We start from the raw sequence: 110,137 nt of genomic DNA, 5'->3' as shown, positions 1-110,137 counted from the left end.
ATAGCGAGCAGTCGCGCGGGCAATTGCTGGCCAGCCTCACCGCCGCGGGCATCACCGCGCGGCTGGTGCTGGTGCGCCGCGCGCCGGGCATTTCCCGCTTTCTGATGGAGGCCGATGGGCTGATCATGCCCGGCGACCCGCGCCTCGCCGCCCTGCCCTTCGACCGTGCCCGCATGCTGGGCGCCTATGCCGCGCCGCTGAGAGGTTTTTCCGGATGAACGCCATGCTGCCCCGCCCGACCATTCTGACCATCGAGCCCTATGCCCCGGGTGCCAGCAAGGTTGCCGGCGTGAACCGGATCACCAAACTCAGCTCGAATGAGGGCGCCTTTGGCCCGCCGCCCGGCGCCATGGCGGCCTTTATCGAAACCGCCGCCGAGTTGCACCGCTACCCCGATGGCGGCAGCACCGAACTGCGTGAGGCAATCGGCGCCCGCTTTGGCCTTGACCCTGCGCGCATCATCTGCGGCGCGGGCAGCGATGAAATTCTGCTCCACCTCATCATGAGTTATGGTGGCGAGGGGACGGAGCTGATCATGTCCGCCCATGGCTTCACCATGTACGACATCACCGGCCGCTATGCCGGCTGCCAGGTCATCAAGGTGCCCGAGCGCGACCTCAAGCCCGATGTGGATGCCATGCTGGCGGCTGTTGGCCCGCGCACCCGCATGCTCTGCCTGGCCAACCCGAATAACCCCACCGGCTACCTGCTGCCGCAGAGCGAAGTGGCCCGCCTGCGCGCCGGCCTGCGCGATGACGTGATGCTGGTGCTCGACGCCGCCTATGCCGAATACGTCACCGACCCGACCTATGATGCCGGCGCCGCCATGGTGGATAGCGCGCCGAATACGGTGATGACCCGCACATTCTCGAAAATTTTCGGCCTGGGTGGCATGCGGGTGGGCTGGGGCTATTTCCCGGCCCATATCGCCGACATCATCAACCGCATCCGTGGCCCCTTCAATGTGAATATCGCCGCCCAGGCCGCCGCCGTGGCGGCGCTGGCCGAGCCGGGCTGGGTGGAAAAAAGCATCGCCCACAACACCGAATGGCGGGCCAGGCTGGCAGCGGCGCTGGAAGCGGCGGGGATCAAGATCTGGCCCAGCGAGGGCAATTTCCTGCTGGCCGATTTCACCACCGCCGAACGTGCCAAGGCCGCCGATGCCGCGCTGAAGGCGCGCGGGGTGATCGTGCGCGGCATGGGCGGCTACGGCCTGCCGCATTGCCTGCGCATCACGGTCGGCACCGGCGAGGAATGCACCCTGGTGGCGGATACGCTCAGCGCCTTCATGCATGATCTTTGAACGCCTCTGCATCATCGGGCCGGGGCTGATCGGCGGTTCCATCGCCCGCATGGCGCGGGAGAGGGGCGGCATTGCCCGGCATGTCGTCACCTTTGCCGCCTCCGAAGCCTCCCGCGCCCGCGTGCGCGAATTGGGTTTTGTCGATGAGGTGGCCGATAGCCTGGCCGAAGCGGTGCGCGGTGCGGATGGGGTGATCCTGTGCATCCCGGTTGGTGCCTATGGCGCGGTGATGGCGCAGATTGCGCCGCATCTGGCGGAGGGCTGCATCCTCACCGATGCCGGCTCAACCAAGGGCTCGGTGGTGCGCGACCTCTCGCCGCTGCTGCCGCGAGGCGTGCATCTGGTGCCCGCCCATCCCATGGCCGGCACCGAGCATTCCGGCCCCGATTCCGGCTTCGCCACGCTGTTTGAGGGCCGCTATTGCATCATCACCCCGCTGGAGGGCGTACCGCCCGAGGCGGTGGCGAAGGTGCGCGCGCTTTGGGAGGCCGCGGGCTCGCTGGTCGAGACCATGGATGTCGCCACCCATGACAAGGTGGTGGCCATGGTCTCCCATTTGCCGCATCTCATCGCCTTCACCATTTGCGGCACGGCCGATGACCTGGCCGAGGAAACCCGCGAGGCGGTGCTGAAATTCGCCGCCTCGGGCTTTCGTGACTTCACCCGAATCGCCGCCAGCGATGTGGCGATGTGGCGCGATGTCTTCCTCAACAACCGCGAGGCGCTGCTGGAAATGCTGGCGCGCTTCACCGAGGATGCCCACGCGCTCGGCCGCGCGGTGCGCTATGGCGAGACGGAGTTCATCGAGGACCGGATCAGCCGCGGCCGATCGATCCGCCGCGGGCTGATTGAGCGGAAACAGGCCTAGCGGGCTGCTGAAAGGCGAGGGGAGATAAGGTCGAGGGGCTTTGCCCCTCGAGCACCCCAGCAGAAAACTTAGTTTCCTGCACCTTCGTTAGATTATTGATTTCAATAACTTTCAAAGGTCCAGGGAAATCATTTTCCTGGCGGGAGAGCGCGAAAGGACAAAGCCGCTTTCGCTCTTTTCCTCCGCAATCAGAGTGTGTCAGCAGCCTGCTGAGGCCTGCCCGCTGGTCTCATACCAGAAACAGGAACATCAGCACGAGCAGCGCCACGACGGCGATGATCGAGTATTTGGTTGCATTGGTGAAACCGGCCCAAAGGCTCTCGCGCTCGGCCAGGATATCGGCCGACTTCACTTCGACGAATTCATAGCTGGCTTTTTCGGCCATGGGTCAACCCTTCCTCGTTCAGCGCCATGAATAGAAAGACCGGCGCCCGGCGTCCAGTGACCCTTTATGGCGCCCAACCGCAGGCCAGCGCGCCGTCGCCGCTGGGGAGCATGGGCTGCCCACCCGTCACCATCGCCAAAGCCGCCGGATAGAGGCTGTGTTCCTGCGCCAGCACCCGCGCCGCCAGCGCCGCCTCGTCATCGGCCGGCAGCACCGGCACGGCGGCCTGGGCGATGATGGCGCCCTCATCCACCCCGGGGCTTACCCAATGCACGCTGCAGCCATGCAGCCGCACACCAGCCGCCAGCGCCCGGGCATGGGTGTCCAGGCCACGAAAACTGGGCAGCAGGCTGGGGTGGATATTGATCATCTTCCCCTGCCAGCGCCGCACGAAACCCTCGCCCAGCACCCGCATGAAGCCGGCCAGGGCGATGAACTCCACCCCATGCGCGACGAGCACGCGGTCCAACTCGGCCTCGAAGGCCTCGCGCTCCCGGCCCCGGCTGGTCACCACGGCGGTTGGCACGCTGCCGGTCAGGGCCAGCCCACCGGCATTTTCGCGGTTGCTCAGCACCAGCACCGGCCGGGCGGGATAGCCAGGTGCCGCCATGGCGGCCAGCAGCGAGACCATATTGCTGCCCCGGCCGGAGATCAGAATGGCCGTCCTCACAGCGCCAGGGGCTTTTCCATCACCACGCCATGGGCGCCTGCCTCCAGCCGGCCGATGCGCATGGCGCTCTCGCCCGCCTCAGCCAGCAGGGCCAGGGCGGCATCCGCCGCCTCAGGCGCCACCACCAGCACCATGCCGATGCCGCAATTGAACACCCGCAGCATTTCCTCGGTGGCGATATTGCCGGTCCGTGCCAGCCAGGAAAACACCGGCGGCGCCACCCAGGCCGAGCCATCCACCATGGCCGTCACCCCCTCGGGCAGCACGCGGGGTAGATTGCCGGGCAGTCCGCCGCCGGTGATATGCGCCGCAGCCTTCAGCAAGCCCTTGTGGTGCAGCGCCAGCAGCGACTTCACGTAGATTTTTGTGGGCGTCAGCAGCGCCTCGCCCATCGTGCCGGGGCCAAAGGGGCAGGGTGCGTCCAGCCCCAGCCCGCTCGCCGCCAGCACCCGCCGGGCGAGGGAAAAACCATTGGAATGCACCCCCGTGCTTGCCAGGCCCAGCAGCACGTCACCCGCCTGCACATCCGGCCGCGGCAGCAGCGCCCCACGCTCGGCCGCACCCACCGAGAAACCGGCCAGATCGTAATCGCCGGCATGATACATGCCCGGCATTTCCGCCGTCTCGCCGCCCACCAGGGCGCAGCCGGCCTGGCGGCAGCCCTCGGCAATGCCGGCAACCACGGCGGCGGCCTGCGCCACATCCAGCGCGCCCGTGGCGAAATAGTCCAGGAAGAACAGCGGTGTCGCCCCCTGCACCACCAGGTCATTCACGCACATCGCCACCAGGTCGATGCCCACGCTGTCATGCACCCCGGCATCGATGGCCAGCCGCAGCTTGGTACCCACGCCATCGGTGGCGCTGACCAGTACAGGATCGGTAAACCCGGCCGCCTTGAGGTCGAACAAGGCGCCAAAGCCGCCCAGGCCCCCCATTACGCCGGGGCGGTTGGTGCTGCGGGCGAGCGGTTTGATGCGATCCACCAGCGCATCGCCGGCCTCGATATCAACACCCGCCTCGGCATAGGTCATGCCGATCTTGCTTGAACTGGTCAGGGCAACCTCCGATACGGTATGGCATGGGATGAACGAGCCAGGTTTCCACATGCCGATCCGGTCTTTTAGCCATCTGCTACGCTGCGCGATACCGTCGCTGCTGCTTGCCCTGCCGCCGCTCGCGGCGCAGGAGAGCCCCCAGCGGCAAACCTCCATCGTGGTCGAGGCCACCGCCGCCGATGCGGTGCAGGCGCGCGACCGTGCCCTGGCCCAGGGCCGGCGCGAAGCCTATGCCCGGATGTCCGCCGCGACCGGCGCCCCCGGGGCCACCGCAAGCGATGCGCAGATCGAGGCCATGATCGCCTCGATCATCATCGAGCAGGAGCGGGTGACCTCCACCCGCTATACCGGCCGGATCACGGTGGTGTTCAACGGCGGCAATGCCAGCCCCTCTGCCCCGGCCAACCCCCTGGCGGCAGCGCCACCAGCCGGACAGCCGGCCAGCAGCTTCATCGAGGCCAGCGCCAGCTTCGGCAGCCTGCAGCAATGGCTGGGCCTGCAACGCCAGGTGCTGCATGCCGGGCCGGTGGCCAGCCTCGATATCATCGCCATTTCCACCGATGCCGCGCGGCTGCGCCTGGGGCTGCGAGTGCCGCAGGGTGATGCCCCAGGCGCCCTCATCGCCGGCGGCGTGGTGCTGAGCCCGCCCACCCGGCCTGGCGATGTCTGGCGGGTGGGCCTTGTCGGCGGGTGATGGACATGACCGGGAGCGGGTTTTCACCCTGCCCAATATCATCACCGTTGCACGGCTCCTCGCCGTGCCGGCGACGGTGTGGCTGATGCTTGCCCAGCGGCTGGACCTCGCCTTCATCATCTTCCTGCTCGCGGGTATCTCGGATGGCGTGGATGGGTTTCTGGCCCGCCGCCTCGGCCTGGAGAGCGAATTGGGCGCTTTGCTGGACCCGATAGCGGATAAGGCCCTGCTGAGCAGCGTGATGCTGCTGCTGGCCTGGCTGGGCCTGCTGCCGGTGTGGCTCGCGGTGCTGGTGGTGGGGCGCGATGTGATGATCATCGCCGGCTACGGGCTGTTATGGCTGCTGGGGCTGCGTCCGCCCATCGCGCCGCTGCTGGTCTCCAAGCTGAACACTTTCGCCCAGATCGCGCTGGCTGCGACGGCGCTGTGCGGGGCGGGTTTTGGCTGGCCGGGGCAGGGCGTGCTGGCGGCGCTGGTGTGGCTGGCGGCGGGCACCACCTTTGTCTCGGGCCTAGCCTATGCGCTGGGCGCCCGGCGCATGCTGACGGAGCAGCCATGAAGGATTTCGAGGAAGCGCCGCCCGGTGCCGGGCTGAGCCTGCCCACCGCCACGCCGCTGCAGCACCGGTTGATGGTGTTGGGTCTGATCGCCGCGGTCTTTGCCGTGCTTTGGCTGTTCTCGGCCATTCTCACGCCCTTCGTGCTGGCCACTTGCATCGCCTATTTCATGGACCCCGCCGCGACCCGCATGGCGCGTGCCGGCTTACCGCGCAGCCTGGCCGCCGCCCTGCTCTGCCTTGTGCTAATCCTGATCGGACTTTTGGGCCTGCTGCTGCTCTATCCGCTGATCCTGGCGCAGATCGGCGTGCTGCTGGCCCGCCTGCCCGCCTATGTGGCGACCATTGGCAGCAATGTGCGCGACCTCATGCTAGACCTGGAGGCTGCGGCAGGGCCTGAGGTGGTGGATGCCCGCCTGCGCGAACTCGTCGTCTCCCAGGCGGGGCAAATGATGAGTTTCCTCGGCACCGCGGCCACGAGGCTGATCGGTGGTGGCCTCGCCTTGTTCAATATTCTCACCCTGCTCGTGGTCACGCCGGTGGTGGCCTTCTACCTGCTGCGCGACTGGCCGGGCATCATGCAGCGGCTGGAGAATTGGCTGCCACGGCGCAGCGCCCCCACCCTCATGCAACTCGCCGGCGAAACCGACCGCATCCTGGGTGCGTGGCTGCGCGGGCAATTGCTGTGCTGCCTGGTACTGGGCCTGTTCTACGCCATTGCATTGACCGCCATCGGGCTGGAGTTGGGGGTGATGGTGGGGCTTTTCACCGGCGCGATTTCGCTGGTGCCCTATGTCGGCTCGCTGACCGGCTTCGTGGCGGCGCTGATGCTGGCGGTTGGCCAATGGGGCACCTGGGGCGGGGCGGGGCTGGTGCTTGCGGTGTTCCTGGCCGGGCAAATTCTCGAGGGCTATGTGCTCTATCCCAGGCTGCTGGGGGATAGGGTGGAGTTGCACCCCGTCTGGGTGGTGTTTGCGCTGTTTGCCGGCGGTGTGGCGCTGGGCTTCCTCGGCGTGCTGCTGGCGGTGCCGATGGCGGCGGCGTTGGGCGTGCTGACCCGGTTCTGGCTGCGGCGATACCTCGAGAGCCCGCTCTATCGGGACCCACCGCCGGGCTGAGCCCGGCAGGCCCAGCCGGGTCCATGTGGGCCGCACCTGGAAATACGCATATTGAACGCAACCGGCACCGCTGCTGGGGCGTTACGTCGCCACCTTTGGACCACGCTGCCTTCGCGCCGCGTGGTGCGGCCGTCGTCGAGAGGGTGATTCAGCGTTTTCGGCGCTTCCGCCGCAACGCATCATGCTCCAGTGTGCTGGCTGCGATGTTCAGATGCGGGACACGAGACAGCGCTTTGCCCCGGCGCGTGCGTGCCATCTTCCACCCTGAGCCTTCCCAGGAGCGTCATGCCGCATGTTCAGGTCATTCATCGGACGGAATACGCCTATGGCCGACCGGTGATGCTGACCACCCATTGCCTGATGCTCCGCCCGCAGGATAGCCACGATTTACGGCTGCGCGATGCGCGGCTGCTGGTGGAGCCGCAGGCGGCCTCCACGCGCTGGGCGCATGATGTTTTCGGCAATTCCGTCTGCATCCTGGAATGGCCGGCGGGGCTGCGCACCCGCAGCCTCACCATCACCTCGCGGCTAGAACTCACCCATTTCCCCGCCGGCCATGCCACGCCACGCGCCACGCTCGACCCCTCGGCCGAGCATTTCCCCTTCGCCTATGCCGCCTCGGAACTGGCTGATCTGGCCCGGCTGGCGGAGCCGCATCTGCCCGATCCCGGCCATGTGGTGCAGGCCTGGGCGCGCCGCTTTCTCGCGCAGGATGGCACCTTGGCCATGCTTGAGGCGATGAATGCCGCCATCCATCGCGAATTCATCTATCTCTCGCGCGAGGAGGAGGGCACCCAGAGCCCGGCCGAGACGCTGCGCCTGGGCTGCGGCGCCTGCCGTGATTTCGCATTGCTGATGATGGAGGCGGTGCGCAGCCTTGGCCTCGCCGCGCGTTTCGTCAGCGGCTATGTCTATGATGACAGCACGGGCGAAACCCGCGGCGGCGGCGCCACCCATGCCTGGTGCGCGGTCTATCTGCCCGGGGCGGGCTGGGTGGAATATGACCCGACCAATGGGCTCGTCGCCGGTGAGCATCTGGTGCGCATCGCGGTGACCCGCACGCCGGAGCAGGCGGTGCCGATTGGCGGCGGCTTCCTCGGCAACCCGCAGGATTTCGCCGGCATGCGGGTGGAGGTGCTCGTGCGGGCGGGCCATGAGCTGATGCCCGAGCCTTATGGCCTAACCATGCCGACCCAAAGCTGAGCGGCGAGCAGCGCGCCATGCCACTCGCCATTCGCGCCCTGTTTCTCGTCCTTCTGGCCCTGGTGCCCGCCGCCCTGGTCCAGGCGAATCTGGAGAATGAGGCGCGCGAGGAGCGCACACGGCAGGTCGGTGCCGAGGCGATGCGCCTCACCCGCCTCGTCGCCGGCCAGCAGCTGCGCATCTTCGAGGGCGCGCAGCATCTGCTCAATGCCATGGCAGCGCATGAGGCGCTGCGCGCGGGCACCCCCAGCGCCGCATGCGATGCCTTCCTGGCCCGGCTGCTGGGCGGCTATAGCCGCTATCTCGCCGCCAATCTCTTCGACCGCGATGGCCGGCGCATTTGTGCCGCCAAGCCAGAGCGGCCGGGCGCCAATGTGGCCGATAGGGGGTATTTCCAGGCCGCCCTGGCCGGTGCGCCCTTTGTGGTGGGCGAATACACCATAGGCCGCGTCAGTGGCCTGCCCAGCCTGCATTTCGCGGCACCCCTGCGGGATGATGCCCAGGCGGTGGTGGGGGTGGTGGCGGTGGCGCTCTCGCTGGAATGGATGGGCCAGGACCTCGCCGCCCTACCACTGCCCGAGGGGGCCGCGGCCACGATTATTGATAGCCTGGGTGTGATACTCGCCCGCGCGCCCGCCGGCGGCGCCTCTATCGGCACCCGCGTGCAGGGCTATGCCCTTGATGCCGCCACGGCCATGCGGAGCATGCTGCGCGATGGCCCCTCGCTGGATGGCACGCGGCGGATCGCCGGCTTCATTCCGGTGCCGGCGGCGCCGCATGGGCTCACCGCCGCCGTGGGCCTTTCGGCCGAAAACGGCCTGGCCAGCGCCCTGGAGCGCAACCGCCGCAGCGCCTTTCTCATCATCGGCTCGCTGCTGCTGGGGCTGAGCTTTGCCATCATCGCCTTCCACATCGTGGTTGAGCGGCCGGTGCGGCAATTGCTGGAGGCCGCGCAATCCTGGTCGCGCCAGGATTGGGGCGCGCGGGTGGGCCGGCTCAGCGGCGGGCGGGAATTCGAGCGCATCGGCAGCGCGCTCGACACCATGGCCGATGCGCTGGAGCGCGCCGAAGCCGCCCGCGTGGCCGCCGCCATTCGGGTCAAGGCGCTCTCCGATGTCAGCCCACAGGTGGTCTTCACCGCCGATGCCCAGGGCAATATCGATTGGTTGAACGGCTATTGGCACAACCTCACCGGGCGCGACATCGCCCATACCAGGGGCATGGGCTGGCTGCGCGCGGTGCATCACGCTGATCTGCGCCGCGCGGTGGTGGCTTGGCGCGCCGCCCTGGCCGAGGCGGCGGCCGGGGGCTTGGGCGAATTCCACGTCGAATTGCGGCTGCTGCGCGCCGAGGACCGGGCCTGGCGCTGGTTCTTCTGCCGCGCGGCGCCAATCCGCGACACCGATGGCGAAGTGACTGCCTGGGCCGGGGTGGCGCTTGATTTCGATGAGCTGCGCCGCGCGCGTGAGGCATTGGCGCAGCAATCCCAACGCCTGCAGGCCACCTATAGCAACGCCCCGGTGGGCCTGTGCCTGCTCGACCGGCAATTGCGTTTCCTGGCGGTGAACACGCTTTTCGCCGAGATTCAGGGCACCAGCGCCCAGGCGCATCTGGGCCAGGCCCTGGCCGTGCTGGCACCCCGGCTCTCCGCCACCCTCGCGCCGCATCTCAGCCGGCTGATCGCCGAGGGCGAGCCCGTCACCGGCCTGGAAATCGACGCGACCCAGCCGGCGCAGAATGGCGAGGTGCCGCTGCGGCGGGTGCTGCTTTGCGGCTTTCACCCCGTGCTGGGCGATAGCGGCGAGGTGGTGGCGATCAGCGGCTCCATGCTCGACATCACCGCCCGCAAACGCGCCGAGGAGGCCGAGCGGCTGCTCTCGCGCGAGGTGGATCACCGCGCCAAGAACGTGCTGGCGGTGGTGCGCAGCCTGGTGCGCATTTCCGCCGCCGAAGCGCCGCATGATGTCGAGGCGCTGGTGCAGGTGCTGGAGGGCCGCATCTCCGCCATGGCGCGGGTGCATACCCTGCTCTCCCGCGCCGGATGGGAGGGGGCGGATCTGCGCGATATCGCACTCGAAGAGACCGCGGCCTATCGCAGCCAGGCGGAACCTGAGGGGCCGCCGCTGCGCCTCGTCGCCCAGGCGGCGCAGGCCTGCGCGATGGTGCTGCATGAACTCGTGACCAATGCCGCCAAGCATGGCTGCTTCTCGCTGCCGCATGGCCATTTGGCGCTGCGCTGGGAGCGCGTGGGGGATGGCGCGCGGCTGAGTTGGACCGAGCGCGGCGGGCCCCTCCTCACCGGCGCGCCCTCGCGCTCGGGCTTTGGCACCCAGTTGATCGACTGCAATGCCGGCAGCCCGCTTGATGGCCATATCGAACGCCATTGGGAGGCCGAGGGCCTGCGCTGCGTGCTGCATATCGGCCCCGGCGCCTTGCTGGCCGAGGGCGGCTGAGCGGGTTTTCACCCCTCTATGGGTTTTGTTGCAACGCAGCGCGCGCTGCGGCGTTTCCACCCCGCCGCAACCCCGCCGCACCCCATGAGGGAGAAACCCATGTCCAACACCATCTATGCCCTGGCCGATGACGTCCAGGCCGAGCTTGCCCATCTGCGCCAGCAGGTGGACGGCCTGATGACCCAGAGCATCTCGCCCACCGTCAGCGCCCTGGCCCACCGCGCCGAGGATGCCGCCCATGCCGCCTCCCATGCCGTGACCGCCAAGGCCGATGAATTGAGCGCGACGGTGAAGGCGCAGCCCCTGGCGGCCATCGCGGTGGCCGGGGCAGCCGGTTTCCTGCTGGCCGGGTTGTTCAATTTCATGTCGCGGCGATGAGCCTGCGGGCCCTCCAACTGCTGGGCATTGCCGCGCGGGCGGAGGGCCTGCGGTTTCGTCGTGGCGCGGCCCGTGGCATGCGCGGCATGGTGCTGACCTCCATGGCGGCTGGCCTGGGCCTGCTGGCGCTGCTGCTGCTGCATCTGGCCGCCTGGCTGTGGCTCACCCTGTGGCTGGATGCGCTGACAGCCAGCCTGCTGCTGGCCCTGGCCGATAGCGTATTGGCCGGCCTGCTATTGCTGCTGGCCCGCCCCCGCCCTGACCCGGTGGCCGAGGCGGCGCTGCTGATCCGCCAGGAGGCGCTGCGCGAGGCGGCGCAGGTGTCGCTCTTGGCAGAGGCCGCGGCACTGCTGACCGGGCGCTCCGCTACCGCCCTGGCCGGGGGGCTGGTGGCCGAGGCACTGCGCCATGCGTTCACCCGGCGGTGAGGGCTGGGGCGTGCGGGTACACGAATAGGGAGGAGTGAGATCGAGGGGCTTTGCCCCTCAAGCACCCCAGCAGGGTCGACATGTATGTCGAACCTGGTGGGAGAGCGCAAAGCCCTTTCGTTCTTTTCCTCCGCATCGGCGTTTTTCAGCAGATTTCTAAAGAACGCCTGTCAAATACAAGATGATCAGCAGCGGGATAGGCACCCCAAATGCCCAGAGCAGAATCATTCGCATGGCGGCCTCCCTTACATGCGACTGAAACGCCCCGTATCGGCTGGAGTTTCCGCCCTACCTGGCCCGCGCCGCCAGCCAGCCGCCGCCGGCCACCAACGCCATCGCCGCCACCAGCCGTGCCTCCAACGCGGCCTCGCCACTGGCCACCAGCAGCAGGGTGGAGGCCACGGGCACGGCATAGGCGAGCGTACCCAGCAGCCGCGGATCACCCCGCTTCATCCCCTCATCCCAGAGGAAAAACGCCGCCCCCACCGGCCCCAGCCCCAGCAGCAGCGCCGCCCCGGCCTGTCGTGCATTCGGCCAGACCCAGGCTTCGAACAGCCCATGCGAAAGCCCTGCCAGCACCGCCGAGGCGAGGCAGAACCCCGCCACAGCCTCGCTCGGCACGCTGGCCAGGCGGCGCGACAGCACGGAATAGAACGCCCAGGTCACCGCCGCGGCCACGGCGCAGGCAAAGCCCGCCCAGGCTTCAGGCGCGAAGCGCGCGCCCGAGGCCAGCAGCAATGCGCAACCGGCAAAGCCCAGCGCCACCCCCACAAGCCGCGCGGGCCCCAGCCGCATGCCCAGAATGGGCGCGGAGAGCAGCACGATCAGCAGCGGCCAGAGATAATTCAGCAGCCCCGCCTCCACCGGCGGTGCCCAGGCCAGGGCGGCGAAATACAGCGCGTGATAGCCAAACAGCCCGCCCACGCCATGCGCCCAGACCAACGCAGGCTGGCGCAGCGCGGAAAGCCGCCCGCGCGCCGCCACCACTGCCACACCCAGCACCCCGGCCACGGCAAAGCCCATGGCCGTGAGCTGCAGGGGCGGAATGCCCAGCGCCCCGCGCGCCAGCACCGCCAGAAACGCCCAAAGCGCGAGCGCGCCGCAGCCCGCGAGGGTGGCGCTTTTCACACCCCGCCGGGGAGCGGGTGGTAAGGCAGCCCCACCATGCGCGTGCCGTAGCGCGTCACCCGCTGCCAGACATCGCCGGTGATATAGGGGTCCTCCGCCCACCAGGCCTCGGCCTCGGCATCCGAGGCGTGGGCGGTGATGGCGATGGAGCCCACCATGGTCTGACCACGCATAATGGCGCCGCCCATGGCCAGCAGGCCGGTTTCGGCCGCGCTGATCACCCGGGCGAGATGGCTGGCGCGCACCGCGGCGCGGCGCGGCGGCGCTTCGGGGTCAGTGCCATCCAGCCCGATGCTGATGGTGTGGGTGCGGCTGGTGGCAGTGGGCGCGCCGGGTTGCGGCAAGGGCCGATAGGGCAGGGTGGCGATGGCAAAGGGCAGCACCTCGAAGCGCGACCACACGGCTTCACGGGCGAAGGGCTCCTCGGCGATATACTCCTTCACATGGGTCTCATCGGGCACATTGAGGATCATCAGCGAGCCCATGGGCTGGAAGGCCGCATCAAATAAGGGCGTGCCCAGCGCCAGCCTGCCATCGGCTGCCCAGCGGGTGATGACCTCCCGGTGCCGGCCGATCGATTCGGCGCGGCGGGAGGGATCGGTGCTGTCAAAGGCGAGGATTGCGAAGCCCATTATCGTTCATTCCACCGTCACGGATTTGGCTAGGTTGCGCGGCTGGTCCACATCCGTGCCCTTGAGCACGGCCACGTGATAGGCCAGCAGCTGCACCGGAATGGCATGCAGGATGGGGGCTGCGAAGGGGTGCACCGTGGGCAGCACCACCACCCGCTCGGCAAAGCCGCGCAGCACCTGCGCGCCGGCCTCGTCGGTGAAGGCCATGATCCGCCCGCCGCGCGCCGCCGCCTCCTGCAGATTGCTCACCGTCTTGTCGAAAAGCGGCCCGGAGGGGGCAAGGGCAATGACCGGCACGGCGGGGTCGATGAGCGCGATGGGGCCGTGCTTCATCTCGCCGGCGGCATAGCCTTCGGCATGGATATAACTGATTTCCTTGAGTTTTAACGCGCCTTCCATGGCGATGGGAAAGAGGCTGCCGCGGCCGAGGAACAGCACATCACGCGCCTTCGCCACCTCCTGCGCCAAGGATTGGATTTCCTGGTCGCGGTCGAGGACCTCGGCGGCGTGTTCGGGCACCTCCAACAGGGCGGCGGTCAGCCCCGCCGCCGCCTCGGCCGAGAGCGTGCCCCGCGCCCTGCCCATGCCAATGGCCAGGCAGGCCAACACCATCAATTGCGCCGTGAAGGCCTTGGTGGAGGCGACGCCGATCTCCGGCCCGGCCACCGTCAGCAAGGCGGCGTTGGAGAGCCGCGCCATGGAGGATTCGGGCACATTGACGATGGCAAGCACCGCCTGCCCCCGCTCCCGCAGCATTTTGAGTGCCGCGAGGGTATCGGCCGTCTCGCCCGATTGGCTGACCAGGATTGCGCCGCCGCCCGGGGGCAGCGGCGGGTCGCGGTAGCGCAATTCGCTGGCCACATCGCCATCACAGGGGATGCGCGAAAATTCCTCGATCCAGTATTTCCCGACCATGCCGGCCAGATAGGCGCTGCCGCAGGCGCTGATGGTGATGCGCGGCACCAAAGCCGGGTCAAAGGGCAGGGTGGGCAGGGCCACGCCGCGGGTCACCGGGTCCATATATTGCCGCAGCGTGTCGCCCAGCACGCCGGGGTGTTCCTGCAGCTCCTTCTCCATGAAGTGCCGGTGATTGCCGCGCCCGGTCAGCGCGGAGGTGACATGGCTGGCCTTGGCCTCGCGCTTCACCTCACGGCCGTCGAGGTCCATGAAGCGCACGCCGCCGGGCGAGAGCACCGCCCAATCGCCATCCTCCAGATAGGAGATGCGGTTGGTCAGCGGTGCGAGCGCCAGCGCGTCGTTGCCGACATACATTTCGCCCTCACCATAGCCCACGGCGAGTGCCGGGCCGTGTCGGGCGACAATCAGCAAATCCGGCCGGCCGGCAAAGATGAAAGCCATGGCGAAGGCGCCATGCAGGCGTTTGAGCGCGGCGGGGGCAGCCTGCTCTGGCGTCATGCCTTGCGCCAGCAACAAATCCAGCAACTGCACCACCGTCTCGGTATCGGTGTCGCTGGTGAAGGCCTGGCCGGCGGCTTCCAGCTCCGCCCGTAATTCGGAAAAGTTTTCGATGATGCCATTATGCACCGCCGCCACCCGGGCGGTGGCATGGGGGTGGGCATTGCGCTCGGTTGGCCCGCCATGGGTGGCCCAGCGGGTATGGCCTATGCCAGTCAGCCCCGGCAGCGGGTTGGCCTCCAGCGCGGCGGCGAGGTTGCCAAGCTTGCCCTCCGCCCGCCGACGCTCAATCCGGCCATTGACCAGCGTGGCCAGGCCCGCGCTGTCATAGCCGCGATATTCCAGCCGCTTGAGGCCCTCGAGCATGCGCGGCGCGGCTGGGGAAAGGCCGATGACACCCACAATTCCGCACATGCTATGTCTTCCCTTTGAAGCCGCGCCCCGGCTTATTCACTTGCCGCCCGCGCGCCAGGGCCAGCGTGTTGTCCGGCACGTCTTCAGTGATGGTGCTGCCCGCTGCGATGAGCGCGCCATCGCCGACACGCACCGGCGCCACCAGGGCGGTGTTGCTGCCGATGAAGCTGCGCGCGCCGATTTCGGTTCGGTGCTTGTTCACGCCGTCATAATTGCAGGTGATGGTGCCAGCGCCGATATTGCTCCCCGCCCCCACGCTCGCATCGCCCAGATAGGCCAGATGGTTCGCCTTGGCGCCCGCCCCCAGCGTGGTCGCCTTCAGCTCGACGAAATTGCCCACATGCGCGCCCTGCCCCACATCCGCCCCCGGCCGCAGCCGGGCATAGGGGCCGATGATGGCATCACGCCGCACCACGCAACCCTCCAGATGCGAAAACGCCCGGATCAGCGCGCCGCTTTCCACCCGCACACCGGGGCCGAAGACGACATGCGGCTCCACCAGCGTATCCTGTTCCAGCACGGTATCGTGATGCAGAAAGACCGTTTCTGGTGCAACCATCGTCACGCCCCCGGCCAAGGCCGTGGCGCGCAGGGCGGCCTGCAATTCGCCCTCGGCCAGGGCGAGTTCGGCGCGGCTATTGATGCCGCGCAGCTCGGCCTCCGGTGCTTCCACCGCGGCGCAATGCGCGCCCTCGGCCGCAGCGAGGGAAATCACATCGGGCAGGTAGTATTCACCAGCGGCATTGGCATTGCCCACCGCCGCCAGCCAGGGGAAGAGCCGGCCGGCCGGCGCACGGATGACGCCGGCATTGCACAGGCCAATCGCCCGCTCAGCCTCGGGGGCATCAGCCCATTCCACCACGCGCAGCACCCGCTCGCCCTCGCTCACCACCCGGCCATATTTCGCCGCATCGGCGGGGCGCATGGCCAGCAGCGCGATATCGGCCGGGGCTTCCAGCAGCCGCTGCATGGTGGCCGCCGTGATCAGCGGATTATCGGCATAGAGCACCGCAACCTCGCCGGCATAATCGGCCAGCAGCGGGGCGGCCATTCGCGCGGCATGGGCGGTGCCCAGGCGCTCATGCTGCACCACCACATCATGCGGGGCGGCGATCTTCGCCAGCCCCTCCATCCCCGGGCCCACCACCACCACGATGCGGTCAAACACCTGCTCCACCGCGGCCAGCAGGTGGCGCAGCATGGGCCGGCCACCCAGCGGATGCATGGCCTTGGGCAGTGCGGAGCGCATGCGGGTGCCCATCCCCGCGGCGAGCAGAATAGCGGCTGGCATAGTTCATGCGTGCCGCAGGCCAGAGCACACCGCAAGCCCTGCCGGGTTGAACATTCTTTGCCCGATGTGGCATGGCAGCGGATATGAACCGTCTCGCCGTTTTCGACCTCGATGGAACCCTGCTGGATACGGCACCCGATATCCGTGTGGCGGCCAACCGCCAACTCGCTCTGCATGGCCTGGCGCCGCTGACCCTAGCCGAGGTCATCCCGATGATCGGCGATGGCGCGCGCGTGCTGTGCGAACGCGCCTTCGCCGCCCGTGGGCGCGAGGCGCCGCCGGGCGCGGTGGAGGGTTTCATCGCCGACCCCGATCTGGAAGGCGGGCCGCTCACCCAACTCTTTCCCGGCATCACCGCCCTGCTGGAGGCGCTGCTGGCCGAGGGCTGGCGGCTTGCCGTTTGCACCAACAAACCCGTTATCCCCGCCCGGGCGGTGCTGGCGCATTTCGGCGTGGCGGAGAAATTCCGCGCCATTGGCGGCGGCGATTCATTCCCCACCCGCAAGCCAGACCCCGCGCATTTGCTGGCCACCATGGGCCTGGCCGGTGGTGGCCGCGCGGTGATGCTGGGGGACCATGCCAATGACATGCTGGCCGCGCGCGGCGCCGGCATTCCGGGCATTTTCGCCGGCTGGGGCTATGGCGCGCCGCATATGGCGCTGGATAATCCGGTGGCGGCGGATGTCGCCGCCGTCCATGCCATGCTCCGCAATATCTGACAGCGCGCGCCCGGCTCAGCCCGAGGCGAGAAAGCCGCGGGTCTCTTCCAGCGCCTCGCGCAGGGTAACGCGCCGTGGCACCACCGGCAGCCCCGCCAGCAGCCGCGAGGGCGCGCTCTTGTCGAGCAGCACGAAAACCCCCCGGTCATCGCCGCGGCGGATCAGCCGGCCAAAACCCTGGCGCAGCTTGTGCCGGGCCTGGGCATCATCATAGCCCTTGGGGTCGCCCTCGCTCAGATGGGTCCGCCGCTCGCGGTGCAATATGGTTGGCCGAGGCCAGGGCACCCGGTCATAGACCAGCAGCCGCAGCGAACGCCCGGGCACATCCACCCCATCGCGCATCGCATCCGTGCCCAGCAGGCAGGAATTTTCCTCGGCGCGGAACACATCCACCAAGGTGGCATTGTCCATCGCATCCACATGCTGGGCGTAAAGCGGGATGCCCATCCCCTCCAGGCTGGGGGCGATGATGCGCGCCACCTCGCGCAGCCGACGAATGGCGGTGAATAGCCCCAACCCCCCGCCGCCAGCGGCCATGAACAGCCCCTGCATGGCCGCCGCCACCTGCGGCGTGCGCGCCTTATCCACATCGGTCACCACAAAGGCGCGAGTCTGGCCTGGATAGTCGAAGGGGCTGGGCAGGGCGGCGCGCAGGGCGGGCATGGGCAGATGGGCGGCGCCGGTGCGCGCCTCGGCGGTGCGCCAGCTCTCCTCCATATCCTGCTCGGGCAAGCCGTCGCGCAGCGTGGCCGAGGTGATGAGCAGCCCATGCGCGGGGGCTGCAACCTGCATGGCGAAGGGCTGCGTCGGGTCCAGCCAATGGCGGTGCATGCCGGCATCAATATCGCGCGCCTCGCGCCGGGTCAGGGCCAGCCAATCCACCATGAGCGGGCGGGTGCCGGGCTCGGGCATATTGCCAAGTCCATTGAGCATGCTGCGCCAGGCGCCGAGTGGCAGCAGCACCCGCCGCTCAATGCCGCGAATGGCCGTCTCCAGCCGGATTCTCTCGGCCAGTTCCAGCTCTTCGGGGTTGTCATCCAGCTTGGCCTGCAGCCGGCCGGCCAAGGTCTTCAGCGGCTCTTCCAGCCGGGCCAGGGCGCGTTCCAGCGCCGCTGCGGTCTCGGCCATCTCCGGGTTCATCGGGTGCAGGTCGCATTCGATGCCATATTGCCCGTCATCATCCTTGGCGCGGGCAAGCACCTGGGCGCGGATGGCGCGCAGGAAATCCTCGGTCGGGTGGGGGATGCCGCCCTCGGCCAAGCGGGATTGCCAGCCCTGCTGGGGCAGTGCCAGGGCGGCCTGCAGCGCTGCCTCCAGAGGGGCCAGCAGATCGGGGATATCGCCGGCCAGATCCTCGATCCGGCGCTGCAACCCCTTGGCGCGGGAACGCCCGCCCTCGGCGCCCAGCAGCCAGCGGCGCATTTCCGCCGTCTCAAATCCCGAGATTGCTGCCGAGAAGGCGCCATCGGCGGCATCGAACACATGATGCCCTTCATCGAAGACATAGCGCAGCGGCCGCCCATCCTCGCCGCCGCCCAGTGCCGCCTGCACCATCACCAACGCATGATTGGCGACCACCAGCCGCGCCGATTTCGCCCGGCGGATGGAATGCTCGACATAGCATTTGCGGTAATGCGTGCAGGCGCTGCGGATGCATTCACCGCGCCTATCGGCCAATTGGCCGATCACCGCGCCGCCGAACAGCTCCATGATCCAGCCGGGAAAATCACCGCCCACAATATCACCATCGCGCGTGGCGGTGGCCCAGCGGCAGGCCAGTGCCAACGGCAGCGCTGCCTCGCGCAGGGAGATTTGCCCCTGCACCTCCTCCAGATTGAGCAGGCAGAGATAATTCTCCCGCCCCTTGCGCACCACCACCCGGGCGCGGCGCTCCTCCGGGTCCGGATAGAGCCGGGCCAATTCCTGGTCCAATTGCCGCTGGAGGTTGCGGGTATAGGTGGAAAGCCAGACCGGCGCGCCGTTCTTCTCGGCCCAAAGCGAGGCGGGGGCGATATAGCCCAGTGTCTTGCCGGTGCCGGTGCCGGCCTCGGCCAGCACGAAGTTGGGCTGGCCCTCGGCCTCGCGCGGCATGAAGGCGGCGGAGGCGGCAGAGGCGTAATCGGCCTGGCTGGGCCGCTGCTCGGCGCCCTCACCCAGCATGGCGGCCAGCCGGGCGCGCGCCTCGGCCTGGGTGACGCCATGGCTGGCCGGCGGCGGCGGCGGTGCCTCATCCTCCCATTCCGGCAGACGCCGCCAGGGGCGAAAGGCGTTGCGGTCGGGCCGTGCATCGGGCGCACCGAGCGCCGCCAGCACGCTCTCGGCCCAGGGCCAGCCGGTGGTGGCTTTCAACTGGGCAGCCATGGCGGCGGCATCGGCGCCGGCGCTGCTCGCCCGGGTCTCGGCCAAAGCGCGCAGCAGCGTGGTGGCTATCTCGGGCAATAGGGCGGCGGCATCGGCATCATCGGCTGGCACCGGCAGGTCGAGCGCGATGGCCAAGCCGCGCGGCGTGGGGGCTGCCAGGCACCCCGGCATGCAGAAGGCGAAGAGCTCAAGAAGGTCAAACGCATCGATGAAGGCGGGCAGATCCAACCGCCTTGCGGTGGCCGGCGCATGCACCAGCAGCGGTGGCGGCAGCCCGGCCAGGGCCTCGGCCAGGGCGGAACCCAGGGGGGGCGTCAGTACCTCGCCATCGGGCGTCAGCAAGGTAGCGCGGCCGGCGCCAGCCACCAGCGCGGGCGCATCGGGCAGTAGCAGGCGCGGTGGCTGGGGAGGGCGAGGCTTGGACACGGTTCGTTCTAGCAGCCTGCGGGGGTTCAGTCATCGCCGCTGCTTCGCGTGGGTGGGGCGGTTGTTCACGCGGACTGCAGGGGGAGGGGGGCGAAGCCGGGGCCGCCATGCGTCATGGCCTCAGCAAGGCCGAGGTGGTTTTCCACGGCAGAGCGGAAATGAAGCGGCTGATTTTACTGAAATCTGGGGGATTGCCTGGTGGAGCCAAACGGAATCGAACCGTCGACCTCTTGAATGCCATTCAAGCGCTCTACCAACTGAGCTATGGCCCCCTAGGGAAATGTGCGTCTAGACCCCATCGAGAAAGCGCGCAACCCCTTCCCCGCAAGAAGTCGCATCGCTAGGTTGCTGCGTGAAACAGCTTGAGAAGGCCGGGGAATGGGCAAGGTATATCCTGATGCGGTGGCCGCACTGGCCGGCGTGCTGCGCGATGGCATGATGATTCATTCCGGAGGCTTTGGCCTATGCGGAATTCCCTCACTGCTGATCGACGCTATCCGCGATTCGGGGGTCAAGGACCTCACCATCGTGTCCAACAATGCCGGCATTGACGATGTGGGCCTCGGTAAGCTGCTTCGCACACGGCAGGTGAAGAAAATGATCGCTAGCTATGTGGGGGAGAATGCCGAATTCGCCAGGCAATTCCTCGCCGGTGAGTTGGAGATCGAATTCAACCCGCAAGGCACGCTGGCTGAGCGCATCCGCGCCGGCGGTGCGGGTATTCCCGCCTTCTTCACCAAGACCGGCGTGGGCACCAAGGTGGCCGAGGGCAAGCCCAGCCAGGTGTTTGATGGGGAAACCTATATCATGGAACGCGGCATCGTGGCCGACCTGGCCCTGGTGCATGCCTGGAAGGGCGATACGGAGGGCAACCTCGTCTATCGCCGCACCGCCCGGAACTTCAACCCGATGATGGCCACCGCCGCCCGACTGACCGTGGCGCAGGTGGAGCATCTGGTGCAGCCCGGTGAGATCGACCCCGACCACATCATCACCCCCGGCGTTTACGTCAAGCGCATCATCGAATGCCCGGCTGACTTCGAGAAGCGCATCGAGAACCGCACCATCACGCCCAAGGCGGCGTAAGGAGAGACCCATGCCCTGGAATCGCGACGAAATGGCCGCCCGCGCGGCGCGCGAACTGGATGACGGGTTATATGTGAACCTGGGCATCGGCATTCCCACCCTGGTGGCGAATCATATCCCCGCCGGTGTGTCGGTGCAGTTGCAGAGCGAGAATGGCATGCTTGGCATCGGCGCCTTCCCCCATGAGGGGGAGGAGGATGCCGACATCATCAATGCCGGCAAGCAGACGGTGACGATGCTGCCCACCACCAGCATTTTCTCCAGTGCCGACAGTTTCGCCATGATCCGCGGCGGGCATATCGACCTGTCCATCCTGGGCGCGCTGCAGGTGGCGCAGAATGGCGATCTGGCGAACTGGATGATCCCCGGCAAGATGGTCAAGGGCATGGGCGGCGCCATAGATCTGGTGGCCGGTGTGAAGCGCGTGGTGGTGCTGATGGAGCACACGGCCGGTGGCAAGCCCAAGCTGCTGAAGGCGTGCAACCTGCCACTCACCGGCGCGCGGGTGGTGGATATGGTGATCACCGAACTCGGCGTCTTCACCATCGACCGCCGCGGCGATGCTGGCATGGCGCTGATCGAACTGGCGCCGGGTGTGACGCTCGAGGAAGTGCGGGAAAAGACTGAGGCTGAATTCCGCGTCGCCAATTGAGGCGGCGTGAGTTCCCTATCGGGCGGTGGGCCCGATAGGATCAGCCCTCGGGCTTGAGCAGGCGGATCAGCCCATCCAACTGGTCCAGATTGCGATACTTGATCACCACCTGGCCGGATTTGCCATTGTGCTGCACGGCCACCTGCAGGCCGAGATGCTGGGATAACTCGCGTTCCAGCGCGCGGGTCTCAGGATCTGTCCTGCGCTCTGGCTGGATTGCCGGTCTCGCATTGGCCAAGGCCTCTGCCTGACGGACATTCAGGCCACGATCCACCACCTGCAATGCCACCGCCACAGGGTCGGTTGCGGCCAGCACGGCGCGGGCATGGCCTGCGGTCAGCGCACCGTCACGCAGCAGGTCGCGCACGCGCTCGGGCAGGGAGAGCAGGCGCAGCGTATTGGCGATATGTGGGCGGGACTTGCCAATGACCTCGCTGAGCGCCTGCTGCGTGAGGCCAAATTGTTCGATCAGGCGGTGGTAGCCTTCAGCCTCTTCAAGCGCGTTGAGATCCTCACGCTGCAGGTTCTCAACTAGGCCCGCCGCCATCGCCTCACGATCATCAAAATCGCGCACGACGACAGGCACCTCATGCAGATGCGCGGCCTGGGCGGCGCGCCAGCGGCGCTCGCCGCCGATGATCTCATAGCGGCCGGGCGATTGCGGGCGCGGGCGCACCAGGATGGGCTGCAGGACGCCATGGCGGCGGATGGATGCCGCAAGTTCCTCCAGCGCATCGGCATCCATCGGGCCGCGGGCCTGAAAGGGGCCAGGCTCGAGCGCCGTGACGGGCAGGGTCCGCACACCTTCATGCGCGGCCGCTTCGGCCACATCGCCCAAGAGTGCCGAGAGGCCTTTGCCGAGGCGGGGTGGCTTGGTCATGCGCGGTTCCGTCGCAGTAATTCGGCTGCAAGGGCTATATAAGCCTGCGCACCGGGGGAGCGGATATCATAGATGGTGACCGGCAGGCCGTGCGAGGGGGCCTCGGATACCCGCACATTGCGGGGGATAATCGTATCGAACACCTTGGCGCCGAAATGCTGGCGCACATCGCTCTCCACCGCCTCGGAGAGGTTGTTGCGGCGGTCGAACATCGTCAGCGCAATGCCCTCCAGCGCCAGGCGCGGGTTGAGGGCGCGGCGCACGCGCTCAATCGTCTGGGTGATCTGAGAGACGCCTTCCAGCGCGTAGAACTCGGCCTGCAATGGCACCAGCACGGAATGCGCGGCCACCAGGGCGTTGAGGGTGAGCAAGCCAAGGGAGGGGGGGCAATCCAGGATCACCCAGTCATAGCCATTCACCCCCTCCAGCGCGCGGCGCAGGCGGTGTTCGCGGCCCTCCAAATCAACCAATTCAAGTTCGCCGCCTGCGAGGTCAGGATCGGCCGGAACAATGCTTAGATTGGGGATAGGGGTGGGCCGCGCCACCTCCGCCAACGGGCGGCCTTCCACTAGCATGGCATAGGTGCCGGTGCGCCGCGTCGCACGGTTCACCCCCAGGCCTGTGGAGGCATTGCCCTGCGGGTCGAGATCTATCAGCAGGATTTTGTAACGCGCGGCGAGGGCGGCGGCCAAATTCACCGCGGTCGTGGTCTTGCCGACGCCGCCTTTCTGGTTGGCGAGGGCGAGAATCCGCGGGGCGGAGGGTTCAGGCGATGACGACAGGGCGCAATTCTCGGATCAGGAGGATGGTGGCATCGGCTTCGGTGCGGCTGGTGAAGCGCTCCACGCCCATGTGCCAGCGGGCGGTGGCCTCGGTCAACTCGGCTTCGGCCGTGCGGCCCTTGGGAAAGATGGCAAGGCCGTCGCTTGCGAGGAATTTATGGGCATGGCCTAGCAGGCTGTGCAGTGGCGCCAGGGCACGGGCAGTCACGGCAGCGAGCGGGGGCAGGGTTGCGGCCTCTATTCGCCGCGCATGGATGGTCACATGGTCCAGGCCCATTTCCCGTGCCGCCTCACGCAGGAAGGCGCATTTGCGCTGATCGGCCTCAACCAGATGGATGGGCCGCGCCACACAGGCCGCCAGAATCAGCCCAGGCAGGCCAGCCCCACTGCCCAAATCAGCCACCGGCCCTTCGCCCTCAGGCAGCAGCGGCACCAATTGCAGGCCATCCTGAATATGCCGCGCCCACCATGTCTCTGGCGGCGAAGGGCCAATAAGGTTGATCCGCGCATTCCACCGCCCCAGCAGCGCCAGATAAGCATCAAGCCGCACTTGTGTTTCACGTGAAACATCAAAGGCCGGCGGGATAGGATGTTTCACGTGAAACACGCCCCTCAGGCCCGCCGCAAATGCACGGCCAGCGCGGCGACGGCGGCAGGCGTGATGCCAGGCAGGCGGGTGGCGCCACCCAAGGTGGCGGGGCGGGCCTTGGCAAGGCGCACCTGCATCTCCCGCGAGAGGCCGGCTATGGCCGCGAAGTCTATGCCATCGGGGATGGCCAAAGCCTCCTCGCGCGAGAGCATCTGCAACTCAGCATCCTGCCGCTCCAGATAGGGACCATAGAGCGCCTCGGCCTGCACCTGCTCGCGCACCCGTGGGGGCAGGTCACGTAACCAGGGGAACATAGCCTCGATCACCTCCGGCCGCATGGCGGGCAGGGCGAGCACATCCAGCACGCTGCGCCAACGGCCGTCGAGATTGACCGGCGCACCGGCGGCGCGGAACGCCGCGGGCGTTGCACCCTCGGCCCGAGCGCGGGCCAGGGCCTCGCCCACGGCAGAGGCAAAGGCAGAAAATGCGACGGCGCGCTCACGCCCGATGCAGCCCCAGGCCAGGCCCTTTTGCGAGAGGCGCAGCCCGGCATTATCGGCCCGCAGACGCAGCCGGTACTCACTGCGCGCGGTGAGCATACGGTAGGGCTCGCTCACTCCCTGCAGGGTCAGGTCATCCAGCATGACGCCGGCATAGGCCTCATCGCGGCGCAGAATCCTATCCGGCTCGGCGCCGGATGCGCGCTGGGCGGCGTTCAGCCCTGCCATCAGCCCCTGTGCCGCCGCCTCCTCATAACCGGTGGTGCCGTTGATCTGCCCGGCCAGGAACAGCCCTGGCAGCTCGCGCAATTCCAGCGTCGGGCGCAGGGCGCGCGGGTCGACATGGTCATACTCGATGGCATAGCCCGGCCGCAGGATCACTGCCCGTTCCAGCCCGGGCATAGCCGCCACCATTTGCGCCTGAATCGCGGCTGGCAGGCTGGTGGAGATGCCATTGGGATAGACAGTCGGGTCATCCAGCCCCTCAGGCTCCAGGAACACCTGATGCCGCGCCTTATCGGCGAAGCGGACAATCTTATCCTCAATGGAGGGGCAATAGCGCGGCCCCACACCCTCGATCCTGCCGCCATAAACCGCGCTCTCGGTCAGATTAGCGCGGATCAGCGCGTGCATTGTCTCGCTGGTATAGGTGATGCCACAGGCCACCTGCCGGTTGGTGATACGCTGGGTCATCCAGGAGAGTGGCTCGGGTTCGGCATCGCCGGGCTGGGATTCGAGCGCGGCCCAGTCGATGGTCCGCCCATCGAGGCGCGGTGGTGTGCCGGTCTTCAGCCGCGCCATGGGCAGGCCCAGCCCCTCCAGCGCCAAGGCGAGGCCCACCGCAGGCGCATCGCCCACCCGCCCCGCCGCATGCCGCTCATGGCCAATATGGATGACACCGCGCAGAAAGGTGCCGGTCGTGATCACCACCGCACCCGCGCGGTATTCCACGCCCGTGGCGCCCAGTACGCCGCGCGCACCGGGCAGCAGGCCCTCCACCGCCTCGGCCATGATGGTCAGCCCCGGCGTCTCGGCCAACAGCGCCTGCACGGCCTGGCGATAGAGCTTGCGGTCGGCCTGGGCACGCGGGCCACGCACCGCCGGGCCCTTGCTGCGGTTGAGAAGCTTGAAATGGATGCCGGCAGCATCAGCGGCGCGGCCCATGATGCCATCGAGCGCATCCACCTCGCGCACCAGATGCCCCTTGCCGATCCCGCCAATGGCCGGGTTGCAGGACATCTCGCCGATGCTGTCCAGCTTATGGGTCAGCAACAGGGTGCGGGCGCCGCAGCGTGCCGCCGCCGCCGCCGCCTCACAGCCGGCATGGCCACCGCCCACCACCACCACGTCAAAATTCATCGCGTTCATGGCGCGGCTTATACGCGCTTACTTGCCGATGCAGAACTCGGAAAACACCAAGTCCAAAATCGCTTCCACACTCATGGCGCCGGTCAGCCGCCCCAGGGCGCGCATGGCGGCCCGCAGTGCTTCGGCGCGCAACTCGGGCAGGGCGGCCTGGGGCAGGGCGTCCAGGGCGGCGATGGTATCGGCCAGCGCCGCGCGATGGCGCGGGCGGGTGAGGCCGGCCACGTCGCTCAGCCCGGCACGGGCCCGCACCGCCGCCTCCAGCGCTAACCGAAGTGCGGGCAGGCCAGCCCCGGTGCGGGCGGAGACGGCAATGCCTGCCAAGGCAGGGGCGGCGAGATCCGCCTTGTTGACCACCGCCAGCGCGCCCGTCTCCAGCAATGCCAGGGTCTCGGCATCAGGGGCCGCATCGGCGGCGAAGACGGCCAGCACGAGTTCCGCCGCCTGGCCCTGGGCACGGGCGCGGCGCACACCCTCGGCCTCGATCGCGTCTGCCGTCTCGCGCAGACCAGCGGTATCGGCCAGCAGCACAGGCACGCCGGCGATCACCACCCTGGCCTCCACCACATCGCGCGTGGTGCCGGCCTGCGGGCTTACAATGGCCGCCTCACGCCCCGCCAGCGCATTCAACAGCGAGGATTTGCCGGCATTCGGCGCGCCCAGAATAGCAATACGCAGCCCCTCGCGCAGCGCCTCACCCCTGGCGGCACCGGCAATCTCGGCGGCCAGTTCGTCGCGCAGGGCGGCCGCATCCTCCGCCACGGCCGCGTCGAGCCCTTCCGGCAGATCCTCATCCTCGAACTCGATGAAGGTCTCCTGCCGGGCCAGCAGCCGCGCCAGCCGGCCGGCCCAGCCCTGGTAGCGCCCAGCCAGGCCGCCTTCGAGCTGCCGCAGCGCCTGGCGGCGCTGGGCCTCGGTCTCAGCCTCGATCAAATCCGCCACACCCTCGGCAGCGGTCAGGTCCAGCTTGCCATGGACAAAGGCGCGGCGGGTGAACTCGCCGGGCTCGGCCGGGCGGGCGCCCAGCGCCACCAGGGCATCGGCCACCGCCGCCACCACGGCCGGCCCGCCATGCAGATGAAATTCGGCGGAATCCTCGCCGGTGTAGCTGGCCGGGCCAGGAAACCAGAGCACCAGCGCCTGGTCCAGCACCAGCCCGCCATGCCGCAACCGCCGCAGGCTGGCCATGCGCGGCAATGGCCGCCGGCACAGCCCATCCAGCACCGCGCCACAGCCCGGCCCGGAGAGGCGCAGCACCGCCACCGCCGCCCGCCCAGCACCGGAGGCGAGCGCGAAGATGGTGGTGCTAGACGCGGTCCTTCTCCGTCAGCATCAGCCGTTCCACCCGGCCGCCTTTCTGGACATGGACATCGAGAATCTCATCGATATCGGCGCGGCTTTGCGGCCGATACCACACGCCCTCGGGATAGATCACCATGGCCGGGCCAAACTCGCAGCGCTCCAGGCAGCCTGCCATATTCACCCGGATATTGGGGATGGCCAGCTCCTTGGCGCGGGACTTCATATAGTCGCGCAAATCCTCACTGCCGGAGGCGGCGCAGCTGCCGCGCTTGTGGCCATCCGGCCGGCGATTGGTGCAGACGAAAATATGGGCGTTGTAGAATTGCGGCGGGTCTTGCATGCGCGAATGCTCCGGTTCGCCCTGGTCTAGCGCCGGCTGGAGGGCTCGACCAGGGGCAGTGTTGCGTCACCGCCACCACGCCCAGCGCAGCACACCCCCCCGCTTGACGCCCCACCCCTGCCGGTGCTGCATCGTCACCTGAACCCCCCCGAAACACATGCCCCAACTCTCGCTACTCACACCGCTGGGCGACCTCACCCTCTCCGAGGAGGATGGCGCCATCGTGTCCCTTGATTGGGGCCGGGTGGCGGAGCAACAGCCCACGGCCCTGCTGCGCGACGCCGCCGAACAGCTGCAGGATTATTTCGACGGCAAGCGCCGGCATTTCCAGCTTCCTCTCGCACCGCATGGCACGCCCTTTCAGCGCCGTGTCTGGGCCGCGCTGCAACAGATACCGCCGGGCGAAACCCGCTCCTATGGTGACATCGCCCGCGCCCTCGCCTCCGGCCCGCGCGCGATCGGCCAGGCCAATGGCCGCAACCCCATCCCCATCATCATCCCCTGCCATCGTGTGGTGGGTGCTGATGGTTCCATCGGTGGCTATTCCGGCCTTGATGGTGCTGATACCAAACGCTTCCTCCTCGACCTCGAATCCCGGGACCCCCATCCATGACCTTTGCCATCCGCATCCATGAATATGGCGGCCCCGAGAAGATGATCTGGGAGGAGCTGCCCCGCCCGGAGCCAAAGCCCGGCGAGGCCCGCATCCGCCAGGAGGCCGTCGGCCTCAATTATATCGACGTCTATTTCCGCACCGGCCTCTACAAGGCCCCCTCCCTGCCCGCCATCATCGGCATGGAAGGTGCCGGCGTGGTCGATGCGGTGGGCGAGGGCGTCACCGAGGTTTCGGTGGGTGACCGTGTGGCCTATGCCTCCGGCCCGATCGGCGCCTATGCGCAAAGCCGCTGCCTGAAGGCGGACCGGCTGGTGAAAATCCCTGAGGGGATTTCCAGCGAGACCGCAGCCGCCATGATGCTCCAGGGCATGACGGCGCAGTACCTGCTGCACAGCACCTATCCGGTGCGCGCCGGCCAAACCATTCTGGTGCATGCCGCAGCCGGCGGCGTGGGCCTCATTCTCTGCCAATGGGCCAAGCATCTGGGCTGCACGGTCATCGGCACCGTCTCCACCCCCGAAAAGGCCGCATTGGCGAAGGCGCATGGCGCCGATCATGTGGTGCTGACCAGCGAGGACCTGCCAGCTGCGGTCAAGCGCATCACCGGCGGTGCCGGCGTGCCCGTCAGCTATGACAGCGTCGGCAAGGATACTTTTATGCCCTCGCTCGACAGCCTGGCACCGCGCGGCATGCTGGTCAGCTATGGCAATGCCTCGGGCCCGGTGACGCCCTTTGATCTGGGCATCCTCGCCGCCAAGGGCAGCCTTTATGTCGTGCGGCCCACGCTGAACACCTACACCGCCACCCATGCCGACCTCACCGCCTGCGCGGCGAGCCTGTTTGAGGTGGTGCTGTCCGGCGCGGTGAAGATCAACGTGAACCAGCGCTACGCCCTGAAGGATGCAGCGCAGGCCCATACCGACCTCGAAGCCCGCAAGACCACGGGCAGCACCGTCCTCATTCCCTGAGGACGGCAGGCGGCGGCCGGGTCAGCCGACCCGGTTCGCCACCAGATCGGTCACCACGCCAGGGTCAGCCAGGGTGGAGACATCGCCCAGGCTATCCGTCTCATTGGCCGCGATCTTGCGCAGAATGCGGCGCATGATCTTGCCCGAGCGGGTCTTCGGCAGGCCCGGCGCCCATTGGATGGCGTCGGGGGTCGCGATCGGGCCGATCTCCTTGCGCACCCAGGCGACGAGTTCGCGGCGCAAGCCGTCGGAGGGCTCTTCGCCCACATTCAGCGTCACATAGCAGTAGATGCCCTGGCCCTTCAGATCATGCGGCATGCCCACCACAGCGGCCTCGGCCACTTTGGGGTGGGCCACCAGCGCGCTTTCCACCTCCGCCGTGCCCATCCGGTGGCCGGCGACATTGATCACGTCATCCACCCGGCCGGTGATCCAATAATAGCCGTCAGCGTCACGCCGCGCGCCATCGCCGGTGAAATATTTTCCTGGAAAATCAGAGAAATAGGTCTGGATAAAGCGCTTATGGTCGCCATAGACGCTGCGCATCTGGCCAGGCCAGCTATCCATCAGAACCAGATTGCCCTCGGCCTCGCCCTCCAGCACGACGCCCTGCGCATCCACGATGCCCGGCAGCACGCCAGGCAGCGGCAGGGTGGCGGAGCCGGGTTTTTGGGCCACAGCACCGGGCAGGGGGCTGATCAGAATCCCGCCGGTCTCGGTCTGCCACCATGTGTCCACAATGGGGCAGCGCTCCTCACCCACCACGCGGTAATACCACAGCCAGGCCTCGGGATTGATCGGCTCGCCCACGCTGCCCAGCAGCCGCAGTGAGTCACGGCGCCATTTCTTCACCGGCGCCTCACCCTCGCGCATCAGGGCACGGATGGCGGTGGGGGCGGTGTAGAAAATATTCACCTGATGCTTGTCGACCACCTGCCACATGCGGCTGACATCGGGGTAATTCGGCACGCCCTCGAACATCAGCGTGGTCGCGCCATTGGCCAGCGGGCCATAGACGATATAGCTGTGCCCGGTCACCCAACCCACATCGGCGGTGCACCAGTAGATCTCGCCGGGCTTATAATCGAATACCATTTCATGGGTGTAGCTGGCCCAGACCATATAGCCGCCGGTGGTGTGCAGCACGCCCTTGGGCTTTCCGGTGGAGCCGGAGGTGTAGAGGATGAAAAGCGGGTCCTCGGCGCCCATGGGCTCGGGCGCGCATTCGGCGGGGGCGTCGCGCGTCACCGTCTCCCACCAATGGTCGCGGCCGGGTTCCATATTCACTGTCGCGCCGGTGTTGCGGGCCACGATGACATGCTTCACGCCGGGGCATTCCAGCAGCGCCTCATCGGCATTGGCCTTGAGCGGCACCTTGCGGCCACCGCGGCGGCCCTCATCGGCGGTGAGCAGGGCCACCGAGCCGCAATCGCGCAGCCGGGTCGCCAGGCTTTCCGGCGAGAAGCCGCCAAAGACGATGGAATGGATGGCGCCAATGCGCGCGCAGGCCAGCATGGCCACCGCCGCCTCCACGATCATCGGCATGTAGATGGTGACGACATCGCCCTTCTTGATGCCCAGCGCCTTCATCGCGTTGGCCAGCTTGCAGACCCGCTCGAGCAATTCGGCGTAGCTGGTCTTGCTGTCGCTGTTCGGGTCATCACCCTCCCAGATGATGGCGGTGCGGGCACCATGGCCGGCCTGCACATGGCGGTCGAGGCAGGAGACGGAGGCGTTCAGCACGCCATCCTCGAACCACTTGATGCTCACATCGCCGGTGAAGCTGGTGTTCTTCATCCGGGTGGGCGGCGTCATCCAGGTGATGCGCTGCGCCTCACGCGCCCAGAACACCTCCGGGGTTTCCTGCGCCTCGGCCGACATGGCGGCGTGGCGCGCGGTGGAGACGAGCGTGCGTGCCGCCACCTCGGGCTTGATGGCGATGAGCGTGTCGCTGGACATATGTGGAGCCTCCCTCGTTTCCACTATTTGTCAGGCGGCGCGCGGGGGGCGTCAACCGGTGAAAAAAACCCTGCTGCCGGGCGGCAGCAGGGCGAGGTGAAGAGATCCGAGAGAGAGGCCCCGGCGGCGGCTGAGCGCCACCGGGGCAGGCACGGCACGGTGTTGAGAGGAGCCTGCCGTTTCAGTTCACGCGGCTGGGCGTGGCGGCGGTGCCGGGTGTGGCCGCCGGGCGCTGGGCCGGGGTGGCATTGCCCTGCACGGTGGCGCCCGGGGCAGGGGTGGCGGGGCGGGCGGCCTGGGGCTGCACGCTGCCACCCGGATGCGCCGGGGTGGCGGGCCGTGCCGCCGTGGCCTGGCCATTGGCCGCCGGGGCGGCGGTGGTCACGGCAGGCCTTGTGGCGGGCGTGCCCTGCGCGGTGCCGGCCGGGGTGCTGCCACCCTGGGCGAAGACCGGAAGGGCCGCGCCCATCAGCAGGGCGGTGGCGAGGGAGAGGCGGGTGAATGACTTTTGCACTGGGTTCCTCCTGTGGAGCTGGTGCGAGAGGAAGAATGCCGGGCACCAGCGGCAGCAGAAGGGCGGCGCGAAGGTATCTTGAAGGCGGGTGCGGCGAAGCCGTGGCGATGAAGGCAGCGCGCCACAATCCACCGCCGCCGAGATGAAAACGGCGCGGCTTTTTCGCCAGCGGGCTATTTCTGCTGCGGCGGGTAATAATGTGGCTGGGGCTGCGGCGTGGTGATCACGCCGGCAGCGCCACCCACCAGCGCCCCCACACCGGCGCCGATGGCCGCCCCCTGGCCACCGCCGGCAATGGCACCAATGGCAGCACCGGAACCGGCACCAATCAGCGCACCACCCAGGCCGCGCTGCGTTGGGTCATTGGGGTTGGTGCAGGCGGATGTCGCCAGCGCGGTGAGGAGAGCGGCTGGCAGGGCGAGCTTGCGGAGCATGAGTTTTTCCCTTTGCGGCCGGATTGGAGCGGCCGCCGTGACCGTGAAACACCTCAATGCCGCGAGGGTTGCCGCTGTTGCGGCCGGCGCCCTCACCCGGCATGGTCGCACCATCCTGCGCCGAAAAGAGAACAACGCCATGACCCAGAACCTGCCTCCCCTCTTGTTGATCGGCTGCGGCAAGATGGGTGGCGCCATGCTGGCGGGCTGGCTGGAGCAGGGCCTGCCAGCGCAGAGCGTGGTGGTGGAGCCCCATGCCGCCGCCACCGCCGCTTTTGCCGGCCGGGTGCGCGTGGTGGCCTCCATTGCCGACATCCCTCCAGGCTTTGCCCCGGCCGCGGTGATCCTGGCCACCAAGCCGCAGGAGGCAGGCCATGTGCTGCCGCTGCTGGCACCGCTGGTGGCAGGCGCGCCGGTCTTCATCTCCATCATGGCCGGGCGCAATATCGCCGGCATGGCGGCGGCGCTGGGCGGTGCCGCGCGCATTGTGCGCGCCATGCCCAATACCCCGGCCGCCATCCGCCAGGGTTTTACCGTGGCCTGCGCCGGGCCCGGGGTTTCCGCCGAACAGCGGGCCCTGACCGACCGCCTGCTCACCGCGATTGGCGAGGCCGCCTGGGTCGAGGATGAGGGGCTGATCGACCCTGTCACCGCCGTCTCCGGCGGCGGGCCGGCCTATGTCTTCCTGCTGGCCGAGGTGATGGAGGCTGCAGCCATTGCCCAGGGCCTGCCGGCCGATCTCGCCCGGCGCATGGCGCGCAGCACCGTGGCCGGCAGCGGCGCGCTGCTGGGTGCCAGCACCGAGGATGCCGGGCAGCTGCGCCGCAACGTCACCAGCCCCAAGGGCACCACCGAGCGCGCGCTGGCGGTGCTGATGGCGGAATGGCCGGACAGCATGAACCGCGCCATTGCCGCGGCCACTGCGCGTTCGCGCGAATTGGCCGGCTGAGGCGCGCCACAGCGCGCGCCAGATGCTGATCGGCGCCCAGCCCGCCGGCTTGCGCCATGGGCGTCATCCGCGCCACCTATGGGCGTAGAGAATGGGGATTATGATGATGGATGTGGGCGTCTTCCTGCCGATCGGCAATAATGGCTGGCTGATTTCCTCGACATCGCCGCAATACATGCCCACCTTCGAGCTGAACCGCACGGTGACGCTGGCGGCGGAGAAATACGGCTTCGACTTCGCCCTCTCCATGATCAAGCTGCGCGGCTTTGGCGGCCCTTCCGAGTATTGGGACCATAATCTCGAGAGTTTCACCCTGATGGCGGGGCTGGCCTCCGTCACCACGCGGATCAAACTCTTCGCCTCGGCGGCGGTGCTGACCATTCCGCCGGCGGTGCTGGCACGCATGGCGGTGACCATCGATGCCATCGCCCCCGGGCGCTTTGGCGTCAACATCGTCTCAGGCTGGCAGAAGGCCGAGTATGAGCAGATGGGCATCTGGCCCGGCGAGGTGCATTTCGCCCGCCGCTACGATTATTGCGCCGAGTATGTGCAGGTGATGCGCGATGTCTGGGCCAGCGGCGTGTCCAATCACAAGGGTGATTTCTTCACCATGACCGATTGCCGGGTCAGCCCCCGGCCGGCGCAGGGCATCGAGATCATCGCGGCCGGGCAGAGCAACCGGGGCATGCAATTCGCCTCGGAATATGCCGATTTCAACTTCATCTCGGCCGGTGGGATCAATGATGTCACCCAGGTGCGGCCGCATACCGAGCGGCTGCTGGCGGCCAATGCCGCAGCCGGGCGCGAATGCCGCGCCATGCTGCTGCTGATGATCATCGCCGATGAGACCGATGAGGCGGCGATGGCCAAATGGGACCATTACGTCGAGGGTACTGACATCGAAGCGCTGAATTGGCGCGACAGCCAGGCCGCCGCCGATGTGAAGGCCGAGGCGCATTCCACCGTGGGCCGGATGATCCGCTCTGACCGGGTGCCGACCAATTTGATGCGCCTCATCGGCAGCTATGCCACGGTGGCGAGGCAGCTTGATGAGTTGGCAACCATCCCCGGCCTGCGCGGCGTGATGGTCACCTTCGATGATTACCTGATCGGCATGGAGCGATTCGGCACACGCATCCAGCCGCTGATGGCCTGCCGGGCCGGCCGCGGCTGAGGGCTTGGCGATTGGGCGATGAAGGGGCAGGGTGAGGGAAGGCTCGGCCTGAAGGAAATCGGCATGCTTTCGCCCGTCACGCGCCAGGTGGTGTTCATCAATGCGGCGCATCTGTTCACCCATTACTCGCTGCTGATCCTGGCCACTGCCACGCTGGCCATGGTGCAGCAGCAGCCGGAGATTTTCGGCCAGGATTATGGGCCGCTGATCGCCATCGGCACCGGCATGTTCGTGGCCTATGGCTTGCTGGCGCTGCCGATGGGATGGCTGGCGGCGCGGCTGGGGCGCAAGGCGCTGATGGTGGCGTATTTTTGCGGCGCGGGCGCCGGCATGGCGCTGGCCGGCACCGCGCAATCACCCATGGTGCTGGGGCTCTGGCTGGGGGTGATGGGGGCGTTTTCGGCGATTTATCACCCCATCGGCACCTCCATCATCGTCGAAGCCGGGGGTGACCGGGTGGGCCGCGCGGTGGGCATTAATGGGGTTTTCGGCAATCTGGGTGTGGCGCTGGCGCCATTATGCACGGGCCTCATCGCCTGGAAATTCGGCTGGCAATGGGCCTTCATCGCGCCCGGGGTGCTCTGCGTGGCTTTGGGCCTGCTTTATGCGCTGGAGCCGGGTTTTGATGCCTCCCAGGTGAAGGGCACAAAACCCTTTCCGGCGATGCCGCGGGTGCTGGTGCGGCGCGCGGTGGTGGTGCTTATGCTCATCGCCATGGTCTCGGGGCTGGTTTTCAACGCCTTCACCCTGCTGCTGCCCAAGCTGATGGAGGAGCGCCTGACCAACGCGCCGGAGCTTCTGCCGGTGGTGGCAGTGCTGGCCTTCGCGGCGACGATTTGCGGCGGCATCACCCAATACACGGTGGGGCATTTGATCGACCACCGCACGCTCAAGCAGGTCTTCATGCCACTCGCCTTCGCGCTGGTGCCCAGCCTTTTGCTGCTCTCCTTCCTCGATGGCTGGCCGGTGCTGGTATTCTCTGCCGTGGCGGCGGCGGCCATTTTCGGCCAGGTGACGGTGAATGAGACGATGACGGCGCGCTATGTGGCGCCGGAGCTTCGCGCCAGGCTCTATTCCATTCGCTTCACCGTGGGTTTTCTGGGCGCCGCGGCGGCCTCGCCCTTAGTGGGTATGCTGCACAGCGCCTCGGGCAGCCTGGGGCTGTCAATGCTGGTGCTGGCCGGCGTTGCGGCGGTGACGCTGGTCTGCGCCCTGGCCTTCCCCGACCGGCGGGAGGAATTGCAGCCGGAGCTTTGGGCCATCTCGCCCGAGGCGCAGGCGGCGGAATAACCCAGCCTTACCCCGGCAGGGTCCAAGGCTCCTCATTCACCGCCGCCACCCGCCAATCCGGCCCGGTCTTCTCCAGCCGGGTCAGGCCCAGATTCTTGATGCTGAACAGCAGGGCCTGATGCGCCGTGATGCCCATGGCATGCGCCAGCGCGGCGCGGATCGAGCCACCATGCGCCACGATCACCACATCGCCACCAGCCTGCTCCTCGGCCAAGCGCTCCAGCACCGGGCCCACCCGGGCCACGACATGGGCGAAACTCTCGCCGCCCGGCGGCTCTTCCTCGGCGGCATGCGGCCAGAAGGGGTGCGGGGGGTGGCGCAGGCGCTCAACCAGCGCCTCATGCACAATGCCCTGCCACTCGCCCAGATGCTGCTCGGCCAGATCGGGCTCCTCCTCCAGCGGCTGGGCCGGGTAGCCGCCGGCGAAGATCGCCGCCGCCGTGGCCTTGGTGCGGGCCAATTGCGATGTCACCCAATGGCTGCCCGGCGGCAGCCTGGCCGCCAGCCAGCGATACAGCGCCGCCTCCTGCCGCAGCGCCATCTCGCACAGCGCCACATCCATGCTGCCATAAAGGATACTCCGCGCCGCCGGGGTGACGAGGGCGTGGCGGATGAGGAAGAAGCGGGTGGTATGCATCAGCTTGGCGTGGCGCGGTGGCGGCGCGGGGTCAAGGGGTGGCTCAGCCCTCTTCCAGCCCCACCAGCCCACGGGCGAATTCGCCGGCATCGAAGGGCCGCAAATCTTCCGCCTTCTCGCCCACCCCCACCATATGCAGCGGGGTGGCGAATTCCTGCGCCAGCGCCACCACCACACCGCCCTTGGCCGAGCCATCGAGTTTGGTCACCGCAATGCCGGTGACATCCACCATCTCGCTAAAGATTTTCGCCTGCTGCACGGCGTTCTGGCCGGTGGTGGCGTCCAGCACCAGCAGTACGGAATGCGGCGCGGTCTCATCCACCCGCTTGATGACGCGCACGACTTTGCGCAGCTCGTCCATCAGCGCCGTCTTGTTGTGCAGCCGGCCGGCGGTGTCGATCAGCAGAACATCATAGCCCTCGGCGCGCGCCTGGGTCAGGGCATCAAAGGCGAGGCCCGCAGCGTCACCGCCATGCTTTGCGGCGGCGACGACGGTGGCGCCGGTACGCTCGCCCCAAATCTGCAATTGTTCGACCGCGGCGGCGCGGAAGGTGTCGCCAGCCGCGAACATCACCCGCCGGCCTTCGGCCACATATTGCTGGCCGAGCTTGGCGATGGTGGTGGTCTTGCCCACGCCATTCACCCCCACCACCAGCACCACATGCGGGGCATGGCTGGTATCGATGGGCATGGGCCGGGCGACGGGGGCGAGAATGGCGGCGATCTCCCCGGCCAGCGCCTCCTTCACCTCCTCAGGCGAGACTTCGCGGCCAAAACGGGTGCGGCGGAAGCTTTGCACGATGCGGGAAGAGGCGGCGACGCCGATATCGGCGGTGATCAGCGTCTCCTCCAACTCCTCGAGCGCCGCATCATCCAGCTTGCGCTTGGTGAAGGCGGCGGTGAGCCCTTCGGTGAGGCGGGCGGTGCTGCGGGCCAGGCCAGCCTTGAGGCGGCCGAAAAAGCCGGGGGCTGGCTCGGGGGCTGGCTCGGCCGAGGGTGGGGCCAAGGGGGGGGCTAAGGGGGGTGCCTCGGGCGGGGTTGCGCCGCCGCCGGTCAGCTTTCCCCACAGGTCACGCAACGCCATTTTGAGCCTCCTCGGCGAGCAGCACCGCGCCATCGGCACCCACCACCCGCAGCGCGCGCAGGGCACCGCGCGGCACCTCGCCGCTGGTCAGGCGCAGGCGCAGGCCCTGGGCGGTGGTGGCTTCGGTGCTGGAATCAAAAATCGCCTGCTCGATGCAGCCGATGCGCGCGGCGGCGGCAGCATGGGCATGGCGCTGGCCGGCGGCGCGCAGGGCGGCGGCGCGGGCGGCCACCACCGGCGGGGCCAGGGCCGGCAGCCGGGCGGCCGCGGTGCCGGGGCGGGCGGAATAGGGGAAGACATGCAGCAGGGCGGGACGCAGCGCCTCGATCAGCGCAAGAGAGGCGGCGTGATGGCCCTCCTCCTCGGTGGGGAAGCCGGCGATGAGGTCAGCGCCAAACGCCATATCGGGGCGCGCGGCGCGGGCGGCCTCGGCCAGTTCTGGCACGGTATCCGGGCCATGGCGGCGGCGCATACGCTTGAGGATAAGCCCATCACCATGCTGCGCCGAGAGATGCAGAAAGGGTGCCAGCCGGGGCTCATCGCGCCACAGCGCCAGCATATCAGCCCCCACCGCCGCAGGGTCGAGCGAGGAGAGGCGCAGCCGCGCCAGCCCGGGGACGCCGAGGCAGGCCCGCACCAGGGCCGCGAGCCCGGCCGCGCCATCCTGCCAACTGGCGAGGTCCACGCCGGTCAGGATCACCTCCTGCTGGCCGCGCGCCACCGCCTGCCTGGTGGCGCCCAGCACATCATCCAGCGCCCATGTGCGGGAGGGCCCGCGCGCCAGGCGGATGACGCAAAAGGTGCAGTGATGGTCACAGCCCTGCTGCACCTCCAGAAAGGCGCGGGCGCGGCTTCGGGTGGCGGCGGGAGGCGTGGGGGTTTCCGGCGCGCCCCAGCTTTGCGGCTGCAGTTTCTCGGGGTTGCCCAGCACGCGGGTGACGCCGGGCAGCGCCGCCCAGCTTGCCGGGGCCAGCGTGGCAGCGCAGCCGGTGACGATGATGGGCCGGCCCGGTGCCTCGCGCGCGGCGCGGCGGATGGCCTGGCGGGCCTGGGATTCCGCCTCGGCGGTGACAGCGCAGGTATTGACGATGAGCGCATGGGAGAGCCCGCCCGCCGCCGCCAGCCTGGCCATGGTATCGGCCTCGGCACTGTTCAGCCGGCAGCCGAAGGCGAGGGTTTCAGGCGGCGACAAGGCGCGCCCCATCCAACTCGCCCAGGAAGGAGAGCGCGGCGGGGCCTTCCATCAGCACATGGCCATCCTCGCGCCAGGTGATGGTCAGCGTACCGCCGGGCAAATGCACCCGCGCCCGCCGCCCGGTCAGGCCGCGCCGATGCGCATTCACCAAGGTGGCGCAGGCGCCCGAGCCACAGGCCATGGTCATGCCCGCGCCACGCTCCCACATCACGAGACGAATCTCTTCCGGCCCCAAAATCTGGGCAAAGCCGATATTGGCGCGGTCGGGGAAGAGTGCGTCACGCTCCAGCACCGGGCCGCGCGCCGCCACATCCACGGCGCCGAGGTCGGGCACGAAGAAAGTGGCGTGCGGATTACCCATGGAACAGGCCGCCGGGTCGCCCACCAGCGGCAAATGCAGCGTATCCATTGCCTGTGCCAGCGGCACCTCGGCCCAGCCCAGCCGGGCCGGGCCCATATCGGCCTCGATCAGCCCATCCGCGGTCGCGCGCACCGGCAACAGGCCCGAGATGGTCTGCACCACCGCATGGTTGCGGCCGGTTTCATCGAAAATAATGCGGGCGACGCAGCGCGTGGCATTGCCGCAGGCGCCCGCCTCGCTGCCATCGGGGTTGAGGATGCGCATGAACACATCAGCCTCTTCCGTGGGTTCGAGGCGAATGATTTGCTCCGCCCCCACGCCAAAATTGCGGTCGGCCAGCCATCGCGCCCCCTGGGGGGTGATGGGCGGCAATTCGGCCTGTCTGGCATCGAGGATGACAAAGTCATTGCCCGCGCCATGCATCTTGCGGAAGGGGATACGCATGCAATGCATATAGGCCGCGCCGCCCGCCCGCGCTATGTGGCGAGAATGATCAGGACCCTTCTCGTGCTGACGCTGCTGCTGGCGGGTTGCGGCAACCGCTATTCCGCCAATGAATATGCCACCCGCGCGGTGCAGCAGGCCAACCGCACCGAACAGGGCGTGGTGGCCGGCTTCCGCCGTATTCAGATCGCAGCCGATGGCACCACCGGTGCGGCGGCCGGCGCGGCGGCCGGCGGCGTGCTGGGCAGCACCACCCCGGGCAACCGCGTGGCCGAGGCGCTGGGCGCCGTGGGCGGTGCCCTAATGGGCGGGCTGATCGGCAGCGCCGCCGAGCGCGCGGCCAATAGCGGCGACGGCGTGGAATATGTGGTGCGCAAACGCAATGGCGAGTTGGTGAGCGTGGTGCAGCGCGATTTGGTGCCGCTGGAGGTGGGCGCGCGGGTTCTGGTGATCGAGGGCGCGCAGGCGCGGATCGTGCCGGACTATACCGTGCCCGAAGCCGGCGCCGCGCAGCCACCCGCACCCGGCACCGCAACCCCGCCCGCCACCACGCCGCAACAGCCCGATGAAGCGCCGGATCTGGGCATAGCACCGGCGCACTTGCTACAGGAATTGCCAGGCTGGATGGGTGATGGGCCGGGGCTTGTGCTGCTGCGCGAAAGGTCGATCTGACCAGAGCAGGCCATTCTGCAGCGCGGCTGGGGCCAGAGGCGGCCACCCCGGCCTCGCCGGTGCGCGGCGCGAATGAGGTGGCGATCAACCTAGGCCAGCGCTTTGCCGCCATGGATGTGCAAAAGGCCGATATCCTGGGCAATACCGCAGCCCGGGTGCTGAAAATCACCGGCTAAAGCAGCCCCTCCCGCCGAAAGCTGGTCCATTTGCCATTGCCCAGGATCAGATGGTCATGGACCATGATTTCCAGCACGGCGGCAACATCCTTCACCGCCGCCGTCATCTCGATATCGGCGCGCGAGGGGGTGGGGTCGCCGCTGGGGTGGTTATGCACCAGGATCAGGGCGGTTGCGTGCAGTTCCAGCGCCCTTTTCACCACCTCTCGCGGATAGACCGGGGTGTGGTTGACCGTGCCGCGCGCCTGCGCCTCATCGGCGATCAGGCGGTTCTTGCTGTCGAGGAAGAGCACGCGGAACTGCTCGATTTTCTCGCGTGAGAGGGCGGCGGTGAGATAGCCCATCAGCCGCTCCCAATTGTTCAGCAGCGGCTGTTCGAAAAGGTCAGCCTGCATCATGCGCAGGGCGGCGGCCTGAACGATCTTCACAGCGGCAGCAGCGTGCGGACTGATGTCCGGGGCTGCCATCAGCGCATAAGGCGGCGCCGCCAGTACCCTGTTGAAACTGCCAAAGCGGTTGATCAGCGCCTCGGCCATGGGCTTGGTGTCGCCATCTCGGAGGGCAGCGAAGAGTAGCATTTCCAGCATCTCATAATCCGCCAGCGCCTCCGGCCCGCGGCCCAGAAGCTTTTCCTGCATCTGCTGGCGATGGCTATAGTGGCCGGTACTGGGAAGGGGTTTTTTGCCCTTAGGCCGGCCGGCACGCTTGCGTGGGGCCGGGGGTGCCTCTATCGATGCCTCGCCTAGGCCCGGCAGCCGCTCAGCCTTCAAGCGCGGCGTCGCAATACGTTTGATGCGCCGCCTTAGTGCGGCGAGTGATGTCTGATTTTCAGACAACTCCGGGTTCGACAACTGGCTCGCCCTTACAACCTGAGCGAGTATTTCCATACTGATCCATGACCGGTCAATTGTTAGTTAACCAGAGACCCGAGATCAGACCTCGTTCAGCAGCTTCTCGCCGGCCAGATAACGCTCCAGGTTGCGGCGGAAATAATCCGCCGCGCGGGCCAGGTTGCCGGCCGCGGGCCCTGCGGCATGCGGCGAGACCAGGGTGTTCGGCGCATCCCACCAGGGGCTTTGCGGCGGCAGCGGCTCCAATTCAAAGACATCGACATAGGCACCGCGCAAATGGCCGCTCTGCAAAGCCGCCAGCGCCGCCGCCTCATCCATCACCCCGCCACGGGCCACATTGATGATATGGGCACCCTTCGGCAGCGCCGCGATGGCAGGGCCGCTGGCCAGGTTGCGGGTGATGTCGCTGATCGGGCAGCACAGGCAGAGCCAATCAGTGCCCGGCAACAGCGCCGCCAGATCCGCATAGCGGCCGGCCGAGAGAAAACCCGGCGGCGGCACATCACGCGCATTGCGGGACAGCCCATGCACTTTCAGCCCAATCGCGGCCAGCAGGCGCCCCACCTCATTGCCCACCGGGCCCAGCCCCACCACCGTGGCGGTCTGGCCTTGCAGATCGGGGGGGAAAGGCATGGTAGCCGGGCGCCATTCCCGCTTGGATTGCGCATCCATCCAACCCAGAAAACCACGTGAGAGCATCATCACGCAGCCCACGGCGCTTTGCGCCACGCCCAGCGCATTGGCCCCGGCCGAGGTGCTGACCCGCACGCCGCGCGCCATCAGCGCCTTGTATTGCGGCCGGTCCACCCCGGCGGAATTCACATGCAGCCATTGCAGCCCGGGCTCGGCCGCCGATGCCGCGACGAAACCGGCAAAACCCGGCGCTGGCGTGTCCCGCGCGCCACCCATATTGAGATCGCGCGAGAGGAAGGCGATATCGAAGGGGCCGGGCGTTTCACCCACCCGGAACACCATCGGCGTCACCCCCGCCGGCAGGGGGCTGGCCAGCGCCAGCGCCGGTTCCGAAATCAATAGCCGCATATGCAACACCCTCAGAAATCGCTGACGCGGCCCTTCCGCTCCCAATCATTGTAGCGGGTTGGCTCGGGGCCGGTAGGGCCACCATCCTCAATCGCCGGCGGCGAATAGGGCCGCTTGGGCCGGTTGAGAATCGTCAGCGGTGGCGCTGTGCGCGGCGCGCCTTTCGGCTCGACCGCGGGTTTTGGCTCTTGCTCTTCATGCTCCATCCACCCCATGTGCCATGCTCGTTCGATTGAGCAAGAGGCGCCTGCCATGGGTGGCTATTTCCGCACCTTCATCCTGCTGGCCGCGCTGAGCGCGATTTTCGCCGCGGTGGGCTATGCCATTGGCGGCGGGGGCGGCGCGGTGGTCGCGCTGCTGATGGCGGCGGGCATGAACCTCTTTGCCTGGTGGGGCAGCGCGGGCGCCGTGCTGCGGATGAACAATGCCCAGCCAGTGAGCGAGGCCGAGGCGCCGCGTCTGTACGCCATGGTCCGCCAATTGGCCGACCGCGCCGGCCTGCCCATGCCCGCGCTCTATGTTATCCATGAGGATCAGCCCAATGCCTTCGCCACCGGGCGTGGCCCCTCAGATGCTGCGGTGGCGGTGAATTCCGGCCTGCTCGACCTGATGGATGAGCGCCAGGTGGCCGGCGTGGTCGCGCATGAACTGGCCCATATCAAGCATCGCGACACGCTGGTGATGAGCATCGCCGCCACCTTGTCGGGCGCCATTGGCATGGTGGCGCAATTCGGTGGCATGTTTGCCATGCGCGGGCGCGACGGCCAGCGCAACACCAACCCCATTGCCGGCCTGCTGCTGGTCATTCTGGGCCCCATCGCCGCCTCCATCGTGCAAATGGCGATCAGCCGCGCCCGGGAATATGAGGCCGACCGCGAAGGCGCTGAAATCTGCGGTGACCCAGAATGGCTGGCCGGCGCGCTGGAACGGCTGGAAACCTATGCCGCCCGCGCGGTGAATGAGGGCGCCGAAGCCAACCCCGCCACCGCCCATATGTTCATCATCAACCCGCTTTCCGGCGGGTTGCGCGGGCTCTTCACCACCCATCCGCCCACGGCCGAACGGGTGGCTCGGCTGCGGGCGATGCGCGGCGGCGGCGGGGCAATGATTGAGGTAGCGCCCCGGCCCACAGCCAGCCCTTGGGCAGTTCCGGGGCGGCGCAATCCCTGGGGGTAAGCCGCCCGCCCAGCCCTGCGGATATGGCGGCGCGGCCCGGCCCAGGGCATGCTTCGCCGCATGGCCAAGGATAAAATCCGCTTCGTCTGTCAAAGCTGCGCCGCGGCGCATGCCAAGTGGCAGGGCCGCTGCGATGCCTGCGGCGAGTGGAACACCCTGGTCGAGGAAGCGCCAGCCCCGCGCGGCCCCGGCCCCGCTTCCAAGGCCGGCCCGGGGCGGCGGGTGGAGTTTGTTGATCTCGCCGGCGAAAGCGCCCCGCCCGCACGCATGCTGACCGGCATTGCCGAGCTTGATCGCGTGTTGGGTGGCGGCTTTGTTGAAAGCTCGGCCGTGCTGGTGGGGGGCGACCCTGGCATCGGCAAATCCACCATCCTGCTGCAGGCGGCGGCGCATATGGCAGCGGCAGGGCATCGCACCCTGTACATCTCGGGCGAAGAGGCGGTGGCCCAGGTGCGGCTGCGCGCCCGCCGCCTGGGGCTGGAAGGCGCACCGCTGGCGCTGGCCTCCGCCACCGCGCTGCGCGACATCGTGGCCACCTTGCAGGCCGAGAAACAGGCCGCACTGGTGGTGATCGATTCCATCCAGACCATGTGGCTGGACACGCTGGACAGCGCGCCGGGCACGGTGGCGCAGGTGCGCGCCTGCGCCGCCGAACTGATCCGGGTGGCGAAATCGGAAAGCTTCGCCCTCGTGCTGGTCGGCCATGTCACCAAGGAGGGCACCTTGGCCGGGCCGCGCGTGCTGGAGCACATGGTGGATGCGACGCTGTATTTCGAAGGCGATCGCGGCCATCAATTCCGCATCCTGCGCGCCACCAAAAACCGTTTTGGCGCCACCGATGAGATCGGCGTCTTCGAAATGACCGAGGGCGGGCTGGTGGAGGTGGCCAATCCTTCCGCCCTGTTCCTGGCCGAGCGGCGCGGCAATATTTCCGGCAGCGCGGTATTTGCCGGGGTGGAGGGCACAAGACCGGTGCTGGTGGAGGTGCAGGCGTTGCTCTCGCCCTCCAATGGCGGCTCGCCCCGGCGTTCCGTGGTGGGATGGGATAGCGGGCGGCTTTCGATGCTGCTGGCGGTGCTGGAGGCCCGCGCCGGGCTCAATCTCGGCCAGAATGATGTCTATCTCAACATCGCCGGCGGCTTGCGCATTGCCGAACCCGCCGCCGATCTGGCCGTGGCCGCCGCCCTGGTGAGTGCGGCGACCGACCAGCCGACCGACCCGGACCGGGTGTATTTTGGCGAGGTCGGCCTCTCGGGCGAGGTGCGCCAGGTCAGCCAGCCGGAACAAAGGCTGCGCGAGGCGCAAAAACTCGGCTTTCAGGCCGCCACACTGCCCCGGCGCATCGCCCGCGGCGGCCGCGCCGCCCCGCAGGCCGAGGCGCTGCGGCTGGACGAAATCGGCCATGTGGCCGACCTGGTGGCGCCTTTTGCGGCCAAATCGGTCAAGCCGCGCGCATAAGCCTGTTGCCATGTGCTGCCAGTGGCGCGACGCTGCCCTCCCGCATTGGAGAGCAAGCAGCATGGCCGATACCATCCCCGTCCTCGATCTCGGACCGCTGCGCGACGGCTCGCCGGGCGCTGTGGAGCAACTCGGCGTTGAATTGCGCCGCGCCTTCACCGAAGTGGGATTCTACTTCGTGCGCAATCACGGCATTAGCCAGGAACTGCTTGATACCACCTTCGCCGAAGCCGAACGCTTCCACGCCCAATCGCTGGAGGCGAAACTCGCGCTCAAGATCAACGAGCACAATATCGGCTATATGCCGATGCGCGGCGCGACCACGCGGGTGAATGCGGTGGGCGAGGTGGCCCTGCCCAATGCAAATGAAGCGGTGTTCTACAAGCGCGAACTCCCGGCCGACCACCCCGATCTGCTGGCCAATCTGCGCTTCCGCGGCGCCAATCAATGGCCCGAACTGCCCGGCTTTCGGGCGAATATCCTGGCCGCCTGCAAAGCCTTCGAAACCCTGGGCCTGAGCCTGCTGCCACTCTACGCGCGCGCCTTAGACCTGCCAGCGGATTACTTCACGCCCTTCTTCCAGGAGCCGATGTACACGCTGCGGATGTCGCATTACCCGCAGCAGGAACCCACCGCGCCGGCCAATGAATTCGGCATCGCACCGCATGTCGATACCAGCTTCATGACCATCCTGGCGCAGAACCGCATCCCCGGCCTGTCGCTCCGCCTGCCCTCAGGCGATTGGTTCGATGCGCCCGCGCCCGAAGGCGCTCTGCTGATCAATGGCGGCATGATGCTGCGCCGCTGGACGGATAAACGCTTCCTCGCCACCCCGCACCGCGTGATCAACCGCTCCGGCCGCGAGCGCTACGCCATCCCGTTCTTCATGGATGCCAATTACCACGCCACCATGGCACCCATCACCGCCGATGGCAGCGCCGGGCGCGAAGACCCCATCATCTACCCCGACTTCATGACCAGCTACCAACGCGCCAATTTCCACCACGCGGCGGAAAAAGTGGAGATGCAAGGTGCTTAAGGGCGGCATGGGCGCAAAGCACCGCTGCGGGCTGGCCGTGTTTCGCCTCGCCCTCATGCTCCTCGCCTTCCTTTTCACCACAGCGCCAGTGGCCGCGCAGCAGCGCCCGTTGCGGTTGGTGTTGACCCAGGAATTGGCGATCCTCGATCCCATCATTTCCACGAACAATGCCACCAGGCAGTTCGGTTACATGGTGTTCGACACCCTGATCAGCATGGACAGCCAGGGCCGCTACCGGCCGCAGATGCTGGAATCCTGGCGGGTGAGCGCGGATGGCTTGCGGTATGATTTCCGCCTGCGAGAGGGGCTGGAATGGCATGACGGCCAGCCAGTGACGGCAGAAGATTGCGTGGCCTCCCTGCGCCGCTGGGGTGCGCGCGATGGGCTGGGCCAATTGTTGATGGCGGCCACGGCCAGTCTGGCGGCCGATGGCCCGCGGGATTTCTCGCTGGTCTTGTCGCGCCCCTTTGGTTTCGTGATCGAGGCTTTGGGCAAGCCTGGCACCATCGTGCCCTTCATGATGCCAGCGCGCATGGCGGCAACCGACCCGCAGCGCCCGATCACTGAATTCATCGGCAGCGGCCCCTATACCTTCAACCGGGCCGAGTGGCGCCAGGGTGATCGTGCCGTGTTCCGCCGCTTTGCCCGCTACAACCCCAGGGCCGAGCCCGCCGATGGCCTGGCCGGCGGCAAGGTGGTGCATTTTGATGTGGCGGAGTTTGTCTCCATCACCGATGCCGCGACGCGGGTGGCGGCGTTGCAGGGCAATGAGGTGGATGTGCTGGAATTCCTACCGCCCGATTTCATCGCGCCCATGCGCCGCAACCGCAACATCTCAGTGATGCGACCCAGCGGCGGGATGGGGCAGTACATGCCTTTCATCAGCCTCAACCACGCCCAGCCGCCTTTCGACAATCTGCTGATCCGCCAGGCGGCGCAGGCGGCGATCAACCAGTCCGAAATCGTGGCGACGGTGGGTGTACCGGCGGATTTCCGGCTGGAGGATTGTACCTCCATCTCCACTTGCAATTCCCCCAGCTTTATCCCCGCCTCCCATCCCAACCTCGCGCGGCGTGGGGTGGAGCGGGCGCGGGCGCTGCTGCGTGAGGGTGGCTATAACAATGAGCGGGTGGTTTTCCTCCATCCGACAGATAGTATCATGCTCTCCCCCGTGGCCTCGATGGCGATGCAGAATCTGCGTGCGGCCGGCTTCAACGTGGAGGAATACGCCAGTGACTGGGCGACAGTGGCAGCGCGCCGGCTGAACCGTGACGGATGGAATGTCATCCCGGTGGTCTGGCCCGGGGTGGATTTGTTCAGCCCGATCGTTTTTGCCGGCACAGCGTTCAATTGCCGCGCCTATCCCGGCTGGTTCTGCGATGAACAGATGCGTGACCTGATGCAGCGCTACACCGCGGTGAGCGAACCCGGCACCCGGCGCGAATTGGCGGCGGCGATCCAGGATCGATTCCATGAGAATGTGAACTTCATCATTGGCGGGCAGATGAGTGTGCCGCAGGCCTATCGGGCGGAGCTGACGGGGGTGGTGGAATTCGCCTTTCCCATCGCCTGGAATTTGCGCCGGTCGCGCTGATCAGGCACCCGCGCTCACCATCCATGCGAAGATTGGCAGCTTACAGCCCGCCCGCCCCCTGATAGAAGCCCGGGCATGACAGTGTTGATGCTTCAGGACGTGACCTTGCGGGTGGCCGGCAGGACCTTGCTGGACAATGGCAACCTTGTGGTCGATCCCGGCCGCAAGATCGGCCTGGTGGGGCGCAATGGCGCCGGTAAATCCACCCTTTTCAAGGCCATCACCGGGCAGATCGAGGCCGATGGCGGCTCTATTCGCCTCGCCCAGCGCGCCCGCATGGGTTACGTGGCACAGGAAGCACCGGCCGGCCCCACCAATCTGCTCGACACCGTGCTGGCGGCTGATCTGGAGCGCAGCGCCCTGCTGCTGGAGGCCGAAACCGCCACGGCCGACCGTGCGGGCGAAATCCATGACAGGCTGCAGGCCATCGGCGCCGATGCGGCGCCATCCCGCGCGGCCACGGTGCTCGCGGGCCTCGGTTTCGACATGGCGGCGCAGATGCGCCCCGTTGGCGAATATTCCGGCGGCTGGCGGATGCGCGTGGCCCTCGCCCAGGCGCTGTTTCTCGAGCCCGATCTGCTGCTGCTGGACGAGCCGACCAACCACCTAGACCTCGAAGCCGCGCTATGGCTGGAAAACTGGCTCATCAAATTTTCCGGGGCGGTGCTGCTGATCAGCCATGACCGCTTCCTGCTTGAGCGTGTGGCCGATGGCATTGTCCATCTCGATCAGCAGAAGCTGACTTTTTATCAGGGCAATTTCGCCAATTTCGTGCGCGTCCGGGCCGAACGCAAAGCCCAAACCATCGCCAGCAACGCCAAGCTCTCGGCCGAGCGCGCGCATATGCAGGCCTTTGTGGACCGCTTCAAGGCGCAGGCCAGCAAGGCGCGCCAGGCACAATCCCGCATCAAGGCGCTGGAGCGGCTGGGCCCGGAAGAGGCAGTGGTGGAGGATGTGGTCACACGCTTCGAATTCCCCGCCCCGGCGGAATTGGCGCCACCCATGCTCACCATGCACAACGCCTCCACCGGCTATGCCGACCAGAAAGTGCTTGGCGGCGTCTCACTGCGGCTCGACCAGGAGGACCGGATTGCCCTGCTGGGCGCGAATGGCAATGGCAAATCCACCCTGGCCAAGCTCTTCGCCGGAAGGCTACCGATCATGGGTGGCGAGGTGTTTCGCAACCCCAAGATGAAGGTTGGCTACTTCGCCCAGCATCAGGCGGAGGAGTTGAATATGGCGGGCACGCCGCTCACCCATATGTCGGACGCGATGCCGGCCGCGACGGTGACCCAGGCGCGGGCGCATTTGGCGCGCTTTGGCCTGGATCAGGACCGGGCGAATACCGTGGTCTCCTCCCTCTCGGGCGGTGAGAAGGCGCGGCTGCTGCTGGCGCTGACCACGCGCGACGCGCCGCAATTGCTGATCCTGGACGAGCCGACCAACCACCTCGATATCGACGCCCGCGACGCGCTGGTGAAGGCGCTCAACGCCTATCAGGGCGCCGTGCTGCTGATCACCCACGACCCGCAAATGGTGGAGCTGGTGGCTGACCGGCTCTGGCTGGTGGATGGCGGCACGGTGAAGCCCTTTGAGGGTGATCTGGACGAATATCGCAGCTTCCTGGCCGATAAGGCCCGCGGCGGCCCGCGCCCCAATGGCGCCCCCCCCAAGAAGGACGAGAAGCGCGAACGGGCGGAAAAACGCGCCTCCCTAGCGCCGATGCAGCAAAAGCTGAAGCAACTGGAAACCGACATCGCCAAGCTGGAGGCCGAGGGCAAGATGCTGGCCAAGGCGCTCTCCGACCCCAAGCTCTACGCCAGCGGCAATACCGCGCTGATCGCCAAGGCGACCACCCGGCAGAAAAGCGTGGTGCGGGAATTGGCCGGGCTGGAGGCGGCCTGGCTGGAGCTTTCGGAGAAGCTGGAAAACCTGGCTGCCTAAGCCACAAGTATCTCGCGCCCCGTTCATCGCTTGATTGCAAAACTGCATCATCACGGCACAATGCGTTCCGAACTCATGGAGAACCACAAAATGGCCACCCTCACCCGCCTCGCCGCTTTGGCATCGATCGCAGCCCCCGGCGCCGCCCTGGCTCATACCGGCATTGGCAGCGTGCACGGCTTCTCGGCCGGGCTGCTCCACCCGCTGGGCGGCTTTGACCATGTGCTGGCGATGGTGGCGATTGGCCTTTGGGCCGGCGCCTCGGGCGGGGCGATGCGCTGGGCGCTGCCCACCGCCTTCCTCGTCGGCATGGCCGGTGGCGGGTTGCTGGGCATGGCGGGCCTCGGCATGCCGATGGTGGAGGCCGGCATCCTGGCCTCGCTGATCGTGCTGGGGGCGCTGGTGGCCTCGGGCGTGCGAGCCTCGGCCCTGGTGGCGCTGCCGATGGCGCTGCTCTTCGGCAGCCTGCATGGCCATTCGCATGGCAGCGAAGGCATGGTGAGCATGGGCTATGCTGCGGGCTTCATGCTCGCCACCGCGGCGATGCATGGGCTGGGCCTGGCGCTAACCCAGGGTGCGGGCACCCGCGCGGTGCGCCTGGCCGGCGGTGCCACGGTCTGCGCCGGCTTGGCGCTCCTGCTGGCCGGCGGCTGAACCCCCCATGCAAACCCGCGCCGCCGTCGCTTGGGAGGCCGGAAAGCCGCTCAGCATCGAAACCGTGCATCTCGAAGGCCCCAAAGCCGGTGAGGTGCTGGTGGAAATCAAGGCCACCGGCCTGTGCCACACCGATGCCTATACGCTGAGCGGCGCTGACCCCGAGGGGTTGTTCCCCGCCATTCTGGGCCATGAGGGTGCGGGCATTGTGCGTGAGGTGGGCCCGGGCGTGACAACGCTGCGGCCGGGCGACCATGTCATTCCGCTCTACACGCCGGAATGCCGGCAGTGCAAAACCTGTCTCTCCCAGCGCAGCAACCTCTGCACCTCGATCCGCGCCACCCAGGGCAAGGGGTTGATGCGCGACGGCACCAGCCGCTTCCGCTGTGAGCAGACCCAGGTCATGCACTATATGGGCTGTTCCACCTTCGCCAATTTCACCGTGCTGCCCGAGATAGCGCTGGCAAAAATCCGGCAGGACGCGCCCTTCGACATCATCTGCTATATCGGCTGCGGCGTGACCACGGGGATTGGCGCGGTGGTGAATACCGCAAAAGTCTGGCCTGGTGCCAATGTCGCGGTGTTCGGCCTGGGCGGCATTGGGCTGAATGTGCTGCAAGGTGCCCGCATGGTCGGCGCCGACAAGATCATCGGCGTGGACATCAACCCGGCCCGGCAGGAGATGGCGCGGCAATTCGGCATGACCCATTTCATCAACCCCGATGAGGTGGGCCGCGACAAGGTGGTGCAGGCCATTCAGGACATCACCGATGGCGGCGCCGATTTTAGTTTCGAATGCGTGGGCAATACCACGCTGATGCGCCAGGCGCTGGAATGCACCCATCGCGGCTGGGGCACCTCCATCATCATTGGCGTTGCCGCCTCGGGGCAGGAAATCGCCACCCGGCCCTTCCAACTGGTCACCGGGCGCAATTGGCGCGGCACGGCCTTTGGTGGCGCGCGCGGCCGCACCGATGTGCCAAAAATCGTTGATTGGTATATGGAGGGCAAAATCTCCATCGATCCGCTGATCACCCATCGCCTGACGCTGGAGCAGATCAACCACGGTTTTGACCTGATGCATGAAGGCAAAAGTATCCGCTCGGTGGTCATTTACTGACGCGATATTGACCGGAGCGGCGGCCGGCCGCACATATCCGGTTAAGATGCCGGAGTAGACGACCATGCGCCTTGCCCGCCGAGCCCTGCTCGCCACGCCCCTGGCCGCAGCTGCGATTGTGCCGGCCTGGGCGCAGCCAGCGGCCCTGCGGGTGATCGTGCCCGCCCCCCCCGGTGGCAGCACCGATATCCTGGCCCGCTCCCTGGCCGAGCGCGCCTCCGCCGCCCTGGGCCAGCCCATCACCATTGATAATCGCGGCGGTGCCGGCGGCATTATCGGCACCGAGGCCGCATCGCGCGCCGCAGCGGATGGCAACACCATCATCCTCGGCCATAACCAGACCCACGCCTCCAACCAATGGATGGCGCGCAACCTGCCCTATCACGTGGTGGAGAGCTTCGTGCCAGTCGCGCGCCTGGCCACGGTGCACCACGCCACGGTGGTGCCCATGGCCTCCCGGGCCACCAGCATGGCCGAGCTGGCCGCGATGGGGCGCAATAGCGGGCGGGTGAGCTACGCCTCCTCCCAGGCCGGCAGCGCCAGCCATGTCATTGCCGAAACCTTCGTCCGGCGTGAGCGGATGGACGCGACCCACGTGCCCTATCGCGGCGGCGGCCCGGCCACGACCGATACGGTGGCCGGCGTGGTGGATTTCTTTGTCTCGACCTGGCCGCAGGTGGTCAATCTGGTGCGCGAGGGCAGGCTGCGCGCGCTGTCGATCGGCGCTGGGGCCCGGATTGAGGGCTTCCCCAACCTGCCCACCACCGCCGAGGCCGGGATGCCCTATATGGCGGTGGATGCCTGGTTTGGCCTTCTCGCCCCACGCGGCATGCCACAGGCCCAGGTGCTGCGCATCGCCACCGCCTTCCTAGGGGCGCTGGCCGACCCGGATAATGCCCGCCGGGTTGAGGCCGCCGGCTTTAATCAGGCGCCGATGATGCCCGAGGATTTTGCAAGCTTCCAACGCGCCGAGGTGGCGCGCTGGCAGGAGATGGCGCAATTGACCGGGATTATGATGGACCCGTAGGGGCCCGCTCAGCGCAGCCGCATCACCGGTACAAAACCCACCGTCAATTGCCCATCGCGCAGGCTGACTGGCACCTGTATATCGCGCCCCGCCGAAATACTGGGTGCCCCGGCCGAAAGCCCAGCGCGTCCGAGCAGCGAGGCCAGTTCAGCATGGCCCTCCATCCGCCCCCGCAGCGTGCCTTGCAGCCCGCCCAGATCATCGGGCTGCATTTCGCCGGTGCCGGAGAAGCACAGCGGCCCCCACACCACTGAAAGGCCACGAATGTTCAGCGGGCCATTGGCGAAGGGCGGCATGCCAGCACCTTCCAACTCCGCATCCAGCGCGGTGATCGGCCCCAAACGGCTGCCGCGCGGGGTGATGTTGTTGCCGCTGACGCGTAGCACGCGCCATTCCGCAGGGCTCCAGCGCAGCAGCGCCCCCTCGGGCGATTGCGCCGCAAGCCCGGGCACGCTGAGTGGCCATTGGGTGACCGCCCAGCCCGCCGGAAGCAAAAGCGCCAGGGCGGCACTGGCACCGAGCCACACCAGGGCTACACCGAGCACCATCACCAGCAGAATACGGCGCAGCGCCCTCATGCCTTGCGTTCCCAACCCTTTTCGCCTTGCTGCCAATAGGTGAGCGCATGGCCCGCCGCCTTGGCGCGCTTCCAGCGCTCACGCGCGGCTTGTAGCGCATTCTCGTCATTGCCGTCGAACAGGTCGAAGCCGCGCTGGAAGCGCGCCAGATGCGCGCTCTCCGCGCCATCGACGAGGAAGAGATGCGCCGCATCATTGGGGGCCGCGCCATCCTCGCTGGTGAGCCAGATGGGCTGCAGCGCGGCGTCGCCGGTGGCGGGGCTGCCATGCGGCAACCATTCGGCGGCCGCCCATAGCGCAGTGTCGAGCGCCTCCAGCCGCTCCGCCGCGCCGCTCAGCACCATCGCCCGGGCGGGTATGGCCAGAACCCTTGCCAGCAATCTGGGCAAGGCCTGCTCCAATGTGCTGCGGGTGAGGTGATAAAAGCCGATCTCCATGGCATAATACTACGCGATTTTCGCTTGGCGCTCAGCCCCAGCCCGCGCCACATTATCGCATGAACATCCGCATCCTCCTCTCCGCCCTGGCCATGGCTGGCACCGCGGCCGCCCAGCCGGCGCTCACCATCGCCACCGGCGGCGCCTTCACCGCCATGGACCCACATTTCCATGATCTGTCGCCCAATACGGCGCTGACCAGCCATGTTTTTGAATCGCTGGTGATGACCGACACCAATGGCCGCCCCATTCCCGGCCTGGCGCTGAGTTGGCAGCCGGTGGGCTCCACCACCTGGGAGATCAAGCTGCGCCCGGGCGTCACCTTCCATGATGGCACGCCCTTCACCGCCGATGATGTGGTCTTCACCATGGGCCGCGCGCCCAATGTGACAGGCAGCCCCGCCAGCTTTGGCCAATATATCCGCCCGGTGACGCGCATTGAGGTGGTGGATACCCACACATTGCGCTTCCACAGCGAACGCCCGGTGCCGCTGATGCCGATGATGATGACCACCTATGCCATCATCAGCCGGAAGAATGGCGAGGGGATGGAAACCCGCGACTACAATTCCGGCCGCGCCGCGGTGGGCACCGGCCCTTATCGCTTCGCCAGCTACACGCCCGGTGACCGTGCCAGTTTCGCCGCCAATGCCACGCATTGGGCCGGCGCCCCCGCCTTCAGCCGGGTAACATTGCGGATGATTCCCAATGACACCGCGCGCGTGGCGGCGCTGCGTGCTGGCGATGTGGATGCCATCGACAATGTGCCCACCCGCGATGTAGCGCAATTGCGGGCCGTGCCCGGCATCACCGTGCAAAGCCGGGTTGGGCAGCGGCTGATCTATCTCTACCCTGATGTCGGCCGCCAGATTTCACCGCATGTGACCGATCTGGCCGGCCGGCCCATTCCCAACCCGCTGCGCGATGTGCGAGTGCGGCGCGCGCTCAGCATGGCCATCAACCGCGAGGGCATCGCCCGCCAATTGATGGAAGGGCTTTCCGTGCCCGCCGGCCAGTTGATGCCCGAGGGCGCTTTGGGCTTTGATCCCGAGATCCGCCCCGAACGCTATGACGCGGTGGCTGCCAAACGCCTCATGACCGAGGCCGGCTACGCCGATGGCTTCGCCCTCACCCTGCATGGCCCCAATGATCGCTATGTGAATGACGAGGGCATTGCCCAGGCCTTAGCGCAAATGTGGGCGCGCATTGGCGTGCGGGTGAATGTGGCCACCATGCCCAGCAGCATGTTCTTCGCGCGAACCCCGCGCGATGAAAATTCGATGGCGCTGACCGGCTGGTCATCCTCAACCGGGGAGGCTGATACCTCGCTGATCAATATGGTGGCGACACCCATGCCCGAACGCGGTTGGGGCACCGTCGTGCGAGCAAGCCACTATTCCAACCCCGAAACCGATGATCTGTTGTTGCGCGCACTCTCCACCCTGGAGCCCGAAGCCCGAGGCGCGCTCTACCGGCAGATCATCCGCTTGGGCGTGCAGCGCGACTTAGCCGTGATCCCCATTCATCATCAGGTGAATATCTGGGCCACGCGGGCGAATGTGCGCTATGCGCCGCAGATCTGGGAGAGGACACGCGCCATGGAATTCACACCGGTGCAATAGCGCGAGGGCCTTATGCCCTCACGCCACGCCTTCATCAGGTGTTCATCGCATCGAAGAAGTCGTTGTTGGTCTTGCTGTATTTCAGCTTGTCCAACAGGAACTCCATCGCATCCTGGGTGCCCATCGGGTTGAGGATACGCCGCAGCACCCACATCTTGCTGAGCGTGCCGCGATCCACCAGCAGCTCTTCCTTGCGGGTGCCGGATTTGGTGATGTCGATGGCGGGGAAGACCCGCTTATCCGACAGCTTGCGGTCGAGAATGATTTCGCTGTTGCCGGTGCCTTTGAACTCTTCGAAGATCACCTCGTCCATCCGGCTGCCGGTGTCGATCAGCGCGGTGGCGATGATGGTGAGCGAACCGCCCTCCTCGATATTGCGCGCCGCACCGAAGAAGCGCTTGGGGCGTTGCAGGGCATTGGCGTCCACGCCGCCGGTCAACACCTTGCCGCTTGATGGCACCACGGAGTTATAGGCGCGGCCGAGGCGGGTGATCGAATCAAGCAGAATCACCACATCGCGCTTATGCTCAACCAGGCGCTTGGCCTTTTCCAGCACCATTTCCGTCACCTGCACGTGGCGCGTCGCCGGCTCATCGAAGGTGCTGGCCACCACTTCACCGCGCACGGTGCGGGCCATATCCGTCACTTCCTCGGGGCGCTCATCGATGAGCAGCACTATGAGGAAGACTTCCGGGTGATTGGCCGAAATCGCCTTGGCGATGTTTTGCAGCATCACCGTCTTACCGGTGCGCGGGGGTGCGACGATCAGCGCGCGCTGGCCCATGCCGATGGGCGCAATCAGGTCAATCACCCGATGGGTGTTGTCCTTCAGCGGGCCCTTGCCCACGCTCTCGACAGTGTCGTTTTCCATCTTGAGGCGGCGGGTGGGGTAGAGCGGCGTCAGATTGTCGAAATTGATGCGGTGGCGCAGCGCCTCGGGCGGCTCGAAATTGATCGAGTTGACCTTGAGCATGGCGAAATACCGCTCGCCATCTTTTGGGGCGCGAATCTGCCCCTCAACGGTGTCACCAGTGCGCAGTGCGAAGCGCCGCACCTGGGCCGGGGAGACATAAATATCGTCAGGCCCGGGAAGGAAATTGGCCTGCGGGCTGCGCAAATAGCCAAACCCATCGGGCAGGATTTCCAGCGTGCCATCGCCATGAATCGCCTGGTCATTATCGGCCAGGGTCTTGAGGATGGCGAACATCATATCCTGCTTGCGCAGGGTGGAGGCGTTCTCGACCCCCACCTCCTCGGCGAAGGAGAGGAGTTCGGTGGGGCCTTTGGCCTTGAGGTCAGAAAGATGCATCGCGCGAGGAATATCCGGCGTTGATTCGCGTCGCGGTTCAGGAAGGGGCTGTTTGAACAGCAATAACCGCGGTGCGAGGAGGGTAAGGCGGCGGGTGGACCCCGAACGCAGGCTGGGAGTTAGGGATGCGAACCCGCCACGTCAACCGGGCGCTGAAAAGATGCCCATAAAATCAGCGCGGAGACGACCAGCATCAGCATTGAGGAGACATCACCCAGCAGCAGATGAGACCCCACCGCAGCCGAATTATACCCGACATGAGCGCCAATAGAGACCAGCAGCGGCCACCGACCCAGCTGAGCATGCCGCCCCAAACCCCAATGGAACATCACCGAAATGATGAAGCTCAGCCCCGATCCCTCCTCCAGCCCAATCAGCTTGCTCAGCCCCTCCATAATGCCGAAATACAGCCCCGCCTGACCCCAGGGTGCTGCCATCACCCAGGCAAAGCCACGCTTGCAGCTTTCCTCCAGCACCGGCGCCACGGCCAGGATGAGAAACAGCGTCGGGTCCTGCCGCGAGACCGGCGGCATGCCGCCCATCACCATCACCTCAATAAGGCTGCTCAGCAATGCAGCCAGAATGCCGGCAATGGCAGCGGCCATCAGAAGGGCTTCACGATCACCATGATCACGATGATGATCATCAACAGCGTCGGCACCTCATTCATGATCCGCCAGTAACGTTCCGTATGCACGCGTTCATCGGCCGCAAATTCCCGCCTCGCCTTGGACAGCACGCCGTGAAACCCCGTCATGGCCAGCACGCTGAGCAGCTTCAAATGCCACCAGCCGCTCGTCCAACTCACAATGCCGGGCGTGAGCACGAGGATCAGCCCAAGCAGCCAGGTCGCAATCATTGCCGGGTTCATGATGGCGCGCAGCAGCAACCGCTCCATCTTCATGAAGCGCGCACTCTCATCACCACCAGGGGCGATCTGGGTGTGATAAACATAAAGCCGCGGCAAATAGAATAGACCGGCCATCCAGGCCATCACCGCCATCAAATGGAAGGATTTCACCCAGAGATAAGCCGGTGCCAAAAACTCAATCGTCATCGGTTGGATAGCCCCAATTCTTGCAACAAAGTGCGGTTGACTGCCGCCTCGGCCAGAAATCTCGCGCGGAAAGCGGCACCAGGTAGAAAGCTGGGTGCCGCACTCAGTCGTTCTGCTGCGTTACGAAAACCCTCGCTTGCCACCGCCGCCTCGCAGGCACGCTCCAGCACCGCCGCCATGGCATCTCGCAGGCCCAGCGGCGCCAATAGCCCGCCATAGGTGCTGCCATTCATCGGCATACCAAGTTCAGCACTCGTGGGCACCTCCGGCAGGCCTGGCATCCGCCGATCTGCCAATACCGCCAAAGCCTGCAAGCCGGTGCTGGCCGCAATGCTGGCCGATTCGGCAAAGGCCATGATGGTGCCCGCCAGCGCCGCCGCTGCCATAGGCCCGGCACCGGTATAGGACACCATCAACCCATCCACCCCCGCCGCGCGGAGCAATTGGGCGAAGAGAATATGCTGCGTGCTGCCCTGCCCTGGCGCACCATAAACCAGCGCCTCCTTTCCCGTACGGGCAAAGGCGATCATTCCCCTGAGGTCGCTGAACGGCGCATTGCGGCCAAGAATGACAACCTGCGGATTGTCATAGAATTGGCAAATATAGCGAAACCCATCCGCCTGATACGGCGTGGCCTGCAAAAAGGGCTGGGTGGTGATGGCATTATTGGGCGAGACGCCAATGGTGAGACCATCCGGCCGGGCACGCGCCACTTCGGCATTGCCAATGGCCCCAGCCGCACCGCCACGATTGACCCCCACCACCGAAACCCCCAATGCGCGGGACAATTCCGCCTGCAAGGCCCGCGCCATGAGGTCGGTATTACCGCCCGGCGGATAGAGGATGATGAGCTGCACGGGGCGGCTGGGATAAACCTCCTGCGCCGCAGCGGGCAGCAAGAGGGCAAGGCTGAGCAGAAGGGCGCGGATGATCATCGGGCAAAGCTATCAGAGGCCAAGCAGCCCTGGCAGTGCCTCCATCCGATCAAATGGCAGGGCACCGGCGGCGGTCAGCGCCTCGGCCGAGGTATCACGGCAAAACCCCAAAACCCGACACCCCGCGGCCAGCCCTGCCTGCACCCCGGTCACGCTATCCTCCACTACCACGCAATCAGCCGCCCGGGCACCGCAGGCCTGTGCGGCGGCCAGATAAATATCCGGCGCTGGCTTTGGCCGGGCGACATCTTCGAAGCTGAAGCGACGCTCACCAAAAATATCGGTCAGCGCTAGGCGCTCCATCTTCATCGCCAATTCCCGGCGGGAGGAATTGGAAGCCACCGCCACTGGCCGCCGCGCCGCCACATGCTGAAGCGCCGCAATGGCGCCAGGGATGGCCATCGTCTCCTCCTCCAGCATGAGGGTGATGCGCCGCAACAAGCCCTGTTCCCAAGCAGGTGGCAATGGGCCGGTGCGGGCCTCGATCAGCGGCCGCATATCCGGCCAGGCCATACCCAAAAATTCATGCCGCGCCTGCTCGGCATTCATCACCCAGCCCAGGGCCGAGAGTTCGGCGGAAACCAACTGGTTCACCACCATTTCGGTATCTGCCAAGACGCCGTCACAGTCGAACAGCACGGCGGAGAGGATCACGCCGCGGCTTTCGCGTGCGGGCAATCCTTGTGGTTTTTCGGACATTGCCGCGCGCCGGCAAAGCTGCACAGCGCCCGCGGCGTGGCAGCCGTCCGCCGCACCAGCCCAGCCAATGCCGCGATGAAACCGGCATCGCTATTCTGCGCCGGCACCCGGAAATAGCCAGGAACGCCAACATGGTCGGCCTCCTCGCGGTATTCCACATCCAGTTCCACCAGCGTCTCGGAATGTTCGGAGACAAAGGCGATGGGGCAAATCAGCAGCGCCACCTTTTCCGCGCCCGCCCGCTCAATCTCAGCATCAGTGGCGGGGCCAATCCATTTTTGCGGCGTGACGCGGGATTGGTAGCAAACCTTCCAATCGAGATTGGGAATATCCAGCCGCTCGACAATCCTATCCGTCGTGCGTTCAACTTGCCACTGATAGGGGTCGCCGCGCTTGACGATGCTCTCCGGCAGGCCATGGGCGCTGAACAAGACGCGCAGCTTCACCGCCGGGTCCAGCTCTGCCCTGGCCTTGTCATAAGCCTCGCGCACGATGCGCGCGGTGGCGGTGGCGAAACCATCATCGGAATGCCAGCAGCAGAGGGTTTGCACTGGAATATCAAGGCCAATGGCGCGGCAGGCGTCACCCCAGGCGGTCATGCTGCTGCCTGTCGTGGTGGTGGAGAATTGCGGATAGAGCGGCACCAGCATCACGCGCTCCGCACCCCAATCCTTCACCGCCTGCGCCGCTTCCTCTGAAAACGGGTGCCAGTAGCGCATGGCGACAAAGCAGCGATATTCGCTCTCCTCATCACCCGCCAGCGCCGCCTGCAAGGTTTCCGCCTGCTCGTTGGTGAGTTCCAGCAAGGGCGATTTGCCCCCCAGCACGGCATAATTCTCCTGCGCCGCCCGGGTGCGCCGCTTGGCGATGAATTTACCCAGCCACGGCCGGATGAAACCCGGCACGCGCAGAATCGCAGGGTCGCAGAACAGGTTGGTCAGGAAGGGTTGTACTGCGTCCGGGCTATCAGGGCCGCCCAGGTTCAGCAGCACGACCGCTGTTTTGGGGCGGGTCATAAATGGGGAGATACCGATGCCAGCGCGGGATTCAACCCCCTCGCACGAGGCGAAGCAGCGCCGTCACATGTTCGATGGGCGTTTCCTTCTCGATCCCATGCCCCAGGTTGAAGATGAAGGGCCGCCCACGCATCGCGCTCAGCAGGCTGCGGGCCTCGGTTTCCAGCGCAATACCGCCGATCATCAACACCAACGGGTCCAGATTGCCCTGCAAGGCCATTTCGGGTGCGACATTGGCCGCGGCCCAGCGCGGGTCCATCGCCGTATCCATGCCAATGCCCTGCATGCCGGTGCGGCTGCCATAATCGGCCAGCATGGGCCCCGCCAGGCGCGGGAAGCCGATCACCGGAATATGCGGCGCCGCTTGTGCCAGCGCGCGGCGGATGGCGGCGGTAGGGTCGATCACCCAGCGGCGGAACTGGCTGGGAGAGAGCAAGCCGGACCAGCTGTCGAACAGCATCAGCGCCTCGGCGCCTGCCTCCAACTGGGCGAGCAAATAATCGATGCTGGCATCCGTCAGCACCCGAATCAGCCGGGCAAAAAATTGCGGATCCGAATAGGCAAGCTGGCGGACACGGACGAAATCACTGCCGCCGCGGCCCTCAACCATGTAGCAGGCCACGGTGAAGGGCGACCCGGCAAAGCCGATCAGCGTGGTCTTGGAATTGGCTTCATCAAGGGCGGCACGCACCCGGGAGACGGTTTCGAAGATCGGCGCCGCGGCAGCCCGCAGCTCGCCCGGGCGCAGCGCCGCCAAGCCTGCCATATCGGTGATCGGCGTCAGGCGCGGCCCCTCACCCTCCTCCATCCACAGCTTCTGGCCCATCGCCCAGGGCACCATCAGGATATCGCTGAACAGGATGGCGCCATCCATGCCGTAGCGCCTGACCGGTTGCAGCGTCACCTCGGCAGCCAGCTCGGGATTGGTGACGAGGTTGAGGAAGCTGCCAGCCTCCGCCCTCGTCGCCTTATATTCCGGCAAATGACGGCCGGCCTGGCGCATCATCCACACGGGGGGGGGCCAGACTGGCTGGCCGGAGAGGACGGTGAGAATGGGTTTCGCGATCATCGTCGCTACTATGCGCAACAAAACAAGATTTGATAAAGGTATGGGTTGTAGTAGGGCCTGTGGATAGCAAGGAACCCCGCTCACGCCGAGCTTTGCCCCATGCTGTCCCCGTGGCGCATTGGCTGATTCTGCCCTTGATTGTCTTGGCTTGGCGGTTTCATCCCCAGCTTGCACCCAATGCGGTGCCCGGCGGGGCAAATTTGTTCGAATGTGCATTGCATCCCCGACTCAACCAAAGCCGGGACGAGAGCCTGATTCCATCCCCATGACTCAGTGCCATCCCCGAACACCGGCAATAACGCCTCACCGGATCACTCACATGGGTCTGGCCTCTGACAGCATGGGCGAGACGCTGGGTTCGATGGCCCCTGCGCTGCTGTGGGCTGATCGGTGGTTGCGGCTGCGCTTGCGCCTTAATCGCCTCGCTGGTGGTTGATCGGCCTCACCCACCGCAGCCCGCGCGCGCCGCCTGATGCAGTAGGGCGGCACATGCACCGTGCCAAGATCCACAATAATTCCATTGTATGCGATGATCTCGCCTGCAAGCTTTTTGGCTTTGCACGCAGCAGCGGGCTTTCCCCACCAACGCCGCTCCCTCCTCCACAAAACAAGATTCAGTAAAAAATTTGGTAGTAGTATTGTCTGTGGATAGCGAGGAACCCCGCTTGCCGCCTGCTTTAACCCCCTCCTCTTCCCACAGCAGGGTGGTGATTCTCCTCTTGATTCCCGTGGTTTGGCCGTTTCGTCCCCAGCTTGCACCCAATGCGATGGTCGGCGGGGCGAAGTTGTTCCATTGTGCATTGCATCCCCGACTCAACCGAGCCCAGGATGAAACCCTGATTCTATCCCCATGACTCAGCTCCATCCCCGGACACCGCCAACAATGGTCCACCGCACCACCAACCTTCATCTGGTCTCCGACAGCACGGGCGAGACATTAAATTCGATCGCACGCGCCGCGCTCTCCCGCTTTGAGGAGCATCATGTGGTGCATCACCGCTGGTCACTGGTGCGCTCGCGCCTCAATCTAGACCGGGTGCTGGAAGGCATTGAGCACGAGCCCGGCCCTGTCCTCTTCACCCTGGTGGATAAGAGCCTGCGCATGGCGTTGGAGGAGACCTGCGGGCGGCTGGGCGTGGCCTGCCTGTCAGTGCTCGACCCGGTGGTGAACTTGTTGCAGCACGAGATCGGCACCCGCGCCGTCTCCAAACGCGCCGCCCAGCATGTGATGGATGCGGATTATTTCCGCCGGATCGACGCCATGCATTATGTGCTCGCCCATGATGATGGCCAGGGCACTGCCGGCATTGCCAATGCCGATGTCGTGCTCGTGGGTGTCTCACGGTCGAGCAAGACGCCCACCTGCTTCTACCTGGCCAATCGCGGCGTGAAGGCGGCGAATATCCCCCTGGTGCCCGGGGCGGAGTTGCCGCCGGAGCTGGAGAACCCGCCCTGCCCCGTGGTTGGCCTGACCATTGATGTGAGCGCCCTGGTCGATATCCGCCGCTCCCGGCTGAAAATCATCGGCGCCGGCGGCGTGCGGATGGGCGAGACGGATTACGTGAATATCGAGGCGGTGAAAGCCGAAATCCTCACCGCCCGCCGGCTTTGCGCATCGCGCGGCTGGCCGGTGATCGACGTCACCCGCCGCAGCATCGAGGAAACCGCAGCCACCGTGCTGCAACAGGTCGAATTGTGGCACACCAAGCGTGGTAACCAGGCCGAGCATAGGCCCGAGGACCCCGCCGCCGCCGTGCTGGGGCAACAGAATTGATCCAGGCCGCATCACCATCGCTGATTCTGGCCAGTGCCTCGGCCAGCCGCCGCGCGCTGCTCGATGCCGCTGGCCTGCGCTATCAGGCCATCCCCGCCGCCGTGGACGAGGCAGCGCTGAAAGAGGCCGCCCAGGCCGAGGGTCTGCGCGTTGGCGATGCAGCGGTGATGCTGGCCGATGCCAAGGCCCGCCAGATTGCCCGCCGCGACCCCGAAGCCCTGGTGATCGGCAGCGACCAATTGCTGGTGATGGGCGAGCGTTGGTTCGACAAGCCGCGCGACATGGCCGAGGCGGCGGCGCATTTGCGCGCCTTCAGCGGCCAGAGCCACCAGCTCGTCAATGGAACCGTCGCCTGGCGCTTTGGCCAGCGGGTCTGGCAGAATGTCGCCGTGGCGACGCTGCATGTCCGCCCGCTCTCGGATGAGTTCATCGCCGCCTATCTGGCGGCCGAGGGGCAGGCATTGCTGGCCACCGTCGGCGCCTATCGGCTGGAGGCGGCGGGGGTGCATCTGTTCCAGCGCATCGAAGGCGAGCACAGCACCATACTGGGTCTCGCCATGCTGCCTTTGCTGGGCTTTCTGCGCCAGCATGGGGTGCTGCGGGGCTGAAAGGTCGCGCTGGCAGGTTGTTGAAGAGTGGATAGTGCGGGGAGACAAGATCGAGGGGCTTTGCCCCTCGAGCACCCCAGGAGGAAACTGCGTTTCCTCCACCTTCGATCAATCAGTGATTTAACAAATTATTCAAAGGTCCAGGAAAATCATTTTCCTGGTGGGAGAGCGCGAGAGGGCAAAGCCCTTTCGCTCTTTTCCCCCGCCATCACCTTTGTACAGCAGCTTGTTAGAACCATCTCACCATCTGCGCCTTCGGTGAAACGGCGCTAGGCACCTTCAATCAGCGGCGCATCACTGCCACCGGCCACCACGCGGCTCACTGCCCAGCGCACTGCTTCGGCATCCGGCTCGGCATAGAGCACGATTTGCTGGCTGCGCCTGGTTTCGGCAGCGGCATAGACGCTTTCCTCCAATGCGATGCGCGCACCGCGCGCCCGCAGCCGCCAGCCATGGCCACTGGGCAGCCGCATCAGCACCGCGGCATCATCCTCCACGAGGCTGGCACTCACCCCGGGGTGGAGGTGAAACCGCACCACCCAGCTGAGGGTTTCGGTGACGCCGCCGGGCAATTCCACCACATCCTCGCCACGCAAATCATCGCCGCCTTCGGCCAGATAGAGGGTGCGGCGATGGATGGCGCCAAAGGGCTTGCGCCAGCCATCATGGGTGATTTCCAGCCAATGGGCGTGGTCCTGCTCCTGCCGCTCGGGCAAGACGCGCTCGGGACGGCGGCCGAGGCCTTCTTCGCGCAATTCGCTGCTATTGGTATCGGTGAGGGTGAGGGTGGAATGGGCGGCGGTGGCGCGTAGCGCATCACGCCAGACGGGTTCTGCCGCCGGCGAGGCGCCGCAATTCACGATCAGCCGGTCACGCCCAACGCTCAGCTCGAAGGACATGGTGCCGGCATGAGAGAACCGGTCCCCCGCGCGGGGCATGCCGGTGGTCAGATCGGGCGCGCGGCCCGGTGGTGGGGCGCCGCAATCCACAACCACCAGGGTGCGGCTGCCCTGCATGCGGTGGAAGCCGGTGTCTTGCAGCAGCATCGGTGCGCGGCCGCGGGCCTGGCCATGATGCAGCACCAAATCGACCAGCGTCGCCGGTTCATCGCGCGTGCCATTGAATAGGGCGAGGCCACCATCCTGGTGGCGATAGAAGCGCAGCGCCTGGCAGGCGCGCTCGATCACCCCACCCAGCTGGGCGGGGGTATTGGCGCCGGTGCCATGCAGCAGGTTGCGGATCTCGATAAGGTCCTGCAGCGCGGCCAGATGCTGGGCCGGGCTGCGCTCGACATGGCCGCCATCAGGGAAGAATTGCCGCTCCAACTCACCAGGCAGCAGGCGTAGAGCGCGGTTGAGCCAGCCCTCCTCCTCGAGCGCCACGGCGGCTGCGATGCCGGCTTTGAGCACCACCAGCGCGCCGCGATGCGCGGCCTCGGCCGGCAGGCCCGCCACCACGGCGCGGCCATCCAGTGCAAGGCGCGTCAGCAACGCGCGACGAAAACCATCATCGGCGGAGGCGGCCAGAAAATCCCAATGGCCGAGCCAGGCGGAAATGCGCGCACCCGCCACTTCCGGCGCCTGGGCCAGATCCTGGCTTGCGCCATTGGCCAACCAATCATGCGCGAGATCACGCGCGCGGACCCTTGCGGCATCGGTGCCCAGGGCGCGCAGATCCCGCAGCCAGCCAAAGCCATGCGCATGGGCCCGCCACAGCAGCGGCCCATCCCCGGGTGCCCAGCCAATGCCCGGCTGGTCCGGCGTGCCCGGTTCCAGCGGGCGCACTGTGCCCAGCACATCCAGTTCACCCGTTAGCAGCCTCGCGCCGCGCGCTGCCTCGCCGGGCCAGAGGTCCTTGAAGGGGCGGGAGGGGGCATCAGGCACGCGCACCGGCTTGAGGCCGGAAATCCAGCGTCTGGCGTTGCGGATCAGGTCTGGCATGGCGTTTTCCCTGCCTGTTTCAGCGTGGCGATGGCGCTGGCGTAATCTCCGGCGCCGAAGACCGCTGTGCCGGCCACCAGCGTATCGGCCCCGGCTGCGAGGCAATGTGGCGCGGTGGCGGCGGTGACGCCACCATCGATTTCGAGCGCGATATCGCACCCCGTTGCATCGATCATCCGCCGCAGGGCGGCGATCTTGGGCAATTGGCTCATGATGAAGCTCTGCCCGCCAAAGCCTGGATTGACCGTCATGACCATGATGAGATCGACCAGATCGAGCACATTCTCGATACTGCTGACGGGTGTGGCGGGGTTGAGTACCACGCCGCATTTCTTGCCCAGGGCGCGGATGGTCTGCAGGGAACGGTACAAATGCGGCCCGGCCTCGGGATGGACCGAGATGATATCGGCACCGGCCTGTGCGAAGGCCTCCAGATAGGGCTCGGCCGGGGCGATCATCAGATGCACATCAAAGGGCATTTTGGTGTGCTGGCGCAGCGCTTTGATCAAGCCGGGGCCGAAGGAGATATTGGGCACAAAATGCCCATCCATGATGTCGAGATGCAGCCAATCCGCGCCGGCGGCCTCCACCGCGCGCACCTCCTCGGCCAGCCGGGAGAAGTCGGCGGCAAGAAGGCTGGGGCTAATGCGGGGGGTTGGGTGCATCTGCCTGTCTAGCCCTGGCTTTCCCTGCCCGGCAACCAGGCAAATGTTAGTTCATGCTTGTTATGCGCTGCATGGAATATGACTCCGCCTGGAATGGCTGCAAATTTTTCTGCCGTGTCATGATCCGTCTCGCCCTGGAATTTCAGGGTGCAGACAATGGCCCCAGGCTGCGCCGCAGCCATCCAGCGCTCGACCAGGCCCAAAAGCCGGGCCGGGTAGCAGATGATATCGGAGAAGAGCCAATCCACCTTTTCGGGTGGCAGGCCAAAGGCGCTCTCGCCGCGCCAGATGACGGAGGGCATGGCGGCGATGGCGGGGTCGAGCGGGGCCTTGTCCACCGCGATGACACTGGCACCCAACTTGGCCAGCACCCATGTCCAGCCGCCGGGGGAGGCGCCGAGGTCCAGGCAGGTTTCGCCAGGGGCGGGGAAGCGGCCGAGGCGGGTCAGCCCCTCCCATAATTTCAGATAGGCGCGGGAGGGCGGGCCCTCACGATCTTCCACAAAGCGCGGTTCGCCGTTGACGAAGGGGCTGGTCTTACTGGGCGATGCCAGGATTGTGCCGCCATCGAGCATGGTCCAGCCGCCGAGATGGCCGGTGGGGGCGGGTTCGGGGAAGGTGAGAGGGCGGGCCTTCACCGGCGGCAGCCGGGTTTCGATGAGGGCGGCGCGGCGGTGATGTTCGGTGGGCAGCAGAGCCCAGTTGCGCTGGATGGCGCGCAGCGCATCGGCGGCCGCCTTCACCGAGGGGGCAGGCAGCAGCACCGGCGCGGTCCAGCATTCCAGGGCCCAGGCGGCGTGGAAAGGCAAATTTTCCGAGAGGGCGAGCCGGCCATGCCAGGTGAAATTGACGCTGCGGCGGCGGAGTTCTTCTGCCAGATCCGCCTCGAACCCGGGGGCGGCGAGCCATGCGGCGCGCGGTGTCATGGCCGCATCTCGGCGGGGTTGCGGATAATTCTGTGGATTCGGTGGATTCTCAGACGCCAAGATGTCATCAATCTATCGTCGTGCTGTGGATAAACCTGTGGAAAGTGTGGGTGGATTGGCGTGCCCTTGCCCCTATTGGCTGAAATGGCGGGTTGGGAGGCAAACCATTTGATTCGCAATGATTCATTTTGCGTGATGACATCAAAGTGAGGGTTTCGGACAAATTCACCGCCGCGCCGGAGGCGAAGCTGTTCCGGTCGATGCTGGGGGGGCGGGAATGCCAAGGTGAATCTCCGTTATTGGGCGGGCAGGATAGGATAAATGGCTGGGGATTTAAAGGAAAATAATCCGAGGACAAATGCCTCTAGCGCCGGCGCAGTGCCATCACGCCCAGCCACAACCAGCCTCCCATCATGGCGAAACCGCCGATTGGCGCCACCGGCCCCAGGGAGATGCCGGCAAAGACCCGCAGCAACACCGCCAGCGAGAAGAGCCCCAGCCCCAGCCCAAGCAGCAGCCCGCCCCGCCAGGCGCCCCACAGCGCCACGGCGATGAGGGCCGGGGCGTGGAAGCCCAGCAGCATGGTGACCGAGGCCAGCATGCGCGCCTCGGCCTCGCCCAGGCCAAGATGCGCGCCGGCCGCGGCGAAGAGCACGGCCAGAAACCCGGCCAGGCAGCCCAGGGCCTTCAGCGCATGGCTCAACGCCGGACCTCGGCGCGGTCAAAGCGGAAATCGTAATTGCAGAACTCGCAGGTCATGGTGATGGCGCCACCTTGGGCCATTTCATCCAAATCCTCGTCGGAAAAACCGCCCAGGACGCCGGAGAGCTTGGCGCGGGAGCAGCGGCAGCCATAGGAGAGCGCCCGCGCCTGATCGAGCACCAGCCCCTCGGCATGGAACATCAGATGCAGCAGCCGGGCGGAGGGCAGGGCGTCATCCAGCATCTCGCTATCCTTGAGGGTGGAGGCGAGCAGGGTGGTGGTTCGCCAGGCCTCGTCCTGCTCTTCACGGGTGCTGTCACCCAGACCGCCCTCGCCGGCCACACGCTCCAGGATGAAGGCGCTCGCGCGCCAGCCTGCTTCGGTGCGGGCGCAGGCGAGGCGGACAAAAGCCTGCAATTGCTCGGAGGTGCGGAAATAGCTTTGCGTCATATCGGCCAGATGGATGCCGTCCATGGCGACGATGCCCTGGTAGCGCTCCATATCCGGGCCCTGATCGCAGGTGAAGGCGAGGTAGCCTTTGCCGAGCAGGCCGGCGGCGGGTGGGTCGTGATCCACCTCCATCAGCTTGGCGAGTTCGGCATGTTCGACGCGGGCCTGGCCGCGCAACTGGCCGTCATCGGTGCAATCGGCCAGCAGCATGGGCATCACGCTGTCGCCCTTGGCCTGGAGGGAGAAGCTGCCCTTGTATTTCAGCGCGGCGGCGAGGCCGGCGGTGAGCGCCAGCGCCTCGCCCACCACTCTGCCGACGGGGGGAGAGTAATCGTGCCGGCTGAGCAGCGCATCGGCGAGGGCGCCCAGGCGCACCAGGCAGCCGCGCACCGGGCGGCCTTCGAGGTGGAAGGGCTGCATCGCCGTGGGCACGACCAGTTGGGGCACGGGCGGGCGATCGGCATTGAGGAAATCTGGCATGGGGTCCGGCATGGGATGGTTGCGCGCATGAGTGTTCTGGCCCGTCAAGTGGGCATGCGTGGCTTCCAAGCCATCTGCGCCGCCATTACAAGTGGCGCATGTATAACCCGCCCGCCTTCCGTGAGGATGACCCCGAAATCCTGGCCGCCATCATGGCGGCGGCCCGGCTTTGCACCCTGGTTTCCAATGGGCCGGAGGAGGTGCCGCTGATCACCCATCTGCCGCTGCAATTCAGCGATGGCGTGGTGATAGGCCATATGGCGCGGGCGAACCCGCATTGGCATGGGCTGCGCCGGGGGGTGGCGATATTTCCGGGGGTGGAGGCTTATGTCTCGCCCTCCTTCTATCCGTCCAAGGCTGAGACGCATCAGGTGGTGCCGACCTGGAATTATGAGGCGGTGCACGCGCATGGGGCCATCGAGGTGGTGGAGGATGCGGCGCGGCTGCATGAGATCGTCAGTGGTCTGACCCGGGCGCATGAGGAAAAGCGCGCCGAGCCCTGGGCGGTTACCGATGCTCCGGAGCGCTACATTGCCGGCCAATTGAAGGGCATTGTGGGGTTTGTGCTGCGGGTGGAGCGGTTGATTGGCAAGCGCAAGCTCAGCCAGAACCGCAATGCTGCTGATGCCGGGGGAGCTGCAGCCGGCCTGGCCGCCAGCCCTGATGCAAGGGATCAGGCGGTGGCTGCGGCGATGGTTCTGGCGCGGCGCTGAGGCGCGCAAGCATTGATCGGCTGGTCAGCGCGCTTGCGCCCGGGCGGCACATCGCTACAACCCGCCCCCTCACACTGCAAACAGAAAAAATGCCCCGCCAATTTCGTAAAAAGCCCAAGGGCCGGCCCATCGATGGCTGGCTCATTGTCGACAAGCCCTCGGGCATCGGCTCCACTGATGTCGTCAACAAGGTCAAACGCGCCTTTGATGCGCAGAAGGCGGGCCATGGCGGCACGCTGGACCCGCTCGCCACCGGGCTGCTGCCGGTGGCCTTTGGTGCCGCGACCAAGACCGTTCCCTATGTGATGGATGGCACCAAGACCTATCGCTTCACGCTGAAATTCGGCGAGGCGCGTGACAGTGATGATGCCGATGGCGCGGTGATAGCCACCACCGATGCGCGGCCGACGGATGATGCGATCCGCGCGGCGTTGCCGGCCTTCACCGGCGATATCATGCAGGTGCCGCCGATCTATTCCGCCATCAAGATCAATGGTGACCGGGCCTATGACCTGGCGCGCGATGGGCAGGAGGTGGTGCTTGAGGCCCGCCCGGCCCGGGTGGATAAGTTTGAGTTGACCGAGCGGCCCGATGCGGACCATGCCATCTTCGAGGTGCAGTCGGGCAAGGGCGTTTATATGCGCTCGCTGGCGCGGGATTTGGCCAAGGCGGTGGGCTCGCTGGGCCATATTGCGGCTTTGCGGCGGCTTTCGGTGGGGCCGTTCAAGGAATCCCATGCCGTGGCGCTGGACAGCCTACTGGTTTCGGGGGATACACCTGCCCCTTCTCTGGACCTTCTGCTTCCGCTCACGACCGCGCTGGACGACATCCCGGCCCTGGCCATGAGTGAGGCGGAGGCCGCCCGCCTTCAATTCGGCCAGGCGATTAGCCTGGTGGAGTTCATGGGCCGGGTTCCGCCGGCGGCCAATCCCTCAGGGGGGTTGATCCGCGCGATGGCAGGGGAACGGTTTGTCGGGTTGTGCCGTCTGGAGGAGGGGATGTGTTTCCCCGAACGCCTGATGGCAACAACCGAGACCGGGCACTGAAACCTCTCATAAAAGGATAAGCCGATGTCGATCACCGATGAGCGTCGCGCTCAAGTCATTGCCGAATACGCCACCAAGCCTGGCGATACCGGCAGCCCCGAAGTGCAGGTCGCTATCATGAGCGCGCGCATCACCAACCTGACCGAGCACCTGAAGACCCACGCGAAGGATTTCCACTCGCGCCGCGGCCTGCTGGTGATGGTGGGCCAGCGCCGTGGCCTGCTGGATTATCTGAAGCGCAAGGACCGTGAGCGTTATGTCACGCTGATCCAGCGCGTCGGCCTGCGTCGGTAAAATGCCATTGCGGTGCGGCGGGGTTCTCCGTCGCGCCGCACTGGATTTTTGAGAGCGTCCTGCGGCTTTGGCTGGGATGGCGGATAACACTGCTGTTTCTCTCCCAATATGGGCCATGACAGGTTTCTCGCCTACGAATCCATCACTTTTCGCAACCGATCCCGCAGGCCCGGCGCCACCCATCCGGTGCTGGGCCGCGGGCGGCGGGGTGGCAGGCTCAGCTGGGCACCGCCCTCGGGTTGGCGTTTCAGGGTCAAGGTGCGGTTGTGGAAAACCTCCAGCCCTTGCCGATGGCCGATGGAGACCAGGGCGACATGGGGCAGCCGGTCCAATACCAATTGCATCAACATGTCCTGATTGGGCTCGTCGAGCGCGGCGGTGGCCTCGTCCATGAAAATCCAGGCCGGCTTGTGAAGTAGCAGCCGGGCGAAGGCCATGCGTTGCTGCTCGCCCAGGCTCAGCACGCGGTCCCAGCGCTCCTCCTCATCGAGGCTGGGGGCGAGATGGGCCAGGCCCACCAGGCGCAGCGCCTCGCGCGCCTTGTCATCGCTGAAAGCATCGGTGGCGGCGGGGTAGCTGAGGGCTGCGTGGAACGTGCCCAGCGGCAGATAGGGGCGTTGCGGCATGAACATCATGCTGGCGGCGGGCGGGGTGATGATCTCGCCCGCACCCCAGGGCCAAAGCCCGCCAATGGCGCGGAACAGGGTGGATTTGCCGCTGCCGGAGGCGCCCTTGATCAGCACCCGCTCGCCGGCGCGAATCTCCACCGAGCTTTCTGCGATCACCGTCGTGCCATCGGCAAAGGCCACCTCCAGGTCCCGCAGCACGAGTGAATCGGCGGTGCCGACGCTGACCGTGATGGTTGGCTGCTCCGGGTCCGCTGCCAGCGCTGCCAGATCCTCTATCGCGGCCTGAAAACCCATCAGCCGGCTGATGGCGCTGCGCTATTCCGCGATGCGGGGAAAATTATCGACGAACCAGTTCAGCGCCGCCTGTACCTGGCCGAAGGCGGCGCCGATTTGCATCAGCCCACCCAGGGTGATGACGCCGGCGAAATAGTCGGGCGAGGCGACAATGGTGGGGAAGATCATCGCCAGCGTGCCATAGGCGCTGGTCAGCCACATCAGGTTGCGCTGGCTGCGCATCAGCGCGCGCACATTGCCTGCCACGCGCTCGAAGGTGGCGGAGAGGCCACGGCGCTCATCGGTCTCGCCGCGGATGAAGGCGATGCCCTCGCCGCTTTCGCGCGCGCGGGTCAGGCCAAAGCGGAAATCCGCCTCGGCCGCGGTGCGTTTGACGTTGAGGGTGACCATCGGCCGGCCCACCATCCAGGTCAGGCTGGAGCCGAGCAGGGCATAGAGCAGCGCGGCCCAGACCATATAGCCCGGGATTTCCACCTCGCGCCCCATCATGGCCAGGTGCAGCGGTCCCGAGAGCGTCCAGAGAATGCCGATGAAGGCGATGAGCATGAGCAGGGCGCTCAGCAGGCCGGTGACGAATTCCACCGCCAATTCGGTGGCGACGCGAACATCCTCGGCGATGCGCTGGTCGGGGTTATCGGCGCCCTGGCCGGCCAATTCCAACTGGTATTGCCGGCCATCGCGCATCCACGCCTCCACCAGATAACGCGTCAGCCAGCCGCGCCAGCGCAGTTGGATGAGTTGCTTGAGGTAAAGCTGGTTCACCGCCACCGTCATCGATGTCACGGCGAGGCTGAGGAAGAGCATGATGCCGGCCTGGAAAGCGATGCTGTCGCGGTTTTCCAGCGCGTTGAAGAAGTTGCGGCTCCAGATGTTGAAGCCGATCTGCACCCCCACCTGCACCGCAGTGAGCAGCAGCAGGATGGCGATGAGCAGGCGGGCATTGCCGCGATCGGGCGCGCAGAGCCATAGCCGTGCGAGGCGGGCGAATGCGCGGAAGGGATTGCCGCTTGCCGGCGCCAGTTGCAGGGCGGGGGTCTGGCTCATGGCAGTGTGGCGGCCACCGGCAGGGGGGCCATGGTTTCGGCATTCTGCCCCAGGCTTTCGGCGTCGATTGCCACCCTCTGGCCGTTTTGGCTGCCCAGCCCCTGGGCTGCGATGGATGCGCCGGGGGCCAGCGCATCGCCCAGCCGGGCATGCAGGGCGGGTGGCAGGCGCAGCACATCGCCATTGGTCAGCAGCACGCCCATGCCCTCGCCTTGCGGGGTGAGCAGGGCACGCTCCACCACCCCCGCCAAACGAAGCTGCGCCGTGCCGCGCCGGGTGGGGGCGAACCAGGAGGGTTGGGCAACAAAATTCGCTCCTTCGCTGGCCACCCGCGCCCAGGCGAGCATGACCACCACCGGGGCGGCGCGGGCCCTGATGCCCCAGACGGTCAGCGCATCACCTTGGCGCACCGCCTCGCGAATGGCCTCGGCCTCGAAGGGCGGCAGGACGATCTGGGTGCCCTCGCGGAAGAGCAGCCGGTCGGTCTCACCGGCGGGATTATGGATGAAGCGCTCGACGCGGCCGGTATAGGAGGGCAGTTGCGTGGGGTCGAACCACAGGCCGCTGGGTGGTGGCCTGGGGGTTTGCGCCTGGCCCATGCCAGCCAGCAGGGCCAGGGCCAGGGCCAGGGCCGGGGCCGAGGTCAGGCTGGGGCGCAACATCAGTAGCTGCGCTGCCCGGTGATGAGCGATACCGCAAAGAGCACCAGGAAGACAAAGAACAGCACGCGGGCGAAGCCGCCAGCGGTGGAGGCGATGCCGCTGAAGCCGAGCACCCCGGCAATGATGGCAACCACGAGGAAAATCAGGGTCCAGGTCAGCATGGCGGCCTCCGGCATTCGGCGTTGGAAGGGATGCTGCCGCATGCCAGCGGCCTGCCCCTTCAAACGCCCCCCTGCTGCTGGGGGTTTCAGACCGCAGGAATCTGCCCGGCGGTGATCGCCTGATAGGTGGCGATGGCGAGCGTCATCCTGTCGAAGGGTTTGCTGATGATGAAGGCGGGTTCCACCCCCTCGGCGGTGAGCAGGCGCTCGGCATAGGCAGTGACGAAGATCACCGGAATGCTGACGTGGCGCAAAATTTGCCGCACGGCGGTGATGCCATCGCCACCCCGGCCGAGATTAACATCGGCCAGGATCAGGCCGGGCTTGTATTCGGTGGCCATGCGGATGGCCTCGGCCTCGGATGAGGCGGCGCCCACCACCCGGTGGCCGCAGCGGGTGACCAGCAGCCGCAGGTCAAGGGCGATGACCGGCTCATCCTCGATGATGAGCACATCGGCGCAGACCATCTGGCGCAGTTTTTTGCGCGCAGTGTCGAGCAGGGTGTCGAAGGCCGGGTCATCCAGCCCCAGCACCTGTGCGGCCTCCTGCCGGGTCAGGCCTTCGAGGCTGGTCAGCAGGGTGGCCTGGCGCTCGCGGGCGCTGAGCGCCTGCGGGGCGGTATCGGCGGTGAGGCTTGCGATGGAGGCATAGAGTGCGAGATGCGCCGGCAGCCCCGCCGCCAGGCCCTGGCGCAGGCTGCGCGCCACCAGCCCATCGCCCTCCTGTTGGCTGCCGACCATGGCGCGGGCAAAGCGACGGGCGAAGGGCAGGGCCGCCATCAGGCTGGTCGGGCTATGGGAATTCATCATCGCAATCCTCATGTTGAGCATCTCCGGGGCGAGCGGCCCCGGCGGTGGTGAAAGACGGAGCCAGACGATTGAGCGGGCTGAGGGCGGCATTGCCGGCATGTCTTCCCGCCTTGCGCAGCCACGCCCGCGCCCTGTGCCGTGACCACAGCGCGGCGGATGATCTGGTGCAGGAGACCATCCTTCGGGCGCTGGCGGCCGAGGCACAGTGGCAAGTTGACACTGCGTTGCGCCCCTGGCTGTTCACGATTCAGCGACATGCGTTTTTTGCCGCGCTGCGCCGGAGGCGGCGGGAGGCCCGGCACGCCGCCGAGGCCGCAGCCCCCAGCCCCAGCCGGCAGCCCGATACCCTGGCGCTGCGCGACCTGGTCGCCGCCCTGCAATGCCTGCCCGCGCTGCAGCATGAGGCGCTGATTCTGGTGGGTGGCCAGGGCTTGGATATTGCGGTGGCGGCGGCGATTTGCGGGGTGGCGCCCGGGACCATCAAGGCGAGGCTGTCGCGCGGGCGGGCGGGTTTGCGCCGGATGCTGCCGGGTGGGGTGGCCTCGCCGATGTGATGCAACCATTCCGCCGCCGCAGGCATTGGGTTCATGACAGCATGAAAAACCGGACCCATGATCATCAAGATAATTGCCGCCACGAATGGCACCGAAGCCCAGACGCTGCAGGATACCCCGCCCTTCGAGGACCTGTTGCTGCGAACCCTGCCCGCTCTGCGGCAATATGCCCTGGCGCTGACGCGCAACCGCCCCGATGCCGATGACCTGCTGCAAAACACCGTGGCCAATGCCCTGCGTGCGCGGGAGAGCTACGCGGCGGGGACCAATCTCAAGGCCTGGATGTCCTGCATCCTGCGCAACCGCTTTCTGTCGGATATTCGTCGGCGGAGGGAGTGTGTTTCGGTGGAGGATGCGCCGGCCGAATTATTCGCCCGGCCCGCCTCGCAGGATGGCCATATGGCGCTGCTTGAACTCAGGCGCGCCATGGGCCGGCTGCGGCCCGACCATCGCCTGGCGCTGGTGATGATCACGGTGCAGGGCATGTCCTATGAGGAGGCATCGGCAGCGCTGGGGGTCCCGGTGGGCACGGTGAAATGCCGGGTGTTTCGCGCCCGCAAGCTGCTGCATGGCTGGCTGCTGGATGTTGCGCCGCCCAACCGGCCCCCCGCAGCGGGGCGCGCTGGTATCGCGGTGGTGGATGATGGTAAGAAAGATTGGCGGATTGTCACCCTGCCGCGTTGCTGAGGGCCATAGTGGACGCCACGCCGCCGAAATTGCGCAAGCGGGTGCAACCGGGAATGAGCCCCAAGCCGGGCGGCAGCCGTGCTGGCTCGGCCGATGCCGCCTTTGACATCTGGCTGCAGCGGGGCCTGCGTGACGTTTATGGCGAGGTGGCGGAGGAGCCGATCCCGCCTGAGATTCTCGCCCTGATCGAGAATAGCCGAAAGACCTGAGAGGCGGCGCTATCCGCGCCGTGGATGTCGCGCCATGCTGCCGCCCTTGGCGGAGGGAGAGGCGCGATGGCGGGATGGTTGCGGTGGATGTGTTTGGCCCTGGCCTGGCTGCTGCCGCCAGGCGCTTCTATGGCGCAGGAGGTGTGGCCGGCCCGGCCGGTGCGGGTGGTGGTGCCCTTTCTGGCTGGCGGTGGCGGTGATGCGGTGGGCCGCGCGATCTCCCAGGCGCTGAGCGAGCGCACCGGCCGCGCCTTCGTGGTGGATAATCGCCCAGGCGGCGCCAGCGCGCTGGGCACCGAGTTGGTGGCCCGCGCGGCGCCGGATGGCTACACCATGGTCATTGTCGGGCCCAATCATTCCACCAATCCGCATCTCATGCCGCGCCTACCCTTTGACCCGCTGCGGGATTTCTCGCCCATCGCGTTGCTGACCAGCGCGCCTTATGTGCTGGTGGCTGACCCGAGCCTGCCCTTGCGCGGGTTTCAGGATTTCATTGCGCTGGCCCGGGCGCGGCCGGGGGCGCTCTCCTATGGCTCTGCCGGCAATGGCACGGCGGGGCATTTGGCGATGGAGATGATCAAGCTCGCCACTGGTATCGACGTGGTGCATGTGCCCTATCGCGGCAGCCCGCCGGTGCTGGTGGATGTGATGGCGGGGCGGCTGGCGGTGGGTTTTGACAATGTGCTCTCCTCCAGCCCTGGCATTCGGGCGGGGCAGATGCGGGCGCTGGCGGTGAGCGGTGCCGAGCGCTCGGCCCTGCTGCCGGATGTGGGCACCATCGCCGAGCAGGGGCTGCCCGGCTTTGCCGTCACGGTCTGGCAGGCGGCGCTGTTCCCCGCCGGGGTGGACCCAGCCATCACCGCACGGGCGAGTGCCGAGATGGCGGCGGTGCTGGCCACGCCTGAGCTGCGCGCCAGGCTGGCCGCCATTGGCGTGGCCCCCACCCCGAGCACGCCCGCGGCGCTGGCGGATTTTATCGCTGCCGATATGGCGCGCTGGGGCGAGGTGGTGCGCCGTGCCGGGGTGCGGCTCGACTGATGCTGCGTTGCGGGGAAAAGAGAGAGCGAAAGGGCTTTGCCCAGTCGCCCTCACCCACAGAGAAAATGTTTAAACTCGATAATTTCACGAAGGTGGAGGAAACTAAGTTTCCTCCTGGGGTGCTCAAGGGGCAAAGCCCCTCGATCTTATTCTCCCGCGCTGTTCGTTTTTCCACAGCCTGTTAGTTTGGCGGCTAACTGTTGAGAGGCTGCACGCCATGGCCACCCGCCGATCCCTTTTTGCCGCCGCTTTGGCCACGCCTGCCTTGGCCCAATCGGGTTTTCCCAATCGCCCGCTGCGGATGATCATCCCGGTGGGGGTGGCGGGTGCCACTGATATTGTGGGCCGCATCGTGGCCGAGCATATGGCCCAGCTGCTGGGCCGGCCGGTGGTGTGTGAGAATATTGCCGGTGCGGGCAGCACCATAGCCGCCGCCGCCTTTCAGCGCACCGCGCCGGATGGCTATACCATTTTCATCGGCACCAATAATCACCCGGTGATGCAGGCGATCCGCCGCGATTTCCCCTTCAACCCGATCACGGATTTTGTGCCCTTCTCGCTGGTGGCGCGGCAGCCCTCGGTGCTGGCGGTGAGCCCCGATGTGCCGGCGCGCGATGTGGCGGAGCTGATGGCCTGGCTGCGCGCGCGCGGCGATGCGGTGAATTACGGCTCCACCTTCCCCGGTGCCACCAATCATTTGGCGGGCGAATTGATGAAGCATCTGGCGCGGGTGAATTTCACCATCGTGCCCTATCGCACCGCGGCGCTGGCGGTGCAGGATTTGGTGGCGGGGCGGGTGGATTTGACCATCGACAGCCCGATGATGCTGGCGCCGCTGATCCGCGAGGGGAGGCTACGTGGTCTGGCGGTGAGTGGCGCGGAGCGGACTGACCTGCTGCCCGGCCTGCCCACGCTAATGGAATCCGGCGTGCCGGGTTATGAGTTGACGGCCTGGCAGGCGCTGTTCGTGCGCCCCGGCACGCCGCCGGAGGCGCTGGCGGTGCTGACCGATGTGGCCAAACGCACCCTGGAGGACCCCGGTGTGCGCGAGCGGCTGCGGCAGAACAGCGCCGAGGTTTGGCCTGACAGTTCTCCGGCGGCCGCTGCGGCGCATCTGCGCGCTGAGGTGGAGCGCTGGGGCCCGCTTGTCGCCAATATGGGAATTGCCAATTGAGCGGCCGTCTGGCGGGCCGCGTGGCCTTGGTGACCGGCGCGCGGGGCGGCATTGGCGCGGCCATCGCCCGGCGTTTTGCCGAGCAGGGGGCGCTGGTGGCCGGCGCCGATATTGGGCCTGGGGTGGAGGCCGAACTGGCGCTGCATTGCGATGTCTCCGACCCCGCACAGGCCGAGGCCGCGGTGGCGGCCACGGTGGCGAAATTTGGTGCGCTGCATATTTTGGTGAACAACGCCGCCGCCTTCGTGCCCGATAATACGGCCGAGACCATCCCGCTGGAGGATTGGAACCGCGCCATGGCGGTGAACCTGACGGGGCCGATGCTGATGAGCCGCTATGCCATCCCGGCGATGCGCGCGGCGGGTGGCGGCAGCATCATCCATATGGCGTCGCAGCTAGGCCATGTGGGGCGGGAGGGGCGGTTCTGGTACTGCACCGCCAAGGCGGCTCTAGTGCATATGGCCACCTGCATGGCCATTGACCATGCCAAGGACCGTATCCGGGTGAACAGTCTTTCGCCCGGGCCCATTGCCACCGACCGCACGCTCGGGCGGATTGGCGGGGAGGAGCGCGCTTTGGCGTTTTATGGCCCGCTGACGCTCACCGGGCGGCAGGGCACGCCGGAGGAAATTGCCGATGCCGCGCTGTTTCTGGCCAGCGATGAAAGCCGCTATATGACGGGGACTGACCTGCTGGTGGATGGCGGCTACAACGCGCGCTGACATGCCCCAGGCTCCCATCGCGACGCCCTGCCAGAATATTTGCAAGATCGACCGCCAGCAGCGCTTTTGCCTGGGCTGCTTTCGCAGCCTGGGTGAGATTGCCGCCTGGGTGCGGCTCACGCCGATGGAGCGTGAGGCGGTGATGGCGGCGCTGCCGGCGCGGCGTCAGCGATACCACATCGTGGGCAGCCACATCACTATTTCAGGCACATAGGTACAAAGCATCAGCACGCCGACCAGCGGAATCATGAAGGGCCAGACGCCCTTCGCCGCATCCTCGAAGCTGATATTGCCCACCCGGGCCAGAATGAAGAGCACGATGCCCACCGGTGGTGTGAGCAGCCCGATGCACAGATTCAGCACCATGATCAGGCCGAAATGCACCGGGTCCACGCCAATCGTCTCCATGATCGGCAGCATGATGGGGGTGAGGATGAGGATGGCGGGCAGCGGCTCGATCGCCAGCCCCACCAGGAGGAGAAAAATATTGGCCAGCAGCAGGATGAGCCATTTCTGCTCGGTCAATGCCAACACCCAGCCCACCACCATTTCCGAGGCGCGAGTGGTGGTGAGCAGCCAGCCGAAGATTTCCGAACCGGCGACGATGATGAGGATGGTGGCGGTGATCTCCACGGTTTCGAAGGAGACCTTGGCGATGGCTTTCCAGCCCAGGGTGCGGAAGACGAAAAGCCCCAGCAGCAGCGCCCAGGCCACGGCGCAGATCGCGCCCTCGGTGGGGGTGAAGGCGCCGGCGCGCATGCCGCCGATGATGATGATGGGCGTTGCCAGCGGCAGGGCGCCGCGCAGGAAGGTGCGGAACATTTCCGAAAGCCGGAATTTCGCATCCGCGCCATAACCGCGCACCCGGGCATAGTAATACACCATGCTCATCAGGCAGGTGGCCAGCAGCAGGCCAGGCACGATGCCAGCGGCGAAAAGCTGGCCGATGGAGGCATTGGCCGAGACGCCATAAATCACCAGCGGCAGGGAGGGCGGCAGCAGCGGCCCCAGCATGGAGGAGGCAGCGGTGATGCCCACGGCGAATTTCGGGTCATAGCCATGCGCCTTCATGGCGCGGACCTCGATGGTGCCCAAGCCCGCCGCATCGCCCACCGCGGTGCCGGACATGCCAGCGAAGATGACCGAGCCGATGACGTTCACCTGCGCCAGGCCGCCGCGCATCCAGCCCACCGCGGCCACGGCGAAATCATAAATCCGCTCGGTGATGCCGGAGGTGTTCATCAATAGCCCGGCCATGATGAAGAAGGGCACGCAAAGCAGCGGGAAACTATCCACCCCCGAGGCCATGCGGTGGACGATGGCCAGCATGGGGATGGTGCCATCGATATAGGCAAAGACGATGCCGGAGCCGGCGAGGGCTATGGCCACCGGGAAGCCCATGGCGAGCAGGCCGAAAAAGCCGAAAAGCAGGATGGCGGCGGTCATGCGATGACATCCTGGGTGTTGGGTGCGTCGCCATGCCGCCAGCGGCGCCATATCCACAGCGCCTCGCGGATGCTCATGGCCAGGAAGCCCACGAAGATGGGCCAGTACACCCAGCCCAGGGTGGATTGGAAACTATCCATCGGCATCACGCCCATGCGGTCCGCCAGATCATAGCCGACCACGGTACAGAAGACCCAGAAGGCGAGCCGCCCGGCATCGAGGATGGCCCAGAGCACTCGGCGAGCCGGCATGGGCAGGGATTGTTCCAGCACTTCGACGCGGATGTGGGTGCCGCGCCGGACTGCGCCGGCGCTGCCGATGAAGGTGAGCACCATCAACAGGTAGCGGGCCACCTCCTCGGTCCAGGCCACACTGTCATTGAGCGCATAACGGGAGAAGAACTGGGTGAAGACGAGGCCGGCGGTGGTCCAGAGCAGGACCAGGCCCACCCAATCCTCCGGCCCGTAATCGCGCAGGCGGAATTTTCGCAGATCATCGGCATAGCCGGCCTCCTCCAGTTCGGCCACGCCTTCGAATGGTTTGTTCACGCTACTTCCCCGCCGCGTTTGTATGGGCAGGGTGAGGCCGGTGGGGGGCGGCTGTCAAAGCCCCCACTTGCCACCGGCCGGCAAGGCGCGCAGAAAACCCAGGTTACCTGGGTGAGCCCCTTTGTCGGGACTGAGAGACGGGACGCATCCCGCGAACCTTGGAACCTGATCCGGTTAAAACCGGCGTAGGGAGGGTGCATTAGGCCGTGCGCGTGCCCCTGTCCCACCTTGCGTCCGGTTTGCCATATGGAGGGAATGGGATGAAGCGTCGCGTTTTTCTGGCCGCTGCGGCCGCCACACCAGCCATTGCGCAGACCGCGCGGGCCAGAACCCTGCGCTTCATGCCGCAGGCGGCACTTGCCGCGCTGGACCCGATTTTCAACCCCACCACCATTGTCACCACACATGGATTTTGCGTGTTTGACACGCTGTATGGCGCCGACCGGCAATTGCGGCCGCAACCGCAAATGGCCGAGGGGCATAGCGTTTCCGCCGATGGGCTGCGCTGGGAGATTCGCCTGCGCGAGGGTTTGCGCTGGCATGATGGCGAGGCGGTGCGGGCGGCGGATTGCGTGGCCAGTATTCGGCGCTGGGCGGCGCGTGATGGCTTTGGCGGCGTGCTGCTGCGCGCCACGGAGGAGCTTTTCGCCAGTGATGACCGCACCGTGGTCTTTCGGCTGAAGCGGCCCTTCCCGGCGCTGCTGGATGCGCTGGCCAAGCCTGCCGCCAGCCCGTGCTTCATGATGCCCGAGCGCATTGCCGCCCTGCCGGCTGACCGCCCGCTGGGGGCCGAGCACATGATCGGCTCCGGCCCCTGGCGGTTCATTACCGGTGAGTTCAACCAAGGTGCCCGCGCGCATTATGCCAAGAACGAGGCCTATATGCCGCGCGCCGAAGCGGCCGAGGCGGCGTCAGGCGGCAAGCGGGTGCATTTTGACCGGCTGGAGATGGTCTGGATTCCCGATGGCGGCACGGCGGCGGCGGCGCTGCGCACCGGCGAGATCGACTGGATCGAATACCCGCTGCCCGACCTGGTGCCCACGCTGGAGCGGGACCGCAACACCCGCACTCAGGTTTATGATCCCAACGGGTTTCTGGGGTTTTTGCGCTTCAACCATTTGCACGCGCCGTTCAATGATGTGCGGGTGCGCCGCGCCATCCGCGATGTGCTGGTGCAGAGCGACTTCATGCAGGCGGTGGCGCTGCCGGGTGACTGGCAGGAATGCCATGCGATGTTCCCCTGCGGCCTGCCGGCGACGCGCGAATTCACCCCTGCGACGCGCGGCGAGGCGGCGATGCAGCGCGCCCGCGATGCCCTGCGCGAGGCAGGCTATAATGGCGAGCCAATTGTGCATGTGAACCCCTCGGACTTCCCGGCCGTGACCCAGCAGGGCCGGGTGACGGCGGATGTGATGCGCCGCCTGGGGGTGAATATTCAATTGGTTGAGGCCGATTGGGCCACCACCATCGCGCGGCGCGCCAGCCGCAACCCGCCGGCCCAGGGTGGCTGGAGCCTGCACAACACCAATTTTCCGGCCCCGGGCATCGCCAACCCTGCCGTCTCGCCGATTATCCGCATGAATGGCCAAGCGGCTTGGTTCGGCTGGCCGGAGGATGCGGCGGTGGAGGCCGAGGCGGTGCGCTGGATTGAGGCGCCGGATGCCACCACGCAGGCCGATGCCATGGCGAAGCTGCAGGAACTGGCCTGGGATGCGGTGCCCTTTGCGCCGACCGGGTTGTTCCGGCTGCGCACTGCCTTCCGGGCGGATTTGTCCGGGGTGTTGCAGGGCCCGAACCCGTTTTTGTGGAATTTGCGGCGGGTTTAGCACCCGCCGCTCGGCGCCAGCGCCAGTTCCAGCATCTGTCCATTGACGATGAACTCGCCGAAATCCATCTTCATCTCATCGGCCACGCCATTGGCCCAATAGCGCAGCGAGACCTCATAGCCCGGGGTGGAAGCGCCACCCTGCTGGCCGGGCTCGAAGAAGGCGATGCGCATGCGGGCATGGCCGAAGGGGGCCAGCGCGGGGAAGCGGCTATTCTCGGCAGGCGCCTGCCAGCCGCCGGTGATGACCGTTGTCGTGTCCTGCGGGCCATCGGCCGTGGTGCCATCCAGCAGCGGTGCCAACAGCAGGCGCTGCCCGGCGCGGGCGGCGGCCAGGGCACGGATGGTGTGGATCATCGGGAAAAGCGTGCCGGGGGCCAGGCGCATTTCATTCGGCACCGGGTCGGTGAACACGACCCGGCCGCCGGCCTCGGTCTGCGTGGCCTCGCCGGAGACGCGGCTGGTCACCGCACCCTCGGTCACCTGGGTGAGCGAGAAGCGCAGGGTTTGGCCATCCTTGCTCTCCAGGGTGGAATAATCGCTGCTGGTCTCGACCGTATTGCCGTCCCTATCCGTCACCACCAGGGTGAAGCGCTGGCGGGTGGCCCAGGCCTCGCAGGCATCCTGCACCTCGAACAGCATGGCACCCTCGGCCCGCTGGATGCCCGCGGTGTCGCGCGAGCGATCCAGGGTGAGGCGATAGGCAGCGCGGTGGGCCACCATATCGGCTGCCCCCTCCACCGGGCCGGCGGCATTCGCAAAAACCGGCGCCAGGGCCAGCACGGCAGCAAGGAGGACGTATTTCATCGCCTGTATTTAGGCGGTTTTGGGTGGCGTTGCACCTGTCTTGGGCGGGGGCAGGTCCAATTTGATGGAAAGTTCCTTCAGGCGCAGGGCTTCGACCGGGGCCGGGGCCCCCATCATCAGATCCTCGGCCTGCTGGTTCATCGGGAAGAGGATGACCTCGCGGATATTGGGCTCATCGGCCAGCAGCATGACGATACGGTCGATACCCGGGGCCGAGCCACCATGCGGCGGCGCGCCGTAACGGAAGGCGTTGAGCATGCCGCCGAAGCGCGCCTCGACCACATCGGGGCCATAGCCGGCGATTTCGAAGGCGCGGAGCATGATTTCCGGGCGGTGGTTGCGGATGGCGCCGGAGCTGAGTTCGATGCCATTGCACACGATATCGTATTGATAGGCCTTGATGTCGAGCGGGTTCATGGTGTTCAGCGCCTCCAGCTCGCCCTGCGGCATGCTGAAGGGGTTGTGGCTGAAATCGATCAGGCCGGTTTCCTCGTTCAGTTCGTACATGGGGAAATCGGTGACCCAGCAGAAGCGATAGGCGTTTTCCTCATAGAGGCCGAGTTCCTGGCCGATGCGGTTGCGCGCCTTGCCGGCGAGTTTGGCGGCCTCCAGCTCCTTGCCGGCGGAGAAGAAGACGGCGTCGCCATCCTTCAGGCCGCAGGCGGCTTTGATGGCGGCTACGCGCTCGGGCTCCAGATTCTTGGCGATAGGGCCCACCGCCTCGCCATTGGCGAAGGAGATATAGCCCAGGCCGCCCGCGCCCTCGCTGCGCGCCCATTCATTCTGGCTGTCGAAGAAGGAGCGCGGGCGGGCGGCCGCACCGGGGGCGGGAATGGCGCGGACCACGCCGCCGCCGGCCGTCACCTTGGCAAAAAGGCCAAAGGCGCCGCCGGCAAATTGCGCCGTCACATCGGTGATGCGCAGCGGGTTGCGCAGATCGGGCTTGTCGGAGCCGAATTCCAGCATCGCGGTGTCATAGGGGATGCGCGGGAAGGGGGCGGGGGTCACCACCCGCTTCGCGCCGGTAAAGCCGTTGAACTCCTCGAAGACGCCGGCCAGCACCGGTTCGATGGCGGCGAAGACGTCTTCCTGGGTGACAAAGCTCATCTCGAAATCGAGCTGGTAGAATTCGCCCGGGCTGCGGTCGGCGCGGGAGGCCTCATCGCGGAAGCAGGGGGCGATTTGGAAGTAGCGGTCAAAGCCCGCCACCATCGCCAATTGCTTGAATTGCTGCGGGGCCTGCGGCAGGGCGTAGAATTTGCCGGGGTGGTTGCGGGCAGGCACCAGGAAGTCGCGCGCGCCTTCGGGCGAGGATGCGGTGAGGATGGGCGTCTGGAATTCTGTGAAACCCTGCTCGATCATCCGCCGGCGGATGGAGGCGATCACGCCGCTGCGCAGCAGCAGGTTGCGGTGCTGGCGCTCGCGCCGCAGGTCGAGGAAGCGGTAGCGCAGGCGGAGTTCCTCGGGGAATTCCTGCTCGCCGGCGACCTGGATGGGCAGCACTTCGGCCGCGCCCTGCACAATAAGCTCGCGCACCCGCATCTCGATGGCGCCGGTGGGCAGCCTTTCGTTCACCATGCCGCCCTCGCGCGCTACCACATCGCCGGTCAGCGTCACCACGCTTTCCGGGCGCAGCTTGTCGGCCGCTTCGAAGACCGGGGAATTGGGCGTCACCACGCATTGGGTGACGCCGTAATGGTCCCGCAGATCGATGAAGAGCAGACCGCCATGGTCGCGCTTGCGGTGCACCCATCCGGAAAGGCGGGCGGTTTGGCCCGCGTGCTCGGCGCGGAGCGCGCCGCAGGTATGGGTGCGGTAGGCGTGCATGGGTAACCCTGGTCTGATTTTAGGACCCCCTACAGGGGCCAGAGAGATTTCTCTGTCAAGCGCGGGGCGCTCAGCCCTCGGCTTCCTGCAGCCAGCGCGCCACCAGCCCGGCCAGCACCGCGCCCAGTATTGGCGCCACCCAGAACACCCAAAGCTGCGGCAAAGCCCAAGCCCCCTCGGCGAATAAGGCCGGCCCCAGGCTGCGCGCCGGATTGACCGAGGTGTTGCTGACCGGAATGGAAATCAGGTGGATCAGGGTCAGCCCCAGGCCGATGGGGATGGGCGCAAAGCCTGCCGGCGCCGCGGTGGAGGTGGCGCCCAGGATGATGGTGAGAAAAAAGAAGGTCATCGCGATTTCGGTGATGATGACCGCGTTCATCGAGAAGCCGCCCGGCGAATGCGCGCCAAAGCCATTGGCGGCAAACCCGCCCACGCCGGCGAAACCCGCAGCCCCGGAGGCGATGGTGAAGAGCAGGAAGGCCCCCGCGCAGGCGCCGGCACATTGCGCGATGATGTAGCCTGGTGCCTCCTCAAAGGGGAATTTTCCCGCCGCGACCAGGCCGCAGGTCACCGCCGGGTTGAGGTGGCAGCCACTGACATGGCCAATGGCATAGGCCATGGTCAGCACCGTCAGGCCAAAGGCGAAGGAGACGCCCACCAGACCAATGCTCACCTCTGGAAACTTTGCCGCCAGCACGGCGCTGCCGCAGCCGCCGAGCACGAGCCAGAGCGTGCCGATGAATTCAGCTGCCAGTTTTTTCGTCATTGCCTTGTCTCCCTAGCCTTTCCTGTTGTGGCTCAGTCGCTGTAAAGTCGAATATTCCGTCTTGCGCCCTCGGCCCCATGCTCTAGTTGCGGGGCATGCAGCGCCCCGAACCCCTCGCATTCCCGCCCACCCGCCTGGTCACCACCAGCATGGAACTCGCCGAGCTTTGCGCCCGCCTCGCCACGGAAGGTTTCGTGACGGTGGACACGGAGTTCATGCGCGAGCGGACCTATTGGCCGGAGCTCTGCGTGGTGCAGTTGGGCGGAAGCGAGGATGTGGCCGTGGTTGATGCGCAAGCCGAAGGCCTTGACCTTTCGCCTCTTGGGCATCTTTTGGCCAATCCCAATGTCGTGAAGGTGTTCCACGCCGCGCGGCAGGATGTGGAAATCTTTCTGCTCAAATACGGCGCCGTGCCCACGCCGATGTTCGACACCCAAATCGCTGCCATGGTGGCCGGCTATGGTGATCAGGCCAGTTATGATAGCCTCGCCCGCGGCCTCGCCGGTGCTGCAATCGACAAGGCGCATCGGTTTTCCGACTGGTCGGCCCGGCCGCTCTCGGAGGCGCAGGTGGATTACGCCGCCGCCGATGTCACCCATTTGCGGGTGATTTATCAGAAGCTGGTCGAGCAATTGTCACGCGAGGGGCGGCTCGATTGGGTGGCGGCGGAAATGGCCGCGCTGCAAGACCCGGCCGGCTATATCCAGGCGCCGGAGACGGCATGGGAAAAGCTGCGCCCACGCACCGGAAACCGGCGTTTTCTCAGCATTTTGCGCGCTGTGGCGGCCTGGCGCGAACGCGAGGCGCAGCGCATCAATATTCCCCGCCAACGGCTGGTGAAGGACGAGACGCTGCTGGAGATTGCCGCCACCACGCCTTCCAACGCCGCCGAGCTGGCCCGCGCGCGGGGCATTTCGGAGGGTTTTGCCAAGGGCAAATCTGGCCTGTCGCTGGTGGCGGCCATTGCCGAGGCGCGGGCGCTGCCCGATACCGCCCTGCCGGAGATGCGCGAGAACCGGCCCGGCCCCGTCGCCTCGCCCGCGCTGGTGGCGCTGCTGAAGGTGCTGCTGGCGGCCAAGAGCGAGGCGCATAACGTCGCCCCCCGCCTGCTGGCCAATAGCGATGATCTTGACCGTCTGGCCACCGAGGCCGCGCCGGATGTGCCGGCACTGAAGGGCTGGCGGCGCGAGGTTTTTGGCGAGGCCGCGCTGGCGCTCAAGGCGGGGCGGCTGGCGCTGGGGGTGGATGGCCGGCGGGTCAAGCTCCTCGAAACGTGATCCCCCAGGCGCTGCTTTAATCTGGCATTAGTTTCCCTGCCCTAGATTTCTGGGGCACGATATGGGGGCGCTCATGCAGTCGGCGATACATAGCATCGGCCATTTGGGCGCGATGGAGCGTTACGTCGCTTTTGCCTTTGCTGCAGCCGAGATGCTGGTGGAGACAGATTGTCATGGCCATATCATCGTCGCCACCGGGGCCTTCCGCGCACGGCTGAACCTGCCGCCTGAGGCGGTGTTGGGCATGCCGGTGTCTGATCTCATCGCGCTGAAGGACCGCGGCGCCTTCCACACCGCCCTGGCCATGCTGCCAGTGCGCGGCCGGCTGGAGCCCTCGGCCATTGCGCTGAGTGATGACAATGCCACGCCCTTTGTCGTCTCGGGCCTGTATCTCGACATGCCAGGCCATCCCAGGCGGCTATGCCTGAGCTTCGCGCCACCTCCGGTGCCCATCGCGCCCGGCGCCACGCCGTGCGGCCCCGCTGCCATGCTGCGCGATGTGGAGGGCCGGATTCGCCGCGCCGCGGCGGATAGGCGGGCCCTACCACCCGACCGGCTGGGGTTGATCGAGATCAGCGGCGCCACGCCCGATACCCTGCTGCCGCATATCAACCGGGTGCTGGAGCGCGATGGCGGCGCTTTGGCGACGGAGGTGGCGCCCGGCCGCTTCAGCGTGATGCCAGGTGAAGGCGCCAAGCTGCCCGACCTGTCAGGCCTGGGCGATGCGCTGGACGCCATGATGCCCAGCCAGGGCCTGCGCAATGCCCTGCGGATTGATACCCTGCCGCTATCCATGGGGGGGCTTTCGCCCGTCCAATCGGCCCGGGCGATACGCTACTGCCTGTCGGTCTTCGCCTCCGGCGGCAGCAAGGCGGTGTATGAGGAGGGGTTTGGTGCAGGCTTGGCCGGCTTTGTGGAGGACGTGGCGATGCGCAGCCAGACCCTTCGCCGCGCGCTGGAGGGGCGTAATTTCAGCCTGGAATTCCAGCCCATCTGCGCGCTGGGCGATGGCAGGCTGCACCATTACGAGGCGCTGCTGCGGCCCCAAAAGGGCATTCTGGGCCCCAATGGCGGGCCGGCGGAATTCGTCAATCTGGCGGAAATGGTCGGCCTGACCGAGGAATTGGACCTCGCCGTGCTGGAACAGGCCATGCAGGCCACTCCGCAGCTCAATGCCGGAGAGCATATCGCGGTTAACATCTCTGGCCTGTCGATGCAGAGCCCGGCCTTTCGCAGCCGCCTCCGCGCCGCGTTGGATTCCTCCCCCAGGGCCGCTGCCCGCCTCATGGTCGAGTTGACGGAAAGTGCTGAGATTGAGCACGAGGCCGCCGCGCGGGACACGATGCAGGAGTTGCGCGGGCGCGGGGTGCCGATATGCCTCGATGATTTCGGCGCCGGTGCTGCGGCGTTCCGCTATCTCAAGAGCTTCCCGATCGACTATGTGAAGGTCGATGGCAGCTTTGTTGCCGCGGCCATGCAGCAGGAGCGGGACCGCAGCTTCATCGCCGCCATGGTCGATCTCTCACTCGCGGTCGGTGCCAAGGTCATCGCCGAATGTATCGAAACCGCCGAGCATGCCAGCCTGATGAAACGCCTGGGCGCGGATTATGGCCAGGGCTGGCATCTCGGCCGGCCCGGGGCGATTCGCCCGCCCCGACCGGTGCTCGCATGTCGCCCCCAGGGCGTTAAGGAGGAATGGGCCTGAAGGCGCCACGCGCCTCCAAGTTAGCCGGCTGATTCTTCAATGAAAATCTGCACCGCCTGGAACAAGGCGCCGCGATTGCGCTCCATCCACATGCCATGCGTGCCCTCGCCCAGCAGCACCAGCCGCTTGCCCGTGCTCGCTGTGAGCAGCGGGAAGAGCGTATTGGCCATATAGGGGGGCGTATCCTGGTCCCATTCGCCCAGCACCAGCAGGGTGGGGGCGGTGATCTTCGCAGGGTCATAGAAGGGCCGGCCGGCGGCCCAGTATTCGCGGCCATCGGCCACGCTGCCATTGGGCGCGCGCAGGGCTGCGGGGTTGCGGCGCATGCCCTCAGGGTCGGTCGCCCAGGTCACCCCGGCCCAATGCTCGAACCAGCCGGGCGGTACCAGAGTGGCGCGTGCCGCCTCGGGCACGCCGGCGCCGCGGCGGGCGCGCGCCGCCTCCTGCGTCACGAAACGATAGGCCCCCAGCGCCCCGCCTGGATCGGCCAGCGAGGCACCCTGGCGCAGCCAGACCGGTGCGTAGAGCACCAGGCGTTCCACCAAGGTCGGGTTATCGGCGGCGAAGCGGCCCATCAGCGCAGTGCCCCAGGAATAACCCAGATGGGTCAATTTCGGCAGCGCGCGGCGCTCGCGGATGAAGGCGGCGGCGCGGGCAATATCGGCCACCGCCTGCTCGCCGCGCACCAGGGGCGGGTTGGCCTCGGCCGGCTGCGACATTTCCGGCGGGCGGGTGCTGCGGCCATAGCCGCGCAGGTCCAGGCACCAGACATCAAAGCCCCGGCCGGCGATGTAATCCATCCAGGACAGCCCGCCCAAGGGCAGGTCGAAGGCGGTTGAGGCCGGGTAGGTGGCGCCATGCACCATCAGCAGGGTGCGGCCAGGGGTGAAGCTGGCCAAGCTTTCCGGCCGCTTATTGCGCAGAAACACCTCTTGGCCATCGCCCACCGGCACCATGAATTCCTCGGTGACGATTCGCGGCGCCTGGGCCTGGGCGCCGCGGGTGAGGAATACCGGGGTGGCCAAGCTGGGGGCGGCCAGGATTGCGCGTCGGTTCATGCCAGAAATCTCCCTCGGTAAGCCCATACTAGCGCAATCTTCTCACCGCGCCCACGGGATGGATTTGGACATTTCCGCGTCGGCTCCCTAGAATGTGCACAATGCACACGCCCCCTTTCCGGGCCGCTGCGCCCTTACTCAGCTCCTCGGCCCTCGATGGCCGCGGCACCGCCATTCTGCGCGAGTTGGTCGAGCTCTATGTCCATACCGGCGAGCCGGTGGGCAGCCGCACCTTGTCGCGCCGCTTGCCGATGGGGCTTTCGCCCGCCTCCATCCGCAATGTGATGAGCGATTTGGAGGAGGCGGGGCTGATTTATGCGCCGCATACCTCCGCGGGCCGGCTGCCCACCGATCGGGGCTTGCGGCTTTTCGTCGATGGTTTGCTGGAATTCGGCGATCTGGGCGAGGCGGAGCGGGAGGCGATTTCCGCCCGCTGCGCCGCGCATGGCCGCTCGCTGCAAGACACGCTGGCCGAGGCGGGGCAGATGCTCAGTGGCCTCGCCGGTGCCGCCGGGCTGGTGGTGGCGCCGAAATCCGAGGCGGTGGTCAAGCATGTGGAATTCGTCCCCCTCGGCCCGGGCCGCGCGCTGGTGGTGCTGGTGGGCGCCGATGGCCAGGTAGAGAACCGCGTCATCGAGGTGCCGGCGGGGTTGCCGCCGAATTCGCTGGTGCAGGCCAGCAATTATCTCAATGCCCGCCTCGCCGGCCGCACGCTGGAGGAACTGCGCGAGGATGTCGGCACCGAAGTCGCCGCCAATCGCACCGCGCTGGATGCGCTGACCAATCAGGTGGTCGAGGCGGGGCTGGGCACGCTGGCCGGCGGCAGTGCGGCCTCGGGCGGCAGCCTGATCCTACGCGGCCAGGCCCGGCTGCTGGAAAACCTGGACCATATGGCCCGGGTGCATGAAATTCAGGCGCTGTTCGAGCGGCTGGAGGCGCAGGAGACCACGCTGCGCCTGCTGGAAATGGCGCAGCAGGGTGAGGGGGTGAAGATTTTCATCGGCGCTGAGAATGGCGTCTTCAGCTCGGCTGGGCTGTCTATGGTGGTGGCGCCGTTCAAGAATGCGCAGCAGAAGATCGTGGGCGCGATTGGCGTGATCGGCCCGACCAGGATCAATTATGGCCGGGTGATCCCCGTGGTGGATTACACGGCGCGGGTGCTGGGGCGGCTGCTCGGCTGATTTTGCTGGCGTATGGCCCCGGCTCCAGGCCAGCATGGCCCTCAAATGGAGGGAACCAAAATGTCCATCAGCCGCCGCACCGCGCTGGCCTTGCCCATGGCTGCCCCGGCACTGGCCCCTGCACTGGCCCAGGCGCCATGGCCGGCGCAGACCGTGCGCTACATCAACCCCTACCCGCCCGGCGGGCCGACGGACACGCTCTCCCGCCGGCTGTGCCAAAAGCTGACGGAGCTTTCCGGGCAGCAATTCATCGTCGAGAACCGCTCCGGCGCGGGCGGCAATGTGGGGGTGGATGTGGTGGCGAAGTCGCGGCCCGATGGCTATACGCTGGGCCTGGGCGGCATTGCCAGCCATGGCGTGGCGCCGAGCATGTATGCCTCGCTGCCCTTCGATGTGGCGCGGGATTTTTCTTATATCTCAGGCATGTGGCAACTGCCCAATCTGCTGGCTGTCAATCTGGACCTGCCGGTACAGAATGTGGCCGAGCTGATTGCCCTGGCCCGGGCGCGGCCGGGGGAGCTGACCTTTGGCTCGGCCGGCCCCGGCACCTCGCTGCATCTGGCGGGTGAGATGTTCAACCTGATGGCCGGGGTGCGGATGGTGCATGTGCCCTATCGCGGCAGCGCCCCGGCGCAGCTCGATTTGCTGGCGGGGCGGGTGAGCATGATGTTCGATAATATCCCGGGCACGCTCACCCTCAGCCGGCAGGGGCGGGTGCGGCCGCTGGGTGTCACCTCGGCCGGGCGCAGCCCCGCCGCACCCGATATCCCGGCGATTTCGGAAACCCTGCCCGGCTTTGATGTGGTGAGCTGGACCTGCCTGATCGGCCCGGCCGGTATTCCCACCCCTGTCATCACCCGCCTGTCTGGCCTAATGCGCGAGGCGCTTGCCGCGCCGGATCTGCAGGCCAGCTATCTGGAATTGGGCGCCTCGGCCTGGTTCACCACGCCGGAGGAGACGGCGAATTATCAGGCGCGCAGCCAGGCGGCGCTGGCGCCGGTGGTCAGGGCAGCGGGGCTGCGGGCGGATTAGCCGCAAGCTCCTCCGGCGTGGCTGCCAGCCCGCGCGCCCGCAGCCAGGCGGAAACCCCGGGCGCTGCGGTCAGCACGCAAAACGGCACGGCCAGCACAAGCCCGGCCAGCCAGGGCAGCGCCCAGGGCCAGGCGGCGAGCGGCAGCAGGGCTAGCGCCAGCACACCGAACAGCGTATGCGGACAGAACAGCCTTGCCGCATCCCACCACCCCACGCCGCGCTCGGCGCGGTTCTGCACCGCCCAGCCGGGCTTTTGGCGGAAGGGCAGCAAAGCCAGCACCAAAGCGGTGTTGCAGGCGCTGATGGAATCCAGCAGCAGCGTGAAGGGCAGCGTCAGCGCTGCACCGCGCAGCACCTTCGCCCGCCCGCCATATTCGGCGGCCAGGGCAGGTTTGAGCAGCAATTCGGCAAAGCCCAGCCATTTCGGCGCTTGCAGCGCGGCCCAGACGGCCAGCATGGCCAGGGCCAGCCGGGACGCGTCGGCCCCCCCGCCCCCGGTGGCGGCATCGGCCAGCGCGAAGACCAGCACCAGCGCCCATAGCGGCGCCACGGCGAAGAGCATAATCGCCTGGGCGAATTGCCAGCGCCCCATCCAGGTCAGGCCCGGCAGGCGGAAGAGGCGAAAATACTGCATGCTGCCCGCCCCCCAGCGCGCCTCGCGGCCGATGAATTCCGGCAAAGCGGGCGGGGTGGCGGTCAGGCTGCCGGCCTCGATGGGGAGCATGGCCACCTTCCAGCCCGCGGCATGCAGCCGCGCGGCCTCCACCTGGTCATGGCTGAGGATGGGGCTGCCATTGGGCAGCGCCTCCAGCCGCGCATGCGCCCGGAAAGGGGCGATGCGAATGATGGCGTTGTGGCCCCAATACGGCCCCTCATCGCCCTGCCACCAGGCCTGGCCGGTGGCCCAGAGCCGCATGCCGGCGCGCATGCCGAACTGGTAAAGCCGCGGGAAAGCCGCACCCGCCGGGCGCCCGACGATCAATTGCTGCAGGATGGCCAGCCGGGGCTCGGCCGCCATGCAGGCCACCAGGCGCAGCACCGCCTCGGCCGTCATTTCGCTATCGGCATCCAGGCAGAGCATGAATTCGGCGCCCGCGGCGTGATGGTCGCAGAAATCCATCACATTGCCGGCCTTGAAGCCGGTGTTTTCGGCGCGGCGGCGATAGCGGGTGGCGGGGTAGCGGGCGGTGAAGCCGGCAATGGCGGCGGCTTCGGCCTGGGCGGCCGGGCCTTCGGGCGTATCGCTGAGGAACCAGGGGGTGAAATGGCTCGCCACACCCGCTGCCGCCAAGCCATCCAGCAGGCGGGCCAGGGGCGGCAGCACCGCCGCCATATCCTCGCTGCGGATGCAAATGATGATGGCGGTATGGCCGGCAGGCATGGCGGGCCTGACCTCGCGCAGCGCTGGCAGCACGCAGGCGGCCGGGTTGCGGCTGGCCATCAGCACGGCAAAGCCCAGCAGCGCATTGCTGGCCGAGAGCGCTGCCCAGGGCACGGTGCCGGCGTAGGCCAGAAGGGCCAGCGCCTCGAACAGGGTAAAGCCGCCCGGCGCCATGGCGCGGGCCAGCAGCCAGACCAGCGCCTCGGCCAGACCGCCGAAGAGCATGAAGAACATCGCCCGCCGCATCACACCGCAGCCCTTCTCAAAGACGCTCGACCCTGGGTGCTGAATAAACCTTCCTTCATCCCACGCCCACCGCCTGTTCAATGGCGGCTGCTCTGCCTTGCCGGCCATCCCCGCACCGGAACCGCCAAGCTGCGCCGGGCGCGGCGGGTGGCGATGGCCCAGGCGCAGTAGCCCTGGGGCATCGCGTGACATTTGCCGCTGGGCACGCCATGAGGCGCAATTATGATCCTCGCCCAGCAATAAGGATTGCCGATGTCCGGCCCCCATACCGCCCTTCCGCCTGACATGGACCCCGCTTCCGTCGATGCCGTCACGGCGAAGAAGATCACCGCCCTGATCGAGAGCGAGGAGGGGGCCAGCAACAATTTCTCCGGCCTGCTGGGCTATGTGGCGGTGGGTATCGCGCTGGCGATGTCGCTGTTTCATCTCTGGGCCGCCTGGAGCATCGTGCCCACCACCACGCTGCGTTTCGCCCATGTGGGCTTCACCATGGTGCTGGGATTTTTGCTGTTTCCGGCGATGGCGCGGTTCCGCCACCGCTTCATGCCCTGGGATTGGGCGCTGGTGGCGGCCGCCATTTACGTCACCTGGTACCTGATCTCGGGCGGCGATGATCTGCAGGACCGCATCATCTTCCCCGACCCCATGGATATCGTGGTGGGCTGGCTGCTGATCGCGCTGGTGCTGGAGGCGACGCGCCGCGCCACCGGCTGGATCATGCCGGTGGTGGCCATTGCCTTCATTCTCTATGCGTTTTTCGGCAATTACCTGCCCGCGCCCTGGACCCATCGCGGCTATGATGCGGAGCGGCTGATTCCGCATCTTTCGGTAGCGCTGGAGGGGATTTTTGGCACTGCGGTGGATGTTTCCGCCACGCTGATCATTCTTTTTACGATTTACGGCGCCATTCTCAGCAATTCGGGGGCCGGAAAATATTTCGTCGATTTCAGCTTCTCGGCGACGGGCGGCAAGCCGGCCAGTGCCGGGCGCACGGTGGTCTTGTCGGCGTTTCTGCTGGGCGGGCCGAGCGGCTCTGGTGTCGCAACCACCGTCACCATCGGCACCGTCGCCTGGCCGATGATGCGCCAGGTTGGCTATAAGGGTGATGATGCCGGCGGGCTGCTGGCGGCGGGTGGGCTGGGTGCCATCATCTCGCCGCCCATCATGGGCGCGGCGGCGTTTCTCATCGCCGAGTATCTCAAGATTTCCTATCTGTCCGTGCTGCTGATGGCCGCGGTGCCGACCTGCCTCTACTATGCCGGCCTGCTCTTCATGGTGGAGTTGGACCAGCGCCGCATCCGCGGCCGGGCCGATTACCGCGAGCCGCCGCCGATGGTGGTGGAGCCGGTGGGGGCGATGTTCCGGCGCGGGTGGTATCATTTCACCAGCCTCATCGCGATCATCTTCTTTATGGGGCTGGGCTATTCCGCGACGCTGGCGGTGCTCTACGCCATGGGCCTCGCGGTGGCGCTCTCCTTCCTGTCGAAGGAGCATGCGCTCTGGCCGCGCAAGCTGATCAAGACCTTGGCCGATGGCGCCAACCAATCCGTCGGCATTGCCGCCACCTGCGCCTGTGCGGGCATTATCGTGGGTGTGATCACGCTGACCGGGCTGGGGCTGAAATTCTCCGATATCGCCATCCAGGCGGCGGGCGGCTCGCTGGTGATCACGGCGATCTATACGGCGCTGATCGTCTGGGTAGTGGGCCTGGCTGTGCCGGTCACCGCCAGCTACATCATTTGCGCCGTGGTGGCCGCACCCGCGCTGATGAAGCTGGGCGTGCCGGATTACGCCGCGCATATGTTCGTCTTTTACTATGCGGTGCTGAGCGAGGTTTCGCCGCCCACCGCGCTCAGCCCCTTCGCCGCTGCCGCCATCACCGGTGCCGGGCCCTACCGCACCACGCTGATGGCCTGGAAATACACCCTGCCGGCCTTTGTGCTGCCCTTTGTCTTTGTCACCGACCCTGAGGGCGTGGGCCTGCTGTTGAACCTGACGCCGACGATGAACTGGGGCGATGTGGCCTGGCAGATTTTTCTTGCCACCGGCGGGCTGGCGGCCCTGGCCGCGGCCGCGCAGGGTTTTGCCCGCCATGCGCTCTCAGCGCTGGAGCGCGGCGTGCTGACGGTGGTGGGGCTGATGCTGCTCTTTCCCGCGCTGTTCGAGGCGCTGTTTGCCCTGCCGCATCCGCATTGGGTGGGGCTGGCGCTGGGGGTGGCGTGTCTGGGCTGGCAGTTCCGGCCGGCGACGCGTGCGGTTGCATGAGGCGTCGGGGTATCTGGTGGTAAAGCGCGCCGGGGCGTATCTAGTAACCATGCGCAGTCTGATCGCCGTCGCCGTGCTGCTTTCCGTATTCGCTCCCGGCCTGGGCCAGGCCCAGAGCGCGGCCCAGAGCCCGGCGCCGGCCGGCCCGCGCCCGCTCGGCACCTTCCAGTCCTGGACGGCGGCGACCCACCATGATGGCGGCAAGAGGATCTGCTACGCCTTCACCCGCGCCTCACGCAACGAGGGCGTGCCCGGCCGCAATGCGCAAGACATTCTGCTGCTGGTGACGCATCGGCCCGCTGGGCGCGATCAGGTGGCGGTTCGCAGCGGCTATAATTTTGGCCGCGGGGCTGAGCTGAGGTTGGTGATCGGCCCGGCCGATTTGTCGGCCTATACCAACCAGGACAATGCCTTCCTGCGCGATGGCCGCGCCGCCGTCACCGCCATGCGCAATGGCCGGGAGGCCCAGGCCCGCGCGCCCGGCCCCAATGGCCGCAGCACGGCGCAGGATATTTTCCCGCTGGCCGGTTTTTCTGCCGCGTATGAGGCTATATCGCGCGAATGCCCACCGACAGCACCGCCGCGCCGATAACCCCACACAAGGCCTTCCCCCAGGCCATCCGCCATATGGCGCCCGAAGCGCTGCTCAATGCCGAGGAGCGGGAGCGCATCCGCGCCAAATCCGCGCTCTTCGACCCACCGGCCGCCAGGCTCGCCGATGGCCGGCGGGAGCTGGTGGGCATGCGGCGGGAGGAAATTGCCGCCGAGATGCTAGCGATTGGCGAAAAACCCTTTCGCGCCAAGCAGCTATGGCACTGGATTTATCACCAGGGCGTGACTGATTTCGCCGCCATGAACACCATTGCCAAGCCCTTGCAGGCCAAGCTGTCGGAGCAATTCGTCATCGGCCGCCCCGGTGTAACCACCGAGCAAACCAGCAGCGACGGCACCCGCAAATGGCTGTTCAATTTCCGCGACCAGCAGCAGGTGGAGACAGTTTATATCCCCGATCATGATCGGGGCGCGCTGTGCATCTCCACCCAGGTGGGCTGCACGCTGAGCTGCACTTTTTGTCACACCGGCACGCAGAAGCTGGTGCGCAATCTCTCGGTGGCCGAGATTGTGGGCCAGTTTATGGCGGCGCGGGATTCCCATGGCGAATGGCCGACACCCAAGGGCGAGGAGGGCCGGCGCCTGTCCAACATCGTGGTGATGGGCATGGGCGAGCCGCTGTATAATTACGAAAACATCGCCGCCGCGCTGACCATCATCATGGATCACGAGGGCATCGCCCTGTCGCGCCGGCGCATCACCCTCTCCACCTCGGGCGTGGTGCCGATGATGGATTTATGCGGCCAGGAGCTGGGGGTGAACCTCGCCGTCTCGCTGCATGCCACCAATGATGCGCTGCGCAATGAGATTGTGCCGCTCAACCGCAAATACCCCATTACCGAGCTGCTGGCGGCCTGCCGGCGCTACCCTGGCGCCTCCAATGCCCGGCGCATCACCTTTGAATACGTCATGCTGCGCGGCGTGAATGACAGCATCGCCGAGGCGCATGAGCTGGTTCGCCTGCTGGCCGATATTCCGGCCAAGGTGAACCTCATTCCCTTCAACCCTTGGCCTGGCAGCCCCTATAAAACCTCCACGCCCGAGGCGGTGCGGGCCTTTGCCGAGGTGCTCAATGATGCCGGCTATTCCAGCCCGATCCGCCGGCCGCGCGGGCGGGATATTCTGGCGGCCTGTGGGCAGCTGAAGACCGCGACCGAACGCGCCAAGCGCGCGTGACCACCGCCGCGCCCCAGGTTTCCATCGCGCTCATCGCTATGGCCGGCTTCGCCTCCGGTGCTGGCATGCGCATCATGGACCCGCTGCTGCCGCTGATCGGCCAGGATTTTGGCGTGCCCACCGCCTCGGTCTCCATCTTGATTGCCGCCTTTATGATCACCTATGGCGGCGGGCAGATCGGCACCGGGCCGGCGGGGGACCGCTTTGGCAAGCTGCGGGTAGCAGCCATTGCGCTGGTGTTGTTTGGCATTTTCACCATCGGCGCGGAGTTTTCCGGCAGCCTGACGCAATTGGCGCTGCTGCGGGCGGCGGGTGGGCTGGTCTCGGGCGCGGTGATTCCCCTGCTCATGGCGCATATTGGCGACAGCGTGCCCTATCACGAGCGCCAGGCCGTGCTGGGGCAATTCCTCATCGGCAATGTGATGTCGCAAATGCTGGCCAGCCCAATTTCCGGTGTGTTGGGCGAATATTTCGGCTGGCGCGCCTCCTTCCTCGTCTTTGGCTGCTTTACCGCGGCTATTGGGTTGCTGCTGGCGGCCAAGCTGGGCTCGGCGATGTGGCGGACAGCGCCGCAGGGCGCGCGGGGCTCGGGGTTCCGGCTTTATGCAAAAATGTTTCGGCAACCCAGCGTGCGGCTGCTGATGGTGGCGGCGTTTTTGGATGGTGCATTGCTGTTTGGTGGGGCGTTTCCCTTTATCGCGGCCTTTCTGATTGAGGATTTTCACCTCTCGCCGGGCCTGGCTGGGCTGATCGTCGCCAGCTTCGGCCTGGGTGCGTTTATCTATACCCGTATTGCCCGCGGCCTGGTGGGGCGGCTGGGGGAGAAGGGGCTGCTGCTCTGGGGCGGCATGGGGCTGGGGGCGGGGCTGCTGCTGGTGGCCTGGGCGCCGAATTGGCAGGTGATTGCCGCATCGCAGATCATTTCCGGCTTCCTGTTCTACAGTTTCCACGGCGTGTTGCAGGCGCGCGCGACCGAGGCTCTGCCGGAAGCCCGGGCCACCGCCGTCTCGGCCTTTGCCATGTGCCTATTCGCCGGGCAGACCACGGGGGCGCTGGTTTTCGCCTCGATCATGGCGACGGCAGGCTACCGGGCGGCCTTTGCCCTGGCCGGGTTTGCCATGTTCGCCGTGGCCATCTGGTGCCGCCTGCGTATGGCAATTCGGTAACAACGCGTGGGGCCGGTCAGGGGGGCGGTGTTCATGTCACCCCGGCAATCCTATCTCCCATAGAATGACCAAACCCGACCTCACCGCCGAACGCTCCCATTGGCAGACGCTCAAGAGCCTCGCCCCCTATCTGTGGCCGGCGGGCGAGCCCGAGCTGCGGGCGCGGGTGGTGATCTCGCTGCTGCTGCTGGTGGTGGCCAAGGGCTGCAATGTGCTGGTGCCGCTGGCCTATGCCCGGGCGGTGGACATGCTGGCACCTACCGCCGGCGCTGGGGCGCTGCTGGTCATCCCCGTCGCGCTGGTCATCGCCTATGGCATCATGCGGGCGCTGAGCAGCGTCTTTGCCGAGCTGCGCGACGCCGTCTTCACCAAGGTGCAGGCCCGCGCCACCCGGCAGATTGCGCTGCAGGTCTTCCAGCATTTGCACGCGCTCAGCCTGCGCTACCACCTCGATAGGCAGACCGGCGGGCTGACGCGCCTCATCGAGCGTGGCGTGCGCGGCATCACCTTCGTGCTTGATTTCATGCTGTTCAACATCATCCCCACCCTGCTGGAGATTATCCTGGTGGCGATCATCCTGTGGGGGATGTTCGATTTTTCCTTTGCGGCGGTGACGCTGGTCACCATCGCCATCTATGTCACCTTCACCCTGATGTTCACCAATTGGCGCCTGCAATTCCGCCGCCGGATGAACGAGACCGATCAGCAGGCCAATACCAAGGCGATCGACAGCCTGCTGAATTTCGAGACGGTGAAATACTTCAACAACGAAAAGCATGAGGCGAAGCGCTACGACCATTCCCTGGCGCGCTACGAAACCGCCTGGACGCAATCCGAAGTGTCGCTCAACGGCCTCAATGCCGGCCAGCAGGTGCTGATCGCCTGTGGCTTGACCGTGATCATGGTGCTGGCCGCGCAGGGTGTGGTGTCGGGCCGGATGTCGGTGGGCGATTTCGTGCTGGTGAATACCTATATGATCCAGCTCTTCATCCCATTGAATTTCCTGGGCTTTGTCTATCGCGAAATGAAGCAGGGCCTCACCGATATGGAGGCCATGTTCCGGCTGCTGCGTGAGGAGCGCGAGATTGCCGATGCCCCCGGCGCCCCCGCCCTACCGCCTGGCCCCGGCGCGCTGCGCTTTAATGATGTGCGCTTCGCCTATCGGCCGGACCGGCAGATTCTCAAAGGCATCTCCTTCGAGGTGCCGGCGGGCAAGATGATGGCCATTGTCGGGCCCACCGGGGCGGGCAAATCCACCATCTCCCGCCTGCTATTCCGCTTTTATGACGTGACCGGCGGGAAGATCAGCGTTGATGGCCATGACATCACCCAGGTCACCCAGGATAGCCTGCGCCAGGCCGTGGGCGTGGTGCCGCAGGATACGGTGCTGTTCAACGACACCATCCGCTACAACATCGCCTATGGCCGGCCTGACGCCACCGAGGAGGAGATCGTGGAGGCCGCGAAGCTCGCCCAGGTGCATGATTTCGTGCTGCGCATGCCCGATGGCTACAACACCATGGTGGGTGAGCGCGGCCTGAAGCTCTCAGGCGGCGAGAAGCAGCGTGTGGCCATTGCCCGCACCATCCTCAAGAACCCACGCATCCTGATCCTCGATGAGGCGACCAGCGCGCTGGATACCCGGACCGAACAGGAAATCCAGCAGGCGCTGCGCCTCGTCGCCGCCAATCGCACCACGCTGGTCATCGCCCATCGGCTTTCCACCGTGGTCGAGGCGGATGAGATTCTGGTGTTGCAGGAGGGCATGGTGACCGAGCGCGGCACCCATGGCGCGCTCATCGCCCAGGGCGGGCTCTATGCCCAGCTCTGGCAGCGGCAGAGCGAGGCCATGGCCGCCGCTGAGGTGGCCGCCGCGGCGGAGGCCGCCGCCGGGCTGGACCGCAGCCAAAGTGCCAGGGCGCTGGCAGAAAAAGCGACCTGAACGAGACGTAATTTTCGGGCGCTTTTCGTTACGCCGCCAGCATCCCATCTGCGGTCGCAAGCCAGGGATAACACGTTTCATGCAAGCCACCCTTGAGGGCGACGCGCCCGAAGACCTCAGCCATGCCGGCTCCATCGTCGACAAGGCCATCGAATACATGATGGATCAGAAGATCAGCCCGATCTCCGCCGCCTCGGCCATGCTGGGCGGCTGCCTGGGGCTGCTCGCCCGCAGCATGGATGACCGTGCGGTGGCCAATGTGCTGCGCCAGGCGCTGCATTCAGTGGAAAGCGGCGAGCTGCGCGACCTGCCGAGCCTGCCGAAGCAGGGCTGACCCCCAAGCCCCGCCCCTTGACCCTGGGCCGGGGCTGCGCCATACGCCGCCTTCGTTTTGAAACTCGCCCGTGGCATGTGCCATGGGCAATTGTGTTTGGGATTTTCGATATGGCTCGCCGCTGCATGATCACGGGCAAGGGTGTGCTGTCTGGCAACAATGTCAGCCACGCGAACAACAAGACGCGCCGCCGCTACCTGCCCAACCTGCAGGAGCAGTCCTTCTTCTCCGATGTGCTCGGCGCCTCGATCCAGATCCGGTTGTCGACCAATGGCATCCGCACCATCGAGCATAATGGTGGCCTGGACGCGTTCCTGATCGGCACGCCCGATCGCCGCCTGCCGGAAGAGGCGCAGTCGCTCAAGCGCCGCATCCTGCGCGCCCAGGCGAAGAAGGCCGCTGCCGCGGCCTGATCCGTCGGGCCCCGTGCCCGGCGAATAGCCCATGAAAAAGGCGCCGGGGCGAAAGCCCGCGGCGCCTTTTTATTGTGGCCGCATCGGCCCGCTTACGGCTTGCCGGGTGCGGGGTCGAAGAGCTTCATCTTGTCCGGCACGTCCTTCCAGGCATCGGCATCGGCCGGGGCCTCGCCCTTGCGGCTGATATTCGGCCATTGCGCGGCATAGGTGCGGTTGAGTTCGACCCATTGCGTCGCCTTGTCGTCGCTATCGGGCAGGATGGCCTCGGCCGGGCATTCCGGCTCACACACCCCGCAATCGATGCATTCATCCGGGTGAATGACCAGCATGTTTTCGCCGACGTAGAAGCAGTCCACCGGGCAGACCTCCACGCAATCCATGTACTTGCACTTGATGCAGCTTTCGGTGACGACGTAGGTCAAGAACGGGGCTCCTGTAGCAACCAGATTTGATGCAGTGGCGAAGACATGGCGCGAAGGCGCTGTCCTGGCAAGCTCATGGATTATTGCAAAGCACGCAGCCTTTCCTCCACCGTGGCGCGCCATGGCGCATCGCCCGGGGCATCGGCCAGCAGGGCGCGCCAGGTGGCGCGGGCAATCTCGCGCCGGCCGGCCGCAGCCTCGGCCGCGCCGGTCAGAAAGCGCAGCCTGGGGTCGCCCGGCGCTTCGGCAATGGCGCGGGCCAGAAGGGTGAGGGCGGTGGCGGATTGGCCGCGCTCCAGCTCCAGCTCCGCCAGATCGCCGGCCAGGCCGGGCTCGAAGCCGGCATCCAGCGCCTCGCGCCAGGCGGTTGCGGCGGGGCCGATCTGGTTGCGATTGCGCTCGGCATTGCCCAGCAGGATCAGGCCTTGGCGGCGGACATCGCCGGCCGGCATTTCGGCCACGCGGGCGCGCAGTTGGGCCAGCAGAATTTCATCACGCGTGCCCAGCTCCTGTCGCGCTGCGAAGCTGGCCGAGGGCAGGCCGGGGCTGCCATGCAGCAGGTAGAAGCCCACCGCCAGGGCCGGCACGGCCAGCAGCGTGGCCAGCAGCGGCGCGCGGGCACCGGGGCGCGCCGCCATAGCGGGCGGCGGCGGGGCGGCCAGGAGGCGGCGCTGCACCTCCAGCATGGCATCGTGATAGGCGGGCTCGCTCAGGCGGCCGGCCTCGCGCTCGCGGGCGAGCTCGGCCAATTGGGCGTGGAACAGCGCGCGGTCAGCCTCCGCACGGTCCCGTGTTTCGGGTGGCGTGTAGAGCGCCATGGCCAGCGGCGCCAGCAGCACGAGCGCCAGGGCGGCGATGAGAATCCAGGTCATGATTGTCCGCTTAACTGGTCCAGCCGGGCGCGTTCCTCAGCGGTGAGCGGGGCGGCGGGCACCACCACGGCGCGGCGGCGGCGGATAAGGAAAAGCCCAAAGAGCAGGGCCAGCAGCGGCGTGGCCCAGAGCAGCCCGGTGGCCAACGAAAAGGGCGGCCGCAGCAGGATGAAATCGCCATAGCGGTTTTGCAGATAGCCGCGGATGGTGCCGTCATCATCGCCGGCCTGTAGCCTTTCACGGATAATGCGGCGCAGGTCGCGCGCCAGATCAGCGTCGCTATCCTCGATGGATTGGCCCTGACAGACCATGCAGCGCACCTCGCGCCCGATGGATTGGGCGCGTTCCTCGGCCGCTGGGTCGGCCAGCCGGTCGCTGGGCAGGAAGGCGGCGAGGGCGAGGCCGGGCGCCAGCAGGGCGGCGAAAACCAGCCGCCTCATGCGTGGCGCCGCAGCAGGGGCTTCACGTCCTCATTCATGATCTCGGCGGTGATGGGGCCGGCATAGCGCCAGCGGATGATGCCCTGGCGGTCCAGCAAATAGGTCTCCGGCACGCCATAGACGCCCCAGTCGATGGCCACGCGGCCCGGCGGGTCGGCGCCGAGCCGGGTGAAGGGATCACCGCGGCGGGAGAGGAATTGCCGGGCATCCTCGGCGCGGTCCTTGTAGGAGACGCCGAAGATTGGCACGCCTTCAGCCTGCAGCGCCATGAATTGAGGGTGCTCGATGATGCAGGGCACGCACCAGCTTGCCCAGAAATTCACCAGCACCGGCCGCGCCAGCCCGCGCAGATCGGCACTGGAAAGGCCGGGATGGCTCATGCCTTCCACTGGCGGCAGGGTGAAATCGGGTGGGGTGCGCCCCAGCAGGGCCGAGGGCACGCCGCGCGGGTTAAAACTGCCATTTTGCAGCCCTGAGAGCATGTACCAAAAGCCCAGGCCGCCCAGCGCTGCCACGCCCAGCGGGGCTGCCAGCAGCAGGCGCCGCCGGGGACGGGGGGTGAGGTCGCTCATGCCGCCGCCGCCGCCTGCCGACGATTGGGGGCGGCCACCCGCACCCGGCGGTCGCTCAACGAAACCCCGGCGCCGAGGGCCATGATATAGGCCCCCAGCCAAATCCAGGGTGCGAGCGGGTTGTGATGAATGCGCAGCACCGCGCCGCCATCGCGCTCCTCGCCCAGCACGATGTAGAGGTCGCGCATCAGATTGGTGCGGATGGCCGCCTCCGTCGTGGTCATGCGGCCGATGGGGAAGGTGCGCCGCGCCGGGGTCATCACAAAGGCGACCTGGCCCTCGATCAGCACCGAGACATCAGCCCGGCGGGCGGTGAAATTCGGCCCCGGCGCATCGCGCACGCCATCAAAGCGCCATTCATAGCCGGCGAAGCGGGTGGATTGGCCAGGGTTGAGCGCCACCAGGGTTTCGCTGGCCAGCCCCATGCCGGCAATGCCCAGCGCGGTGACGCCCATGCCGGCATGGGCAATGGCCGCCCCCCAGGCCGAGCGGGGCAGGTTTTTCGCCCGCGTCAGCGCGATGCGCGCCCCCTGCCGGAACAGGCCGATGCGATCAACAATATCGGTGGCCGCGCCGGCGATGAGCCAAAGCCCCAGGCCAAAACCCAGTGCTGGCCAGAATTTTGCCCCGGTCAGCGCCAGCGCCAGGCCGAAGCCGCCCAGGGCGAGCAGCGCTGCCCACCAAAGCCGCTGTATCACCGGCCAGAGTGCGGCGCGCTTCCAGGGCAGCAGCGGCCCCAGCGCCATGGCGGCAATCAGCGGCAAAGCCAGCGGCAGGGTGGCCAGATTGAAAAAGGGCGGGCCAACCGAGATCATCTGCCCCGCCACCAGATCGAGGAACAAGGGGTAGAGCGTGCCCACCAGCACCACGGCGGCAATGCAGCACAGCAGCAAATTATTCAGCACCAGCGCGCCCTCGCGCGAGATGGGCGCGAAGACCCCCTGCGGCACCATGGAAGGCGCCCGCCAGGCGAAAAGCGCGAAGGCGCCGCCAATGTAAAATCCCAGCATCGCCAGAATGAACACGCCGCGCGCCGGATCGGCGGCGAAAGTGTGCACGCTGTTCAGCACCCCCGAGCGCACCAGGAAGGTGCCGAGCATCGATAGCGCAAAGGCCAGCAGCGCCAGCAGCACCGTCCAGATTTTCAGCGCGCCGCGCTTTTCCACCACAATGGCGGAATGCAGCAGCGCGGTGGAAGCCAGCCAGGGCAGCAGGGAGGAATTCTCCACCGGGTCCCAAAACCAATATCCGCCCCAGCCCAACTCGTAATAAGCCCACCATGAGCCCAGCGCGATGCCGCAGGTGAGAAACGCCCATGAGGCCAGCGCCCAGGGCCGTACCCAAGCACCCCAGGCGGCATCCACCCTTCCCTCGATCAGCGCGGCCACGGCGAAGGCGAAGGTGACGGCAGTGCCGACATAACCGAGGTAAAGCAGGGGCGGATGCAAGGCGAGGCCGAAATCTTGCAGCAGCGGGTTCAGCCCCTGGCCATCCGGCGCGGGGGGCCACATCCGGTCAAAAGGGTTGGAGGTGAAAAGGATGAAGAGCAGGAAGCCGGTGGCAATCGCCCCCAGAACCCCCAGCACCCGCGCCTGCAACACGCTGGGCAAATCCCGCCCGAAAGCCGCCACCGCAGCGCCGCAGAGGGTGAGCACCAGCACCCACAGCACCATCGACCCCTCGTGATTCCCCCAGGTGCCGGTGATCTTATAGATCATTGGTTTATCGGAATGACTATTCTGCACCACATTGGCCACCGAGGTGTCATTCACCGCATAGCTGGTGGCGAGGCAGATGAAGGCGACCAGCACTGAGAGCATGGCGGCATTGGCGAGCGGCTGGCCCGCGGCCATCATCCTGGCATCGCCTGCCCGGGCGCCCAGCATGGGCAGCACCATCTGCGCGGCGCAGAAGGCCAGCGCCATGGCCAGGGCGAAATGGCCGAGTTCGGGGATCATGCGCCGGGCCTGCCGCCGGCTGGTGGTGCCGTGCCACTGGCCGGGTTCCAATGGCCCGAGCGGCGCAGCGCCTCGGCCACCTCGGGCGGCATATAGTTTTCATCATGCCGTGCCAGCACTTCGCGCGCCATGAACACTCCACCTGGGCCCATCTGGCCGAGGGTGACCACGCCCTGGCCCTCGCGGAACAAATCCGGCAGCACGCCGGCATATTGCACGCCCACGGTGCTGCGCCCATCGGTCACGCGGAAGGCGATGGAGGGCCGGCCCTCCGGCGTGCTGCCGCGGGTGACACTGCCCTCCTCGACCAGGCCGCCGAGGCGGAAGGCGCGGCCGGGCGGTGGCGGTTCGGCCGCGATATCGCTGGGGCTGCGGAAGAAGACCAGATTATCCTGGAATGCGGTGAGCGTGAGCGCTGTGGCGGTGCCAAGGCCCAGCGCGCAGAGCAACAGGATGGTCAGGCGGCGGCGCTTGCGCGTCATGTCAGTGGCGTTCCAACCGGTCGAGGTTTTTCCGCGCCGCGCGGATGCGCGCCGCGATGATCAGGCAAAGGGCCGCGAAGCTGCCCAGCACGGCGCCGTAGCTGAGGGTGATGTGCCACCAATGCCAGCTCATGGCGCGATGCCCCGGCCGTCATTTGCGGGCAGGTTTTCTGCCTTGCGCGCCGCGGCCATTTGCAGGGCGCGCAGCCGCCGCTCCAGCAGCCCAGCCCTTGTGGCGGCCAGCGCCAGCGCGGCGAAGGCCAGCGAAAACCCCAGCGCGCAGGTCAGCAGCGGGTAGAGGATATCCACATGCAGCCCCGGCGCGGCGAGGCGGGTGACCGAGGCCGGCTGGTGCAGCGTATTCCACCAATCCACCGAGAATTTCACGATGGGCACATTCACCGCGCCGATCAGCGCCAGAATGGCCCCCATGCGGGCGCCGCGCTCCTGATCGTCAAAGGCGCGGGTCAGCGCGGCATGGCCAACCCAGAGGAAGAACAGCACCAGCACCGAGGTCAGCCGCGCATCCCACACCCACCAGGTGCCCCACATCGGCCGGCCCCAAAGGCTGCCGGTGAGCAGGCAGAGCGCGGTGGCGGTGGCGCCGATGGGCGAAAGTTCGCGCGCTGCGATATCGGCCAGCGGATGCTTCCAGACCAGCGCCATGACGCTGAGCACCACCAAGCCGGTATAGCCACCCATGGCCAGCCAAGCCATCGGCACATGCACATACATGATGCGCACCGTCTCACCCTGCTGCCAGTCCGGTGGCGAGAAGGCGAGGCCCCAGGCAAGGCCAATGCCCAGCACGACCAGCGCCGCCGCCGTCAACCAGGGCAGCAGCCAGTCGGTCACGCGCAGGAATCGGCCAGGATTGGCCAGGAAATGCAGCCTGGAGACCGCCCGAGGTGTTGTTGTTGCCGTGCTCACCAGCGCAATCTAGGTACGAATTGCCCGGGGCGAAAGCTTTGGCTGCACAATTGCGAGGAAATCATGGCGTATTGGCTGGTGAAGAGTGAACCCGACGTTTTTGGTTGGAATCAGCAGGTGGCCAATGGCGTGGAGCCATGGACTGGCGTGCGCAACGCCATGGCCGCGAATAACCTGAAGGCGATGAAGCAGGGCGACCTGTCATTCTTCTACCATTCCAATATCGGCAAAGAAATTGTCGGCGTGGTGCGGGTGGTGCGCGAGGCCTATCCCGACCCCACCGATGAGACCGGCCGTTGGGTTTGCGTGGATGTGCAGACGGTGAGCGGCTTCCCCAAACCCGTCACCCTGGCCGAGATCAAGGCCGACCCCGAATTTGCCGAATTGGCCCTGGTGCGGATGAGCCGGCTTTCGGTGATGGCGGTGAGCGAGCCACATTGGAAGAAGCTGGCGAAGATGGGCGGCTGGAAGAAGCCGAAATGAGCGAGAGACTCTTATGCGCGCTCGATGACATCGCCGATGGCGGCTCGCGCGGCTTTCCGGCGGCGCCAGGCGGCTTCATCGGGCTTTTCGCCGTGCGGCGGGGAGAGGCGGTTTTCGTCTATGTGAATTCCTGCCCGCATGTGGGGTTGCCGCTGGAGATGCAGCCGCATCGGTTTTTGGATGAGGCGGGCGAGCGGATCATCTGCGCCGCGCATGGCGCGACGTTCCGGGTGGAGGATGGGCTGTGCATGGCCGGCCCCTGCGAGGGCGAGGGGCTGGAGGTGGTGCCGGTGAGGATCGAGGCCGGGCAGGTCTATGTGCCTGCGAAAGCCGGCCTTTGATCCGAAGCCCCTAGCGCGGCCCCGCCTGATAAGCCGCCAAACACGCCATATCCAGCAACTGGTTCACCCCCACCTGCATCGGCACAATCTGCGCCGGCTTGTCGAGCCCCATCAGCACCGGCCCAATCGTGGTCGCGCTGGTCAAATGCGGCACCGCCTTGGTGAGGATATGCGCAGCATGCAGCCCGGGCATCACCAGCACATTGGCCGGCCCGGTGAGCCGGCAGAAGGGATACAAAGCCTCCCTCAGCTTCGGGTCCAGCGCTACATCGGCGGCCATTTCGCCGTCATATTCGAAATCCTGCGGCTCGGCGTCCAGCAGCTTCACCGCCTCGCGCACGCTGCCGGGGATGACGCCCTTGGGGTCGCCAAAGGTGGAGAAACTAAGGAAGGCCACGCGCGGCTCCAGCCCCAGCCGCCGCGCCGCCACCGCCGCACGCCGGGCGATCATCGCCAGCGTTGCCGCATCCGGCCGTTCATGGATGGCGGTGTCGGCCACCAGCACGGTGCCCGAGACGCGGGCCACCATCATCGTCAGGCCGAAGAGGACGCCATGCGCATCGGCATCGAGCGCCATGCGCACGCCTTCCAGCGCCGCCGAATAGCTGCGGGTCTCGCCCGTCACCAGCGCATCCGCATCGCCCATCGCCACCATGCAGGCGGCAAAGACGTTGCGGTCCTGGTTCACCAGGCGCTGGCAATCGCGGAACAGAAAACCGTCGCGCTGGCGCTTGGCATAGAGCCAATCGGCATAGCCACGGGTGCGGTCAGACAGGCGGGCATTGATCACCTCCACCTGCTCGGGCAGGGCCACGCCCAGGGCGGCGACGGTGGCGCCTATCCGCTCCTCGCGCCCCACCAGCACCGCCGTGCCATAGCCGGCATGGGCATAGGCGATGGCGGCGCGAATCACCTTCTCCTCCTCGCCCTCAGCGAAGACGGTGCGCTTGGGTGAAATACGCACCGCGTCATGGATATTCTCCAGCGCATTGGCCGCCGCATCCAACCGCCCCGTCAGGTCACGCACATAGCGCGCATGGTCGGTCAGCGGTTTTTGCGCCACGCCCGATTGCATCGCCGCCAGCGCCACCGCCGCCGGCACGCGCGAGATCAGCCGCGGGTCGAAGGCATTGGGGATGATGTATTCCGGCCCGAAGATCAGCCGCTTGCCTGCACCCGAGCGGGCCACCTCTTCCGGCACCTCTTCGCGCGCCAGCTGCGCCAGCGCCTCGGCGGCGGCCACTTTCATCGCGTCATTGATGGTGCGCGCGCGCACATCCAGCGCGCCCCGAAAAATAAAGGGGAAGCCCAGCACATTATTCACCTGGTTCGGATAATCCGAACGCCCGGTGGCGATGATGCAGTCCGGCCGCGCTGCCTTCGCCTCCTCGGGGGTGATTTCCGGGTCGGGGTTGGCCATGGCGAAGATGATGGGGTTGGGCGCCATGCTGCGCAGCATCTCAGGCGTCAGCGCGCCCTTCACCGAAAGGCCGAAGAACACGTCGCAACCTTCAAGCGCCTGGGCCAGGGTGCGGCGGTCGGTCTGCACCGCATGCGCCGATTTCCACTGATTCATGCCCTCGGTCCGGCCGCGATAGACCACGCCCTTGGTGTCGCACAGCATGATATTTTCAGGCCGCATGCCCATGGCGCGCACCAGCTCGGCGCAGGCAATGGCCGCCGCACCCGCGCCATTGATCACCAGCCGCGTGGTCGCCAATTCGCGCCCCGTCAGATGGCAGGCATTGATCAGCCCGGCGGCGGCGACGATGGCGGTGCCGTGCTGGTCGTCATGAAACACCGGGATGTCCATCATCTCGCGCAGTTGCTGCTCGATGACGAAGCATTCCGGCGCCTTGATATCCTCAAGGTTGATGCCGCCAAAGGAGGGGCTGAGATAGCGCACCGCGTTGACGAAAGCGTCCGGGTCCTCGGTATCAATGCACAGGTCGATGCCATCGACATCGGCGAAGCGCTTGAACAGCGCCACCTTGCCCTCCATCACCGGCTTGGAGGCCAGCGCCCCCAGATTGCCCAGCCCCAGCACCGCCGTGCCGTTGGAAATCACCGCGACGAAATTGCCCTTGGAGGTGTAATCATAAGCCAGCGAGGGGTCGCGCGCGATGTGCAGGCAGGGCTCGGCCACGCCGGGCGAATAGGCCAAGGAGAGGTCGCGCGCGGTGACCAGCGGCTTGGTCAGCCGGATCTCCAGCTTGCCCGGCCGGCCCTCGCGGTGCATCGCCAATGCCTCCTCGCCGGTGACGCGCGCGGTGCGGCCATCGGCCGGCGCGGCGGGGGGGAGGTCCTTGCGGATATCGTCCATGGGTTCAGGCTTTCTCTGGAATAGCGAAGGTGAGCTCGACCTTCGCACCGGCGGGGTCGTTCATGAAAATCTGGTGCAGCGGGAATCCTGGCACAGGTGCCTCGTCGAACACCACGCCATGGGCACGCAACCTAAGCCGCGTGCCCTCCATATCGCGGGCGCGGAAGGAGACATGGTCATAGGGCCCAGGCCCAGCCGGCCGCTCGCCCGGGCGGGTGGAAATATGCACCACCGGATTGTCGCCCAGGTAGAACCATAGGCCAGGGGTGGCGAAATTCGGCCGGGGGCCAGCGCGCAGGCCAAGCACATCGCCATAGAAATGCTGCATCGCCGGCAGGTCTTCCAGCCGGCAACGGATGTTGAAATGGTCGATATGGTCCAGCTGCATGGCCCGGTTCCTCGATGCGCTTTGGGCCATTGTCGCGCCTGCGCGCGCCGGGCGATAGCCACTCATCTCGCACCCGCGAAGGGACGCGGGCGAAAACACTTGCTATCGTGGCCGCGATGGATCGAGAAGCCCCCACCGCCGGCACCGCCCCCCCGCGCGCCTTCGGCGTCGATACCCCGCGCGCCTTCGGCGCGACCCCCGCCCTGGCCCAATGGTTCGCCGTGAAGGCAGAGCAGCCCGAT

General features: G+C 66.7%; 115 protein-coding genes, 1 tRNA gene and 1 riboswitch (2 of these 117 cut by a window edge). Of the genes, 55 read left to right on the top strand and 61 right to left on the bottom strand.

Going from position 1 to position 110,137, the window contains the following annotated elements:
- The 3 genes in view from ABWP84_RS00825 to ABWP84_RS00815 are tightly spaced (each overlapping or abutting the next) and all read left to right on the top strand, a layout consistent with a single transcriptional unit that may run on beyond the window.
- Positions 1–218, top strand: partial view of a chorismate mutase gene (locus tag ABWP84_RS00825; RefSeq protein WP_353210125.1) — the end only. 592 nt of this gene lie to the left of the window's left edge; 218 of the gene's 810 nt are visible here — the last part of the coding sequence; its start codon lies off the left edge, out of view; it ends in the stop codon at positions 216–218.
- Positions 215–1,303 carry a histidinol-phosphate transaminase gene (gene hisC, locus ABWP84_RS00820; protein WP_353210081.1) on the top strand — a complete coding sequence of 363 codons (1,089 nt, stop codon included), beginning with the start codon at positions 215–217 and terminating at the stop codon, positions 1,301–1,303. The genes ABWP84_RS00825 and hisC overlap by 4 nt, the downstream gene beginning before the upstream one ends.
- Entirely contained in the window at positions 1,293–2,171 is an 879-nt protein-coding gene (locus ABWP84_RS00815; protein WP_353210080.1) for a prephenate/arogenate dehydrogenase family protein, read from the top strand. Before hisC ends, ABWP84_RS00815 begins: the two co-directional genes overlap by 11 nt.
- Before the next feature lie 229 nt (positions 2,172–2,400).
- Here ABWP84_RS00815 and ABWP84_RS00810 read toward each other — a convergent pair whose 3' ends face one another.
- The 3 genes from ABWP84_RS00810 to purM form a co-directional block, all read right to left on the bottom strand.
- On the bottom strand, positions 2,401–2,556 hold the full coding sequence (locus ABWP84_RS00810) for an aa3-type cytochrome c oxidase subunit IV (RefSeq protein ID WP_353210079.1): 156 nt from the start codon (positions 2,554–2,556) through the stop codon (positions 2,401–2,403).
- 64 nt (positions 2,557–2,620) lie between these two features.
- Positions 2,621–3,187 (bottom strand): phosphoribosylglycinamide formyltransferase, encoded by a 567-nt coding sequence (gene purN, locus ABWP84_RS00805; protein WP_408904226.1) that lies wholly within the window; start codon positions 3,185–3,187, stop codon positions 2,621–2,623.
- 35 nt (positions 3,188–3,222) lie between these two features.
- The gene (purM, locus tag ABWP84_RS00800) at positions 3,223–4,257 is read right to left on the bottom strand and encodes a phosphoribosylformylglycinamidine cyclo-ligase (protein WP_353210077.1); all 1,035 of its coding nucleotides are present in this window, start codon (positions 4,255–4,257) and stop codon (positions 3,223–3,225) included.
- A 73-nt stretch (positions 4,258–4,330) separates the two neighbouring features.
- Here purM and ABWP84_RS00795 point away from each other — a divergent pair, with 73 nt between their 5' ends.
- The 7 genes from ABWP84_RS00795 (at position 4,331) to ABWP84_RS00765 (ending at position 11,111) form a co-directional block, all read left to right on the top strand.
- Positions 4,331–4,975, top strand: a complete 645-nt coding sequence (locus ABWP84_RS00795) for a hypothetical protein (RefSeq protein ID WP_353210076.1) — start codon at positions 4,331–4,333, stop codon at positions 4,973–4,975.
- Positions 4,962–5,534: a CDP-alcohol phosphatidyltransferase family protein gene (locus tag ABWP84_RS00790; protein WP_353210075.1), complete on the top strand. Its 573-nt coding sequence runs from the start codon at positions 4,962–4,964 to the stop codon at positions 5,532–5,534. The genes ABWP84_RS00795 and ABWP84_RS00790 overlap by 14 nt, the downstream gene beginning before the upstream one ends.
- A complete protein-coding gene (locus ABWP84_RS00785) occupies positions 5,531–6,649 on the top strand; it encodes an AI-2E family transporter (RefSeq protein ID WP_353210074.1) in 1,119 nt (372 codons plus the stop codon). The genes ABWP84_RS00790 and ABWP84_RS00785 overlap by 4 nt, the downstream gene beginning before the upstream one ends.
- Positions 6,650–6,934: 285 nt before the next feature.
- Positions 6,935–7,852, top strand: a complete 918-nt coding sequence (locus ABWP84_RS00780; protein ID WP_353210073.1) for a transglutaminase family protein — start codon at positions 6,935–6,937, stop codon at positions 7,850–7,852.
- A gap of 17 nt (positions 7,853–7,869) precedes the next feature.
- The gene (locus ABWP84_RS00775; RefSeq protein WP_353210072.1) at positions 7,870–10,305 is read left to right on the top strand and encodes a PAS domain-containing protein; all 2,436 of its coding nucleotides are present in this window, start codon (positions 7,870–7,872) and stop codon (positions 10,303–10,305) included.
- Positions 10,306–10,404: 99 nt separating this feature from the next.
- Positions 10,405–10,683 carry a hypothetical protein gene (locus ABWP84_RS00770; RefSeq protein WP_353210071.1) on the top strand — a complete coding sequence of 93 codons (279 nt, stop codon included), beginning with the start codon at positions 10,405–10,407 and terminating at the stop codon, positions 10,681–10,683.
- On the top strand, positions 10,680–11,111 hold the full coding sequence (locus ABWP84_RS00765; RefSeq protein ID WP_353210070.1) for a hypothetical protein: 432 nt from the start codon (positions 10,680–10,682) through the stop codon (positions 11,109–11,111). Before ABWP84_RS00770 ends, ABWP84_RS00765 begins: the two co-directional genes overlap by 4 nt.
- A gap of 288 nt (positions 11,112–11,399) precedes the next feature.
- Here ABWP84_RS00765 and ABWP84_RS00760 read toward each other — a convergent pair whose 3' ends face one another.
- The 4 genes from ABWP84_RS00760 to glmU are packed head-to-tail and all read right to left on the bottom strand — an operon-like array spanning position 11,400 to position 15,992.
- Positions 11,400–12,239 carry a DMT family transporter gene (locus ABWP84_RS00760; RefSeq protein ID WP_353210069.1) on the bottom strand — a complete coding sequence of 280 codons (840 nt, stop codon included), beginning with the start codon at positions 12,237–12,239 and terminating at the stop codon, positions 11,400–11,402.
- Complete coding sequence (locus ABWP84_RS00755) at positions 12,236–12,871, bottom strand: YciI family protein (RefSeq protein WP_353210068.1); 636 nt, start codon at positions 12,869–12,871, stop codon at positions 12,236–12,238. The genes ABWP84_RS00760 and ABWP84_RS00755 overlap by 4 nt, the downstream gene beginning before the upstream one ends.
- Before the next feature lie 6 nt (positions 12,872–12,877).
- Positions 12,878–14,701 (bottom strand): glutamine--fructose-6-phosphate transaminase (isomerizing), encoded by a 1,824-nt coding sequence (glmS, locus tag ABWP84_RS00750; protein ID WP_353210067.1) that lies wholly within the window; start codon positions 14,699–14,701, stop codon positions 12,878–12,880.
- A gap of 1 nt (position 14,702) precedes the next feature.
- Positions 14,703–15,992: a bifunctional UDP-N-acetylglucosamine diphosphorylase/glucosamine-1-phosphate N-acetyltransferase GlmU gene (gene glmU / locus ABWP84_RS00745; RefSeq protein ID WP_353210066.1), complete on the bottom strand. Its 1,290-nt coding sequence runs from the start codon at positions 15,990–15,992 to the stop codon at positions 14,703–14,705.
- Positions 15,993–16,075: 83 nt separating this feature from the next.
- On the opposite strand from glmU, the gene ABWP84_RS00740 reads away from it, so the two are divergent.
- Positions 16,076–16,711 (top strand): HAD-IA family hydrolase, encoded by a 636-nt coding sequence (locus ABWP84_RS00740; RefSeq protein ID WP_353210065.1) that lies wholly within the window; start codon positions 16,076–16,078, stop codon positions 16,709–16,711.
- 15 nt (positions 16,712–16,726) lie between these two features.
- Here the strand turns inward: ABWP84_RS00740 and ABWP84_RS00735 are convergent, their stop codons facing one another.
- Together ABWP84_RS00735 and ABWP84_RS00730 are read right to left on the bottom strand one after the other, a co-directional pair.
- Positions 16,727–19,498: an ATP-dependent DNA helicase gene (locus tag ABWP84_RS00735; protein WP_353210064.1), complete on the bottom strand. Its 2,772-nt coding sequence runs from the start codon at positions 19,496–19,498 to the stop codon at positions 16,727–16,729.
- A 196-nt stretch (positions 19,499–19,694) separates the two neighbouring features.
- A tRNA-Ala gene (locus tag ABWP84_RS00730) sits at positions 19,695–19,770 on the bottom strand.
- Between the two features lie 106 nt (positions 19,771–19,876).
- On the opposite strand from ABWP84_RS00730, the gene ABWP84_RS00725 reads away from it, so the two are divergent.
- Together ABWP84_RS00725 and ABWP84_RS00720 are read left to right on the top strand one after the other, a co-directional pair.
- A complete protein-coding gene (locus ABWP84_RS00725) occupies positions 19,877–20,584 on the top strand; it encodes a CoA transferase subunit A (RefSeq protein WP_353210063.1) in 708 nt (235 codons plus the stop codon).
- 10 nt (positions 20,585–20,594) lie between these two features.
- Complete coding sequence (locus ABWP84_RS00720; protein ID WP_353210062.1) at positions 20,595–21,236, top strand: 3-oxoacid CoA-transferase subunit B; 642 nt, start codon at positions 20,595–20,597, stop codon at positions 21,234–21,236.
- Positions 21,237–21,276: 40 nt separating this feature from the next.
- Here ABWP84_RS00720 and ABWP84_RS00715 read toward each other — a convergent pair whose 3' ends face one another.
- Genes ABWP84_RS00715 through ABWP84_RS00690 form a run of 6 tightly spaced genes read right to left on the bottom strand, consistent with a single transcriptional unit; the run spans position 21,277 to position 26,994 of the window.
- A complete protein-coding gene (locus ABWP84_RS00715) occupies positions 21,277–22,116 on the bottom strand; it encodes a ParB/RepB/Spo0J family partition protein (RefSeq protein ID WP_353210061.1) in 840 nt (279 codons plus the stop codon).
- Positions 22,113–22,865: a ParA family protein gene (locus ABWP84_RS00710; RefSeq protein ID WP_353210124.1), complete on the bottom strand. Its 753-nt coding sequence runs from the start codon at positions 22,863–22,865 to the stop codon at positions 22,113–22,115. Before ABWP84_RS00710 ends, ABWP84_RS00715 begins: the two co-directional genes overlap by 4 nt.
- A 16-nt stretch (positions 22,866–22,881) precedes the next feature.
- Positions 22,882–23,496, bottom strand: coding sequence for a 16S rRNA (guanine(527)-N(7))-methyltransferase RsmG (rsmG, locus tag ABWP84_RS00705; protein ID WP_353210060.1), 615 nt, complete (start codon positions 23,494–23,496; stop codon positions 22,882–22,884).
- Between the two features lie 14 nt (positions 23,497–23,510).
- Positions 23,511–25,355 (bottom strand): tRNA uridine-5-carboxymethylaminomethyl(34) synthesis enzyme MnmG, encoded by a 1,845-nt coding sequence (mnmG, locus tag ABWP84_RS00700; protein ID WP_353210059.1) that lies wholly within the window; start codon positions 25,353–25,355, stop codon positions 23,511–23,513.
- An 18-nt stretch (positions 25,356–25,373) separates the two neighbouring features.
- The gene (gene mnmE / locus ABWP84_RS00695) at positions 25,374–26,651 is read right to left on the bottom strand and encodes a tRNA uridine-5-carboxymethylaminomethyl(34) synthesis GTPase MnmE (RefSeq protein WP_353210123.1); all 1,278 of its coding nucleotides are present in this window, start codon (positions 26,649–26,651) and stop codon (positions 25,374–25,376) included.
- Positions 26,652–26,658: 7 nt separating this feature from the next.
- Positions 26,659–26,994 carry a (2Fe-2S) ferredoxin domain-containing protein gene (locus tag ABWP84_RS00690; protein ID WP_353210058.1) on the bottom strand — a complete coding sequence of 112 codons (336 nt, stop codon included), beginning with the start codon at positions 26,992–26,994 and terminating at the stop codon, positions 26,659–26,661.
- Between the two features lie 157 nt (positions 26,995–27,151).
- Between ABWP84_RS00690 and ABWP84_RS00685 the strand changes: the two genes are divergently transcribed.
- Both ABWP84_RS00685 and ABWP84_RS00680 read left to right on the top strand, forming a co-directional pair.
- On the top strand, positions 27,152–27,607 hold the full coding sequence (locus ABWP84_RS00685) for a methylated-DNA--[protein]-cysteine S-methyltransferase (protein WP_353210057.1): 456 nt from the start codon (positions 27,152–27,154) through the stop codon (positions 27,605–27,607).
- Positions 27,604–28,578 carry a quinone oxidoreductase gene (locus tag ABWP84_RS00680; protein WP_353210056.1) on the top strand — a complete coding sequence of 325 codons (975 nt, stop codon included), beginning with the start codon at positions 27,604–27,606 and terminating at the stop codon, positions 28,576–28,578. The genes ABWP84_RS00685 and ABWP84_RS00680 overlap by 4 nt, the downstream gene beginning before the upstream one ends.
- Positions 28,579–28,599: 21 nt before the next feature.
- On the opposite strand, the gene acs is transcribed toward ABWP84_RS00680, so the two are convergent.
- The 3 genes from acs to ABWP84_RS00665 form a co-directional block, all read right to left on the bottom strand.
- Positions 28,600–30,537, bottom strand: coding sequence for an acetate--CoA ligase (gene acs / locus ABWP84_RS00675; protein ID WP_353210055.1), 1,938 nt, complete (start codon positions 30,535–30,537; stop codon positions 28,600–28,602).
- 181 nt (positions 30,538–30,718) lie between these two features.
- Entirely contained in the window at positions 30,719–31,051 is a 333-nt protein-coding gene (locus ABWP84_RS00670; RefSeq protein ID WP_353210054.1) for a hypothetical protein, read from the bottom strand.
- Between the two features lie 173 nt (positions 31,052–31,224).
- Positions 31,225–31,485 (bottom strand): YMGG-like glycine zipper-containing protein, encoded by a 261-nt coding sequence (locus ABWP84_RS00665; RefSeq protein WP_353210053.1) that lies wholly within the window; start codon positions 31,483–31,485, stop codon positions 31,225–31,227.
- Between the two features lie 139 nt (positions 31,486–31,624).
- On the opposite strand from ABWP84_RS00665, the gene proC reads away from it, so the two are divergent.
- From proC to ABWP84_RS00650, 3 genes are all read left to right on the top strand, one after another.
- Positions 31,625–32,434, top strand: a complete 810-nt coding sequence (gene proC / locus ABWP84_RS00660; RefSeq protein ID WP_353210122.1) for a pyrroline-5-carboxylate reductase — start codon at positions 31,625–31,627, stop codon at positions 32,432–32,434.
- A 100-nt stretch (positions 32,435–32,534) separates the two neighbouring features.
- On the top strand, positions 32,535–33,608 hold the full coding sequence (rutA, locus tag ABWP84_RS00655; RefSeq protein ID WP_353210052.1) for a pyrimidine utilization protein A: 1,074 nt from the start codon (positions 32,535–32,537) through the stop codon (positions 33,606–33,608).
- Between the two features lie 63 nt (positions 33,609–33,671).
- The gene (locus ABWP84_RS00650) at positions 33,672–34,898 is read left to right on the top strand and encodes an MFS transporter (RefSeq protein WP_353210051.1); all 1,227 of its coding nucleotides are present in this window, start codon (positions 33,672–33,674) and stop codon (positions 34,896–34,898) included.
- 7 nt (positions 34,899–34,905) lie between these two features.
- Here the strand turns inward: ABWP84_RS00650 and ABWP84_RS00645 are convergent, their stop codons facing one another.
- The 4 genes from ABWP84_RS00645 to dapF are packed head-to-tail and all read right to left on the bottom strand — an operon-like array spanning position 34,906 to position 38,619.
- Positions 34,906–35,535, bottom strand: a complete 630-nt coding sequence (locus ABWP84_RS00645) for a histidine phosphatase family protein (RefSeq protein ID WP_353210050.1) — start codon at positions 35,533–35,535, stop codon at positions 34,906–34,908.
- A 43-nt stretch (positions 35,536–35,578) separates the two neighbouring features.
- Complete coding sequence (gene ftsY / locus ABWP84_RS00640) at positions 35,579–36,619, bottom strand: signal recognition particle-docking protein FtsY (RefSeq protein WP_353210049.1); 1,041 nt, start codon at positions 36,617–36,619, stop codon at positions 35,579–35,581.
- A complete protein-coding gene (locus tag ABWP84_RS00635; RefSeq protein ID WP_353210048.1) occupies positions 36,606–37,811 on the bottom strand; it encodes a radical SAM protein in 1,206 nt (401 codons plus the stop codon). Before ABWP84_RS00635 ends, ftsY begins: the two co-directional genes overlap by 14 nt.
- On the bottom strand, positions 37,798–38,619 hold the full coding sequence (dapF, locus tag ABWP84_RS00630) for a diaminopimelate epimerase (RefSeq protein WP_353210047.1): 822 nt from the start codon (positions 38,617–38,619) through the stop codon (positions 37,798–37,800). Before dapF ends, ABWP84_RS00635 begins: the two co-directional genes overlap by 14 nt.
- A gap of 45 nt (positions 38,620–38,664) precedes the next feature.
- Between dapF and ABWP84_RS00625 the strand changes: the two genes are divergently transcribed.
- A complete protein-coding gene (locus ABWP84_RS00625) occupies positions 38,665–39,291 on the top strand; it encodes a glycine zipper domain-containing protein (protein ID WP_353210046.1) in 627 nt (208 codons plus the stop codon).
- A 172-nt stretch (positions 39,292–39,463) separates the two neighbouring features.
- Here ABWP84_RS00625 and radC read toward each other — a convergent pair whose 3' ends face one another.
- The 3 genes from radC to ABWP84_RS00610 all read right to left on the bottom strand — a co-directional run bounded on the left by radC (position 39,464) and on the right by ABWP84_RS00610 (position 41,565).
- Positions 39,464–40,105 (bottom strand): RadC family protein, encoded by a 642-nt coding sequence (radC, locus tag ABWP84_RS00620; protein ID WP_353210045.1) that lies wholly within the window; start codon positions 40,103–40,105, stop codon positions 39,464–39,466.
- Between the two features lie 294 nt (positions 40,106–40,399).
- A complete protein-coding gene (locus ABWP84_RS00615) occupies positions 40,400–41,359 on the bottom strand; it encodes an NAD(P)-dependent oxidoreductase (RefSeq protein WP_353210044.1) in 960 nt (319 codons plus the stop codon).
- Between the two features lie 11 nt (positions 41,360–41,370).
- Positions 41,371–41,565: a DUF1674 domain-containing protein gene (locus tag ABWP84_RS00610; protein ID WP_353210043.1), complete on the bottom strand. Its 195-nt coding sequence runs from the start codon at positions 41,563–41,565 to the stop codon at positions 41,371–41,373.
- 46 nt (positions 41,566–41,611) lie between these two features.
- On the opposite strand from ABWP84_RS00610, the gene htpX reads away from it, so the two are divergent.
- The 8 genes from htpX to ABWP84_RS00570 all read left to right on the top strand — a co-directional run bounded on the left by htpX (position 41,612) and on the right by ABWP84_RS00570 (position 51,371).
- Positions 41,612–42,535 carry a zinc metalloprotease HtpX gene (htpX, locus tag ABWP84_RS00605; protein WP_353210042.1) on the top strand — a complete coding sequence of 308 codons (924 nt, stop codon included), beginning with the start codon at positions 41,612–41,614 and terminating at the stop codon, positions 42,533–42,535.
- A 60-nt stretch (positions 42,536–42,595) separates the two neighbouring features.
- Positions 42,596–43,993 carry a DNA repair protein RadA gene (gene radA / locus ABWP84_RS00600; RefSeq protein ID WP_353210041.1) on the top strand — a complete coding sequence of 466 codons (1,398 nt, stop codon included), beginning with the start codon at positions 42,596–42,598 and terminating at the stop codon, positions 43,991–43,993.
- Between the two features lie 61 nt (positions 43,994–44,054).
- Positions 44,055–45,032 carry a 2-oxoglutarate and iron-dependent oxygenase domain-containing protein gene (locus ABWP84_RS00595; RefSeq protein ID WP_353210040.1) on the top strand — a complete coding sequence of 326 codons (978 nt, stop codon included), beginning with the start codon at positions 44,055–44,057 and terminating at the stop codon, positions 45,030–45,032.
- A 7-nt stretch (positions 45,033–45,039) separates the two neighbouring features.
- A complete protein-coding gene (locus ABWP84_RS00590) occupies positions 45,040–46,626 on the top strand; it encodes an ABC transporter substrate-binding protein (RefSeq protein ID WP_353210039.1) in 1,587 nt (528 codons plus the stop codon).
- 75 nt (positions 46,627–46,701) lie between these two features.
- Positions 46,702–48,570 carry an ABC-F family ATP-binding cassette domain-containing protein gene (locus tag ABWP84_RS00585; RefSeq protein ID WP_353210038.1) on the top strand — a complete coding sequence of 623 codons (1,869 nt, stop codon included), beginning with the start codon at positions 46,702–46,704 and terminating at the stop codon, positions 48,568–48,570.
- A 60-nt stretch (positions 48,571–48,630) separates the two neighbouring features.
- The gene (locus tag ABWP84_RS00580; RefSeq protein ID WP_353210037.1) at positions 48,631–49,224 is read left to right on the top strand and encodes a HupE/UreJ family protein; all 594 of its coding nucleotides are present in this window, start codon (positions 48,631–48,633) and stop codon (positions 49,222–49,224) included.
- 7 nt (positions 49,225–49,231) lie between these two features.
- The gene (locus tag ABWP84_RS00575; RefSeq protein ID WP_353210036.1) at positions 49,232–50,344 is read left to right on the top strand and encodes an S-(hydroxymethyl)glutathione dehydrogenase/class III alcohol dehydrogenase; all 1,113 of its coding nucleotides are present in this window, start codon (positions 49,232–49,234) and stop codon (positions 50,342–50,344) included.
- 64 nt (positions 50,345–50,408) lie between these two features.
- Positions 50,409–51,371 (top strand): tripartite tricarboxylate transporter substrate binding protein, encoded by a 963-nt coding sequence (locus tag ABWP84_RS00570; protein ID WP_353210035.1) that lies wholly within the window; start codon positions 50,409–50,411, stop codon positions 51,369–51,371.
- Between the two features lie 8 nt (positions 51,372–51,379).
- Here ABWP84_RS00570 and ABWP84_RS00565 read toward each other — a convergent pair whose 3' ends face one another.
- Together ABWP84_RS00565 and ABWP84_RS00560 are read right to left on the bottom strand one after the other, a co-directional pair.
- Positions 51,380–51,949: a DUF2125 domain-containing protein gene (locus ABWP84_RS00565; protein WP_353210034.1), complete on the bottom strand. Its 570-nt coding sequence runs from the start codon at positions 51,947–51,949 to the stop codon at positions 51,380–51,382.
- Entirely contained in the window at positions 51,946–52,386 is a 441-nt protein-coding gene (locus tag ABWP84_RS00560; RefSeq protein ID WP_353210033.1) for a DNA polymerase III subunit chi, read from the bottom strand. The genes ABWP84_RS00565 and ABWP84_RS00560 overlap by 4 nt, the downstream gene beginning before the upstream one ends.
- 59 nt (positions 52,387–52,445) lie before the next feature.
- Here ABWP84_RS00560 and ABWP84_RS00555 point away from each other — a divergent pair, with 59 nt between their 5' ends.
- Positions 52,446–54,008: an ABC transporter substrate-binding protein gene (locus ABWP84_RS00555; protein ID WP_353210032.1), complete on the top strand. Its 1,563-nt coding sequence runs from the start codon at positions 52,446–52,448 to the stop codon at positions 54,006–54,008.
- 34 nt (positions 54,009–54,042) lie between these two features.
- Here the strand turns inward: ABWP84_RS00555 and rho are convergent, their stop codons facing one another.
- From rho to hemE, 7 genes are all read right to left on the bottom strand, one after another.
- Positions 54,043–55,317 (bottom strand): transcription termination factor Rho, encoded by a 1,275-nt coding sequence (gene rho / locus ABWP84_RS00550; RefSeq protein ID WP_353210031.1) that lies wholly within the window; start codon positions 55,315–55,317, stop codon positions 54,043–54,045.
- A gap of 119 nt (positions 55,318–55,436) precedes the next feature.
- Positions 55,437–55,922, bottom strand: a complete 486-nt coding sequence (locus ABWP84_RS00545) for a hypothetical protein (protein WP_353210030.1) — start codon at positions 55,920–55,922, stop codon at positions 55,437–55,439.
- On the bottom strand, positions 55,922–56,374 hold the full coding sequence (gene hemJ / locus ABWP84_RS00540; protein WP_353210029.1) for a protoporphyrinogen oxidase HemJ: 453 nt from the start codon (positions 56,372–56,374) through the stop codon (positions 55,922–55,924). The genes ABWP84_RS00545 and hemJ overlap by 1 nt, the downstream gene beginning before the upstream one ends.
- On the bottom strand, positions 56,371–57,309 hold the full coding sequence (locus ABWP84_RS00535; RefSeq protein WP_353210028.1) for a tripartite tricarboxylate transporter substrate binding protein: 939 nt from the start codon (positions 57,307–57,309) through the stop codon (positions 56,371–56,373). The genes hemJ and ABWP84_RS00535 overlap by 4 nt, the downstream gene beginning before the upstream one ends.
- Positions 57,310–57,321: 12 nt before the next feature.
- Positions 57,322–57,987: an HAD family phosphatase gene (locus ABWP84_RS00530; protein WP_353210027.1), complete on the bottom strand. Its 666-nt coding sequence runs from the start codon at positions 57,985–57,987 to the stop codon at positions 57,322–57,324.
- The gene (gene hemH / locus ABWP84_RS00525) at positions 57,960–59,024 is read right to left on the bottom strand and encodes a ferrochelatase (RefSeq protein WP_353210026.1); all 1,065 of its coding nucleotides are present in this window, start codon (positions 59,022–59,024) and stop codon (positions 57,960–57,962) included. The genes ABWP84_RS00530 and hemH overlap by 28 nt, the downstream gene beginning before the upstream one ends.
- Before the next feature lie 31 nt (positions 59,025–59,055).
- Positions 59,056–60,093, bottom strand: a complete 1,038-nt coding sequence (hemE, locus tag ABWP84_RS00520; protein WP_353210025.1) for a uroporphyrinogen decarboxylase — start codon at positions 60,091–60,093, stop codon at positions 59,056–59,058.
- An 883-nt stretch (positions 60,094–60,976) separates the two neighbouring features.
- Here hemE and ABWP84_RS00515 point away from each other — a divergent pair.
- The gene (locus tag ABWP84_RS00515; RefSeq protein WP_353210024.1) at positions 60,977–61,867 is read left to right on the top strand and encodes a pyruvate, water dikinase regulatory protein; all 891 of its coding nucleotides are present in this window, start codon (positions 60,977–60,979) and stop codon (positions 61,865–61,867) included.
- Complete coding sequence (locus ABWP84_RS00510; protein WP_353210023.1) at positions 61,864–62,475, top strand: Maf family protein; 612 nt, start codon at positions 61,864–61,866, stop codon at positions 62,473–62,475. Before ABWP84_RS00515 ends, ABWP84_RS00510 begins: the two co-directional genes overlap by 4 nt.
- A 269-nt stretch (positions 62,476–62,744) precedes the next feature.
- On the opposite strand, the gene ABWP84_RS00505 is transcribed toward ABWP84_RS00510, so the two are convergent.
- From ABWP84_RS00505 to ABWP84_RS00485, 5 genes are all read right to left on the bottom strand, one after another.
- On the bottom strand, positions 62,745–64,415 hold the full coding sequence (locus ABWP84_RS00505) for a heparinase II/III family protein (protein WP_353210022.1): 1,671 nt from the start codon (positions 64,413–64,415) through the stop codon (positions 62,745–62,747).
- Positions 64,403–65,080, bottom strand: a complete 678-nt coding sequence (gene rpe / locus ABWP84_RS00500) for a ribulose-phosphate 3-epimerase (protein WP_353210021.1) — start codon at positions 65,078–65,080, stop codon at positions 64,403–64,405. The genes ABWP84_RS00505 and rpe overlap by 13 nt, the downstream gene beginning before the upstream one ends.
- A gap of 8 nt (positions 65,081–65,088) precedes the next feature.
- Positions 65,089–66,006 (bottom strand): SAM-dependent methyltransferase, encoded by a 918-nt coding sequence (locus tag ABWP84_RS00495; protein ID WP_353210020.1) that lies wholly within the window; start codon positions 66,004–66,006, stop codon positions 65,089–65,091.
- 364 nt (positions 66,007–66,370) lie between these two features.
- On the bottom strand, positions 66,371–66,709 hold the full coding sequence (locus ABWP84_RS00490) for a DUF423 domain-containing protein (RefSeq protein WP_353210019.1): 339 nt from the start codon (positions 66,707–66,709) through the stop codon (positions 66,371–66,373).
- Positions 66,706–67,638 carry an Hsp33 family molecular chaperone HslO gene (locus ABWP84_RS00485; protein ID WP_353210018.1) on the bottom strand — a complete coding sequence of 311 codons (933 nt, stop codon included), beginning with the start codon at positions 67,636–67,638 and terminating at the stop codon, positions 66,706–66,708. The genes ABWP84_RS00490 and ABWP84_RS00485 overlap by 4 nt, the downstream gene beginning before the upstream one ends.
- Before the next feature lie 98 nt (positions 67,639–67,736).
- Between ABWP84_RS00485 and ABWP84_RS00480 the strand changes: the two genes are divergently transcribed.
- The 3 genes from ABWP84_RS00480 (at position 67,737) to rpsO (ending at position 69,691) form a co-directional block, all read left to right on the top strand.
- Entirely contained in the window at positions 67,737–68,351 is a 615-nt protein-coding gene (locus ABWP84_RS00480) for an FMN-binding negative transcriptional regulator (protein ID WP_353210017.1), read from the top strand.
- A gap of 89 nt (positions 68,352–68,440) precedes the next feature.
- The gene (gene truB, locus ABWP84_RS00475; protein ID WP_353210016.1) at positions 68,441–69,397 is read left to right on the top strand and encodes a tRNA pseudouridine(55) synthase TruB; all 957 of its coding nucleotides are present in this window, start codon (positions 68,441–68,443) and stop codon (positions 69,395–69,397) included.
- Between the two features lie 24 nt (positions 69,398–69,421).
- Positions 69,422–69,691: a 30S ribosomal protein S15 gene (rpsO, locus tag ABWP84_RS00470; RefSeq protein WP_353210015.1), complete on the top strand. Its 270-nt coding sequence runs from the start codon at positions 69,422–69,424 to the stop codon at positions 69,689–69,691.
- Positions 69,692–69,822: 131 nt separating this feature from the next.
- Here the strand turns inward: rpsO and ABWP84_RS00465 are convergent, their stop codons facing one another.
- The 5 genes from ABWP84_RS00465 to ABWP84_RS00445 form a co-directional block, all read right to left on the bottom strand.
- The gene (locus tag ABWP84_RS00465; RefSeq protein WP_353210014.1) at positions 69,823–70,614 is read right to left on the bottom strand and encodes an ATP-binding cassette domain-containing protein; all 792 of its coding nucleotides are present in this window, start codon (positions 70,612–70,614) and stop codon (positions 69,823–69,825) included.
- 21 nt (positions 70,615–70,635) lie between these two features.
- Complete coding sequence (locus tag ABWP84_RS00460) at positions 70,636–71,658, bottom strand: SbmA/BacA-like family transporter (RefSeq protein ID WP_353210013.1); 1,023 nt, start codon at positions 71,656–71,658, stop codon at positions 70,636–70,638.
- A complete protein-coding gene (locus ABWP84_RS00455; RefSeq protein ID WP_353210012.1) occupies positions 71,655–72,320 on the bottom strand; it encodes a hypothetical protein in 666 nt (221 codons plus the stop codon). The genes ABWP84_RS00460 and ABWP84_RS00455 overlap by 4 nt, the downstream gene beginning before the upstream one ends.
- The gene (locus tag ABWP84_RS00450; RefSeq protein WP_353210121.1) at positions 72,320–72,481 is read right to left on the bottom strand and encodes a DUF1328 domain-containing protein; all 162 of its coding nucleotides are present in this window, start codon (positions 72,479–72,481) and stop codon (positions 72,320–72,322) included. The genes ABWP84_RS00455 and ABWP84_RS00450 overlap by 1 nt, the downstream gene beginning before the upstream one ends.
- An 86-nt stretch (positions 72,482–72,567) precedes the next feature.
- Positions 72,568–73,287 carry a response regulator gene (locus ABWP84_RS00445; RefSeq protein WP_353210120.1) on the bottom strand — a complete coding sequence of 240 codons (720 nt, stop codon included), beginning with the start codon at positions 73,285–73,287 and terminating at the stop codon, positions 72,568–72,570.
- A 71-nt stretch (positions 73,288–73,358) separates the two neighbouring features.
- On the opposite strand from ABWP84_RS00445, the gene ABWP84_RS00440 reads away from it, so the two are divergent.
- The 7 genes from ABWP84_RS00440 to ABWP84_RS00410 all read left to right on the top strand — a co-directional run bounded on the left by ABWP84_RS00440 (position 73,359) and on the right by ABWP84_RS00410 (position 77,888).
- On the top strand, positions 73,359–73,844 hold the full coding sequence (locus ABWP84_RS00440; protein ID WP_353210011.1) for a sigma-70 family RNA polymerase sigma factor: 486 nt from the start codon (positions 73,359–73,361) through the stop codon (positions 73,842–73,844).
- 57 nt (positions 73,845–73,901) lie between these two features.
- Entirely contained in the window at positions 73,902–74,531 is a 630-nt protein-coding gene (locus tag ABWP84_RS00435) for a sigma-70 family RNA polymerase sigma factor (RefSeq protein ID WP_353210010.1), read from the top strand.
- 53 nt (positions 74,532–74,584) lie between these two features.
- Positions 74,585–74,740 (top strand): hypothetical protein, encoded by a 156-nt coding sequence (locus tag ABWP84_RS00430; RefSeq protein WP_353210009.1) that lies wholly within the window; start codon positions 74,585–74,587, stop codon positions 74,738–74,740.
- Between the two features lie 129 nt (positions 74,741–74,869).
- Complete coding sequence (locus ABWP84_RS00425) at positions 74,870–75,778, top strand: tripartite tricarboxylate transporter substrate binding protein (RefSeq protein WP_353210008.1); 909 nt, start codon at positions 74,870–74,872, stop codon at positions 75,776–75,778.
- A gap of 217 nt (positions 75,779–75,995) precedes the next feature.
- Positions 75,996–76,952, top strand: coding sequence for a tripartite tricarboxylate transporter substrate binding protein (locus ABWP84_RS00420; RefSeq protein WP_353210007.1), 957 nt, complete (start codon positions 75,996–75,998; stop codon positions 76,950–76,952).
- Entirely contained in the window at positions 76,949–77,674 is a 726-nt protein-coding gene (locus tag ABWP84_RS00415) for an SDR family oxidoreductase (RefSeq protein ID WP_353210006.1), read from the top strand. Before ABWP84_RS00420 ends, ABWP84_RS00415 begins: the two co-directional genes overlap by 4 nt.
- Position 77,675: 1 nt before the next feature.
- On the top strand, positions 77,676–77,888 hold the full coding sequence (locus tag ABWP84_RS00410) for a DUF1289 domain-containing protein (RefSeq protein WP_353210005.1): 213 nt from the start codon (positions 77,676–77,678) through the stop codon (positions 77,886–77,888).
- Here the strand turns inward: ABWP84_RS00410 and ABWP84_RS00405 are convergent.
- Entirely contained in the window at positions 77,840–79,120 is a 1,281-nt protein-coding gene (locus tag ABWP84_RS00405; protein ID WP_353210004.1) for a TRAP transporter large permease, read from the bottom strand. The genes ABWP84_RS00410 and ABWP84_RS00405 overlap by 49 nt on opposite strands.
- Positions 79,117–79,668, bottom strand: coding sequence for a TRAP transporter small permease (locus ABWP84_RS00400; protein WP_353210003.1), 552 nt, complete (start codon positions 79,666–79,668; stop codon positions 79,117–79,119). The genes ABWP84_RS00405 and ABWP84_RS00400 overlap by 4 nt, the downstream gene beginning before the upstream one ends.
- Before the next feature lie 99 nt (positions 79,669–79,767).
- Positions 79,768–79,877: riboswitch (TPP riboswitch) on the top strand.
- A gap of 51 nt (positions 79,878–79,928) precedes the next feature.
- Here ABWP84_RS00400 and ABWP84_RS00395 point away from each other — a divergent pair.
- A complete protein-coding gene (locus tag ABWP84_RS00395; RefSeq protein ID WP_353210002.1) occupies positions 79,929–81,494 on the top strand; it encodes an ABC transporter substrate-binding protein in 1,566 nt (521 codons plus the stop codon).
- Here ABWP84_RS00395 and ABWP84_RS00390 read toward each other — a convergent pair.
- The 3 genes from ABWP84_RS00390 to aqpZ form a co-directional block, all read right to left on the bottom strand.
- Positions 81,491–82,300 (bottom strand): EipB family protein, encoded by an 810-nt coding sequence (locus ABWP84_RS00390; protein ID WP_353210001.1) that lies wholly within the window; start codon positions 82,298–82,300, stop codon positions 81,491–81,493. The genes ABWP84_RS00395 and ABWP84_RS00390 overlap by 4 nt on opposite strands.
- A gap of 9 nt (positions 82,301–82,309) precedes the next feature.
- Entirely contained in the window at positions 82,310–84,127 is a 1,818-nt protein-coding gene (gene aspS, locus ABWP84_RS00385; protein ID WP_353210000.1) for an aspartate--tRNA ligase, read from the bottom strand.
- A 70-nt stretch (positions 84,128–84,197) separates the two neighbouring features.
- On the bottom strand, positions 84,198–84,893 hold the full coding sequence (aqpZ, locus tag ABWP84_RS00380; protein ID WP_353209999.1) for an aquaporin Z: 696 nt from the start codon (positions 84,891–84,893) through the stop codon (positions 84,198–84,200).
- Between the two features lie 95 nt (positions 84,894–84,988).
- On the opposite strand from aqpZ, the gene rnd reads away from it, so the two are divergent.
- Together rnd and ABWP84_RS00370 are read left to right on the top strand one after the other, a co-directional pair.
- The gene (gene rnd / locus ABWP84_RS00375; protein WP_353209998.1) at positions 84,989–86,170 is read left to right on the top strand and encodes a ribonuclease D; all 1,182 of its coding nucleotides are present in this window, start codon (positions 84,989–84,991) and stop codon (positions 86,168–86,170) included.
- 73 nt (positions 86,171–86,243) lie between these two features.
- Positions 86,244–87,875 carry an EAL domain-containing protein gene (locus ABWP84_RS00370; protein ID WP_353209997.1) on the top strand — a complete coding sequence of 544 codons (1,632 nt, stop codon included), beginning with the start codon at positions 86,244–86,246 and terminating at the stop codon, positions 87,873–87,875.
- 20 nt (positions 87,876–87,895) lie between these two features.
- On the opposite strand, the gene ABWP84_RS00365 is transcribed toward ABWP84_RS00370, so the two are convergent.
- Positions 87,896–88,933 carry an alpha/beta fold hydrolase gene (locus tag ABWP84_RS00365; protein ID WP_353209996.1) on the bottom strand — a complete coding sequence of 346 codons (1,038 nt, stop codon included), beginning with the start codon at positions 88,931–88,933 and terminating at the stop codon, positions 87,896–87,898.
- A gap of 101 nt (positions 88,934–89,034) precedes the next feature.
- Here ABWP84_RS00365 and hrcA point away from each other — a divergent pair, with 101 nt between their 5' ends.
- Both hrcA and ABWP84_RS00355 read left to right on the top strand, forming a co-directional pair.
- Positions 89,035–90,114, top strand: a complete 1,080-nt coding sequence (gene hrcA / locus ABWP84_RS00360) for a heat-inducible transcriptional repressor HrcA (RefSeq protein WP_353209995.1) — start codon at positions 89,035–89,037, stop codon at positions 90,112–90,114.
- 60 nt (positions 90,115–90,174) lie between these two features.
- Positions 90,175–91,146 (top strand): tripartite tricarboxylate transporter substrate binding protein, encoded by a 972-nt coding sequence (locus tag ABWP84_RS00355; RefSeq protein ID WP_353209994.1) that lies wholly within the window; start codon positions 90,175–90,177, stop codon positions 91,144–91,146.
- Here ABWP84_RS00355 and mdoH read toward each other — a convergent pair.
- Complete coding sequence (gene mdoH, locus ABWP84_RS00350) at positions 91,118–92,965, bottom strand: glucans biosynthesis glucosyltransferase MdoH (protein WP_353209993.1); 1,848 nt, start codon at positions 92,963–92,965, stop codon at positions 91,118–91,120. The genes ABWP84_RS00355 and mdoH overlap by 29 nt on opposite strands.
- Before the next feature lie 60 nt (positions 92,966–93,025).
- Here mdoH and ABWP84_RS00345 point away from each other — a divergent pair, with 60 nt between their 5' ends.
- The 7 genes from ABWP84_RS00345 to rpmB all read left to right on the top strand — a co-directional run bounded on the left by ABWP84_RS00345 (position 93,026) and on the right by rpmB (position 100,681).
- Positions 93,026–95,038: a TRAP transporter fused permease subunit gene (locus ABWP84_RS00345; RefSeq protein ID WP_353209992.1), complete on the top strand. Its 2,013-nt coding sequence runs from the start codon at positions 93,026–93,028 to the stop codon at positions 95,036–95,038.
- A gap of 49 nt (positions 95,039–95,087) precedes the next feature.
- A complete protein-coding gene (locus ABWP84_RS00340) occupies positions 95,088–95,630 on the top strand; it encodes a hypothetical protein (protein ID WP_353209991.1) in 543 nt (180 codons plus the stop codon).
- A gap of 35 nt (positions 95,631–95,665) precedes the next feature.
- Positions 95,666–96,826: a 23S rRNA (adenine(2503)-C(2))-methyltransferase RlmN gene (gene rlmN / locus ABWP84_RS00335; RefSeq protein WP_353210119.1), complete on the top strand. Its 1,161-nt coding sequence runs from the start codon at positions 95,666–95,668 to the stop codon at positions 96,824–96,826.
- The gene (locus tag ABWP84_RS00330; protein WP_353209990.1) at positions 96,823–97,992 is read left to right on the top strand and encodes an MFS transporter; all 1,170 of its coding nucleotides are present in this window, start codon (positions 96,823–96,825) and stop codon (positions 97,990–97,992) included. Before rlmN ends, ABWP84_RS00330 begins: the two co-directional genes overlap by 4 nt.
- A gap of 64 nt (positions 97,993–98,056) precedes the next feature.
- Positions 98,057–99,934 (top strand): ABC transporter ATP-binding protein/permease, encoded by a 1,878-nt coding sequence (locus ABWP84_RS00325; RefSeq protein WP_353209989.1) that lies wholly within the window; start codon positions 98,057–98,059, stop codon positions 99,932–99,934.
- Positions 99,935–100,013: 79 nt separating this feature from the next.
- Positions 100,014–100,268 carry a hypothetical protein gene (locus tag ABWP84_RS00320; protein ID WP_353209988.1) on the top strand — a complete coding sequence of 85 codons (255 nt, stop codon included), beginning with the start codon at positions 100,014–100,016 and terminating at the stop codon, positions 100,266–100,268.
- Positions 100,269–100,378: 110 nt separating this feature from the next.
- On the top strand, positions 100,379–100,681 hold the full coding sequence (gene rpmB / locus ABWP84_RS00315) for a 50S ribosomal protein L28 (RefSeq protein WP_353210118.1): 303 nt from the start codon (positions 100,379–100,381) through the stop codon (positions 100,679–100,681).
- A 92-nt stretch (positions 100,682–100,773) separates the two neighbouring features.
- Here rpmB and fdxA read toward each other — a convergent pair whose 3' ends face one another.
- From fdxA to ABWP84_RS00275, 8 genes are all read right to left on the bottom strand, one after another.
- A complete protein-coding gene (gene fdxA, locus ABWP84_RS00310) occupies positions 100,774–101,106 on the bottom strand; it encodes a ferredoxin FdxA (protein ID WP_353209987.1) in 333 nt (110 codons plus the stop codon).
- 80 nt (positions 101,107–101,186) lie between these two features.
- Positions 101,187–101,978: a c-type cytochrome biogenesis protein CcmI gene (gene ccmI / locus ABWP84_RS00305; RefSeq protein WP_353209986.1), complete on the bottom strand. Its 792-nt coding sequence runs from the start codon at positions 101,976–101,978 to the stop codon at positions 101,187–101,189.
- Positions 101,975–102,418 (bottom strand): cytochrome c-type biogenesis protein, encoded by a 444-nt coding sequence (locus tag ABWP84_RS00300; RefSeq protein ID WP_353209985.1) that lies wholly within the window; start codon positions 102,416–102,418, stop codon positions 101,975–101,977. Before ABWP84_RS00300 ends, ccmI begins: the two co-directional genes overlap by 4 nt.
- Positions 102,415–102,990, bottom strand: coding sequence for a DsbE family thiol:disulfide interchange protein (locus ABWP84_RS00295; protein ID WP_353209984.1), 576 nt, complete (start codon positions 102,988–102,990; stop codon positions 102,415–102,417). The genes ABWP84_RS00300 and ABWP84_RS00295 overlap by 4 nt, the downstream gene beginning before the upstream one ends.
- Positions 102,987–104,948, bottom strand: a complete 1,962-nt coding sequence (locus ABWP84_RS00290) for a heme lyase CcmF/NrfE family subunit (RefSeq protein WP_353209983.1) — start codon at positions 104,946–104,948, stop codon at positions 102,987–102,989. The genes ABWP84_RS00295 and ABWP84_RS00290 overlap by 4 nt, the downstream gene beginning before the upstream one ends.
- Entirely contained in the window at positions 104,945–105,430 is a 486-nt protein-coding gene (gene ccmE / locus ABWP84_RS00285; RefSeq protein ID WP_353209982.1) for a cytochrome c maturation protein CcmE, read from the bottom strand. Before ccmE ends, ABWP84_RS00290 begins: the two co-directional genes overlap by 4 nt.
- Position 105,431: 1 nt before the next feature.
- Positions 105,432–105,563 (bottom strand): hypothetical protein, encoded by a 132-nt coding sequence (locus ABWP84_RS00280; protein ID WP_353209981.1) that lies wholly within the window; start codon positions 105,561–105,563, stop codon positions 105,432–105,434.
- Positions 105,560–106,363 (bottom strand): heme ABC transporter permease, encoded by an 804-nt coding sequence (locus ABWP84_RS00275; protein WP_353210117.1) that lies wholly within the window; start codon positions 106,361–106,363, stop codon positions 105,560–105,562. Before ABWP84_RS00275 ends, ABWP84_RS00280 begins: the two co-directional genes overlap by 4 nt.
- A gap of 60 nt (positions 106,364–106,423) precedes the next feature.
- On the opposite strand from ABWP84_RS00275, the gene ABWP84_RS00270 reads away from it, so the two are divergent.
- Both ABWP84_RS00270 and ABWP84_RS00265 read left to right on the top strand, forming a co-directional pair.
- A complete protein-coding gene (locus ABWP84_RS00270) occupies positions 106,424–106,843 on the top strand; it encodes an EVE domain-containing protein (protein ID WP_353209980.1) in 420 nt (139 codons plus the stop codon).
- A complete protein-coding gene (locus tag ABWP84_RS00265) occupies positions 106,840–107,184 on the top strand; it encodes a Rieske (2Fe-2S) protein (RefSeq protein WP_353209979.1) in 345 nt (114 codons plus the stop codon). The genes ABWP84_RS00270 and ABWP84_RS00265 overlap by 4 nt, the downstream gene beginning before the upstream one ends.
- 10 nt (positions 107,185–107,194) lie before the next feature.
- Here ABWP84_RS00265 and ABWP84_RS00260 read toward each other — a convergent pair whose 3' ends face one another.
- Both ABWP84_RS00260 and ABWP84_RS00255 read right to left on the bottom strand, forming a co-directional pair.
- Complete coding sequence (locus tag ABWP84_RS00260) at positions 107,195–109,507, bottom strand: NADP-dependent malic enzyme (protein WP_353209978.1); 2,313 nt, start codon at positions 109,505–109,507, stop codon at positions 107,195–107,197.
- A 4-nt stretch (positions 109,508–109,511) separates the two neighbouring features.
- Entirely contained in the window at positions 109,512–109,895 is a 384-nt protein-coding gene (locus ABWP84_RS00255) for a VOC family protein (RefSeq protein ID WP_353209977.1), read from the bottom strand.
- Positions 109,896–110,011: 116 nt separating this feature from the next.
- Between ABWP84_RS00255 and mutS the strand changes: the two genes are divergently transcribed.
- A protein-coding gene (gene mutS / locus ABWP84_RS00250) for a DNA mismatch repair protein MutS (protein WP_353209976.1) crosses the window boundary here: on the top strand, positions 110,012–110,137 show its beginning. Its footprint extends 2,484 nt past the window's final position; only the first 126 of its 2,610 coding nucleotides appear in the window; its start codon is at positions 110,012–110,014; its stop codon lies beyond the right edge, outside the window.

Origin of the sequence: Rhodovarius sp. (assembly GCF_040399605.1) — a bacterium.
Taxonomy (GTDB): Bacteria; Pseudomonadota; Alphaproteobacteria; order Acetobacterales; family Acetobacteraceae; genus Rhodovarius; species Rhodovarius crocodyli_A.
The sequence above is the reverse complement of the archived record's forward strand: the minus strand, read 5'-3'. Positions and strand labels throughout refer to the sequence as shown.

Coding starts and splice junctions, on each gene's coding strand:
- hisC (WP_353210081.1), top strand. CDS start 215: ATGAACGCCATGCTGCCCCGCCCGACCATTCTGACCATCGAGCCCTAT.
- ABWP84_RS00815 (WP_353210080.1), top strand. CDS start 1,293: ATGATCTTTGAACGCCTCTGCATCATCGGGCCGGGGCTGATCGGCGGT.
- ABWP84_RS00810 (WP_353210079.1), bottom strand. CDS start 2,556: ATGGCCGAAAAAGCCAGCTATGAATTCGTCGAAGTGAAGTCGGCCGAT.
- purN (WP_408904226.1), bottom strand. CDS start 3,187: ATGGTCTCGCTGCTGGCCGCCATGGCGGCACCTGGCTATCCCGCCCGG.
- purM (WP_353210077.1), bottom strand. CDS start 4,257: ATGACCTATGCCGAGGCGGGTGTTGATATCGAGGCCGGCGATGCGCTG.
- ABWP84_RS00795 (WP_353210076.1), top strand. CDS start 4,331: ATGCCGATCCGGTCTTTTAGCCATCTGCTACGCTGCGCGATACCGTCG.
- ABWP84_RS00785 (WP_353210074.1), top strand. CDS start 5,531: ATGAAGGATTTCGAGGAAGCGCCGCCCGGTGCCGGGCTGAGCCTGCCC.
- ABWP84_RS00780 (WP_353210073.1), top strand. CDS start 6,935: ATGCCGCATGTTCAGGTCATTCATCGGACGGAATACGCCTATGGCCGA.
- ABWP84_RS00775 (WP_353210072.1), top strand. CDS start 7,870: ATGCCACTCGCCATTCGCGCCCTGTTTCTCGTCCTTCTGGCCCTGGTG.
- ABWP84_RS00770 (WP_353210071.1), top strand. CDS start 10,405: ATGTCCAACACCATCTATGCCCTGGCCGATGACGTCCAGGCCGAGCTT.
- ABWP84_RS00765 (WP_353210070.1), top strand. CDS start 10,680: ATGAGCCTGCGGGCCCTCCAACTGCTGGGCATTGCCGCGCGGGCGGAG.
- ABWP84_RS00755 (WP_353210068.1), bottom strand. CDS start 12,871: ATGGGCTTCGCAATCCTCGCCTTTGACAGCACCGATCCCTCCCGCCGC.
- glmS (WP_353210067.1), bottom strand. CDS start 14,701: ATGTGCGGAATTGTGGGTGTCATCGGCCTTTCCCCAGCCGCGCCGCGC.
- glmU (WP_353210066.1), bottom strand. CDS start 15,992: ATGCCAGCCGCTATTCTGCTCGCCGCGGGGATGGGCACCCGCATGCGC.
- ABWP84_RS00740 (WP_353210065.1), top strand. CDS start 16,076: ATGAACCGTCTCGCCGTTTTCGACCTCGATGGAACCCTGCTGGATACG.
- ABWP84_RS00725 (WP_353210063.1), top strand. CDS start 19,877: ATGGGCAAGGTATATCCTGATGCGGTGGCCGCACTGGCCGGCGTGCTG.
- ABWP84_RS00720 (WP_353210062.1), top strand. CDS start 20,595: ATGCCCTGGAATCGCGACGAAATGGCCGCCCGCGCGGCGCGCGAACTG.
- ABWP84_RS00715 (WP_353210061.1), bottom strand. CDS start 22,116: ATGACCAAGCCACCCCGCCTCGGCAAAGGCCTCTCGGCACTCTTGGGC.
- mnmG (WP_353210059.1), bottom strand. CDS start 25,355: ATGAACGCGATGAATTTTGACGTGGTGGTGGTGGGCGGTGGCCATGCC.
- ABWP84_RS00690 (WP_353210058.1), bottom strand. CDS start 26,994: ATGCAAGACCCGCCGCAATTCTACAACGCCCATATTTTCGTCTGCACC.
- ABWP84_RS00685 (WP_353210057.1), top strand. CDS start 27,152: ATGCCCCAACTCTCGCTACTCACACCGCTGGGCGACCTCACCCTCTCC.
- ABWP84_RS00680 (WP_353210056.1), top strand. CDS start 27,604: ATGACCTTTGCCATCCGCATCCATGAATATGGCGGCCCCGAGAAGATG.
- acs (WP_353210055.1), bottom strand. CDS start 30,537: ATGTCCAGCGACACGCTCATCGCCATCAAGCCCGAGGTGGCGGCACGC.
- ABWP84_RS00665 (WP_353210053.1), bottom strand. CDS start 31,485: ATGCTCCGCAAGCTCGCCCTGCCAGCCGCTCTCCTCACCGCGCTGGCG.
- proC (WP_353210122.1), top strand. CDS start 31,625: ATGACCCAGAACCTGCCTCCCCTCTTGTTGATCGGCTGCGGCAAGATG.
- rutA (WP_353210052.1), top strand. CDS start 32,535: ATGATGATGGATGTGGGCGTCTTCCTGCCGATCGGCAATAATGGCTGG.
- ABWP84_RS00650 (WP_353210051.1), top strand. CDS start 33,672: ATGCTTTCGCCCGTCACGCGCCAGGTGGTGTTCATCAATGCGGCGCAT.
- ABWP84_RS00645 (WP_353210050.1), bottom strand. CDS start 35,535: ATGCATACCACCCGCTTCTTCCTCATCCGCCACGCCCTCGTCACCCCG.
- ftsY (WP_353210049.1), bottom strand. CDS start 36,619: ATGGCGTTGCGTGACCTGTGGGGAAAGCTGACCGGCGGCGGCGCAACC.
- dapF (WP_353210047.1), bottom strand. CDS start 38,619: ATGCGTATCCCCTTCCGCAAGATGCATGGCGCGGGCAATGACTTTGTC.
- ABWP84_RS00625 (WP_353210046.1), top strand. CDS start 38,665: ATGATCAGGACCCTTCTCGTGCTGACGCTGCTGCTGGCGGGTTGCGGC.
- radC (WP_353210045.1), bottom strand. CDS start 40,105: ATGCAGGAAAAGCTTCTGGGCCGCGGGCCGGAGGCGCTGGCGGATTAT.
- ABWP84_RS00615 (WP_353210044.1), bottom strand. CDS start 41,359: ATGCGGCTATTGATTTCGGAACCGGCGCTGGCGCTGGCCAGCCCCCTG.
- ABWP84_RS00610 (WP_353210043.1), bottom strand. CDS start 41,565: ATGGAGCATGAAGAGCAAGAGCCAAAACCCGCGGTCGAGCCGAAAGGC.
- htpX (WP_353210042.1), top strand. CDS start 41,612: ATGGGTGGCTATTTCCGCACCTTCATCCTGCTGGCCGCGCTGAGCGCG.
- radA (WP_353210041.1), top strand. CDS start 42,596: ATGGCCAAGGATAAAATCCGCTTCGTCTGTCAAAGCTGCGCCGCGGCG.
- ABWP84_RS00595 (WP_353210040.1), top strand. CDS start 44,055: ATGGCCGATACCATCCCCGTCCTCGATCTCGGACCGCTGCGCGACGGC.
- ABWP84_RS00590 (WP_353210039.1), top strand. CDS start 45,040: ATGGGCGCAAAGCACCGCTGCGGGCTGGCCGTGTTTCGCCTCGCCCTC.
- ABWP84_RS00585 (WP_353210038.1), top strand. CDS start 46,702: ATGACAGTGTTGATGCTTCAGGACGTGACCTTGCGGGTGGCCGGCAGG.
- ABWP84_RS00580 (WP_353210037.1), top strand. CDS start 48,631: ATGCGTTCCGAACTCATGGAGAACCACAAAATGGCCACCCTCACCCGC.
- ABWP84_RS00575 (WP_353210036.1), top strand. CDS start 49,232: ATGCAAACCCGCGCCGCCGTCGCTTGGGAGGCCGGAAAGCCGCTCAGC.
- ABWP84_RS00570 (WP_353210035.1), top strand. CDS start 50,409: ATGCGCCTTGCCCGCCGAGCCCTGCTCGCCACGCCCCTGGCCGCAGCT.
- ABWP84_RS00565 (WP_353210034.1), bottom strand. CDS start 51,949: ATGAGGGCGCTGCGCCGTATTCTGCTGGTGATGGTGCTCGGTGTAGCC.
- ABWP84_RS00560 (WP_353210033.1), bottom strand. CDS start 52,386: ATGGAGATCGGCTTTTATCACCTCACCCGCAGCACATTGGAGCAGGCC.
- ABWP84_RS00555 (WP_353210032.1), top strand. CDS start 52,446: ATGAACATCCGCATCCTCCTCTCCGCCCTGGCCATGGCTGGCACCGCG.
- rho (WP_353210031.1), bottom strand. CDS start 55,317: ATGCATCTTTCTGACCTCAAGGCCAAAGGCCCCACCGAACTCCTCTCC.
- ABWP84_RS00545 (WP_353210030.1), bottom strand. CDS start 55,922: ATGGCCGCTGCCATTGCCGGCATTCTGGCTGCATTGCTGAGCAGCCTT.
- hemJ (WP_353210029.1), bottom strand. CDS start 56,374: ATGACGATTGAGTTTTTGGCACCGGCTTATCTCTGGGTGAAATCCTTC.
- ABWP84_RS00535 (WP_353210028.1), bottom strand. CDS start 57,309: ATGATCATCCGCGCCCTTCTGCTCAGCCTTGCCCTCTTGCTGCCCGCT.
- hemH (WP_353210026.1), bottom strand. CDS start 59,024: ATGACCCGCCCCAAAACAGCGGTCGTGCTGCTGAACCTGGGCGGCCCT.
- hemE (WP_353210025.1), bottom strand. CDS start 60,093: ATGATCGCGAAACCCATTCTCACCGTCCTCTCCGGCCAGCCAGTCTGG.
- ABWP84_RS00515 (WP_353210024.1), top strand. CDS start 60,977: ATGGTCCACCGCACCACCAACCTTCATCTGGTCTCCGACAGCACGGGC.
- ABWP84_RS00505 (WP_353210022.1), bottom strand. CDS start 64,415: ATGCCAGACCTGATCCGCAACGCCAGACGCTGGATTTCCGGCCTCAAG.
- rpe (WP_353210021.1), bottom strand. CDS start 65,080: ATGCACCCAACCCCCCGCATTAGCCCCAGCCTTCTTGCCGCCGACTTC.
- ABWP84_RS00495 (WP_353210020.1), bottom strand. CDS start 66,006: ATGACACCGCGCGCCGCATGGCTCGCCGCCCCCGGGTTCGAGGCGGAT.
- ABWP84_RS00485 (WP_353210018.1), bottom strand. CDS start 67,638: ATGCCAGATTTCCTCAATGCCGATCGCCCGCCCGTGCCCCAACTGGTC.
- ABWP84_RS00480 (WP_353210017.1), top strand. CDS start 67,737: ATGTATAACCCGCCCGCCTTCCGTGAGGATGACCCCGAAATCCTGGCC.
- truB (WP_353210016.1), top strand. CDS start 68,441: ATGCCCCGCCAATTTCGTAAAAAGCCCAAGGGCCGGCCCATCGATGGC.
- rpsO (WP_353210015.1), top strand. CDS start 69,422: ATGTCGATCACCGATGAGCGTCGCGCTCAAGTCATTGCCGAATACGCC.
- ABWP84_RS00465 (WP_353210014.1), bottom strand. CDS start 70,614: ATGGGTTTTCAGGCCGCGATAGAGGATCTGGCAGCGCTGGCAGCGGAC.
- ABWP84_RS00460 (WP_353210013.1), bottom strand. CDS start 71,658: ATGAGCCAGACCCCCGCCCTGCAACTGGCGCCGGCAAGCGGCAATCCC.
- ABWP84_RS00455 (WP_353210012.1), bottom strand. CDS start 72,320: ATGTTGCGCCCCAGCCTGACCTCGGCCCCGGCCCTGGCCCTGGCCCTG.
- ABWP84_RS00450 (WP_353210121.1), bottom strand. CDS start 72,481: ATGCTGACCTGGACCCTGATTTTCCTCGTGGTTGCCATCATTGCCGGG.
- ABWP84_RS00445 (WP_353210120.1), bottom strand. CDS start 73,287: ATGAATTCCCATAGCCCGACCAGCCTGATGGCGGCCCTGCCCTTCGCC.
- ABWP84_RS00435 (WP_353210010.1), top strand. CDS start 73,902: ATGATCATCAAGATAATTGCCGCCACGAATGGCACCGAAGCCCAGACG.
- ABWP84_RS00430 (WP_353210009.1), top strand. CDS start 74,585: ATGAGCCCCAAGCCGGGCGGCAGCCGTGCTGGCTCGGCCGATGCCGCC.
- ABWP84_RS00425 (WP_353210008.1), top strand. CDS start 74,870: ATGGCGCAGGAGGTGTGGCCGGCCCGGCCGGTGCGGGTGGTGGTGCCC.
- ABWP84_RS00420 (WP_353210007.1), top strand. CDS start 75,996: ATGGCCACCCGCCGATCCCTTTTTGCCGCCGCTTTGGCCACGCCTGCC.
- ABWP84_RS00410 (WP_353210005.1), top strand. CDS start 77,676: ATGCCCCAGGCTCCCATCGCGACGCCCTGCCAGAATATTTGCAAGATC.
- ABWP84_RS00405 (WP_353210004.1), bottom strand. CDS start 79,120: ATGACCGCCGCCATCCTGCTTTTCGGCTTTTTCGGCCTGCTCGCCATG.
- ABWP84_RS00395 (WP_353210002.1), top strand. CDS start 79,929: ATGAAGCGTCGCGTTTTTCTGGCCGCTGCGGCCGCCACACCAGCCATT.
- ABWP84_RS00390 (WP_353210001.1), bottom strand. CDS start 82,300: ATGAAATACGTCCTCCTTGCTGCCGTGCTGGCCCTGGCGCCGGTTTTT.
- aspS (WP_353210000.1), bottom strand. CDS start 84,127: ATGCACGCCTACCGCACCCATACCTGCGGCGCGCTCCGCGCCGAGCAC.
- aqpZ (WP_353209999.1), bottom strand. CDS start 84,893: ATGACGAAAAAACTGGCAGCTGAATTCATCGGCACGCTCTGGCTCGTG.
- rnd (WP_353209998.1), top strand. CDS start 84,989: ATGCAGCGCCCCGAACCCCTCGCATTCCCGCCCACCCGCCTGGTCACC.
- ABWP84_RS00370 (WP_353209997.1), top strand. CDS start 86,244: ATGCAGTCGGCGATACATAGCATCGGCCATTTGGGCGCGATGGAGCGT.
- ABWP84_RS00365 (WP_353209996.1), bottom strand. CDS start 88,933: ATGAACCGACGCGCAATCCTGGCCGCCCCCAGCTTGGCCACCCCGGTA.
- hrcA (WP_353209995.1), top strand. CDS start 89,035: ATGCACACGCCCCCTTTCCGGGCCGCTGCGCCCTTACTCAGCTCCTCG.
- ABWP84_RS00355 (WP_353209994.1), top strand. CDS start 90,175: ATGTCCATCAGCCGCCGCACCGCGCTGGCCTTGCCCATGGCTGCCCCG.
- mdoH (WP_353209993.1), bottom strand. CDS start 92,965: ATGTCACGCGATGCCCCAGGGCTACTGCGCCTGGGCCATCGCCACCCG.
- ABWP84_RS00345 (WP_353209992.1), top strand. CDS start 93,026: ATGTCCGGCCCCCATACCGCCCTTCCGCCTGACATGGACCCCGCTTCC.
- ABWP84_RS00340 (WP_353209991.1), top strand. CDS start 95,088: ATGCGCAGTCTGATCGCCGTCGCCGTGCTGCTTTCCGTATTCGCTCCC.
- rlmN (WP_353210119.1), top strand. CDS start 95,666: ATGGCGCCCGAAGCGCTGCTCAATGCCGAGGAGCGGGAGCGCATCCGC.
- ABWP84_RS00325 (WP_353209989.1), top strand. CDS start 98,057: ATGACCAAACCCGACCTCACCGCCGAACGCTCCCATTGGCAGACGCTC.
- ABWP84_RS00320 (WP_353209988.1), top strand. CDS start 100,014: ATGCAAGCCACCCTTGAGGGCGACGCGCCCGAAGACCTCAGCCATGCC.
- rpmB (WP_353210118.1), top strand. CDS start 100,379: ATGGCTCGCCGCTGCATGATCACGGGCAAGGGTGTGCTGTCTGGCAAC.
- ccmI (WP_353209986.1), bottom strand. CDS start 101,978: ATGACCTGGATTCTCATCGCCGCCCTGGCGCTCGTGCTGCTGGCGCCG.
- ABWP84_RS00300 (WP_353209985.1), bottom strand. CDS start 102,418: ATGAGGCGGCTGGTTTTCGCCGCCCTGCTGGCGCCCGGCCTCGCCCTC.
- ABWP84_RS00295 (WP_353209984.1), bottom strand. CDS start 102,990: ATGAGCGACCTCACCCCCCGTCCCCGGCGGCGCCTGCTGCTGGCAGCC.
- ABWP84_RS00290 (WP_353209983.1), bottom strand. CDS start 104,948: ATGATCCCCGAACTCGGCCATTTCGCCCTGGCCATGGCGCTGGCCTTC.
- ccmE (WP_353209982.1), bottom strand. CDS start 105,430: ATGACGCGCAAGCGCCGCCGCCTGACCATCCTGTTGCTCTGCGCGCTG.
- ABWP84_RS00280 (WP_353209981.1), bottom strand. CDS start 105,563: ATGAGCTGGCATTGGTGGCACATCACCCTCAGCTACGGCGCCGTGCTG.
- ABWP84_RS00270 (WP_353209980.1), top strand. CDS start 106,424: ATGGCGTATTGGCTGGTGAAGAGTGAACCCGACGTTTTTGGTTGGAAT.
- ABWP84_RS00265 (WP_353209979.1), top strand. CDS start 106,840: ATGAGCGAGAGACTCTTATGCGCGCTCGATGACATCGCCGATGGCGGC.
- ABWP84_RS00260 (WP_353209978.1), bottom strand. CDS start 109,507: ATGGACGATATCCGCAAGGACCTCCCCCCCGCCGCGCCGGCCGATGGC.
- ABWP84_RS00255 (WP_353209977.1), bottom strand. CDS start 109,895: ATGCAGCTGGACCATATCGACCATTTCAACATCCGTTGCCGGCTGGAA.